Here is a 112,342-nt window from a genome sequence, read left to right on the forward strand (position 1 = left end):
GTTGCGACCGAAACGCGATGGCTGCGCTGCAGTGCCGCATCGCCCCTGTTCAAGCGGCGGGCGCCCCGCCTATGATCGTCGGGCCAAGGCGCTCGATGCGCCGATCCCACGGAAGGATGTGACATGCGGCTTCTCTTCAGCACCGCCGCCGCCCTCGCGATCGTCGCGGCGGCCGGCGGTATCGCGCGCGCCGAGTTTCGACTGACGATCCTGCACACCAACGACTTCCACAGCCGGATCGAGCCGATCAACAAATACGATTCCACCTGCTCGGCGGAGGAAGCGACGGCCGACGAATGCTTCGGTGGCTCGGCGCGGCTGTTCACCGCCATCAGGGCGGCGCGCGAATCCGCCACGAACCCGATCCTCGTCGATGGCGGCGACCAGTTCCAGGGCTCGCTCTTCTACAACCAGTACAAGGGCGCGGCCGCGGCGGAGATGATGAACGCCATCGGCTACGACGCCATGACGGTCGGCAACCACGAGTTCGACGACGGGCCCGAGGTGCTGCGCGCCTTCATCGAGGCGGTGGACTTCCCGATCCTCCTCGCCAATGCCGATGTCAGCAAGGAGCCGGAACTCGCCGAGACGCTGAAGCCCTCTACGGTGATCGAGCGGGACGGCGAGAAGATCGGCCTCGTCGGCGTCACCCCGGTCGACACGGCGGAACTGTCGAGCCCCGGCCCGAACATCACCTTCGAGGAGCCGGTCGCCGCGCTCACCGAGGCGGTGAAGGCGCTGACCGACCAGGGCGTCGACAAGATTGTCGTGCTCAGCCATTCCGGCTACGAGGCCGACCAGCGCATCGCCGCCGCCGTCCCCGGCATCGACGTCATCGTCGGCGGCCATTCGCACACGCTGCTCGCCAACAACGACGACAAGGCCGCCGGTCCCTACCCGACGATGGTCGAGGGCCCCGACGGCCATGACGTGCCGATCGTCCAGGCCTATGCCTACGGCAAGTATCTCGGCGAACTCGTCGTCATGTTCGACGATGCCGGCGTGGTCACCGAGGCGAGCGGCACGCCGCTGATCATGAACGGCACGATCCCGCAGGATTCCACCCTTCTCGCCCGCATCGACGAGCTGGCGAAGCCGCTGGAAGCGATCCGCACCGAGGTGGTCGCCAGCACGGCGGCGCCGCTCGACGGCTCGCGCGAGGTCTGCCGGGTCAGCGAATGCAGCATGGGCAATCTCGTCGCCGACGCGATGCTCGACCGGGTGCGTGACCAGGGCGCCAGCCTCGCCATCACCAATGGCGGCGGGCTGCGCGCCTCGATCGACCAGGGCGAGGTGACGATGGGCGAGGTGCTGACGGTGCTGCCGTTCCAGAACACGCTCTCGACCTTCAAGCTGACCGGCGCCGATATCAAGGCGGCGCTGGAGAACGGCGTCTCGCAGGTCGAGGAGGGCGGCGGGCGCTTCCCGCAGGTGTCGGGCCTGAAATTCACCTGGTCGAAAACCGCCGCACCCGGCAGCCGCATCGACTCGGTCGAGGTCAAGGAGGGCGATGCCTTCGTGCCGCTCGATCCGGCAAAGACCTATCTCGTCGTGTCCAACAACTTCCTGCGCGGCGGCGGCGACGGCTACAGCGTCTTCGCCGAGAAGGGCCTCGAAGCCTACGATTACGGTCCGACCCTGGAGGACGTGGTCGCCGCCTATCTCAGCCGCGACACGGCGCCCTACGAGCCCTACACCGACGGTCGCATCACCGCGGCCGAATAGTCCGGGACGGCTGGCGCCTAGCCGGGCGGCCGCATCCGTAATTGCTATGCCGGATGCGCCGCTGGCGGATCCGGCACGGGGGGAACGATGAACCGTGCAGGAAACCGGATCGGCTGGCGCCACGCGCTCGCCGCGACAGCGATCGTCGCCGCCACGGCGGCGGTCCTCCTGTGGATGGGACGGCTGCCGATCTGCGAATGCGGAACGGTCAAGCTGTGGCACGGCGCGGTCGTCAGCTCGGAGAACTCCCAGCATCTGTCGGACTGGTATTCCCCGTCGCACCTCATCCACGGCTTCCTGTTCTATCTTGCCACCTGGCTGCTGCTGCCGCGCCTGTCGCTCGGCGGGCGGCTGATCCCGGCGCTGCTGCTGGAATGCGCCTGGGAGATCGCCGAGAACACCGATGCGGTCATCCAGCGCTACCGCGAGGCGACCATTGCGCTGGACTATTTCGGCGACAGCGTCGTCAACTCCGTCGCCGATATCGGCTTCATGGTGCTCGGCTTCTGGCTCGCCAGCCGGCTGCCGGTGTGGCTCACCGTGGCGATCGCTGTGGTCTTCGAGCTGTTCACCCTGTGGTGGATCCGGGACAATCTCACCCTCAACGTGCTGATGCTGGTCTGGCCGGTGGATGCGGTGCGGACCTGGCAGGGCGGCGGGTAACAGACCTTTGCGAAAGCCCACGATCTGCCGGACCGGCAAGCCGTATTGACCAAGGCACTATATGTTGATATCAACTCATCTGCAAGAGAAGCCATCGATCGTTGGGAGGACGTGATGCCACTAGACCCGCAGGCCGCCGTCGAGATCAGCGCGTTCAGATGGGTGCCGCCCTTCGCGCAGGGCCTGGTCAAGGATCTGCGCGTCCGCTGGGCGCTGGAGGAAGCCGGCATTCCCTATCGCGTCCGCCTGCTCGACGCGATGGCCGAGCGCCCCGAGGACTATTTCCAGGAACAGCCCTTCGGCCAGGTGCCGGTCTTCCGTGACGCAGCGGTCCGCCTGTTCGAGAGCGGCGCCATCGTCCTGCATGTCGCCGAAACCGCGCCGGCGCTGATGCCGCGCGATCCGGCGGGCCGGGCACGGGCAACGGCCTGGGTGTTCGCCGCCCTCAACAGCATCGAACCGATGGTCTCCGAACTCGGCACGATCGACCTGTTCCATGCCGATGCCGACTGGGCGCGGATCCGCCGGCCCGAGGTGGAGGCCAAGGTGCGCGGCCGGCTCGGCCGGCTGGCGGACCGGCTCGCTGGCCGTGACTATCTCGAGGACCGGTTCACCGCCGGCGACCTGATGATGACGACGGTCCTGCGCAATCTGCGCGACACCGACCTCGTGGCCGCCGATCCGGTGCTTGGCCCCTATCAGGCGCGTTGCGAGGCCCGGCCGGCGTTCAAGCGGGCGCTGGACGCGCAGCTGGCGCCCTTCCGGCAGGCAGAACCCGCCGAGATGGCCTGACAGGCGCCCTACGATCGCTAAAATTGCCGGCGCGCGGTAACCGGGCCTTAGCGGCTCCGCCGCTACCGTCGGGGCATGGCTCCGAAACCACGGTCCCGACAGCGCAAGGTATCCCGTCGTCCCAGCGGCTGGGCTTTCGCGCCGCGCCGCCTATTCGGTGGCCGGACGAAACGTCGGCGTCAATCCCGGCTCTGGCCGATGTTCCTCGCCGCCTGCACCATCGCCTTCGTATCGCCCTTTGCCGCCGATCGGCTGTCCGGTTTCAGCTTCGCCGCCGTCAGCCTGCCGGAACTGCCGCGCGTTATCGCCGGCGGATACGAGGTCATGCCGCGCTCCCTCGCCGTCACGCCTGCCGATCGCCCCTTGCAGTATCGCTCGATGCCGACCTGCCGTGGCGGGGCCCGGGCGGAACGCGGCGTGACCTGCCTCGTCGACGGCGATACCGGCTGGGAGAAGGGCGAGAAATGGCGGATCGCCGGGATCGACACGCCCGAACTCAGCAAGCCGGAATGCGCCGCCGAACGCCGGGCCGCCGTGGCGGCGCGGGACCGGATGCAGACGCTGATGAGCGGCGGCTATTCGCTGTCAGGCGGTGATACCGACCGATACGGGCGCCGGCTGGTGACCGTGACGCTGTCGGATGGGCGCGACGCCGGCGAGGTGCTGGTGGCCGAAGGCCTCTCGCAACGCTGGCCGAACCGCGGCAACCCTTGGTGCTGATGGCGCCCAGAGACGCCAAACGAGCGCGCCACGCCCCTCAACTTGCCAGACCGCGCGGCACGACCCTATAGAGGGGACCGGCCGCGCCAACTGAAGGCGCTGCCGGCATCGGAGCAGGAAACCACCGCCGCGTGCCCGAATCTGACCTGCCGACCCATCCGCCCGTTTCGCCCACCGGGCCTGCCGATGGCGCCGCGTCCGACTTCCTCGCCGGGCTTGGCTGGAGCGACTTCTTCGCCGAGCAGCTGAAGCCGGACGAGACGGGCTTCGTGCGCGCCCGCATTTCCGCCGTCCACCGCACGCGCCTGACCGCGACCACCGAAACCGGGCAGATCCGGCTGGCGCTGCCGGCCCATGCCAGCACCGCGGGCTTTGCGGTCGGCGACTGGGTCCTTGCGGACCCGCAGACGCACGTGCTGCACCGGCGGCTGGAACGCCGCACGCTGATCTCGCGGCGCCTCGAGGGCAGTCGCATGCCGCAGCTGACCGGCGCCAATGTCGACACGCTGTTCATCGTCACTTCCTGCAACGCCGACTTCAATCCGGCCCGGCTGGAGCGCTACCTGGCGCTCGCCAACGAGGCCGGGACCGAGCCGGTGATCGTCCTGACCAAGGCCGATACGGTGGAGGACGCCGCCGATTTCGAGCGCCAGGCCGCCGCGCTGCAGCGCGGGCTGGTCGTTGTGACGCTGAATGCCCGCAGCCCGGAAGCCGCCGCAGCGCTGGCGCCCTGGTGCGGGCCGGGGCAGACCGTGGCGCTGATCGGCTCCTCCGGCGTCGGCAAGTCGACGCTCTTGAACACGCTGGCTGGGCCCGGGCAGGAACGCCCGCAGGAGACCGGCGCGATCCGCGAACACGATGCCAAGGGCCGCCATACCACGACGTCGCGCTCGCTGCACGCCATCGCGGCGGGCGGCTGGGTCATCGATTCGCCCGGCATGCGGACCCTGCATGTCAGCGATTCCGAGGGCGGCATCGACACGCTGTTCGCAGAAATCATCGAGCTCGCGCCGAACTGCCGCTTCCGCGACTGCACGCATCAGCATGAGCCCGGCTGCGCCGTGCTGGCGGCGGTGGAGGCCGGCACGCTCGATCCGGAACGCCTCGCCCGCTGGCGCAAGCTCCGGGACGAAAACCGCGACAACACGCCGGTTGCCGGCCCGCGCGGCGGCAGCCCGGCTGGTCGCGCCCGCAAGCGCTGATCGGCGCGGCCTGGCGTCGCGTCAGGCTCCGCCATCGGCGTAGAGCACCCGGTGGTCGAGCAGAAACCTTGCGAACAGCGGCAGGCTGGCTGCCCCGATCTCCCGCGCGCCGGCGCCGATCGTGCCCTCGCTTATGTCGAGCGGCGACAGGCCCTGGCGCTCCAGCGCCGCCATTTCCCGAGCCGTCGCCGCGACCAGCCGGGCACGGATCGTGGGTGGAAAACTTCCATCGATGACGGCGCATTCGAAGTCGTAGACCGCACTGGCCGCGACCAGCGCATGCGCCAGCGCCCGTGCTGCCGCGGCGAGCCAGCGCTCCAGGATCGGACCGAGCCCGTCCCAGGCCGACGCGTCGCGCCAGATCGCCAGCGGGTCGCCGCCCTCGGCTGCGATCATCTTCTCGAGCACGTGGATCGAGGCGACGTCGATCAGCTGGCAGACGCCGCCCGCCCCGTCGGGAACCGGCATCGAGCCGAGCGCCGCGGCGTTGCCGGTCCGTCCGGTGACGAGATCGCCGTCGATTACGATGCCGCCGCCGACGAAAGCGCCGACGAAGAGATAGACATAGTCGGTGGAGCGCGTGGCGCCGAAGACGTTCTCGGCGGCGCAAGCGGCCGTTGCGTCATTGGCGAGATGCACCGACAGGCCGGTGACGTTCGCCAGCTCGGCGACGATGTCGGCGGTGCGCCATTCGTCCATGGCGGCTGGCGGAGCACCGACAGCATCGGGCCAGGACCAGAGGTCGAAGGGGATCGCAATGCCGAGCCCGGCGATTCGACTGGCCAAGGCCGGCGCCAGCGTCGCGGTCACTTCGGCTTCGGCCTGATGCACGAAGGCAAGGATCTCGGCGAGACGCGGATAGGAGTAGGCGAGCCGGCGGCGCGCCCGTACCACGCCGACGAAATCCATCAGCACCAGCTCCACCGTCCGCCGGCCGATCTTCAGCCCCAGCGAGAAGGCGCCGTCCGGATTGAGCCGCATCGGCACGGAGGGCTGGCCGACGCGGCCACGGCGGGGCGTCTCGCGCAGCACCAGCGCCTCGGCCTCGAGGACGCGCATGATCACCGAGGCGGTCTGCGCCGACAGGCCGGAACGCCGCGCGATATCGGCGCGCGCGATCTCGCCGTGGCGGCGGATCAGGGTCAGCACCGCCCGCTCGTTATGGGCGCGCAGGCCCGCCTGGTTGGAGCCGCGCATGCGCTCGTCCTGCCGGCGGCGTGGGGCCGGCAGCACCGCATCGTTTTCCTGCATCGCCGCCTCCTGTCCGCAGCCTGGCCGTCCTGCCGCGCGATCACTGCCGCCCGCGGAATGAACGCTCCCGGCGCGAGACTCTCACCCTTATGCAGAGGCGTCAATAAATAAATCCACCTGATTTATGTTCGTTGACAAGCCGTCTTGGCTGGTGTTTCGTAAGGGTGATCGGGTCGCGAGGAGGCGACCCGGCCTCGTCGACCGGGCCTACCCGGCGTCGAGCCATCGACATTCGGGAGGATAGTCCGTGAGATTCCGCACGCTCTTTGCTTCGACCGCCATTGCCGCGGTCGCCACCATCGCCTCGCCCGCCCTCGCCCAGGACGGGCCGGTCCGCGCCTGCCTGATCACCAAGACCGACATCAACCCGTTCTTCGTCAAGATGAAGGAAGGCGCCACCGCCAAGGCCGCCGAACTCGGCGTCGAGCTCTCGACCTATGCCGGCAAGGTGGACGGCGATCACGAGACCCAGGTCCAGGCGGTGGAGAGCTGCATTGCGGCCGGAGCCAAGGGCATCCTGATCACCGCCTCCGACACCAAGGCGATCACCGACGTCACCCAGCAGGCCCGCGACGCCGGCCTCCTCGTCATCGCCCTCGACACGCCGCTGGAGCCGATCGACGCGGCCGACGCGACCTTTGCGACCGACAATTTCAAGGCCGGAGAGCTGATCGGCCAGTGGGCCAAGGGCACGCTGGGCGACGAGGCGGCGAACGCCAAGATCGCCATGCTCGACCTGACGCCCTCGGCGCCCTCGGTCGACGTGCTGCGCGACCAGGGCTTCCTGCAGGGCTTCGGCATCGACATCAAGGATCCGAACCAGATCGGCGACGAGGAGGATCCGCGCATCGTCGGCCACGACATCACCAACGGCAACGAGGAAGGCGGGCGGACCGCCATGGAGAACCTTCTCCAGCAGGATCCGGACATCAACGTCGTCTATACGATCAACGAACCGGCCGCGGCGGGCGCCTACGAGGCGCTGCGCTCCTTCGGCAAGGAGAACGACGTCCTGATCGTCTCGATCGACGGTGGCTGCCCGGGGGTCAAGAACGTCGAGGAGGGCGTCATCGGCGCCACCTCGCAGCAATATCCGCTCGACATGGCCGCGAAGGGCATCGAGGCGGTCGCCGCCTTCGCCAAGGACGGCACCGTGCCGCAGCCGAGCGAGGGGCTGGACTTCTTCGACACCGGCGTCAATCTCGTCACCGACGAGCCGGTCGACGGCGTCGACTCGATCAGCGTCGAGGAAGGCACGTCCCGCTGCTGGGGCTGATACTCTCGCGACGGGTGGCTCCCTTCTCGGGGGCCACCCGTTCCTGATGCGCTTGCCGGCGTCCGAACGGACGGCCGGGACCCCTGCCGGAGCGAGACGCCATGAGTGAGAGCAAGAAGCCCGCCGACTACGAGACCGCGCTTGCCGGCAGCGACGGCGCCGTTGCCGCCTTCCAGCACCGCTCGCGCGGCCCGCTCGATACCGTGCAGCATTTCCTGCACGGCTCCCCCACCATGGTGCCGATCATCGTCCTGCTGATCTCGGTGGCGGTGTTCGGCATGGTGTCGAACAATTTCTTCTCGGCCTTCAACCTGTCGCTGATCATGCAGCAGGTGGCGATCGTCGGCATCCTGGCGGCGGCGCAGAGCCTCGTCATCCTCACCGCCGGCATCGATTTGTCGATCGCCGCGGTGATGGTGATGGTCTCGGTGATCATGGGCCGGCTCAGCATCGACTATGGCCTGCCGGTGACCCTGTCGATCGCCATCGGCCTGATTGTCGGCTCGCTGACCGGGCTGCTCAACGGCATCCTCATCACCAAGGTGCGGCTGCCGCCCTTCATCACCACGCTCGGCACCTGGAACGTCTTCCTGGCGATGAACTACTATCTCTCCAATCGCGAGACGATCCGAAGCCAAACGCTCGATGCCGAGGCGCCGCTGCTGAAGATCTTCGGCGAGCGCTTCACCCTCGGCGGCGCCGTCCTGACCTGGGGCGTCGTGCTGATGGTCGTGATCTTTGCGGTGCTCTGGTACATGCTCAACCGCACCGCCTGGGGCCGCCACGTCTACGCCATCGGCGACGACAAGGAGGCAGCGGAACTCGCCGGCATCCGCACCGACCGGACGCTGGTCTCGGTCTATGTCATGGCCGGTTTCATTGCCGGCATCGCCGCCTGGGCCTCGATCGGCCGCGTCGGCTCGGTCAGTCCCACCTCGTTCTTCGAAGCCAACCTGGAATCGATCACCGCGGTGGTGATCGGCGGCATCTCGCTGTTCGGCGGGCGCGGCTCGATCCTCGGCCCGATGATCGGCGCGCTGATCGTCGGCGTGTTCAATTCCGGCCTCCGCCTCGCCGGCGTCGACGTGCTCTGGCAGGTCTTCGCCACCGGCTGGCTGATCATCCTCGCCGTCGCCATCGACCAGTGGATCAGGAAGGTGTCCGCATGAGCGTCCAGCCCCCGGTTCTCTCCGCCCGCGGAATCGTCAAGAACTATGGCCGGGTCACCGCCCTCGACCATGCCGATTTCGACCTTTATGCCGGCGAGATCCTGGCGGTGATCGGCGACAACGGCGCCGGCAAATCGTCGCTGATCAAGGCGCTGTCGGGCGCGATCAGCATCGACGAGGGCGAGATCCGCCTCAACGGCGACGCCGTGCGCTTCACCTCGCCGATGCAGGCGCGCGACGCCGGCATCGAGACCGTCTACCAGAATCTTGCCTTGTCGCCGGCGCTGTCGATCGCCGACAACATGTTTCTCGGCCGCGAGATCCGCAAGCCGGGCTTCCTCGGCAAATATCTGAAGATGCTCGACCGCCCGGCGATGGAGCGGATCGCGCGCGAAAAGCTCTCCGAACTCGGCCTGATGACCATCCAGAACATCGGCCAGGCGGTGGAGACGCTGTCCGGCGGCCAGCGCCAGGGCGTCGCTGTCGCCCGGGCCGCCGCCTTCGGCTCGAAGGTGCTGATCCTCGACGAGCCGACCGCCGCGCTCGGGGTGAAGGAATCGCGCAAGGTGCTGGAGCTGATCCAGGACGTGCGCTCGCGCGGCATGCCGATCGTCCTGATCTCGCACAACATGCCGCATGTCTTCGAGGTCGCCGACCGCATCCACATCCACCGGCTCGGCCGCCGCCTCTGCGTGATCGACCCGAAGAACTCGACGATGAACGACGCCGTCGCGCTGATGACCGGGGCGAAACAGCCGGAGCAGATGGCGGCATAGGGCGCGGGGCCCTGTCGTCGTTCTACCGCCTCGCGCGGTTCGCGATGATGGATGCCTCGCGTTCGGCCTGCCGAACCGCCGCGGCCTTTTCCTCTCGCCAACGCTCGGCGAGGGCCTGGAACTTGATGTAGAGAGCCGGGGTCTCGGTCAGCGTGCGAACCTGCACGATATACGCCTCGAGCGCCTCGTAATCCTGAATATAGGTACTCAGGAACCAGTCCCGGTAGAAGTCCTCGTCGATGATGTCGCGCTCGATCGCGATCGCGATGATCTCGTGGTCGTTGGCAATGCTGTTGATGGCTTCGCGCGTCTCCCGGTCCTCGGCGTACTGAAGCGGGTCGAAGTTCGCGAAGTCGACGAGGTTGCGTTTCAGCCGAAGTGCCTGGACCAGCCGCGTGCGGGCGGAAATGTAATCCTTGTCCCAGGATTTCTGCACGACGTTCTTGTAGGCCTCGAGGACTTTCGCCGTCTCCCGCTGCGCCCGCGCCGACCGGTCGAGGTCCATAGAGCCGCGGCCGATCCGACGAACGCCGTAACGAGAACGACGATCATGGCGATGACCGGAGCCGCCCGGACAGTGGCATCCGGTGCATGAAGATAAAGGAAGAAGATGACCACGGCCGCAATCAAGAGCGGGTTAGCCGCGATCAGAAAGGGGGCCCAAGGCGCTGGCTGCCTGGGAACCGGCATTTCGACCTCAGACGGTCAACGGGGCCTTCGGAATGATTCCGCCCCAGCCTTCGCGCCGCATCATGTCCGTACTCCGATTGCTACCAACATGGTCGATATGGGGACCGTCCTGGAAGAGCGCAAATTAGCCCGGCCTCCTATAACCGTCCATCCCTCTCGTTAAGTTTCCGTTGACGTCCGGGACGTCCTCAGGGCGGTGGAGCCAGGCTCATCTGTACTGGGGAAGTGGCCACGCTCGCCTGAGCCGAGCGCTCAGCTGCCGATTGCCGGCGCGGCCGCGATGCCGGCTCCAGGTGGCGCGGCGGCACGGCTTGCCCTCGCCACGCGGGCACGCGCCTCCTCCCCCGCAAACAGGCACGCGGCCCGGTGATCCTCCGACACAGCGACCAGCGGCGGGACTTCCTCCGCGCAGACCGGCTCCGCGATCGGGCAGCGGGTGCGGAAGGCGCAGCCGGACGGCGGGTCGATCGGCGACGGCGGATCGCCCTTCAGCACCGTGCGCTGCCGCTGCCGGGCGACCACCGGATCGGGGATCGGCGCCGCCGACAGCAGCGCCTGGGAGTAAGGATGCGCCGGGGCGTCGAACACCGCGGCGCGGCTGCCGATCTCGACCACCCGGCCGAGATACAGCACCAGGATGCGGTCAGAGACCAGGCGCACGACAGACAGGTCGTGGCTGATGAAGATCAGCGTCAGGCCGAGCCGTTCCCGCAGGCTCTTCAAGAGGTTGACGATCTGCGCCTGGATCGAGACGTCGAGCGCCGAGACCGGCTCGTCGCAGACGATCAGCATCGGCTCGGTGATGATCGCCCGGGCGATGCCGATGCGCTGCGCCTGCCCACCGGAAAACTCGTGCGGATAGCGGCTCGCCATCTCGGGCGCGAGGCCGACCTCGTCCATCGCCTTCAGCACCCGCTCCCGCCGCGCCTTGCGGTCGAGCGACGGCTCGGCGACCCGCAGCGGCTCGGCGATGATCTCGGCCACCGTCATGCGCGGATCGAGCGAGGCGATCGGGTCCTGGAAGATGATCGACAGGTCCCGCCGCGCCCGGCGCATGTCGCCGTCCGAGAGGTCGGTGAGGTTGCGCCCCTGCCAGACGACGCGGCCGGCCGTCGGCTCGATCAGCCGCAGGATCGAGCGTCCGAGGGTCGACTTGCCGCAGCCGGATTCCCCGACGATGCCGAGCGTCTCGCCCTTCCGCAGGTCAAACGACACGTCGTTGACCGCGGCAAGCCGCGCCGGCTTGGAAAACATCGTCCGACCGCGCAGCTCGAACACCGTCGACAGGTTCTGGACCGACAGCAGCGTCTCAGCCATGGGCGGGCTCCGCGGGCAATGTGACAGCGCCGGAAGCCGCGTCGACGAAGGGGAACCAGCAGGCGGCACGGCGACCCGGCGCGACCTCGGCCAGAGGCGGGCGCTCGCGCCGGCAGCGATCCTCGGCGTGCCGGCAGCGCGGATGGAACGGGCAACCCGGTGGCGGCCGCATGACGTCCGGCGGCCGACCGGGGATCGGGTCCACCGCCTCGATCTCGCGGTCGACGCGCGGGATCGAGCGCATCAGCGCCGCCGTGTAGGGATGGGCGGGGCGCTGAAACAGCGCGTCCACCGCCGCCTCTTCGACGACCCGGCCGGCATACATCACCGCCACCCTGTCGGCGATGCCGGCGACGACGCCGAGATCGTGGGTGATCAGCACCAGCGCGGTGCCGAACTCGGCGGTCAGGTCGCGGAAGAGGTCGAGGATCTGCGCCTGGATGGTGACGTCGAGCGCGGTCGTCGGCTCGTCGGCGACGATCAGCTTCGGCCGGCAGAGCAGCGCCATGGCGATGACGACGCGCTGGCGCATGCCGCCGGACAGCTGGTGCGGATATTGCTCGAAGCGCCGCTCGGCCTCGGGAATGCCGACCAGCCGCAGCATCGCCAGCGCCGCCGCCTCCGCGTCGCGGCGCTTCATGCCCTTGTGCACCTGCAGCGTCTCGGACAACTGGTGGCGGATCTTCATCGCCGGGTTGAGCGCGGTCATCGGATCCTGGAACACCATCGCCATGTCTTGGCCGCGGATGGCGTCGAGGCCCTTCTCCGACATCGACAGGAGGTTGCGGCCCTCGACCAGCGCCGCCCCGGTAGCGCGGCCGTTGCGCGACAGCAGCCCGAAGACGCCGTTGAAGGTCTGGCTCTTGCCGGAGCCGGATTCGCCGACGACGGCGAGCGTCTCGCCCGCCCCGACGGAAAGGTCGAGATCGCTGACCGCCGCGACCTCGCCGTCCGGGGTCGAGAAACGCACCGAGTAGTCGCGCAGTTCGAGCACAGGCTGGGGGGTTGCTTGCATGGAGCTACCGGTCCTTCGGGTCGAAGGCATCGCGCAGACCGTCGCCGACGAAGGCGAAGGCCAGCAGCAGCGTGACGAGGAAGCCGCCCGGGAACAGCAGCAGCCACGGGCTTACCTCCAGGAGGTCCGAGCCCTCCGAGATCAGCGTGCCGAGCGAAGTCAGCGGCTCCTGAACGCCGAAACCGAGATAGGACAGGAAGCTCTCGGTGATGACGATCTCGGGGATGGTCAGCGTCGCGTAGATCACCACCGGCCCGACCAGATTGGGCACGATGTGGCGCAGGATGATCGGGAAGGTGGCGACGCCCGAGGCCCTTGCCGCCTCGACGAATTCCCGCTCCTTGAGGCTGAGCGTCTGACCGCGGACGATGCGCGCCATGGTCAGCCATTCCAGAAGGCCGATCGCGGCGAAGAGCAGATAGACGTTGCGGCCGAAAATCACCATCAAGAGGATGACGAACAGGATGTAGGGCAGCGCGTACATGACATCGACGAAGCGCATCATCGCCTGGTCGACCCGGCCGCCGACAAAGCCCGAAATCGCCCCGTAGAGCACCCCGACGATCACCGAGACGGTGGTGGCGATGACCGCCACGAGCAGCGAGACGCGGGTGCCGTAGAGCGTGCGGGCGAGCAGGTCGCGGCCGTTTTGGTCGGTGCCGAAATAGTGCCCGCTCTCGATCGACGGCGGCGCGCCGAAGGCCGACCAGTCCGGCGTCTCGTAATCGTAGGGGACGAGCAGCGGGCCGATCAGGGCGGCGAGGACGATGAGCGCCAGAAGCACCAGCGACACGACGGCCGCCTTATTGGCGAACAGCCGCCGCATGGCGTCGCGGGTCAGCGAGCGCGGCTTGCCCGCCGGCATCTCGGTGTCGGTCGGGACGAAGACCTTCTCCAGCGCCTCGCGCTTGTCCACGAAGAGCGTCATCGCGTCCGCACCTTGGGGTCGAGCCAGGCATAGGCGAGATCGACCAGGAGGTTCAGGGCGACGATCAGAACCATGTAGAAGATCACCGTGCCGAGAACCATGCCGTAGTCGCGGTTGAGGGCGGCGCCGATGAAATAGCGCCCGATGCCGGGAAGCCCGAAGATCTGCTCGACGACGATCGAGCCGGTGAGGAGATAGCCGGCGGCGGGCCCGAGATAGGACACGACCGGCGTCAGCGCCGGGCGCAGCGCGTGGCGCAGGATGATGCGGCGCCGGCCGATCCCCTTGGCACGCGCGGTCTTGACGAAATTGGCGTTCAGCGTCTCGATCATCGAGCCGCGCATCAGCCGCGAGATCCGCGCGACATGTGGCAGGGCCAGCACGATCACCGGCAGGAGCAGGAAGCGCGGCGAGCCGTCGCCCCAGCCGCCCACCGGCAGCCAGTCGAGCTTGATGCCGAAGACCAGCTGCAGGATCGGCGCGACGAGGAAGTTCGGCACGACGAGGCCGGCCATCACCATCGCGGCGATGACATAGTCGGCCGCGCGGTTCTGGTAGAGCGCGCCATAGATGCCGGCCGCGATCCCGCCGAGAACCGCGACGACGAAGGCCGTGCCGCCGAGGATCAGCGTATAGGGCAGGCCGATGGCGAGCTGGCGCGCCACCGAGAAGTCCTTGGTGACGAAGGACGGGCCGAGGTCGAACTGCGCCAGCCGCCCGAGATAGCGCAGATACTGCACGATCAGCGTGTCATCGAGGTGGTAGTAGGCGCGCAGATTGGCCAGCACCTCGGGCGGCAGCGCGCGCTCCTGGTCGAATGGCCCGCCGGGCGCGAGCCGCAGGATGAAGAAGCAGGCGGTGACGGCGATCAGGAGGACCGGGATCGTCGACAGGAGACGCCTGAGGGCGAAGGCCAGCATCGCTCAGCGCTTCCCCGACCGGCACATGACGGCAAGGCGGCCCGACGCCGCCCTCCCGCTCGACAGGGGCGCCATGCTCACTCGGCCTTGGTGAGCCAGCGGGTGCGATGGATGTCGAAGGCATTGTCCTCGTAGCCGGAGATCTTTGGCGAGACGACGCTGCGCGAGGCGTAGAAATAGATCGGGATCGCCGCCGTCTCTGCCATGGCGAGCGTCTCGGCCTGCTTCAGCAGATCGGCGCGCGCCGCCATGTCGGTGGTGGCGGCGGCCTCGGTCAGCAGCTTGTCATAATCCGGATTGACCCACCGGCCGTAATTCATCTCGACGCCGGATTTCAGCAGATTGAGGAAATTGTCCGGGTCGTTGTAGTCGGCGAGCCAGCCGGCGCGCGCGACCTCGAAATCGCCCTGGCGCAGATCGGCGTAATGCACCTTCACCTCGGTGTTGAGCAGCTCGACATTGACGCCCAGCGGCTTCCACATCGCCGCGATCGCCACGGCGACGCGCTTGTGGTTGTCGTCGGTGTTGTAGCGCAGCGTGACGTCGAGCGGCTTGTCGGGACCGTAGCCGGCCTCGGCGAGCAGTGCCTTGGCCTGCTCCAGCTTTTCCGGATAGGGCAGCTCCGACCAGTCGACCTTGACGTCCGGCCCGTCGTAATTGGCCATGCCCGGCGGCACCCAGCCATAGGCCGGCAGCTCGCCGGTGCCGAGAATGTCCGGCCCGATCACCTCGCGGTAGACGGCCATCGACAGCGCCTGGCGCACCTTGGCGTCGTCGAAGGGCGGCTTGCTCGAGTTGAGGACGTAGTAATAGAGGCCCGCGAAGGGCGCGACATGCGCCTCGCCCGGCAGGTTCTCCTCCAGCCATTCGTACTGGTCCGTGGGGAATTGCGTGATGATGTCGAACTCGCCGGCGCGGTAGCGGCGGAGCGCGGCGGCATTGTCCTCGAGGGTGAAGAACTTGACGCCGTCGATGGCAAGGCTCTCGCTGTCGTACCATTCGGGGTTCTTCTCGGTCAGCACGTGGCTGCCGGGGATCCACTCGATCGGGCGGTAGGGGCCGTTGGTGACGATGTTGTCGATCTGGACCCAGTCGCCGCCCTTTTCCTCGAGCACGTGCTGCGGCAGCGGATAGGCGGTGTAGTGGGTCAGCGAGCCGAGGAAATACGGCGTCGGCTGTTCGAGCGTAATTTCCAGGGTCCGATCGTCGATCGCCCTGACGCCGAGCTGCTCGGGATCGGTGATCTCGCCCTTGTTGATCTTCTCGGCGTTCTTGATGGCGTATTGCAGATAGGCGTATTCGGCGGCGTTTGCCGGGTCGAGGAGCCGGCGGAAGGCGAAGACGAAATCATCCGCCGTCACCGGCTCGCCGTCGGACCAGCTGGCGTCCTCGCGCAACTTGAAGGTGTAGACCAGCTGGTCGTCGGAGAGGGTGTAGCTCTCGGCCTGGCCCGGCACCGGCTCTGCCTTGGCATCCTCGGTCATCAGACCCTCGAAGATGTCGCCGGAGACCCGGTTCTCCCAGTCGCCCGACAGGCGCTGGGGATCCAGCGACGTCACGTCGCCGCCATTGTGGAGGTTGAGCTGGACGGCACCGGCGGCGCTGACGCCGAGCACGGTGGAAAGCGCCAGCGCGGCGGCGATGCGGCGGAAGGCAAAAACCATTCTGGATCCTCGCGATACAGGCGGCAGCGCGGCCCACGGCGCTGCGCAAGGCCTATGTGTCGCCCGCGTCCACGACGATGTCCAGAGCTCAGAAGCCTATCAAAGCGGCATGACGTAAGGGCGCTTCATATGCAGGCAGCCCGCCAAAGGCCGGCGGTAGGCCCTCAGCTGGCCGAATTATCCTTGTGGAAATGCCCTCTCCGGAACCCGCCATCGCAGAGATTCCGGGCCTTGCTGCCCTCATCCGCGCATGGCCTGCCGCACGCACGATGCGCAATGGGTCGTGGCGAACGTCTTCTCAAGCCGATTGACGTCGGACGGGTCCATTACAACTGCAACGAAGAAACGAACAACAGGAGCACCCATGGCCTACGACCTCTATTACTGGCCGATGATCCCCGGCCGCGGCGAGTATCCGCGCCTCGTGCTCGAGGCGGCCGAGGCGCCTTATCGCGATGTCGCCCGCCTGCCGGAGTCGGACGGCGGCGGCATGGCGGCAATGACGGCGTTTCTCGAGGGCGAGCGCGGTGCGCTCATCCCCTTCGCGCCGCCGTTCCTCGTCGACGACGACATCGTCATCGTCCAGGCGGCCGAAATCTCGGCCTATGTCGGCGAGCGCCATGGTCTCGCCCCGCTGACCGAGCCGGAGCGTCATTTCGCCCGGTCGATCGCGCTGACCACCGCCGATCTTGTTGCCGAGACGCACGACGTCCATCATCCGCTCGGCGCCGGGCTCTATTACGAGGACCAGAAGCCGGAAGCGAAGCGACGGGCGGAAGGGTTCCGAAACGAGCGCATGCCGAAATTCCTTGGCTGGTACGAGCAGCTTCTCGAACGCAACCCGGAGTGCGACGCCTATCTCGTCGGCGACGGCCTGAGCCATGCCGATCTCGGCCTGTTCCAGACCGTCGAAGGGCTCACCTACGCCTTTCCGAAGCGGATGCAGACGTTGATGACGGACTACCCGAAAGTGGCGGCGCTGCGCGACCGGGTCGCCGACCACCCGCCCGTTGCCGCCTATCTGAAGAGCGAGCGGCGCATGGCGTTCAACGAGGACGGGATCTTCCGCCACTATCCCGAGCTCGACGCCGCCTGAACAGCGGCGGACATGAAAACGCCCCAGCCAATGGCCGGGGCGTTGCCGTATCGTTCAGGCCGAAAGGCCCCAAGGCATGATCAGTTGGCGAGCTTGGTCGCGAATAGGGCCAGTGCCTTCTGGTAGACGCCGGCGCGGTTCCAGTCGCGCAGCCGGGCGAAGTTCGGCTGGCCTTCCTGGTAGCCGGCGCCCGGCTGCCAGCCGTGCTGGCGCAGGAAGTTGGCGGTCGAGTACAAGACGTCGGGCGTCGAGTTGATCAGGTCGCGGCGGCCGTTGCCGTCGCCGTCCACGGCAAAGCGCAGATAGTTCTTGGCGAGGAACTGGGTCTGGCCGATCTCGCCGGCCCAGGCGCCGCGCATCTGGCCGGGCTGCATGTCGCCGCGCTCGACGATGGCGAGAGCCGCGAGCAGCTCCTCGGTGAAGAAGGCCGAGCGACGGCAGTCATAGGACAGCGTCGCCAGCGACGAGAAGATGTTCATGTTGCCGGAATTGGCGCCGAAGCCGGTTTCCATGCCCCAGATCGCGACCAGCACTTCCTTCGGCACGCCGTAGCGCTGCTCGACGGCGTTGAGCAGGCTGGCGTTCTGCTGGATGATGCGCTTGCCCTTGGCGACGAAGGACGCCGGCGCGCGGCGCTCCATGAACGCTTCCAGCGAGATGTTCATCGAATGCTGGTTGCGGTCGAGGCTGACGACCTTGGACGAATACTGGGTCGGCATCAGCGCGGACTGGATCGTGCCCTGCGAGATGCCGGCCTGCTGTGCCTCGGCGGCGAATTGCTGCTTCCATTCGTTGAAGCCCGCGGCGCTGTTGCCACACTGCGCGGCCAGCGCCGGGCCCGCGGTCACCCCAAGCGCCAAAGCCGCCATCGCAGCGAGCTTTCTCGCGTTCTTCAGTCTGGCCATCATGTCGTCTTCCTCGTCGTTGCGGATCGGGAAACCTGCAATGGTCGTGCCCGAGCGTTTCTGAATTACCGGTTCCCTAGCCGATCGGGCTGCCGTTGCGTAGTGCAGGGCGGCGACACTGGCGGGCTGGAGGCCCGGCGCTGCTCGCGCCCTGCCCCATCAGGTCGGCAGGGGCTTCGCATGCATTTACGCGCGATCTTGCCGCAGGCCCGGTTTACGCGGGGTTACAGGCCGTGCGGCGTCGGTTGCCGAGTATGCCATCGGCAGGGCGGTCGCGCGCTGAACTCGACATGAAACCTTCGTGAGCAGCCGCCTCCGGACGATTGCGCGGCTACCAAAACCGGCGCCTCGCCTATCCTGCCGGGTCCCGACGCAGCCAGTTGAGCGCGCCGGGGGCGAAACCCTTGAACTTCGGCGCCTCATCGAGACCGGCCACGACCAGGCGTTCGGGCGCCACGCGTCGCTTGACGAAATGGTAGAGCCGCGAGCGTGTCTCGCCGGTGCGCACCAGCAGCATCGTCGGAGCGAGCGCGAAGGCGTCGAGCTCGCCGGCGAGATCGGCCAGCGATGCGCCACCCTCGGCGATGACGAGATAGAGGCGGCTGGCGCCGTCCGTGCAGCCATCATCGTCGTCATTCATGCCGTAAGCCCCTCCCGGCCGGCCATCCCAGCCCCTGCCTCACTTCGCCAGCTGGAACTGCTCGAAACGCTGCAGCGCTGCCTCGATCGCCGGCTTGTCCGCCGCGGAGCCCTCGCCCACCCAGTTCCATTGCTGGATCAGGATCTTGCCGGCAACGCGGTCGGTCTTGAGGTCCAGCGCCGCGACGATGCGGTCGCCAAGCAGCACCGGCAGGGCGAAATAGCCGAGCACGCGCTTTTCCTTCGGCACATAGGCCTCGAAGCGATGGGCATAGCCGAAGAACTGCTCCAGCCGCTTGCGCTGGATGACCAGCGGATCGAAGGGCGACAGGATATGGACGAGGTCGGGACCCGGCTCCGGGATCGTGTCGAGGGTTTCCGGCAATGCCCAATGCGGGATGTCCCCCGCGCCCTCGATCTGCAGCTCCACCAGCTGCCGGCGCCTCGCGCGCGCCTCGAGCAGCGGGCGGATCGCCGGCTTCAGCGATGGCTGCAGATGGCAGATCGAATCGAGGCTCACCAGCCCCTGCGACCGCAGTGCCCGGTCGATGCGATAGTCGAGCACCTGGCGCACGGTGGCCGGCCGCGGCCGCTCCTCCCAGCCGAAATGCCGGTCCGTGAGCTCGTAGGTCTTCAGCATGCCGGCGCGGGCCGAGACGACGAGGTCGCCATTGTAGAAGGCCAGCTGCAGGGCTCGCTTGGAAGGCTTGCGGCTCGCCCAGGCATGGTCCTTGTCGACCAGAACGTCGTCGTCGATGTCGCGGATGGTGAGCGGCCCGTTTTCCCGGATCAGGTCCAGAACCTTGCGCATGTCGGCCTTGCCGACCGAGCCGAACCATTTCGCCGGGGCCGCGCGATGCCGTTTCATGGCCGGCAGGAAGAAGCGGATGTCGCGCGTCGGCACGAAAGCCAGCGCGTGGGTCCAGTATTCGAAGACCGTCTTGTCGATGCTCTGGGCGCGGTGAAGATCGGCCCGCTCGTAGGTCGGGATGCGCGTCCAGAGGATATGGTGGTGGCAGCGTTCGACGACATGGATCGTGTCGATCTGCACATAGCCGAGCTGCGCCACCGCCGCCGGCGTCGCGGCCGGCCCCGCACCGAAGGGCGCCGGGCGGTCGAGGCATTGTACGCCGAGCCAGATCCGCCTTGCCGCGTCCTGGCTGAGCGTTGGCCGGGTGCGGGGCGCTGGCGGCATGACGAACTCCTCTTCGGGGTGGCCCGATGCCGGAATATCGGGGGATAGTCGCTTTTCCTAGCTGGGCCGGCGATCCCCGTCACCGCCACCAAACGATGGCGTCTCGCCAATCGTCGGGAAGCGCACACAAAAAAGGCCGTTCCCGGAGGAACGACCCTTGATGAAGCGGTAGACGGGTCGAAGCGACCCGGTTGCCAGCTTACTGAACGGCGGAGGTGGTCGACTCGTCCTGCAGAGCCTCACCCGACTGGGTGACCGGCGCGGTTTCCGGCGAGAAGGTCGCGCCCGAACCCGGGACCAGCACGTCGGAGACGGTGTCGGCAGCGCCAACAGTTCCGCCGGCGACGCCTTCGGCCACAGCCTCGCGCTCGGCGGCGCGGTTCAGCTCGATCTCGGCCTCGTTGCCGGGGACGATCGTGTCGTTGACGGGGCTCTGCACGGCGACGGCCGCCTCGTTGCCCGGCGTTGCCGCCACGGCGTCGCGCTCATCGGCACGGTCGAGTTCGATGGTCGTCTCCGAACCCGGAATCTGCGGGGTGGCTTCCTGCGCAAGGGCAGCGCCCGAGAGCAGCGTTGCGGAAAACAGTGCGATAGTGAAATTGCGGACGTTCGTCATTTGTGATCAGTCTTTCTTCTGCAGTAGCAGCTTATTCTGTTTTTATTCGGATGATCGATGTCGGTGCATCGTCGTCGGGGTGCTAACCAGTGCAGGGCCGAATGGTTTCTTCACGGACTGTCAATGAAACGTGTACGTTCGCGTGAACGATGGTTCTTGCGGTCGCGCGCACCCCGCCCGCCCACGCCTGCCAGCGGGGCAAGAGCGAGCGGGTGCGGCCAGCTGCCGCACCCGTTCAAGACAATTCGGTGACGCCCGGATCAGTTACTGGCGGTCGACCGTGCCGGGCGCGCAAGCGTGACCGGCATCGATTCCGACGACCGGGGCCCCGACAGGGCGCGCAGGGCATTGAGGATCACCGCGACATCGATGACCTCCTGGAACAGTGCCCCGGCGATCGGCGTCAGATAGCCGAAGGCGGCGGCGACCATGCCGATCCCGGAGAGCGCCAGCCCGACGACGACGCTCTGCATGGCGATGCCGCGCGACCGACGGGCGATGACGACCGCCTCGGCGACACGGTCGATGCTGTCGACGAGTAGCACGACATCGGCCGCCTGCGAGGAGGCGGTGGCGCCGCGGGCACCCAGCGCGATGCCGACACTGGCGGCGGCGAGCGCCGGCGCATCGTTGATGCCGTCGCCCACCATCATCGTCGAGGCCAGCCGACCTTCGGCGCGCACGACATCGACCTTCTCTTCCGGCGTGCAGTCGGCATGGACGAAATCGAGGCCGAGGACGGCATCGATGGCGTGCGCCGTGGCCGCGTCGTCGCCGGTCACCATGCCGATGCGCCGGATGCCGGCACTGCGCAACGCCTCGACCGTGGCAGCCGCCTCCGGCCGCAGCGCATCGCCCATTAGCAGCAGGGCGGCCAGCTCGCCGTCTATGCTGACGAAGATCCGGAGCGTTTCGCTTTCGGTCCCCGGCAGTGCCCATTCGGGCAGGCTGCCCTCGGCCCACACCATCTGGCGCGAACCGGCCCGCACCAGCCGGCCGTCGACCCTGCCCTCGAGCCCGGCACCGCGGGTCTCGCGGATGTCGGACGGGAGACTCAGCGATGCCCCGCGCTGGCGCGCCGCGGCGATGACGGCCTCGGCGAGGACGTGGTGCGAGGCCTGCTCCAGCGAGGCCGCAAGCCCCAGCACGTCGACCGGGTCGACGCCCGGCGCCGTGCGGATGGCGACAAGACGGGCGCCGCCTTCGGTCAGCGTGCCGGTCTTGTCGAACAGAGCGGTGCGCACCTCCGACATGGCTTCCAGCGCCGCGCCGCCCTTCATCAGGATGCCGCGGCGGGCGGCGCGCGAGACGCCGCCGATCAGTGCCACGGGGGCGGCAAGGATCAGCGGGCAGGGCGTTGCCACCACCAGCACCGCCAGGCCCCGGATCGGATCGCCCGACAGCGCCCATGCCGCCCCGGCGACGGCCAGCGTCAGCGGCAGCAGCAGGATGGCGAAACGGTCGGCCATGCGGATGAACGGTGCCTTCTCCGTCTGCGCCGCCTCGACCATGCGGACGATGCCGGCATAGGTACTCGCCTCGACCCGAGCCGTGGCGCGCAGGTGAAACGCCTCGCCGGCATTGACGCTGCCGCTGCGCAGCACGTCGCCGGCCTTCCAGCGGACAGCGAGCGGCTCGCCGGTCAGGGCGGACTCGTCGAGGCTGGCCTGCGGATCGAGCAGCACGCCGTCGACCGGCAAGACCTCGCCCGCCCGCACCAGCAGCCGGTCGTCCACCTCGACGTCGTTTACCGGAACGTCGACATAGGTCTCGTCCGCCTGGCGGTGGGCGAGGCGCGGCGTGCGGTCGGTCAACGCCGTCAGGTCGGCCTCGGCACGCCGCATCGCGAAATCCTCGAGAACGTTGCCGCCGGCGAACATGATCGCCACGACCAGCGCCGCCAGCGGCTCGCCGAGCACCAGCGCCGCGCTCATCGAGACGAGCGCGATGGCATCGACGCCGACCCGTCGCTGCCAGAGCTTCAGGGCAATCGAGCCGGCCAGCACCGCGACGACCGGCCCGGTCGCGACCGCCCAGGCGAGCGCTGCCGTGTCGCCTGCGCCGCGCCACCAGAAGACGCCGCCGGCAACGAGGCCGACGAGCGCGATGGCCAGCATGGCGCCATGCAGCAACCGGGTGTTCATGGGCGCTGATACCTGCCGCTCGTTCCTGCCCGCATCATCGAAGCCGCGTCCCGGGGGCTACCGCCGCCCGGTCGCACTCGGCGAACACGCTTTCGGCAAGGTCGACGCTCGCCTGAAGCTTTCGCCAGCGTTCCTGCAGCCGAAGAGGCGCGCGCGGCCAGGGGCGCCCTGCCGGCCTGCGGTTCTGAGGATCGGCGTCGTGCCTGATCGGCAGCGGCGGTTGCATCGGTTTCTCCCCTTCCGGAAAGCATACGCGCCTTGGTGGTACCCGCCTTGATCTGCCGCAACCAGGCTGCACCGGATCGACGCGCTTGACCAGCATCAAGGCGCCGTTCGCGCGCACGGGCAGGATGACGGCCACCCGCAGCCGGAGCCAGCTCATGTCCCGCCGTATCCTGATCATCGTCGGACATCCCGACCCGGCGCCGGAACGTCTCTGCCGCGCCCTCGCCGCGGCCTACCGCGCAGGTGCCGAGAGCGCCGGTCATACCGTCCGCGAGATCGGCCTCGCGACACTCGAGATACCGATGCTGCGCAGCCAGGACGACTTCCTCCACGGCAGCGTACCGGCGAGCCTGGCGGCGGCCAGCGCGGCGCTCCTCGAGGCCGAGCACATCGTCCTGGTCTTTCCGCTCTGGCTGGGCACCATGCCGGCCCTGCTCAAGGCCTTTCTCGAACAGACGATGCGGCCCGGCCTCGCCTTCCTGTACGGCGCGGGACCCGCGGGCATGCCGAAGCCGGCGCTTGCCGGCCGCTCGGCCCGGATCGTCGTCACCATGGGCATGCCGGCGCTGGCCTACCGGCTCTGGTTCCGCAATCACGGCATCGCGTGTCTCAGGCGCAACATCCTCAATTTCGTCGGCATCAAGCCGGTGCGCGAGACATTGTTCGGTCAGGTGGAATCCGTCGGAAAGGCCCGGCGCGAAAGCTGGATCGCGGCGATGCACAGGCTCGGTGCGCGCGGCATCTGACATGCCCCTCCGGGCCTTTGCCCTCGCGGCCCTTCTCCCCGTGGGCCCGCGGGATCAGCGGGCAGCCCAGGCTAACGCTCGATGCGGTCGATGAACCAGCGGGTGAGCCGGGTCCAGACCTCGTCCTTCTCCGCGGCGTCCTCGACGCCGTGCTCGAGATTGGGATTGTCGTTGATCTCGATGAGGAAGACGCCGTCGTCGGTCTCCTTGAGGTCGACGCCGTACAGCCCGTCGCCGATGCAGCGGGCGCCCTTGAGCCCCGCATCGAGGACGTGCGGCGGCGCGTCGGCGAGCTGGAACGCCCGGAAGCCGCCCTCCAGCGGCCGGCCGCCGGCCTCGTGGTTGATGATCTGCCAGTGCTCGCCGGCCATCAGATACTGCACGGCGAACAGCGGCTCGCCGCCGAGCACGCCGATGCGCCAGTCGAAGCGCGTCGGCATGAATTTCTGCGCGATCAGGAGGTCGCTGTCCTCCAGCCAGGCATGCGCCAGCGCTTCCAGCCCGGCCTTGTCGTCGACCTTCTTGACGCCGCGCGAGAACGAGCCGTCGGGGATCTTCAGCACCATCGGGAAGCCGAGCAGGTCGGCCGCCCGCACCAGGTCCTCCTTGCCGCCGATCATCACCGAGGGCGGCGTCGCAATGCCGTTCTGCGCCATCAGCTCGTTGCAATAGACCTTGTTGGTGCAGCGGATCATCGAGATCGGATCGTCGATGACCGGCATTCCCTCCTGCATCGCGCGGCGGGCGAAGCGGTAGGTGTGGTTGGAGATCGACGTCGTCTCGCGGATGAACAGCGCATCGAAATTGGCCAGCCGCGGCAGCTCCTTGCGGGTGATCGGCTCGACATCGACCCCGAGCCGCCCGGCAATGCGGGCCCAGTGCTTGAGGCTGGCGACCGAGGAAGGCGGCAGCGTCTCCTTGGGATCGTAGAGCGTGGCGAAGGCGTATTTCGCCGGCGTCTTCGCCTTGGCCTCGCGCCATTCGCGCGCCGTGTGCTTCGCCATTGCCGCCAGCAGCCGCTCCGTCTGGCCGGCGTCCAGCTTGCCGATCGAGGCGAAGCCGATGCGCTTGATCGCCGGCCGTCCGGCCCTGGCTTCCAGGTGGATCTCCAGCGCCGGCGCGCGGAACCAGTCGAACACCAGCTTGGCGAAGCGCTCGAGGCGCGGATCCTCGCCATAGCCGAAATACACCCGGATCGGGGATTGCGGCAGCGGCGCGTCGCCCAGCGCCTTGCCGAGGACGGCGTCGAGCTCCGGCAGGGCGTTATCGTAGAGCTTCTTCTCCGACAGGTCGATCATCGTCTCGACCGAGGGAATGATGCGGTGGCCGCGCGCCTCGGCGAGCAGCGAGGCATAGTAGCCGCGGCTCTGATAGGCGTAGGAGCGCGAGAGGTTGATGATCTTCGGCCGCTGGCCCTGGAACAGGCCGGGTCGCGCCAGATAGTCGCGACTCGTCATGATCTTGTGCGGCGTCAAGCCGTTGTCGAGGTCGGCAGCGCGGCCGACCAGAACCACCCATTGCGACATGACGGAACTCAGGCCTCGCGTCTGGAGAGGAAGACGGCCGCCCGAAGCCCCACCTTGCCGAAGCGGGCGATCCGGTCGAAGGTCTCGTAGGGGATCGGCAGGCTGGCCGCGTCGGCAGCCGTCTCGCCGCGTTCGTCGGCAACCCAGGGGTCGTGGATGACGATGTGGCGTCCGTCGTCGCCATGGGCGAGGACCCAGTGCGGCACCTTCTTGTCGAACATGTGGTAGCCGGAAATCAGCACCACCGCCGTCTTGCCGGCGGCGATCGCGGCGCGCAGGTCTACCAGGGTGAACGGCCGGATCAGCACCGGGATTGCGTAGGAAACGGCGCGGCGACGGAAATCCTCCTGGGCGAGCGCCATCACCACCTGCTTTTCGGCGCTGCGAACGCTTTCCAGGAACAGGTCGCCCGGCTCCGAGACGTGGATCTCGGCATCGAGGCCAAATTCATGCGCCGCCACCGCCAGGCCGTAGGGGTCGCAGCCGCCCGGCCCCGACATCATGAAGACCGTCGTCGCCTCCCGCCAAAGCCGGATCTCGGTGACCGGCTCGAGCGGGAAGTCCGCCACGTCGCGCGCCATCGCCATCATCAGGCAGCAGGCGCCGCAGGTGAAATCGGTGGTCTGGGCGTAGTAGGGAACGCCCGTATCGATCGCCGTCTCGCCGCGCAGCGTCTTCTCGAAGCGCAGCGCCGGGCTGTGGTCGGCGTAATAGTCGAGGCTCCGGCCGATCTTGCGGTAGCCGGCCGACCGGTAGAGCGACAGGGCACGGGCATTGTCCTCGCGCACTTCCAGCCTGAGGGCGATCCGGTCGCTCGCGTAGGCCGCCTTCTCGGCCGCCTCCAGCAGCGCCCGGCCGATGCCCTGCCCCGTCGCCCGCGGCGATACCGCCAGCGAATAGAGCCGGGCAAGGCCTGTGCCGCGCCGCAAGAGCAGCGCCGCATAGCCGGCGAATGGCGCGCCGGGGGCGGCCCCGGCCGTCTCGGCGACGAGGAGAATGGCGCTGGATGCACTCACCAGCCGGCGGAAGGAGCGGCGGGATAGCCGGTCGGCGTCGAAGGCTTCGTTCTCGAGCCGCTCGAGCCGCTCGATGTCGCCCTGGCCGGCACGCCTGAGGACGAGGTCGGCGACGGGCGAGGCGGGGCGGGCGGCGTGCGACATCGTGGAAGCCAGTGACGCGAGACCCGCGCCGGTGCGCGCATCTATAGATCGCGGCCCGCCGGAAGGCGACGGGAATTTCCGCGCCCGGCTGCGGCGCAGCGGGATGGCAGCGAGGAGCGCTCGCGATCGACGAACGATGGCCAATGCCCGCACGCGGGCGCCGACAACAAGGTCGATGCCGCGAAGGCCCATCGGCTTCCCGTCCGTGACGCGCGAAGCTTCCTTGCGGGCGCCGGCCGGATCGGTTATCGAGTGACGATATCTGGCCCGCCCGCGCGGCGGCCCGGGCACCCGTAGCTCAGCTGGATAGAGCGCTGCCCTCCGAAGGCAGAGGTCACAGGTTCGAATCCTGTCGGGTGCACCATTTCCCTGAAAATTGCGAAGCGTTTCCGGCCTGCGACACAGGTCCCGACGGCGTCTGCTCCAGCGTCACCTTTTCGCAAAAAGGGATCTCGGAATAGATCGTGGTGAAGGGGCAACGACATCGAGACGGCCGTGAGTCGGCGCAGATCCGGCTGTTCAGGTCAAGTTCAAGGTGGCAGCGCCAGACTTAGTTGCGCTACGCCTAGCGCCCTGCAGGCTGCTGCTGCCGCGATTCGCCGACCAGACTGGGCCCAATGCACGCAAGCCACGACCCGATCTTCGTTCTCCTGTCCCTGGTCGTCGCCGTCCTCGGATCCTGGACGGCGCTCGATCTTTTCCGCCGCGTGCGAACCAATCTCGGTCAGGCACGGCTTGTCTGGCTGGCCATCGCCGCACTCGCCATGGGTCTCAGCATCTGGTCCATGCACTTTGTTGCCATGCTGGGCTTCGATCCGGGCTCGGCTGTCCAGTACGATCCGCTCCTGACGCTGGTTTCGCTGGTTCTGGCCATCGGCGCGACGGGCGGCGCCTTCTTCTTCGCGGCGCGCGAGGGGGCCCGACTGGCGCATGTGCTGGCGGCCGGCGCCGCGATGGGCGTGGGTATCTGCCTGATGCATTATGTCGGCATGGCCGCGCTGCGCACCGCCGTTTCCATGGGCTACAATTTTGGCCTGGTTGCTCTCTCGCTGGTGATCGCGATGGCGGCCTCCACCGCCGCCCTCCTCGCCGTGCGACGGGAGCGGGCTTTCCGGTGGCGCGTGATCGCCGCGCTGACACTGGGCGCCGCGATCGTCGGCATGCACTACACGGCCATGGCGGCCCTCGAACTCACGCCCGCGCCGGCGGCGCATGTGGAACCGCATGGCCCGCCGCCATACATGCTGGCTGCGTCGGTTACCGGCGGCACGCTGCTGATCCTGCTGCTCGCACTGATGGCTTCCCTCTACGACCAGCGGGCCAATGTCCTGTCGGCGCTCGAGGCCGGCGGTGTCGGCTATTGGGAGCTCGATCTGCGCTCCAGCGCCCTTCATGTCTCGTCGAGAGCCAAGGAGATTTTCGGGCTGAAGCGCGAGGACGCGCTGACGCTCGAGCGGTTTCGCGCCCGCGAGTCGGGCGAAGCGCGCGCGAAACGCGACCAGGTGCTCGAGCATGCCCTGTTCACCGGGTCGGACTACGATGACGAATACCGTCTGACCGAGGCGGATCGGTGGGTGAACGTCAGGGGACGGGCGCTTCTCGATGGACGGGGCCGGCCCCACCGCATGATCGGCGTGGTGCTGGATGTCACGGACCGCCACGAGGCCTTTTCGGCCGTCAAGGACAGCGAACGGCGCCAGCGTCTGATGATCCACGAGCTGAACCATCGGGTGAAGAACACGCTTGCGACCATCCAGTCGATCGCATCGCAGACCGCCCAGCGCGCGGAATCGCCGGAGGCGTTCCGCAAAAGCTTCGAGGGGCGCCTGATCGCGCTCTCGGAGACGCATAACGCGCTGACCCGCGGCGGCTGGGAGATGGCCTGCCTGCGCGAGATCATCCAGCATGAGCTCAAGCCGTATTCCCCGGAGCAGATCCAGCTGGATGGACTGAGCATTCCCCTCGGCCCGCGGGAGGCTCTGGCGCTCGGCATGGTGATCCACGAACTGGCCACCAATGCCGCGAAATACGGGGCACTCTCCGAGCCGGGTGGCTGCGTACGGGTGAGATGGGCGATCCAGCCCGACGATGGGTCGGATGTCCTGGCGATCGACTGGTCGGAGCGCAGCGGCCCGGCCGTTCAACCCCCGAGCCGAAAGGGCTTCGGCTCGCGCCTGCTCTACCTCAGCATCGAAAAGGAGTTGGGCGGCACGGCGGAGCTTCGCTACGACGCCGAAGGGTTCGGGTGCTCGCTGACGATTCCTCGCGTGCCGGTCAGGGCAGATCTCGACCCGGAGAACGTCCTCCTCTGACGTAAGGCCACGCGGCTCGTTGGTGACCTCGCCAGGCAGGCCGGGCACGACGGCGAGCTTGGCGATGACCAGCGACGCGTCGAAATTCTTCTGCGGGCATCAAACTCGAGAAGATCGACGGTCGGCGCGGGTCCCGGGATGCCCGTCCAGCGCCGGCAGCGGCCGCCAGTGCCGTTCACACATCCAGCGTCGTCGCGTGCTCCCACGCCGTGAACTGGCTGCAGTGGGTGTTCCATTCCTGCTGCTTCAAGGTGAGGTAGGCGGTGGAGAAATCCCGCCCCATCGCCGCGCAGAGGCTGTCGTCCTTCTCGTATTCGCGCAGCGCGTCGAGGAGGTTCAGCGGCAGCTTCGGTGCGTCGGTGATCGTATGGCCGTCGCGATACATGTCGATGTCGCGATGCGGGCCTGGATCGGCCTCCGTGCGGATGCCGTCGAGGCCGGCGGCGATGATCACCGCCTGCAGGAGATAGGGGTTCACCGCGCCGTCCGGCAGCCGCAGCTCGAAGCGGCCGGGGCCGGGCACGCGCACCATGTGGGTGCGGTTGTTACCGGTCCAGGTGACCGAGTTCGGCGCCCAGGTGGCGCCCGAAACGGTGCGCGGCGCGTTGATGCGCTTGTAGGAATTGACCGTCGGATTGGTGATCGCGGCGAGCGCCGAGGCGTGCTTCATGATGCCGCCGAGAAAGTGGCGGCCCTTCTGCGACAGGCCGAAGGGCATGGTCTCGTCGGCGAAGACGTTGGTCGTCCCGTCATTGCCCCACACCGAGATGTGGCAATGGCAGCCATTGCCGGTCAGGCCCTTGAAGGGCTTGGGCATGAAGGTCGCGCGCAGCCCGTGCTTCTCGGCGATCGACTTGGCCATGAACTTGAAGAAGGAATGCTTGTCAGCGGTGGCGAGCGCGTCGTCGTATTCCCAGTTCATCTCGAACTGGCCGTTCGCGTCCTCGTGGTCGCTCTGGTAGGGCTGCCAGCCGAGCTCCAGCATGCCGTCGCTGATCTCGGCGATGACGTCGAAGCGCCGCATCACCGCCTGCTGGTCGTAGCAGGGCTTCTCCGCCGTGTCGTATTCGTCGGAAATCTTGCCGCCGTCGGGCGTGACGAGGAAGAACTCCGCCTCGACGCCGGTCTTGACCCGCAAGCCCTCTGCCGCCGCCTCCGCGACCAGGCGTTTCAGCGCCACGCGCGGGGCCTGGCCGACCGGCTTGTCCTCCATCACGCAATCGGCCGCCACCCAGGCGACGTCCGGCTTCCAGGGAAGCCGCATCACCGCAGCGGGATCCGGCAGGGCGAAGAGGTCGGGATGGGCCGGCGTCAGGTCGAGCCAGGTGGCAAAGCCGGCAAAGCCCGCGCCGTTCTTCTGCATGTCGGCGATCGCCTGCGCCGGAACCAGCTTGGCGCGCTGGCCGCCGAACAGGTCGGTATAGGAGATCATGAAGTAGCGGATGCCGTGTTCGGCGGCATAGGCGGAGAGGTCGGTTGTCACGGAATGTCCCTCGGATCGCGGTCGGTTTGGAAGGCGGCGTGCGGTCCGCACCGCCTCCGCCCGGGAGCCGGCCGGACTATCGAGTGGAGTGCTAGAAGCCGTTCTTGCCCGGGATCCAGCTGGTGCCGGCAAGCGGCACCTGCGCCATGGCGGAGGCTTCCAGTGTCAGCGCGACCAGATCCTCGGGCTCCAGATTGTGCAGATGGTTGTGGCCGCAGGCGCGCGCGATGGTCTGCGCCTCCAGCGTCATGACCTTGAGGTAGTTGGCGAGGCGTCGGCCGGCGATCGAGGGATCGAGCCGCTTCATCAGCTCGGGGTCCTGCGTGGTGATGCCGGCCGGGTCCTTGCCCTCGTGCCAGTCGTCATAGGCCCCCGCCGTGGTGCCCAATTCCTGGTATTCGGCTTCCCATTTCGGATCGTTGTCGCCGATCGCGACCAAAGCCGCGGTGCCGATGGAGACGGCGTCGGCGCCCAGCGCCAGGGCCTTGGCGACGTCGGCGCCGGAGCGGATGCCGCCGGAGACAATGAGCTGCACCTTGCGGTGCATGCCGAGCTCCTGCAGCGCCTGGACCGCCGGGCGGATGCAGGCGAGCGTCGGCATGCCGACATTCTCGATGAACACGTCCTGCGTCGCCGCGGTGCCGCCCTGCATGCCGTCGAGCACCACGACGTCGGCACCCGCCTTCACCGCCAGCGCGGTGTCGTAATAGGGCCGCGAGCCGCCGATCTTGATATAGATCGGCTTCTCCCAGTCGGTGATCTCGCGCAGTTCGAGGATCTTGATCTCGAGATCGTCCGGCCCGGTCCAGTCGGGATGGCGGCAGGCCGAGCGCTGGTCGATGCCTTCCGGCAGGTTGCGCATCTTCGCGACGCGCGGCGAGATCTTCTGGCCGAGCAGCATGCCGCCGCCGCCGGGCTTGGCGCCCTGCCCGACGACGATCTCGATCGCGTCGGCGCGGCGCAGATCCGCCGGGTTCATGCCGTAGCGCGACGGGAGGTACTGGTAGACCAGCAGGTCGGAATGGCCGCGCTCCTCGTCGGTCATGCCGCCGTCGCCGGTGGTGGTGGAGGTGCCGGCCAGGCTCGCGCCGCGCCCGAGCGCTTCCTTGGCCGGGCCGGACAAGGCGCCGAAGCTCATGCCGGCGATGGTGATCGGGATCTTGAGATGGATCGGCTTCGTCGCATGGCGGGTGCCGAGCACCACCGAGGTGTCGCAGCGCTCGCGGTAGCCCTCGAGCGGATAGCGCGAGATCGAGGCGCCGAGGAACAGCAGGTCGTCGAAATGCGGCACCTTGCGCTTGGTGCCGCCGCCCCGGATGTCGTAGATGCCGGTCGCCGCGGCGCGGCGGATCTCGGCCAGCGTGTGGTCGTCGAAGGTCGCGGACTTCTTCGGCGGCATCGGGGGATTATAGTAGCTCATCGTCGCCTCTTCCGGGGGTCTCTCGCGCGTCGCGCCGGAGGCGCTAGTAAGCGTCCGCGTTGTCGATGTTGAAGGTGTAGAGCGTACGGGCCGAACCATAGCGCTTGAACTCCGAAGCAGAGACGTTCTCGACCCCGGCCTTGGCGAGCAGGTCCTCGACGATGGCGAGATGCTCGGCCCGCATCTCCTTCTCGATGCAGTCGGCACCGAGGCTCTTCACCTCGCCGCGCACGAACAGGCGGGCCTCGTAGAGCGAGTCGCCGAGCGCCTCGCCGGCATCGCCCAGCACCACCAGATTGCCGGTCTGCGCCATGAAGGCCGACATGTGGCCGATCGAGCCGTGAACGACGATGTCGATGCCCTTCATCGAGATGCCGCAGCGCGAGGCGGCGTTGCCCTTGATCACGAGGAGGCCGCCGCGTCCGGTGGCGCCGGCATATTGCGAGGCATCGCCCTCGATGACGACGATGCCGGACATCATGTTCTCCGCAACGCCCGGCCCGGCCGAGCCGTGCACGGTGACCGTGCCGCCATCGTTCATGCCGCCGCAATAATAGCCGACCGAGCCCTTCACATCGACGGAGACGGGCGCGTCGATGCCGACCGCGACGGCGTGCGCGCCGCGCGGGTTCACAACCTCGAACGCCGTATCGTTCTGGCCGGGCGCGATCGCGTGCAGCGCCCTGTTCAGTTCGCGGAGCGGCGTCTCGGCAAGATCGAAGACGGGCATGGTGCTTCCTTGGAGATCGGGCGGCGGACGGTTCAGGCGGCGGCCTTGTCGTGGTCCCAGAAATAGACGGTGGCGGGCTCGGGCTCCCAGACCCGCGCCGTCTCGATGCCGGGCAGGCCGACAAGGGCGCGGTATTCGGAGCCGAAGGCGACATACTGGTCGGTCTCGGCCATCACGGCGGGCTTGCAGGCGATCGGATCGCGCAACACGCCGAAGCCGGTCCTGGTGCCGACGACGAAGGTGAAGAAGCCGTCGAGGTCGCCCAGCGCGCCGGTCAGCGCCTCGCCGAGATCCTTGCCGGCCGCCATCTCGGCGGTGAGATAGGCGGCGGCGACCTCGGAATCGTTCTCGGTCTCGAAGCGCATGCCCTTCGCCTTCAACCCGCGGCGCAGATTGTTGTGGTTGGACAGGGAGCCGTTATGGACGAGGCACTGGTCGGCGCCGGTCGAGAACGGATGGGCGCCCATCGTGGTGACGGCGGATTCGGTCGCCATGCGGGTGTGGCCGATGCCGTGCGTGCCGCTCATCGCGGCGACGCCGAAACGGGCGACGACATCCTTCGGCAGGCCCACTTCCTTGTAGATCTCGACGCTGGCGCCGGCGCCCATGATGCGGATGTCCGCGGCGTCGAGCGCCGCGCGCACGGCGTCGAGCCGCTCGGCCGGGACGGTGATCACCGCGTGGGTGCTCTTCACTGTGACGCGCGCAGTTCCGCCTGAGGCGTCGGCAAGCTTCGCCTCGAGCCCGGCAAAGTCCTGCTCGGGCGTCGCGGACTGCACGGTGAGCTTGGCCGTTCCGTCGGTTTCATGGCCATAGATGGCAATCCCGGCCGAATCCGGCCCGCGATCGGTCATGGTGACCAGCATGTCGGCGAGGAGCATGCCAAGCTGCGGCTCCAGCGCCTTGTCTTTCAGAAACAGTCCGACGATCCCGCACATGGCTGATCCCTTCCATCCGCAACCCGGATGAAACCTATGCCATATCTGTCGGAGAAGTCACCTCCTCAGGAATAATTATTTCTTCTGCAGAACTTCTACATGTCGCTGCGGTTGCCGTCCCGGTCGTCAGCCACCGGCCTGCGGATAGGCGATGATCGACAAATAGCGGCTCGGCAGCTTCACCAGTTCCTCCGGCCCGTGCGGGGCGTCGGCGTCAAAGAACAGGCTGTCGCCCGGCCGCATGTGGAAGCGCTGGTCGCCGTGCCGGTAGACGATCTCGCCCTCCAGCATGTGCAGAAACTCCATGCCGGCATGCTGGAAGGTCGGGAAGACGTCCGAGCCGGTGGTGAGCGTGATCAGATACGGCTCGACCGTGACGCCGCTGGTGTTCTCGTGGATGTGGCCGAGGAGATTGTACTGGTGGCCGGCCCGCGTGCCGCGCCGCTCCAGCTCCACGCCCTCGCCGGCTGGCACGAAGACGGCATTGCGCACCTGTTCGTAAGTCCGGAAGAAGGCGGTGATCGGCAGGCCAAGCGCCCTGGCGAGTGACTGCAGCGTGGTGAGCGAGGGCGAGATGTTGCCGTTCTCGATCTTCGACAACATGCCGAGCGACAGGCCCGTGGCGCTGGCGAGGTCGGCGACGGTGATGCCGAGTTCCTTGCGCCGTGCCCGAACCGCGATGCCGATCGCCATCTCGAGATTGTTCTCGCGCGTCTCGCGGACCGCGTGCGGATCCTGGCGCAGCTTCGGTGGCTCGGCCGCCGGGTCCGATCCGCCATTCTCTCGGTCCGATATCGCCATGTCGCCCCCGTGCCTTCCGGTGATCATCTATCGTCGGCGCGATCCTGCGCAACCACGCGTCCCATCTCCGACAGGGATCCGCGGCGCCGTCGCGCCTCGCTCGGGCTCGATCCGTACGCCGCGCGAAAGCTGCGCGAGAAATGCCCGGCGCTGGAAAACCCCGTCGCGTAGGCGATCTCGGCAAGGCGCAGCGGGCTTTCATGCAGCAGGCGCTTCGCATGGTCCAGCCGGACGCGCCGGTAGGCTTCGGAGAAGGACATTGCCCGGTGCTGCGCGAACAGCCGGTCCACGTGGCGCGGCGAGACGCCCGCGAGACGCGCCATCGCCGCGCGGGACAGCGGCGTTTCGATATTCGCCTCCATCGCGGCCAGCACCGTCACCAGCGCCGGATGGTGGACGCCGTATCGCTCGGCCAGCGAAGCCCGTTGCGGCCCCGCGGCTTCCCCAACGTCGGCATGGAGAAACCAGTCGGAGACGCGACGGGCGAAATCCGCCCCCATCCGCGCGGCGATCAGCGCATGCATCATGTCGAGTGGCGCGACGCCGCCGCCGCAGGTCAGCCGGTCCCGATCGATGACGAAGCGGGCCTGCTCGGGCATCAGGTCGGGAAAGGCCTCGCGCAGCGCCGGCGCGTGCTCCCAATGGATGGTGAAACGTCGCCCGGCGAGCAGCCCGGCTGCCGCGAGCACATAAGGCCCGCCCGAGATGCCGCCGATCGACACACCCTCGCTGGCGACCGCGCGCAAGGCCGCGTGCACGGCCGGGCGGTGCCAGTCTTCCGGTGAGCCGCCGGCGCAGACGAACAGCGTGTCGAGCCCGCTGCCGCGCGCCGGCAGGGCCGCTGCCGGAACCGTCGCGGTGCCCGAGGACGGCACCGCGGCCGGCGTCTCGGCGAAGGCGCATATCTCGTAGAGCGGGCGCCCGGCAATCAGATTGGCCGCCCGGAACGGCTCGCTGGCCGCCGCGAAGGACATCAGGGCGAAGCCGGGGAGGAGGAGAAAGCCGATGCGCCGGACCGGCGCGTCTTTCGAAGAGCGCATGTCCTATGGGTAACGGATTCGGTCCCTTTTATGCAAGCAATCCGGCGCGGCGCGGCGCAAAGCTCGACCGTCGCAGCCTCCGACGGGACCGTCCATGCGCTATTCCGCCCTGTCCATCCTCCGCCACGGGTTACGCGGCAATCGCGACTGGCAGGCCGCCTGGCGCAACCCGGCGCCGAAGCCGGCCTACGACGTCGTCATCGTCGGGGGCGGCGGCCACGGGCTCGCCACCGCCTACTACCTCGCCAAGGAATACGGCGTCCGCAACGTCGCTGTTCTCGAAAAAGGCTGGCTCGGCGCCGGCAATATCGGCCGCAACACGACGATCATCCGCTCGAACTACCTCTTGCCCGGCAACAACCCGTTCTACGAGCTGTCGCTGAAGCTCTGGGAAGGGCTGGAGCAGGACTTCAACTACAACGCCATGGTCTCGCAGCGCGGGGTCATCAATCTCTTCCACTCCGACGCGCAGCGAGACGCCTATGCGCGGCGCGGCAATGCCATGCGCCTGCACGGCGTCGACGCCGAGCTGATCGACGCCGAAGTGCTGCGCGCCCGGCTGCCCTATCTCGATTTCGACAATGCCCGCTTTCCGATCAAGGGGGCGCTCGTCCAGCCGCGCGGCGGCACGGTGCGCCATGATGCGGTGGCCTGGGGCTACGCGCGCGGCGCCGACCGGCTCGGCGTCGACGTGATCCAGCACTGCGAGGTGACCGGCATCAGGCGCGAGAACGGCCGGATATCAGGCGTCGAGACGAGCAAAGGCTTCATCGGCGCCGGCAAGCTGGCGCTCGCCACCGCCGGCCATTCTTCGCGCACCGCCGCCATGGTCGACATGGTGCTGCCGCTGGAGAGCCACGTCCTGCAGGCCTTCGTGTCGGAGGGGCTGAAACCCTTCATCGACAATGTCGTGACCTTCGGCGCCGGGCATTTCTACGTGTCGCAGTCCGACAAGGGCGGTCTGGTCTTCGGCGGCGACATCGACGGCTACAATTCCTATGCCCAGCGCGGCAATCTCGCCACCGTCGAGCATGTCGCCGAGGCCGGCGTCGCGATGATCCCCGGCCTGTCCAAGCTGCGGGTGCTGCGCTCCTGGGGCGGGGTGATGGACATGTCGATGGACGGCTCGCCGATCATCGACCGCACCCATATCGACAATCTCTATCTCAACGCCGGCTGGTGCTATGGCGGCTTCAAGGCGACGCCGGCCTCCGGTCTCTGCTTCGCCCATCTGATCGCGCGCGACGAGCCGCACGAGACGGCGCGCGCCTTCCGGCTCGACCGCTTCCGGCGCGGTTATCTGATCGATGAAAAGGGCCAGGGCGCCCAGCCGAACCTGCATTGAGGAGACCGCGATGGCCAGTCTGATACGCTGCCCGCATTGCGGGGCGCGCCCGAGGGAAGAATTCACCGTGAGGGGTGCTGCCCTTGCCCGCCCGGCACCCGAAGCCGGCGAGGCGGCGTGGTACGCCTATGTCTATCTGCGCGAGAACCCGCGCGGCCCCCATGCCGAGCACTGGCACCATTCGGCCGGCTGCCGCCGCTGGCTGGTAGTGACGCGCGACACCGCCACCCACGAGACGCTCGGCGTCGCGGATGCCGCCGCCGCGGTGGAGCAGACCCGATGACCGCCCATCGTCTCCCACAGGGCGGGCGGATCGACCGCTCCCGCACGCTGTCCTTCAGCTTCGACGGCAAGATCCTGACCGGCCATCCCGGCGATACGCTGGCCTCCGCTCTGATGGCGAACGGCCGGCTGGTGATGGGCCGCTCCTTCAAGTACCACCGCCCGCGCGGGCCGGTGACGGCGGGCGCGGCCGAGCCCAACGCGCTGGTGACGCTCGGCACGGGCGGTCGGCGCCAGCCCAACACCCGCGCCACGATGGTCGAGCTCCACGACGGCCTCGTCGCCGAGAGCCAGAATTGCTGGCCGTCGCTCGACCACGATATCGGCGCGCTGAACGGGCTCCTGTCGCCGTTCCTCTCCGCCGGCTTCTACTACAAGACCTTCATGTGGCCGGCCGCCTTCTGGGAAAAGGTCTACGAGCCGCTGATCCGTCGCGCCGCCGGCCTCGGCCGGGCCGGCTACGAGGCGGACCCCGATACCTACGAAAAGCTCTGGGCGCATTGCGACCTGCTGGTGGTCGGTGCCGGGCCGGCCGGCCTTGCCGCGGCGCTGACCGCCGGCCGCGCCGGCGCCGAGGTGATCCTCGCCGACGAGAACCCGCAAGCCGGAGGCACGCTGGTCGGCGATGTTTCCCGTGAATCATGGTTGCGCGCGACGCTGGCCGAGCTGGATAGCCTGCCGAACGTGCGTGTGATGGCCCGCACGACGGCCTTCGGCTGGTACGATGACATGGTGTTCGGCGCGGTCGAGCAGGTCGGCGCCGGCCAGCCCGCCGAGCGGCTCTGGCGCATCGCCGCGCGCCGCGCCGTGCTCGCCACCGGCGCCGAGGAGCGCCCGCTGGTGTTCGGCGGCAACGATCTGCCTGGCGTGATGACCGCCGACGCCATGGTCGCCTACGCCCGCCGCCATGGCGTCGCCGCCGGCCGCCGCGTCGCGGTCTTCGCCAGTTCCGGCGCCGGCGCGCGCGCCGCCGAGGCCCTGGAGGCTGCCGGGGTCGACGTCGTGGCGCTGATCGACGCCCGCGCCGAGGCCGAAACGCCAGCAGTCCACGCCCGCATCCTCAAGGGCGCGATGGTCGCGGGCGTAAGTGGGAACAAGGAAGTGCGCTCGCTGCTGGTACGCCGTGCCGACGGGCGCGAGGAAACGATCGAGGCCGATGCGCTGGCGATGTCGGGCGGCTTCAGCCCGCGCATCCATCTCGCCTGCCATCGCGGCGGCAAGCCCCGCTGGAGCGAGGCGCATGGCGCCTTCCTGGCGCCGGAAGCGCTCGGTGCGCTGTCCCTGGCGGGCTCCGCGAACGGCGCCTGGCGGTTGTCCGACTGCCTCGCCGAGGGCGGCCGCGCCGCATCGAGCGCGCTGGAGGGGCTTGGCATCAATGCCGCACTTCCCGATTTCGGCGCGATGGAGGAAGGCCCCGACCCGGCGCCGGCGCGCAGGCTCTGTCAGGTGTCGAATCCCAGGGGCAAGGCCTTCGTCGACTTCCAGAACGACGTGCATCTGCGCGATCTCGGCCTTGCGGTCCGCGAGGGCTTTTCGCATGTCGAACTCGCCAAGCGCTACACCACCACCGGCATGGCCACCGACCAGGGCAAGCTGTCCAACGTCAACGCCATCGGCATCCTTGCCGAGGCACGGGGCGTCTCGCCGGCCGAGATCGGCACCACCACCTTCCGCCCGTTCTACACGCCGGTCTCCTTCGGCGCGCTGACAGGCTCGGCCCGGGGTGAGCATTTCAGCCCGGTGCGCCGCTCGCCGCTGCATGGCTGGGCGGAGAAGAATGGCGCGCGCTTCGTGGAAGCCGGTTTGTGGCATCGCTCGGCCTTCTTCCCACGCGACGGCGAGACGACCTGGCGGAAAAGCGTCGACCGGGAGGTGCGCACAGTGCGCGAAGCGGCCGGGCTCTGCGACGTGTCGACGCTCGGCAAGATCGAGATCTTCGGGCCGGATGCCGCCGAGTTCCTCAACCGTGTCTACTGCAACGCCTTCCTCAAGCTGCCCGTCGGCAAGGCCCGCTACGGGGTGATGCTGCGCGAGGACGGCCATGTTTACGACGACGGCACGACCAGCCGGCTCGCACCGGAGCATTTCATCATGACCACGACGACGGCGCTCGCCGCCGGCGTCCTTACCCATCTGGAATATTGTGCGCAGGTGCTCTGGCCGGAACTTGCGGTCGCCATGGCGTCGGCCACCGACCAGTGGGCGCAGATGGCGCTGGCCGGGCCGAAATCCCGGACGATCCTTCAGGGCATCGTCGACATCGACCTTTCCGACGAAGCCGTGCCCTTCATGGCCGCGCGCGAAGTCACGCTGTTCGGCGGGCGGCTGGAAGGGCGGCTCTTCCGCATCTCCTTCTCGGGGGAACTGGCCTACGAGATCGCCGTGCCCGCCGGCCATGGCGAGGCGCTCGCCGACGCGATCATGGCGGCGGGGGCGCCGCACGGCGTCTGCGCCTATGGCACCGAGGCCCTCGGCGTGCTGCGCATCGAAAAGGGCCACGTCACCCACGCCGAAATCAACGGCACGGTGACGCCGGCCGACCTCGGCATGGGCCGCATGGTGTCGCAGACCAAGGTGGATTTCATCGGCAAGCACATGCTGGGCCGCGAAGGCCTGGTCGCGCCGGACCGGCCGCGCCTCGTCGGTATCAGGCCGCTCGATCCGGCACAGAGCTTCAAGACCGGCTCCCATATCCTCGCCAAGGGCGCCGAAGCGACGCTCGAGAACGACGAGGGCTACGTCACCTCTTCCTGCTTCTCGCCACATGTCGGCTCGACCATCGGCCTGGCTCTCGTCAAGCGCGGCGCCGAGCGGCATGGCGAGGAGGTGCTGGCCTGGAATGCGCTGGCCGGCGAGTTCACGCCGGCGCTGCTGGTCGATCCGGTCTTCGTCGATCCCGAGAACAGGAAGCTCCATGGCTGATCTCGCCCCCGCCGCCCGCCCGGTCCTGGCCTTCGCGCCGCTCGGGACGCCGGAAACGCCGCTGCGCCTCGTCGCGCTGCCCGAGGGCCGGGTGATCCACGCCCTCGCCACGGTGCGGGGTCTCGATCTCACCGACCGTCTCGCCGTCATCGCCGGCGATGCGCCCTTCGCCGTGCGCGCCTATGCGCCCGGCCAGTGGTTTCTCGTGGAGGACACACCGCTGGCGCCGGGCGATCTTGCCCGATTGGCCGAACAGGTCACCGGCCAGCTGGCGCTGTCCGACCAGAGCCATGGCCGCGTTCGCCTGTCGATCGAAGGACCGGCGGCCCGGCATCTCCTCGCCAAGGGGACGGGCGTCAATCTCGGTGAATCGGCCTTCCCGGTCGGCCACTCGGCGCCGACGCTCTACGGCCATGTCGGCATCCACCTCACCCGGACGGCGCCGGAGCGCTACGAACTCCTCGTGCTGCGCAGCTTTGCCGTCGATCTCTGGGAACAGCTGGCGAAGGGCGGCGCCGAATTTCTGGGGACGGGTTCAGCCGCGCACTGACGCTTCGCGGCAGGTCAGCGTGTCCGGTCCGCCATCAGGAAAGTCAGCACCACGTCGACGACGTGGACGCGCCGCGCCGCGAGCCAGTCCGGGGCGCCGAGGTCGCGCTTGAACATCACCGACAGCGTATCGCGCTGGGCGAGATGGATGATGCACAGCGACCGGATGGTCACGTAGAGCTGCGGCGGATCGATCTCTATCCGGAAGTCGCCGCTCGCACGGCCACGACGCAGCAGATCCTCGATCGTCTCCACCAGCGGCAGCGCCGAATCCGAGACGGCGGGCAGGTTCCGCACGAAGCGGCCATGGGCCATGTTCTCGTTGCGGATCATCGCGACGAATTGCGGGTTGTCGCGCAGATAGTCGAAGGTGAACTCGACGAGGCGCCGCATCCCGTCGGCCGGGGGGAGCGCTCCGAGATCCAGCTGGCGTTCGAGGACGCGGATGCCGGCATAGGTGTCGGCCAAGGCTGTGAGGTAGAGCTCCTCCTTGCCGCCGAAATAGCGATAGATCATCTGGATGTTGGCCTCGGCGGCCCTGGCGATCTGGTCGATCCGCGCGCCGGCGAACCCGTGCTCGGCGAACGCCGCCTTGCCCGCATCGAGAATCCGCTGGCGGGTGGCCGCGGCGTCCCGCTTGCGCGGCGGCCTGGCATCGATGGTCGTGTCATCCTTGGCCAGATCGGCAGTCCTTCACGGCGGTTGGCACCCGATCGTGCATTTTAAGCAGGCACCTGACCCTTCCTTAGCCATCGACGCTCCGTGGCGAAAGCCGGTCGCCGGCCTTCGGCTTCATCTCACAAGTAATAATTTCCTTGCATAGCAGGCGCCGGCCCTGCCGGCCGGCGATTGGCCTGCTTCTTGCAAAGCCGTTTCCATGGGCGCTCGGGCGCACCATCCATTCAACGGCAAGGGAGCGTCGAGATGACCGTCAACCGATCCAGCATTCTGGCCAGGCTGCTCGCGGCCGGTACTGCCGCCTGGGCGATCGCCGCACCAGCACAGGCCGCCGATCCGATCAAGATCGGCCATGTCGCGGCGCTCTCGGGTGCCTCCGCCCAGTCCGGCGAGGCGATCACCCGCGGCCTGAAGATCGCCATCGACGAGATCAACGAGGACGGCGGCCTGCTTGATGGACGCATGCTCGAACTCGTCCAGCGCGACGACCAGTCGACGCCGCCGCGCGGCCTCATCGCGGCGCGCGAGCTGATCGACAGCGAAGGCGTCGCGGCGTTCTTCGGCGGCATCGACTCGCCCGTCTCGCTGGCCATCGCGCCGCTCGCCAACCAGACCGAGACGCCCTTCGTCGCCGTCTGGGCCGCAGCGACCGGCATCACCCGCAACGGCGCCAACCCCAATTTCGTCTTCCGGGTCTCGGCCGTCGACGCCCTGGTCGACGTGAAGCTGCTCGACTACGCCAGCGATAAGTTCGGCGCCGCGAAGATCGGGCTGATGCTGATCAACAATCCCTGGGGCCAGTCCAACGAGGAAGGGCTGGAGGCCGCCGACGCCGAGAACGACGCGGTCGAGATCGTCGGCGTCGAGAAGTTCGAGGCCGCGGACGTCGACATGACGCCGCAGCTGATGCGGCTGCAGGCGGCGGGCGCCGAGGCGATCGTGCTGGTCGTCAACGCGCCTCCGGGCGCGCAGGTGATGAAGTCGCGCGAGCGCATGGGCTGGGACGTGCCGGTGGTGTCGCACTGGGGCATCTCGGGCGGGCGCTTTCCCGAACTCGCTGGCCCGACGGCCGGTGACGCGCATTTCGTCCAGACCTATTCCTTCTTCGGCGAGCTCGGCACCGTCGGCGACGCCTTCATGCAGAAGCTGATGGCGGCCTACCCGGAGATCACCGGGCCGCAGGACATCTTCTCGCCCGTGGGCACCGCCAACGCCTATGACGCCATGCATCTCGTCGCCCAGGCGATCGAGCAGGCGGGCTCGACCGAGGGCGATGCCATCCGCGTGGCGCTCGAAAATCTCGAGACGCCCTATGAGGGGCTGATCAAGACCTACGACAAGCCGTTCTCGGCCGAGGAGCACGATGCGCTGGGGGCGGACGACTACATCATGGTCCGCTACGACGGCGACCAGGTCGTTCCCACGGAGTGACGCGGCCAGCGACCCGGCGGGGGACGTCCTCGCCGGTCCTGTCGCCGGCATCAGGGTTCCCCGCACAAGCATCGAAGCATCACGATGATCTTTCTCTCCGCCCTCGTCACCGGGCTGGGGCTCGGCAGCATGTACGGGCTGCTCGCCCTCGGCTTCTACGTCACCTACGTCGTCTCCCGGACGGTCAATTTCGCCCAGGGATCGACGATGATGCTGGGGGCGGTGCTGACCTTCACCCTGACGGTGACGCTCGGCTGGCCCTCGCCGGTCGCGATCGTCTGCGCGCTCGCGGCCTGCGCTGCCTGGGGGCTCGTCGTCGAGCGGATCGCCGTGCGGCCCTTCGTGCGGCGCGGTTCCGACGCCTGGCTGATGGCGACGGTGGCGCTCGGCATCGTCATCGACAATGTCGTGCTGTTCACCTTCGGCCGCGATCCGCGCGGCATGCCGCCGACGGCGCTCGTCACCGAGACCGTCGACGTCGCGGGCGTGCGCGTCCAGCTGCAGCAGATCCTGATCCCGCTGGTCGGCATCGGCATCGCCGTCGCCTTCACGCTTCTCGCAAGGCGGACCAGACAGGGCCTGGCGATGATGGCAGTGGTCCAGAACACCGCCGCGGCCCGGCTGATGGGCATCAATACGGAAGCCGCGGTATCTGCGGCCTTCATCCTGTCCGGCCTCTTTGCCGGCATGGCCGGCATCCTGATCGCGCCGCTGTTCACGATCTCCTCGACGATGGGCACGCTGTTCGGCATCAAGGCCTTCGCCGTGGCGATCCTCGGCGGCATCACCAACCCCTGGGGCGTGATGTGCGCCGGGCTGCTCTACGGCGTCGCCGAGGCGATGATCACCGCCAGCTTCGGCTCGACCTACACGCAGATCGCCGCCTTCTCGCTGGTCATCGTGGCGCTCGCCGTCCGGCCGGACGGGCTGTTCGGCCGCGCGGAGGTGAAGAAGGTTTGAGATACGCGACCCCCCTGGCGGCCATCGCGCTCGGCGCCCTCGCCCTTTTCACCATCTTCACCGGCAACGGCTACCAGCTCTTCGTCCTGTCGCTGCTGGGACTGACGGCGATCGTCGGCATCGGGCTCAACATCCTCGTCGGAATGACCGGGCAGATCTCGCTCGGCCATGTCGGCTTCTATGCCATCGGCGCCTATACGGTCGGCATCCTGACCAAGGACTACGGCCTCAGCTTCTGGCTGGCGCTGCCGCTCGCCGGACTGCTGGCGGCAGTCGCCGGAGCCCTCCTGTCGATCCCGGCACTCCGGGTGCGCGGGCCGTATCTGGCGATGATCACCATCGCCTTCGGCTTCATCGTCGAGCAGAGCGCGGCGGAACTCAGCTGGCTCACCGGCGGGTGGAACGGCATCCTCGGCATCGCCCCGTCCTCGCTCTTCGGGATGAGCTTCTCGCCGCGCGACACCGCGCTGCTGGTCCTCGTCCTCGTCGCGGCGTCGCTGCTCTTCTATGCCCGCTTCAGCGCCAGCCGCTGGGGCACAGCGCTGCGCGCGCTGCGGGATTCGGAGGTCGCGGCCGGGTCGATCGGCCTCGATCCGGTGCGGCTGCGCTGCGTCGCCTTCGCGCTCTCGGCCGCCTTCGCGGGCATCGCCGGTGGCGTCTACGCGGTCCTCAGCGGCTTCATCAGCCCGGAGAGCTTTCCGTTCTTCGAATCGATCCTGTTCCTCCTCGTCGTCATGATCGGCGGTGCGGACACGATCCTCGGGCCGCTCATCGGCGCCATCGTGGTCATCCTCCTGCCGGAAGTGTTCTCCGCCCTCGCCGAATACCGGCTCCTCGTCGTCGGATTGCTGCTCCTGGTCGTCCTGCGCCTCGCACCGCGCGGCATCGTCGGCGGCCTGCAACAGATCGCGGCCCGGACGCTCGGCAAGGACGCCGGCCCGCGCGTCGACCCGGAAGCCGCTGCCATCTTCCCGCGGGCGGAAGCCGCACGCGCGCTCGTCGTCACGGACCTTTCGATCACCTTCGGCGGCGTCAAGGCGGTGCAGGACCTGTCCTTCCGGGCCGAGCCCGGCGCGGTAACCAGCATCATCGGTCCCAACGGCGCCGGCAAGACGACGGTGCTGAACCTGATCACCGGCTACTACCAGCCGCAGTCGGGCACTGTGCGGCTCGGCGACCGGAACCTCGCCGGCAGCGCCGCGCATCGCGTGGCCCGTGCCGGGATCGCCCGATCCTACCAGACGACCCAGCTCTTCGAGCAGCTGAGCGTCCTCGACAATCTGATGATCGCCATGGTCGGCGGCAAGGCGCGGCCGCGCGACGCCTTCCGCCGTCTCGAAAGCAACGAGCGCGCCCGGCGCGCCGAGGCCCTGCTCGCCTTCGTCGGCTATCGCGGGACGCTGCAGACGCCCGCCGGGGCGCTCGCCCATATCGACAAGCGGCTGGTCGAGATCGCCCGCGCGCTGGCCTTCGCGCCAGAGGTGCTGCTGCTGGACGAACCAGCCGCCGGGCTCGGCGAGGACGATTCGGCCCAGCTTGCGGGGCTGATCCGGCGCATCGCCGAGGGCGGCATGTCCGTCGTCCTGATCGAGCACGACATGACGCTGGTCATGGGCGTCTCGGACCACATCCTCGTCTTGGACGCCGGGCGCAAGATCGCCGAGGGAACGCCCGCCGCCATCCGCGAAGACCCGGTCGTCCTCAAGGCCTATCTCGGCGACAACGAGATCGCTCTCCGCTCCCGCGCGGCGCCGAAAGATGCCGGCCCGTCGGTGCTCGCCGTGACCGGGCTGACGGCGTCCTACGGCGCCAGCGAGGTGCTGCGCGGCATCGATATCGCGGTCTCGCAGGGCGAGCTCGTCGCCGTCCTCGGCGCGAACGGTGCCGGCAAGTCGACGCTGATGCGCGCACTCGCCGGGCTGCACCGGCCGGTCGGCGGCAGCGTGTCCTTCGCCGGCCAGGAAGTCGGACAGTTGCCGGCGAACCGGATCGCCCGGCTGGGTCTCGTCCTGGTGCCGGAAGGCCGGCAGGTGTTCCCCGAGCTGACGGTGGAGCAGAACATCCGGCTCGGCGCCTATGGCCGACCATCCGCCGACCTGACCGGCGACATCGAAAAGCTCATGGATCGCTTCCCGCGCCTGCGCGAACGCCGGACGCAGCGGGCGGGCCTGCTCTCGGGCGGCGAGCAGCAGATGCTGGCGATCGCCCGCGGACTCGTCGCCAACCCTGAGGTGCTGCTCCTGGACGAGCCGTCGCTCGGCCTCGCGCCGGCGCTGATCCAGGACCTCTACGCGACGCTCGGCGCGCTGCGCGACGACGGCACGACGATCCTGCTGGTCGACCAGATGGCGGAAATGGCGCTGTCGATCGCCGACCGGGCCTATGTGCTGTCTTCGGGCGCCATCGTCGCCGGCGGCACCCCGGCCGAGGTTCGGCAGAGCGGCGTCCTGCACGACAGCTATCTCGGCGGTGGCACGGAAGCCGCCGCATGACCGACGCTCAAGGCCAGGGGAAACCGAACGCATGGACCTGATCATCCGCAACGCCCTCATACCGACGCGGCCGGGCGGGCCCGTCGACATCGGCATCGAGGCAGGGCGCATCGCCGCGATCGAGGCCGGTCTTTCCGCCGATGGCCCGGTTCTCGACGTCGACGGGCGGCTGGTGACGCCGGGCTTCGTCGAGACCCACATCCATCTCGACAAGTCCTGCATCCTCGATCGCTGCGCCTCGACGCGCGGCGACCTCGCCGAAGCGATCACCGAGACGGCGCGAGCCAAGAAGGAGTTCACGCCGGAAGACGTCTACGCCCGCGGCCGCCGCACGATCGAGAAATGCATCCTGCAGGGCACGACCCACATGCGCACCCAGCTGGAGGTCGATCCCGGCATCGGCCTGCGCGGCCTCGAGGGCGTGATGCAGCTCGTCGAGGATTATCGCTGGGCCATCGACATCGAGATCTGCGTGTTCCCGCAGGAGGGGCTGCTCAACAATCCCGGAACGGACGAGCTGATGGTCGAGGCGCTGCGCCGCGGCGCGAGAGCCGTCGGCGCGGCGCCCTACACCGACAGCGACCCGCACGGGCAGATCGACCGGGTGTTCGAGATGGCCCGCGAGTTCGACGTCGATGTCGACATGCATCTGGATTTCGGCGCCGATCCCGGCGCGCTGGATCTCGACTATGTCTGCGCGCAGGCGAGCCGCTTCGGCTGGGGCGGGCGGACCGCCATCGGCCACGTCACCAAGCTCGCCTATGTCGAGCCGGCGCGGCTCGCCGAGATCGCCGGCCGGATGCGCGACAGCGGGGTCGCGCTGACCGTCCTGCCGTCCACCGACCTCTTCCTGATGGGCCGCGACCGCGATCACGCGCAGACGCGCGGCGTTGCCCACGCGCATGAACTCCTGCATCACGGGGTCAACTGCTCGCTGTCCACCAACAACGTGCTCAACCCGTTCACGCCGTTCGGCGACTGCTCGCTGCTGCGGATGGCCAATCTGAATGCCAATATCTGCCATATCGGCTCGGTGGCAGACATGGCCGAGTGCTTTGCCATGGTGACCACGCGCTCGGCGCAGCTGATGAACATCGCCGATTATGGTCTCGAAATCGGCAAGTCCGCCGATCTCGCGGTCATCGACGGAGCGACGCCGTCCGCCGCGGTGGCCGAGCTCGCGCCGGTGCTGCACGCCTTCAAGCGCGGACGCCGCACGCTCACCCGCCAGCCCGCCCAGATCCACCGACCGAATTGAGACGACCATGCCCGACCTGAACCAGCCGAAGCTGTCGCGCGAATCCAGCGGCGCCTTCTGCCCCGACGCGAACCAGATCGCCCTGAGCGGCGCCAGTGAGGGGCCACTGGTCGGCCTCAGCTTCGCGGCAAAGGACGTCTTCGACATCGCCGGCGTAACCGCCGGCAATGGCCATCCCGACTGGCTGCGCACCCACGCGCCGGCGAGCCGCACCGCGCCGGCGGTCCAACGCATGCTGGATGCCGGGGCCGATCTCGCCGGCAAGACGATCGCCGACGAGCTCTGCTACTCGCTGACGGGCGAGAACTACCACTACGGCACGCCGGTGAACGCCCATGACCCGGCGCGCGTCCCCGGCGGTTCCTCGAGCGGCTCGGCGTCGGCCACCGCGGCGGGGCTGGTCGACTTCGCCCTCGGCACCGATTGCGGCGGCTCGGTGCGGGTGCCGGCAAGCTATTGCGGCCTCTACGGCATGCGGCCGACCCACGGGGCGGTTCCGACGGCGGGCGTGGTGCCGTTCGCGCCCAGCCTCGATTGCGTCGGCTGGTTCGCGCGGGACCCCGGCACTTTCGCGCGCGTCGGCGCGTTGCTGCTGCCCGACGACGCGCCGGCCGAACCGGTGACGCATCTCCTTCTGGCGGAGGACGCCTTCGCACTGCTCGACCCGGCGCTTCGCCCGGCATTCGCGGCTTCGATCGAACAGGTCGAGGCCGCCGTCGCGCCGGCGACGCCGGTCACCCTCTCCGAAGAAGGCCTCGACCAATGGTCCGAAACGTTCCGGACCGTGCAAGCCGGCGAGATCTGGGCGTCGCTCGGCGACTGGATCGAGGCGGTGAAGCCCCGCTTCGGCCCCGGCGTCAGCGAGCGCTTCGCCGCGGCGAAACTCTTGAATCCGGGTGCCATCGCGGCGGCCAAGGAACGGCGGCTGGCGATCCGCGGGCGGCTGGACGCTCTCCTGTCACCCGGGACGGCGATCATCACGCCGACCGTGCCGCGCATCGCCCCGCTGCGCAATCTGGCCGCCGCGGAAGTCGAGGTCGCCTACCGGCACGCGGCGATGAACCTGCTCTGCTGTGCCGGCCTGGCCGGCCTGCCGCAGGTCTCGCTGCCGCTGGCGACCTTCGAAGGCATGCCGATCGGGCTTTCGCTGCTGGGGCCGCGCGGCAGCGACCGCGCGCTGCTCGCCTTGGCTGCCAGTCTGGCGCCGGCGACCGCCTGAAGCCAGGCCGGTCGGCCTCGTCGGCAAAGCGGGCGCTGCCCTAACAGTCAATTGCCGTTTCACCTTTCGTCCCGAACCCAAGGACAGGCCCATGGATATCGATCTGCCGGAGATCATGGCGGAGGTCGAGGCGGCCTTCGCCCGCTACGAGACCGCGCTCGTGACCAACGACGTCGCGGTTCTCGACGAATTGTTCTGGAACGACCCACGCACCGTCCGCTACGGCGCCACCGAGAATCTCTACGGCTATGACGAGATCCGGGCCTTCCGGGCGGGTCGCAGCCCGAAGGGGCTGGCGCGGACGCTCCGGCGCACGCGGATCACCACCTTCGGCCGCGACTTCGCGACCGCGATGACGCTGTTCGACCGCGACAACGTCAACCGCATCGGCCGCCAGAGCCAGACATGGGTCCGCACCGAGGCCGGGTGGAGGATCGTCGCGGCGCATGTCAGCCTGGCGGACTGAGGCTTACGGGAGACGGCGGCGCAGCCCTCCTTGCGCGCGATGCCAGGCGGTTATCGTTCGGCGACCGCAGAGCCGCCGAACACAACCTGCCGGCGCAGCTCGCCGGTGAAGAGCCCGTAGATCATCGCCTGCTCCGGCGCGCTGGCAGCGTCGAGGGCGGCCCGGTGCCCGGCACTCAGCACCAGCTCGGTGGCGGCGATGTTGTCATGGAGCTGTTCGACGCGGCTGACGCCCATCAGGGCCGTGTCGACGCCCGGCCGCGACAGCACCCAGGAAAGCGCGACGCGCGCCGGCGTCTCGCCCAGCGCGCTCGCCACGGACTGCAGGGCGTCGACGATCCGCCAGTTCCGGTCGGTGAACAGCGCATCGCCGAACGGGTTGGCGCCGTCGAGCCGGCCGTCCTCCGCCGCGCGCGTGGTGCCGTCGCCGGCATCATTGGGCAGGCCGCCGGCGCGCGGGGCCGCCGCCTCGACCTTGGCGCGATCGTATTTGCCGGTCAGAAGCCCGTAGGCCAGCGGGCTCCACGGCATCATCCCGAGGCCCATTTCCCGCGCCAGCGGCAGGTGCTCGATCTCGACCTCGCGGCTGACCAGCGAATAGAAATACTGCAGCGCGATCGGGCCCGGCAGGCCCCGCACGGCCGCCAGCGTGGCGATGCGCGCGACATACCATGCGGGCGTGTTCGAGATGCCCCAGTAGCGGATCTTGCCGGCCCGCACGAGGCCGGCCATCGTCTCCAGCAGCTCCTCCGGCGGCGTCACGGCGTCCCATACATGGACCCAATAGAGATCGACATAGTCGGTGCCGAGCCGGCGGAGCGAGCCTTCCAGCGCGGCATGGACATGCTTGGCGCCGTTGCCGCCGGCATGCGGGCCCTTGCCGTCGGCGAAGCCCGACTTGGTGGCCACGACGAGCCTGTCCCGGAGCCCGCGATCGGCAACCATCGCGCCCAGCATCTCCTCGCTGCGCCCGCCGGCATAGATGTCGGCGGTGTCGATGAGGTTGCCGCCGGCCTCGACATAGGCGTCGAACACCGCTTCCGCCGCCGGGCGCTCCATGCCCCAGCGGGCAACGCCGAAGGTCATCGTGCCGAGCGCCAGCGGGCTGACGGAAAGGCCGGAGCAGCCGAGGGTGCGGTAATCGGTAAGGGCCATGAGAGGTCTTTCGTAGTGATCGCTATGGAATCTATCGCCCTTCAATCAGCCGCCGTCAACCTTCAATAGCGATCGCTACGTTTCCGTGCGCACGATTGCAGACACGGCGACGGCATCTGGCGTCGCAAGACCTCAGGGCACCCGTCGCGCTGGCCCGAGGCTGCATCCGGCTTAATGCGGGCTCGACAGCTTCATCATCACCAGTCCGGCGAGGATCAGCGCGCCGGCGACGAGGCGCATCGGCGTCACCGACTCGCCGAGGATGACGATACCGACCATGAACGCCCCGACGGCACCGATGCCGGTCCAGATCGTGTAGGCGGTGCCGAGCGGCAGCGTCTTCATGGAGATCGACAGCAGCGCGAAGCTTGCCGCCATCACGACCAGCGTGATGATCGTCGGCCAGAGGAGGGTGAATCCCTCCGAGCGCTTCATGAAATACGCCCAGACGACTTCCAGCACTCCGGCGGCGATGAGAAAGATCCAGGCCATGGTCCAACCCTTGCATGAGGGCCGGGTCGTCCCGGACGTGGTTCATCTCGAAAGCGAGGTCGTCCTGCTCGAACCTGAAGATGAGCCTTAAGGCGCGCCGCCGCAAGGCGCGGCGGCCAGAAGTGCGGCGACACCGTCACGTCGCCGGGTGGAGCCGCCGCGCCAGGCGCGCGATCCGTCGTGACCCGCCGACGCTTTGCGATTGGCACCGACGTTATTATAGTGACCGTTATGGAACCCGCAGCCAACTCGCCCCGCCGGACCGGACGTCCGCTCTCCTTCGATCGCCAGCAGGCGCTGAACGCGGCGATGATGCTGTTCTGGCAGCATGGCTACGAGGCGACGTCGGTGGCGCAGCTGACCAAAGCGATGGGGATCACGCCGCCCAGCCTCTACGCCGCCTTCGGCGACAAGAGCGGCCTGTTTCGCGAGGCGGTGCAACGCTACATGGCCGGCGGCGGCCGGACGGTGGCGGCGATCGTCGGCGGGACGTCGATGGCGCGGGATGCCGCGCGCGAGCTGCTGACCGCCGCGGCGCTCGGCGACACGCGCGACGATGCGCCGCCCGGCTGCCTTCTGGCGAGTTCGATCGTCACCGCTTCGGCGGAGGCGGCAGCGGTCCGCGAGGAACTGGCGGCGATCCGCCGCGACATCGAGGCGACGCTGCGCCGGCGGATCGAAAAGGACGTCGCCAGCGGCGCGCTACCGCCGGATGCCGACGCCGCCATGCTCGCCGGTCACGTGATGGCGGTCATCCAGGGCATGTCGACGCTCGCCAAGGACGGCGCGGACCGGGGCCGGCTGCTCGGCATCGTCGATGTCGCCATGGCCGGCTGGCCTTCCGGGCCGAGCGGATGATGGTTCCCTGAGGCGGCCTCAGCCGGACCCGCGTCACGCCTGCGGAACCGGCAGGCCTGCCGCTGCCCTCGCCCGGTCGGCATCCGCCGTCAGGCCCGCCAGGCCTTCGCGATAGGTCGGATAGCGGAAGACGTAGCCGGCCGCCTTCAGCCTTGCGTTGGAGACCCGCTTGTTCTCGCCGTAGAAACTCCGCGCCATCGGCGACAGCACGGCCGTGTCGAACGGGGTCTCCGGCGGCGCGGCGATGTCGGCGATGTCCGCCGCATAGGCGATCACGTCCTGCGGCGGGGCGGGCTCGTCGTCGGTGACGTTGAAGATGCCGCCGAGGCGGCGCTCGGCGAGGAGCTGCAGCGCGCCGGCAATGTCGTCGACATGGATGCGGTTGAACACCTGGCCGGGCTTGACCAGCCGCCGCGCCGTGCCGCTGGCGAGATTGACGAAGCCGTTGCGCCCCGGCCCGTAGATCCCCGACAGGCGCAGGATGGCGAGCGGCACGCCGCGGGTCGCCGCCGCCTTCTGCCAGGCGTCCTCCGCCGCGACGCGCTCGCGCGAGCGGGCCGAGACCGGCCGCACCTCCGCCGTCTCGTCGACCCAGCCGCCATCATGGTCGCCATAGACCCCGACCGTCGACAGATAGCCGATCCATTGCAGGTTCGGGCTGCCATGGGCGATCTCGTTCTCGTACCAGCGCAGCACCGGGTCGCCGGGCCGCGCATTCGCGCCACCGACATGGGCGCCGGCGGGTGCCTCATGGCCCGGCGGCACCGAGATCAGGAGATGCGTCGCGCGGTACAGCGCCGAGGCGATGCCGTCGGTCGGATGCTCGCCGTCGAAGACGAAGGGCTTGAGCCCGTGCGCCGCCAGATGGGATGCCTTGTCGCGGGTCCGCACCGTGACGCCCTCGACGCTCTTCGGATCGAGCGTCGCGACGAAGTGGCCCGCCGAATAGCCGTGGCCGAAGACGAAGTACCGGGACTCGGTCAATGCCGGGACGGCCCGAAGCGCCATCCCGGCCGCACCACTTCGCCGACTTCGAGCCGGCCGATCCGCAGCCGCCCAATCTCGGCCTCGCCGACCCGGGCCTGGCCCACCGAGAGCCGGCCGATGGCGAACGCCCCGATCGCCAAAGCGCCGATGGCGACGGCACCGAGCGACAGCGCGCCGATCGCCCCGGCGCCCATCGCGCCAGCTCCGACGGCGCCGCTGCCAAGGAGTTCCTGGCGCTGCAGGGCTTCGGGGATGTTGTCGCTCGCCCAGCGCAAGGATTGACGGGCTTTCTCAAGCCCGGCCTTGCGCGCGTCGTCGGCGGTCTCCGCAACCTTGCCGGCTGCTTCCTCGACCGCCGCGACGGTCGCCTCAGTCTTTTTGCCCCAGCGCATGCCATTCACTCCTGACCAAAGGATCTTCCTCCCTATCAAGCGCAGCCGGGCGCCGGCGCAAGGCGTCGGCCGGAGAAAGCCGTCCGAGCGCCCACACCGCCATGGCCCGGACCAGCGGCGCGGGGTCGCCCAGGAGTCGCTCGACCGGCGGCAGCAGCGCCGCCAGGCCCGAATTGCCTGCGGCGATCAGGCAGTTGGACACGAACTTCGCCCGGCCGATGCGCTTGATCGGCGAGCCGGAGAACAAAGCGCGGAACGCGGCATCGTCGAGGCCGAGCAGATGCTCCAGCGAGGGCGCCCGCAGATCGTCGCGAGCAATCAGCCTCGCCTCCCGCGCCGTGCTCGCGAACTTGTTCCACGGGCAGACGGCGAGGCAGTCGTCGCAGCCATAGATTCGGTTGCCCATGGCCTGTCGGAATTCGCGCGGCACCACGTTCCGCGTCTCGATGGTGAGGTAGGAGATGCAGCGGCGCGCGTCGAGCTGGTAGGGCACCGGGAAGGCATTGGTCGGGCAGACGTCCTGGCAGGCGCGGCAGGAGCCGCAGAGATCCTGCCCCGGCGCGTCGGGCGGCAGGTCCAGCGTCGTGAAGATCGAACCGAGGAACAGCCAGGAGCCGTGCTCGCGCGAGACGAGGTTCGTATGCTTGCCCTGCCAGCCGAGCCCGGCCATCTCGCCCATCGGCTTTTCCATCACCGGGGCGGTGTCGACGAAGACCTTCACCTCGTGCTCGCCGGCGCCAGCCTGGCGCGCCTGCGCCAGCAGCCGGCCGGCGAGTTCCTTCAGCCTTCCCTTGATCAGCTCGTGATAGTCGCGGTGGCGGGCATAGACCGAGATGGCGCCGCGATCGAGGCGCGAAAGGATCGCCAGCGGGTCCTCGTCGGGGCCGTAATTCATGCCGAGGACGATGATCGAGCGCACCTGTGGCCAGAGCGCCGTGGCAGAACGGCGGCGGCCGGCGGTCTCCGGCAGCCAGTCCATGCTGCCGTGGTGCCCGGCTTCGACGAAGGCGTCGAGGCGCTCGCCGGTGAGGACACCCTCGCTTGCCGCCGGTGCGATGCCGATGGCGTCGAAGCCGAGGCGGCGAGCGTCGGCCTCGATGAATCCCCGCAATTTTCCGGCGAGAGAGGCAGGCAGCGAAGATGACGCTACGTCCGCCGGCGGGGCGCTATTGGCGACGCGGTGAGCTCTCTGACTAAATCCATAGTCACGATTTCTCGAGGACGATTGAATCTTATCATTGTTCATGTAAATCTTGCCGAAGACTGATGGAGCGACACAATGAGCACCGCTGTCGTCAACTGGATAACCTTGGCACTGCTGTTTCTTTTGCCCATGGTGCCAGCCTTCGTGCTTTATCGATTTCTTCCGGCAGCCGGCGAGGTAGGTGGCACGCTGTACGGCGTGCCGATCAAGCTGACCGGCTCGATCGCCGGTTACGTCGTCGTCCTGATCATCGGCGTCAACTATGTCAGCATCGACGACGTCGCCGGGACAGACCGCTACCGGTTGTACACCATCGCCGGGACGGTGAAACTGGAAGGCATGACCGAGGAGCCGGACTACCGCCAGCTGACCATCAGCTACGCGCCGCGTTCCTACGAGATCGGGCGGCCCTATGGCGAGGGCCAGCTCGACTGGAAGGTGGTGACGCTACGGCCGGCCGAGTCCGTGACCGAAGGCTACCAGCCGCTGGCCGACATCCTGATCGGCTATCCGGATTTCGTCACCCAGAAGCTGACGCTCACGGCTGCGCAGCAGAACGGATCGGACAAGTCGCTGACGTTCGAGCCGGTGACCTTGCGCAAGAAGCGGCCCCTGACCCCGATCGGAGAAAGCGATGCGACCGTCGTCCTGCTCGAGTAGCCGCCGCCTTTCGTCGTCCTTCCTGGCGGCCGGAATGGGCGCATGGCTAGCGGCCGGGTCTGCCCCGGCTCTGGCAGGCGACCTGTATGGCGACGTGCTGGCCACGACCCACGCCGACGCCTCGCTGCGGCCGCTGCCCAACCAGCCGGTGGAGCTCTGCGACAAGGGCGGTGGCGGCTGCGCGAGCGAGATCACCGACGGGCAGGGTTACTACCAGTTCGAGGATCTGGAGAGCGGCACCTACACGCTCAAGGTGCCGGGCAGCGACGGCAGATGGCTGGAGAGGGACGTGACGGTCGACGCCGGACGCCCCCAGCAGCTGCGGATTCTTGCCAAATAAGGTTTGCGCACGGCGTCGATCCGGCGAGCGAGGGCTCCATCGGACACCATACGCGACGCGGTAGTTCGGTTCAGAAATCCAGCTGGGTGTAATGATGCACCGGCGGCAGGCCGCGGATGCGCTCGGTCAGCAGCGGCCGGAAGGACGGGCGCGACTTCAGCCGCATGTACCAGTCCTTGGCGGCCGGCTCCTCTTCCCAGTGGACCTCGCCGAGATAGTCGAGGATGGACATGGCGGCCGCCGCCGCGATGTCGGCATAGGACAGGCGCGGCCCGGCCAGCCAGTCGCGGCTTTCGGCGAGCCAGCCGAGATAGCGCAGATGATGCTTGAGGTTGGCCCGCGCGGCCCGGATCGCCGAGGCGTCCGGCGCGCCGCCGCCGGCTTCCGGCCGCATCTCCAGCTTGAACACCCGCTCGCGCACCAGATAGCGCGTCACTTCGCCGTCGAGTTTGACCAGGAACCATTCCGTCAGCCGGCGGGACTCCGCCCGCTCGATCGGCTTTTCCGGCATCAGCCGCTTGTCGCGCTGGAAGACGCCGCGGGTCTCGTCGAGATACTCGCCGACGACGCTGGCGCCGACGATCGCCGGCCCCTCGTCCTCGATCATCACCGGCAGCGTCGCGGCCGGATTGAGCGCCAGGAAGTCGCGCCGCTTCTCCCAGGGCCGTTCCTCGAGGAGCTCCACCCGCTCGCCGTATTCCCCGAGGACGAGCCGCGCGAAGCGCGAGGCGGCGGACATCGGGTGATGATAGAGTTTGAGCATGAAGGAGAGTGGGCTCTCGGCCGTTCGCCCGGGCCAACCGGCACGTGGCATGAAGGGTTCACGGAAAGCGACAGGCTGAGGCCGCTCGCCGGGATCATCGCAGCAATGCGTCAACTAAGTCTGAACGCCGATCCGCTCGCGTTCCTGGCCACATAGCAGCCACGGCGCCGCATGCAAGGCGTTGCAATCGCGGCGAAAGACGGCCAAAGCGGCGCCGGGCGCACGTGTCACGCCGCAAATCGACCATGATGCTCCGGCGACAGGTTCGGCCCAGCCATCGGCGCTAGACCGGCGCGACCCTGCCAGCACGGGACCAGAATGGATATCAAAGCGATCCTCGACGCCGTCCTGCTCGGCATCACCGAGGGCCTGACCGAGTTCATCCCGGTCTCCTCGACCGGCCACATCCTGCTGCTCGGGCATTTTCTCGGCTTTCACTCGACGGCACGCAGCTTCGAGGTGCTGATCCAGCTCGGCGCGATCCTGGCGATCCTCTCGGTCTATTTCGCCCGGCTGTGGCAGCTCTTCATCAGCCTGCCCTCGAGCGCCCGGAGCCGCCGCTTCGTCGGCGGAATCCTCCTCGCCTTCCTGCCGGCCGCGCTGTTCGGCGCGCTCGGCCACGATTTCATCAAGACGGTGCTGTTCGAATCGCCGATGGTGATCTGCGTCGCGCTGATCGTCGGCGGCGTCATCCTGCTGGTCATCGACCGCCTGCCGCTCAAGGTCCGCTATGACGACATCATGGACTATCCACTGTCGCTCTGCCTGAAGATCGGGCTGTTCCAGTGCCTGGCGCTGATCCCCGGCACGTCGCGCTCGGGCGCCACCATCGCCGGTTCGCTGCTGATGGGCACCGACAAGCGCTCCGCGGCGGAGTTCTCGTTCTTCCTGGCGATGCCGACCATGCTCGGCGCCTTCACCTACGACCTCCTAAAGAACCACCAGCTCCTGTCGGTCGACGATCTCTGGCTGGTGGCCATCGGCTTCGTCTCGGCCTTCCTGGCGGCCCTGTTCGTGGTGCGCCGGCTGCTCGACTTCGTTTCGCGGCACGGCTTCGCGCCCTTCGCCTGGTGGCGCATCGGCGTCGGCGTCGTCGGCATGGTGCTGCTGCTGGCCCTGCCGCCTGCCCCGGATGCCGGCACGGCCGCTCCGCTCGGCCACCGGGTCACCGACCACGGCGTGCCGGACGGGCAGTAGCCCCCGCCGCTCAGAGCAGTCCGAGGACGCCGCGCCGCACCAGGTCGAGCGCGAGGATCGCGAGGATCGTGCGCAGCATCACGCGAAAGTAGCGCTCGTCGAGCCGGCGCAGCAGCGCGGTACCGGCGAGCGTGCCGAGAAAACCGGTGACGATCATCGCCAGGAGCAGCGCCGCATAGGGCCACAGGACGATGCCCATGGCGAAGAAGGCGACCGCCTTCAGCGCGTGCTGGATCGCCGTCACCGCCGCCAGCGTCGCCACCACCGTCTCGCGCGCCTTGAAGGTCTGCGCGAACAAGGCGGCCATGATCGGCGCCGTGGCGCCGAAGAACATCGACAGGAAGGTCGTCACCGCCCCGGTCAGCGCGAAGCCGGCGAAGCCGAGCATGCCCAGCCGCGGGATCGGCACGAAGGTGACGAGGAGGATGAACAGGCCGATGGAGATCTGCAGCGCCGATTCGGGCAGCGCCACGACGAAGCGCGCGCCGATCAGCGCCCCGATCGCCCCGCCGAGCAGGAAGGGCGGCAGCGCGGCCCACGCGACGCCGCGGCGCTGGATGATCACGCGACCGCCATTGGAGGCGAGCTGGACGATGCCGTGCAGCGGGATCAGCACCGCCACCGGCAGGAACACCGTCATCACCGCCAGCAGCGACAGGCCGCCGCCGAGCCCGAAGGCGGCAGTCAGCGCCGAGGTGCAGAAGCTGGCGACGACGAGGATCGCGGCGCCGGCGGCGCCGAGCCCCGGCGGCAGGACCTCCATCGGCCGCCTGTGCCTCAGCGCTGCTCGTCGGATTCTTCGCGGCCGAGCCCGCCGGCCTGCGGCTGCGGCTGGGTGAACTGCCCCTGCGGCCGAAAGCGCACGAGATAGGTGGGCAGCACCGCCTCGAGCGTGCGGCCCCTGATGCCGAAGGCAGCGAGGGTGCGCCCCTCCGCCTCGGCGGCGTCCGAGACGACGTTGTCGTGGCGCAGCTGGCGCACCTGGTCGGGCGTCAGCGGCGCGCCGGGCAGATAGCGCATGACGCTCGCCATGCCGCCGGCGGCGCCGAACGGGATCGTCAGGAGGCGGCGCCGGCGGCCGATGATCCGCAGCATCTCCTCCATCATCTCGCGGAAGGTCAGCACTTCCGGCCCGCCCAGCTCGTAGAGGCGACCGCCCGGCACCGCGCCGTCCACCGTGGCGGCGATCGCCTCGGCGACGTCGCCGACATAGACCGGCTGAAAGCGGGTGTGGCCGCCGCCGATCAGCGGCAGGAACGGCGAGAACCGCGCCATGTCGGCGAAGCGGTTGAAGAACTGGTCCTCGGCGCCGAACACGATCGACGGGCGGATCACAGTGGCGTTGGGGATGGTCTCGAACACCGCCGCCTCGCCCAGCGCCTTGCTGCGCCCATAGGCGGTGTCGCCGTCCGCCGCGACGCCGATCGCCGAGATCTGGGTCACGCCGGCGCCGACGCCGCGCGCCGCCTCGGCCACCAGTCGGGCGCCGTCGGCCTGCAGCGCGTCGAAACGCTGCTTGCCGCTCTCGGCCAGGATGCCGACGAGATTGATCACGTGGTCGGCGCTCTCGACCGCCCGCTCGACCGACCACGGATAGCGCAGATTGGCCTGGATCGGCATGATCTGGCCCATGTTGCCGTTCGGCTGCAGGTGATAGGCGAGGTCCGGCCGGCGGCAGGCGACGCGGATGCGGTGGCCGCGCCTGGCCAGCGCCTGCACGACGTAGCGGCCGATGAAGCCCGATCCGCCGAACACCGCCACCGTCTTGCCCGTATCGACCGTCATTCCGCCCGCTCCTTCGATCGCTGCCGCATGGCGGCATCCTTCAGCGCGGTCATAGCCGGTTCACCGGGGGAGGTGAAGGCGAAACGCCGCCATGCCGGGCGATCGCCCGCGGCAAATCCGACCCGCCCGGGGTCGCCCACCGCCCCGCCTGCGCGATAATCGTCGCCGCGTGAAGCCGTTCCGCGACCATTCGGCAGAAACCGCGTTGACAGGGAGGGGTCCAGCTTCTAATGGTCCGCGCCGTGCCCAGGTGGCGGAATTGGTAGACGCGCACGGTTCAGGTCCGTGTGCCGCGAGGCGTGAAGGTTCGAGTCCTTTCCTGGGCACCATTTACCTGTACAGCAGCGACCAGCTAGGTCCTGAAGGATAGCCGCAAGCCCTGCATTGCAAAGGCTTTGCGTCCAGCATCGTCCAAAGACAATGCGTGACATCCGCAAGAGTTGGGGGTATTTCTGGGGGTGCAGGTAACGCCCTCAGTAGACCTCTGGAAGCCAATGCCCCTCTCGGACGTCAAGATCCGCAGCGCTCCGGCGCGCGACAAGCCCTACAAGATTTTTGACGGCGGGGGCCTCCATCTGCTCGTCACTCCCAAGGAGGCGCGGCTGTGGCGCCTCAAATATCGATTCGCCGGCCGCGAAAAGCTCTTGTCGTTCGGACCCTATCCGCTGGTTTCCTTGAAGCTGGCACGTTCCAAGCGGGATGCTGCCCGGCTGCAACTGCTCGAGGGCCAGGATCCAGGAGAGGTTCGGCGTGCTGCTCGCCTCAGCGAGGAGCGCGATCGTGCGCTGACCTTCGATCATATTGCGGCAGAGTACCTCGAGAAACTCGAACGGGAAGGGCGTGCTGCAGCGACGATGAAGAAGACGCGCTGGCTTCTGGATATCGTCAAGCCACGACTGGGATCCCGCCCGATCGCGCAGATTGAAGCACCGGACGTTCTGGAGCTGCTGCGACAGATCGAGAGCAATGGCACCTACGAGACATCGCGCCGCCTTCGAAGCACCATCGGGACTGTCTTTCGCTTCGCCATCGCCACCGGGCGGGCAAGCTCGGATCCGACCGCCGCCCTGAAAGGCGCTCTTGTGCGCCCGCAGGTCAAATTGCGCTCGGCGTTGCTCGATCCCAGGGAGGTCGGGAAGCTGCTGCTGACGATCGAGACATCCTCTGGCCAGCCCACAACGAAGCACGCCCTATGCTTGTTAGCGCTTCTGGCGCCCCGGCCGGGAGAGCTGCGGCTTGCGAAATGGGAAGAGTTCGATCTTGACGGTGCAGTCTGGCGAGTGCCTGCCGAGCGAATGAAGATGCGACGGCCGCATCGTGTCCCGCTGCCACCGCAGGCTCTGCGGGAGCTTGCCGAACTCGCGCGGTGTACCGGCGACAGCGACTTCTTGTTTCCGTCAATCAACTCTTGGAAGAAGCCAATCTCCGAAAACACCCTCAACGTCGCTTTGAAGCGCATGGGTTACGGCGCCGATCAGGTTACCGCCCATGGATTCCGGGCGACCTTCAGTACGCTGGCAAATGAAAGCGGCCAATGGCATTCCGATGCGATCGAGCGCGCGCTGGCGCATGTCGAGAACAACGATGTCAGGCGCGCCTATGTGCGAGGGGAACATTGGGACGAACGCGTTCGCATGGCGCTCTGGTGGGCCGACCAACTTGATGCGTTCAGAGCGTTGGCACGGGCGTGACGGACGGCAACTCGGACAGCCCGCTAACCCTTTACACGCTTGGAGGAAGGAAAATCCTCAACGAGGCCGCGGTGGAAGCGATCTTGAGTCGCACCGGGCTGCCGCTTAGGGAAGGCTTTGACGCGGTTGCGCTGGAGCATCACCTGAATGAGTTGATCGATCGTACTCTCTTCAAGATGTTCACTCCGCGTTACTCGCGAGAAGAACATGAAACGTTGAGGCGCCACCTTCTCGCGTACGAGAAGCTCGGCCGGGAACTGTCGACGAAGGATTTCTTTCCACCGCGCCTCCCGAAGGGTTGGTACGACAAGACCATGACGTGGTTTGAGGACATGGACCCTCTTCTCGCGAGCCTGTCGCGCGGTGGCCGACCCGGCAAGATCCAGATCTCCTACTTCTACCCACGCGCACTTGGTCTATTCGCCTCGGCCTTCGGTGTCATTCCCGTCTCGACCAGTCGTGACAACAATCTCGAAGACGGCCCAACGGCCCGTTTCCTGCGCGAATTGCTGCGTCAGATCGACGAGGTTCTCGCTGTCACTTCATTTGAAGATTCATTGCCAGATAAAGAGCTCGTCAAGTTCCGCGACTTCAAGACCACCAACGCTGCGGTGAAACAAAATATTGCCCGTGCCATGAAGCTCGAAAACTCCGCAGCAACCGCTGCGACCGGTGCTTCAGGTGGGGCCCTAGGCTCGGCTAGAGCATCCAAGCTTTGGGAGGATTTCGAGCGCCAGTACAATGGCTTCCAGCCAAGCAGACCGCCGAGGTGACAAAACCTTGGCCCGAACGCCCTCAGTTTTGTCCCGATACACCGATCGTTACCGGACGTAGCCTGCGGTCTCAGGATCTCATTGGAACGACGGAGCAGACGACATGGGTAGCGATTTCGATGAAAAGCCTTGGGAAGGCATTGCGCCGACTGGGCGGATGTTGCGCCCCGAGGCTGTAATCACCCGCGTGGGGCTTTCTCGATCGCAAGTCTACCAGATGATTGCTGAAGAGCGTTTTCCTCCCTTCCTGAAGCTCAGCACCCGCGCCTCCGCAATGCCAGAAGCCTGGCTCGATGCCTTCATTGCTCGGCGCGCCGAAATTGCGATTGGCAAGTAGCCAAAAGCTATTCGAGGGTCTGAGCGACAGCCTGACCGACGCAACCGGCGATCTCTTGGGCTGAGAGCAGGCATGTCAAAATCGCAGTTCGCTAACGATATCATCCGCATTTCCGGGGGCCGCCAGTCCCTCGGCAAGGTCAAGAATATCACCCCCTCCTGGGGCATGTTGACCGCCACTCTCTCCAAGCCGCAGATCACGCAGGAGACCTTCAAGCAGTATATGGCGCTTAAGAAGGAGGAACAGGACCTCCTCAAGAACGTCAACGGCTTCTGGATCGGCAGCCATTGTATCGACGGCCGCCGGAAGAAGACGAACCTGCGCCCGCGCGACGTCCTGGCCCTCGACTTCGACAATATGACGCCGGCCTTGCTGTCGAAGATCATGCGGCGCGAGTTCAATATCCTCAAGCGCGTCGAGTTCTTCATCCACACGACGCGCAAGCACACGGCCGAGAAGCCGCGCATCCGCATGGTCTTCCCGCTCGCGAAGCCCTGCCAGATCGACGACTACACGGCCCTCTCGCGCATCGTCGCATGGTCGATCGACAAGACGATGGAGGCGGTCGACGACGTGTCGTTCCGCCCCGCGCAGATGATGTATAACCCGTCGCATTCCCGCGACGCCGAGTTCATCGCCAAGCTCTTCGCGGGCGAAATGCTCCTCGACCCGAGGGACGTCTTCAAGGCGTTCCGGGCACGCGACCTCGACCCGCACAATCACCTGCACCTGCCCTACTCGGAGTCGCAGGGCCAGAAGCGCCTCGCCGCCGAGAAGGCCGAGGACCCTTGGGAGAAGGACGGGATCGTCGGGGCCTTCTGCCGGGCCTTCCCGATCGAGCAGGCCATCGCCGAGTTCCTGCCCGAGGACTACGGGCCGGGCGATATGTCGGGCGCGAAGCCCCGCTACACCTACCTCAAGGGCACGACCGCGAACGGCGTCGAAATCCAGGACGACGGCCGCTTCCTCTACTCCCATCACACGTCGGACCCCTTGTCCGACATGCTCGTCAACGCCTTCGACGCGGTCCGCATCGTCAAGTTCGGCGCGCTCGACGAGAAGGTCGACGAGGACACGCCGATCGGCAAGCGCCCGTCCTTCAAGAAAATGGTCGAGTTCGCGCAGGCGATCCCGGCCGTGAAGAAGGACCTCGTCGAGCGCCGTTTCAGCGACGTCGAGGAGGCCTTCGACGACCTGGACCCGGAGCCCGAGGACGACGTCCATCCGTCGCCGCCGCGCACGCCCGACGTTCCGTCTAGTCGGGAACTGTCCGCCGAGGAACTGGAACTCCTCGGGCCGTCGGTCGACGACGCGGAAGAGGGCGGCGGACGCATCCCGGCCGACGCTTTCGACGACCTGCCGGCCGATCCCGACGAGGAGATCGAGAAGAGCGAGCAAGTATCGAAGGCCGCAGAGCGTCCGCCCGAGGATTGGCGGCAGGACCTCGACGCCACGAAGGACGGCGGGCTCAAGAAAACGATCTACAACTACTCGGTCATCTTCCAGAACGACTCCCGCTTCTACAAGCGGTTTGCTGACAACGAAATGCTCCAGGGCGAAGTCCTCTATCGCCCGATCACGTCGCGGTCGCGCTTCGGCGTCGACCTGCCGGTCAGGGACCGGGAGAACGGCGACCGGATCGAGGACTACATGGTCGCGCAGATGCGGACCGTGCTCGAAGGGCCGGCCGAGTTCGGCGGCTACGGCTTCCCGAATGCCCCGACGACGAACGTCAACGCGGCGATCTCGCTCGCGGCGAAGAGCTACCGCTTCCATCCGGTTCGGAACCTCGTCAAGGAAGGCCGCAAGCCGGTCATTTGGGACAAGGTCCCTCGCCTGGAGACGGTCCTCCAGCGGTACTTCAAGGTCGAGGACAACCCCTACATTCGCGAGGCCTTCCGCTTGATGATGCTGGCCGCCGTGACGCGCGCGTTCGAGCCGGGGCACAAGTTCGACTTCTGCCTGATCATCCAGGGCGAGCAGGGCATCGGCAAGTCGAGCTTCCTGGAAATGCTCGGGCGCTATTCCTGGTATGCCGTCTTCGACTGCGGCTTCGACGACGTCCAGAAGGCCGTCGAGAAGATGCAGGGCCACTCCATCATGGAGATCGGCGAAATGTCCGCCTATCACAAGTCGGACATGGACGCGATCAAGCAGTTCCTCTCGACGACCAAGGACACGGTCCGGCTGGCCTACGCTCACCGCGCGAAGGAATACCACCGGCAGGCCGTCTTCTTCGGCACGGTCAACACCGACCAGTTCCTCCGCGACCTCACCGGCAACCGCCGCATGTGGCCGGTCAAGGCCACCCTGCCGCGCAACGTGCCGTTCGACTTCACGGCGTTCGCGCGCGAGGTCGACCAGCTTTGGGCCGAGGCCTACGCGATCTATGCCGCCATGCGGGCAGCGAAGCCGAAGGGCTCGCTCTACCTCGATCTCTCGGACGCCGCCCGCCCCTATGCCATCGCGGCGCAGGACGGCGCGCAGATGGAGACGCAGGCTGAAATTTGGGGCGCGCAGATGGCCGCTTGGCTGGAGACCCCGGTCTCGAAGGAAGAGGCCCTGAACGGCGGCATGACCGACCGCTTCGACGACCTCGACGGCAAGCTCTACCTGCGGACCTGCGTCTCGACCTCGCAGCTTTGGCTTGATTGCCTCCAGATGCGCCGGGAGGACCTGCGGCCTAATCAAATGCAGTTCTCCGCAGCGCAGTCCCGCATTCCGGGCTGGCGGCGCGAAGACAGCCGGAAGAAGCACAAGTTCGACGGCGTGATGCTCCGCGCTTTGGTCCGCGAGGACGCTACGGAGGCTCAAATTTGGGAGCGGATCATGCCGTATGTCGAGTTAGATGACAGCGATCTCACCGGCTGAACCCGGTACGGGCAGCGTTCGACGCAGTTTTTTCGGCTTTGAATACAGAAGGGCGGCTCTCGGGTCGCCCTTTTTCGTCGATGCCACCCCGATGCCACCTACCGGGAGATGCCACCCCCAATCCCGGTGGCAGCCCGAGGTGGCATCCGGCTCAACCTATTGAGAGATATAATCCTTTTCGCCGTTTCTTGCCGAAAAGATGCCACCTCTGCCACCTGTCCTCCTATGTGGCACCTATACGTGCTTACCGCTGCTATATGGCTGTATATACGGTTCCTCTTCTTATTTCTGAGTCCTTATAGAAAAGGTGGCATCGGTGGCATCCCTACTCCTCAAACCCTTATAGCGCAGGCTTTTACGGGGATGCCGCCTGGGGATGCCACCCCGGATGCCACCTAAGCGAAAGAGCAAAAGCGGCATCCCCGTAGGTCGACTTAACCCGGATTTCGGTTAAATATGGAAAAGAACAAGGCTTTAAATACAGAAAAACTCCCACAGACCACGTGCTCCGCGCACCCCCTGGACGAGGCCACCCCGGCGAAGGACCCGAAGCGACCGTCTTTGCCCTAGATACAGAGCGACACCAGCACTGTTGCATATTCAAGTTATTGTCTTTGGCTACAGAACCGGCCTGCTCGTAGTTAGTAGGCAAGGATCGCCCCTGAATTGCGCTGCCCTCTGCCGCTGTCAGGAGGCCATTGATGGGTGCACGCCAACGACAAGCGGTGAATTAACGTCGGATGCCATTCATGCCTGGTGGAGTGCACCCAATTCTCCGGATATGCGGCGGTTGGGTCCTACTCGTCGACCGCAAACGTCGGAGCCGCCTTGGCCAAGGATCGAACGGCAAAGATCGTCGAGCCGCGTCCCTGGTCCCAGTCGTTCGTCAATATCAGCATCTCGTCGGTTCCCGGCCGGATGGCCATTGAGGTCGAGCGCAGATTGTGGCCTTCGTCACGCCCCGGCAGCAGATACTGTCCGATCGGCAGACCGAGCGGGTTGAAGACTAGGACGCGCCCCTGGCCATACATCGCGACGTAGACGTTGCCCTCGGCATCGAGGCGCAGCGAGTCGGGTCCGGCGCCGGTAAAGGTGTAGGTGATCAGGGCGCCGAACGGGGCAACGGTCGTGGCGTCGCTAAGCGAAACCCTATGCAGCTTGCCGCCGGCCAGTTCAGTAATCCAGAGCGTCTTGCCGTCCGCACTGAGGCCGATTCCGTTGGCGATCCGCAGATTGGGCAGGATAGAAACGGGGTCGCCGCCTTCTGGGCCGACATAGTATACCCCACCATCCGGCCGACTGGACCCGCCTTTGAAATCGGTGAAGTAGAATCCGCCCCGCTTGTCGAAGACGAGATCGTCGGCGAGGAAGCCGCTCGAGCGTGGCACGATTTCCTGAATATCTGTCCCGTCGTCGTCCATAGACACAACCGACCCCTGGGCCGCGAAGTCGCCGAGTTCCGCCATGTAGATGCGGCCGTTCTTATGGACTTCGAGGCCGGCGGGCCGCAGTTCGTTCTCCCCCAGGACGACGGAAAGCTTTTTGTCCGACGTCAGACGGTAGACGCGGCCGCCGAAGACTTCGCAGAACAGGAGGTCGCCTCCCGGCGTGAAGACCGGGCATTCGAGCTGGAGCGCCTCGTCCGAAACCTTGAAGTACTCGACGGCCTCGACCGTAGGCAGGTCAGCCTCGCTGACCGGCAGAGGCACCGCGCTCCGCAGGGCTTCCGGCAGATCCAGCGACGGCAGGACGGCATCGCCTTCCTGCGCCGCGGCGCCAACGCTCGTTAGGAGAAGCGCCGCCAGCGCCACTTTTCCGATTAGTATTCCAACCATGTTCGTTTCCTCCTCTTTTGCTGGTTGCTTGTTTCGCACAGTCGGGATCGTCATCCGCCCAGCGTCTCTCCTCCCCGTCGAGCCATATCCGCTGCGCGATCGCACGCGGTGCCCGTTCAGTGCCGATACCCAGCGATCACTGCGACATCAGTGCCGGCAGGAACGTGGTGAGTCCTGGAAACGTCACACAGATTAGGAGCCCGGCGAGTTGGAGAAGAAAGAACGGAACGATGCCGCGATAGACCATCCCCATGCCGACCTCCTTCGGCAGCGTGCTCTTGATGTAAAACAGCGTGTAGCCGAAGGGCGGGCTGATGTAGCCCATCTGGATGGTCAGTGCGTACAGGACGCCGAACCAGATCTCGTCGAAACCGAGGAAACGGACGACGGGAAGGAACACCGGAACGGTAAGCAGTATGATGCCGATCTCGTCGAGCACGGTGCCGAGAAAGATCAGGATCAGCATCATTACGGCGAGAACGAGATACGGGCTGACCCTCAACTGCTCGATCGCGCCGAGCAGTGCGTCGGCGCCGCCGAGCCCGGTGAAGATGGCGACATAGGCCTTCGCGCCGATCGTGATCCACAGGATCATCGCGGTAGCCTTCAGCGTCAGGAGGCAGCTTTGCGTCAATGTCGGCCATGTCAGATGCCGGCGGGTGGCCGCGGCCAGGGCCGCGCCGAAGACACCCACGGCTGCCGCCTCGGTGGGCGTGGCGATGCCGAAGAAGATCGACCCGAGCACCATGACGATGATCAGCGAGGGCAGGACGAGCGTCTTCAGCGAGCGGAGCTTTTCGGCAAGGCTCGCCCGCGGCACGTCGGACACATCGGGGACGAGTTCCGGCCGAAGCCAGGAAATGACGACGATGTAGAGAATATAAAGACTGGCCAGCAGGACCCCTGGCACGATGCCGGCGATCAGCATCTTCCCGATCGAGACCTGTGCCGTCACCGAATAGACGATCGTCAGCACCGATGGCGGGATGAGGATGCCCAGGGTACCGGCGGCGCAGATCGTGCCCGTGGCCAGCCGGGCGTCGTAGCCCCGCCGCATCATTTCCGGGAGCGCCAGGATGCCCATCGCGGTCACGGCGGCGCCGACAACGCCTGTCATCGCGGCCATGACGACGCAGATGACCACGGTTCCTATCGCCAGCCCGCCGCGGATGCGGCCGAACCAGAGCTCCATCGCCCGATAGAGATCCTCGATAATCCCGGATTTCTGCAGGATCACCGCCATGAAAATGTAGAGCGGAATTGCCAGCAGCGCCTCCGAGCGCATCGTGTCGAAGATCTGCAGGACCAGGATGATCAGGGCATTGGCGTCCCAGAACAGCACGGTGAACAACACCGACAGGCCGCCGAGTACGAAGGCGACCGGCAGTCCCGTCAGGAGAAAGACGGTCAGGCCGGCGAACATGAAGATGAGAATGCCGGTGGAGCTCATAGGCCGTCTTTCGTGCCTTCACCGGCTGGCGGCGTCACTTCGTGGAAGAACAGCCGCAGCCACTCTGCTGCGGCCTGCAGGAACAAAAGGACCAGTGCGATCGGGATCACGAACTTGATCGGCCAGATTACCGGGTTCCATGATGTGTAGGACGTCTCGCCCAGTCCGTAGGACTGCACGGCGAAGGGCCACGCATAATAGAGAAGGATGATCGCGAAGGCGGCGATGACCGGATAGTTCAGGAGGTCGAAGACCCGGTTGACCCGCGGCGACGCTGCCTGGCGCAACAGGTCGAGATTAACGTGGCCGCCGGTGTGGAGCAGATAAGGGCCGCCCAGCAGGAAATATGGTCCAAACAGCAGCGTAGCGAGCTCGAGACCCCAGTCAGACGGCGCGTTGAAGCCGTAGCGGGCGACGACCGCATACAGCATGACCGGGACGATCAGCAGCAACAGCAGGCTCACCGCGGTGAACAGCCATCGATTGATCGCGGTGACGAATCGCACGAAACCGTCCACGATACTGGGCATAGGGCTCCCCCCGTTTAAGCGTCGTCGACGGCCGGCACGAGGCCGGCCGTCGACGCTTGTCGCGGAAGGTCTACTCGATCAGTCCGAGCTCGCGCATCTGCTCGATCTGGGAATCGAGGATCCGGGTGGCGAGTTCGTCGCCCTTGGTCGCCTCGCGCCAAGCCTCGGCCGCCACCAGGCGGGCCGCCTTGATGTCGGCTTCGTCGAGGGTGATGACCTCGACTCCCTGCTTCTCGAAGGCTTCGAGGGCGGTCGTGTCGCTCTTGGCCTTCGCCTCCTGATAGGCGGCGGACACATCCTTGGCGGCCGTTGCCAGGGCTTCCTTGTAGTTGTCCGGCAACTGATCGTAGGCTGCCTTGTTGGCGACGTACGAGGTCGCGGTCGTCGGCTGGTGGACGCCCGGCATGATGATGTACTCGGCGACTTCGCCGAGGCCGGCATCGAGGTTGGCCTGCAGGTCGCCGCGATCGGCAAGGTCGATCAGCCCCTTGTCGAGTGCCGAGTAGACCTCGCTGGTGGGCAGCGGCGAAACCGCGACTCCGAACTTGCTCATCACGCCAGAGGCAAGACCGACGAAGCGACCCTTCTTGCCCGCGAAATCCGCGATCGTCTCGATCCGGACCTTCGCATGAATGGGCTCCTGGTCGTAGAAGGTCGGCGCAATATACTGCAGGCCGGCTGGAGCGTAGGCCTCCCGGGCCATCTCGAGCCCACCACGCTCGTAGAACCAGTCTGCATATTGCTGCGCTTCGGGATAGCCGAAGGGGATGGTGGCGGTGAAAGCCAGCGCCGGAATTTTGCCGGCCTCATAACCGTCGAAGGTCTTCATCAGCTGAAACGCCCCGCCGCGCACGGCGTCGAACGCCTGGGCCGGCGGCACGATCTGGCCGGCGGAAAACAACTCGATCTCGAAATTGCCCCCCGTCAGTTCGGCGACCCGATCGACGTACATCTGCTCGAAGTCCTGCGGCGTCGTCCCGCCATCCCACAGCGCCTGCATGCGCCAAGAGACCTTCTCCTCCTGGGCCAGAGCCGGCTGCGCCAGTACGGCAAGGGACAAGGCGGCGGCCGAAAGGCAAAGCACCGACCGGCGGTTCAAATTCCAAGACATGTCATTCCTCCTCTTTTGTTTCGAAGCGTTTCTTCGGTCGCCGGGGCGGTCCGTCACCCCCCGCGCAGCTCAGCCAGAAGCGTCTGAGCCCTATCGGTGCGCACATCGCCCGCCTTCACCAGCCCGGCTGCGATCGTCTCCACCTCTTCGCCGAGGGCGCCGGCGACGATCGCTATGTTGCGGGCATGGAGCGCCATGTGGCCTCGCTGGATACCCTCGGTGGCAAGGGCCCTCAGCGCTGCCATGTTCTGGGCGAGACCGACGGCCACGGCGACTTCCGCCAGCTCCTGCGCGGTCTTGACGCCGAGGACCCTCAAGGCAGCCTGGGCCGCCGGGTGCGTCTTGGTCGCGCCGCCGACGAGGCCCACCGCCATCGGCATCTCGATCGTCCCGATGAGAGCCCCCTGGCTGTCGACTTCCCAGGTCGACAGCGAGGTATAGGAACCGCTGCGCGCGGCATAGGCGTGCGCGCCCGCCTCGATCGCCCGCCAGTCGTTGCCCGTCGCCAGGATCACCGGGTCGATGCCGTTCATGATCCCCTTGTTATGGGTCGCTGCCCGGTAGGGGTCGATCACCGCCAGTTCGTAGGCTTCGAGGATGCCGTCGATCATGCGGCGCCCGGAATATTCCTTGGTGGCCAGCGCCTGTTCCGGAACGCGGACGCGGGCACGCGCGAGTCGCTGGTCCGCCAGGTTCGACAGGATCCGCAGGCGCACGATGCCGCCCGTCAGCTCGGCGACCGTCGGCGCCACCGCCTCGGCCATAGTGTTAACGGCGTTGGCGCCCATCGCGTCGCGGACGTCGACGAGCAGATGCAGCACGACCATGGGACCGCGCGCTGTCTGCGGGAAGACATGCACCTCGATGTCCTTGCAGCCGCCGCCAAGCTTGATAAGCAGCGCGTCCCGGCTGTTGGCGATGGCGAGGATCTGCTCGCGCGCCGCAAGCAGCTTCGAGCGGGCGCCGTAGGGGTCGGTGATACCGACGAGCTGGACCTGCGCGCGCATGACAGGCGCCGTCGACGATGTCTGGAATCCGCCATTATCGCGGGCGATGCGCGCCATGTAGGAGGCCGCTGCCACGACGGAGGGCTCCTCGACCACCATCGGCACCAGATAGTCGCGGCCGTTGATGGTGAAGTTGGTGGCGATGCCGAGGGGCAGCTGGAACGTGCCTACGACGTTCTCGATCATGCCATTCGCCCGGACCGGATCGAGAGCACCGGACTGGCCGAAGATTGCGATGTCACTGTCGGCGAGGCCCGTCGCCTCGGCGAGCATCGCGAGGCGTTGCTCGGGCGTCTTGTTGCGATACCCTTCCAGGCGTGAGTTCACCGCCTGCCGAGGCACGTCCGTCGGCCGATCCATTCTTCCTCCCTGTGCATCTCGAGCTTGGATGCTTGATCGAATTGTCCTAGAATAACTAGGACAATCAAGGGACAATTACCGGTGTTTTGACCCGTACAGTCCGAATTCGAAACAGGGGACACTTTGCATGGCGCTCGAGCGCACGCGGGTTGCAGCCATCGTCGACACCGTTTCCTCAAATCTGGTGCAGGGCGCCTACAAGATCGGCGAGCGGTTGCCGTCGGTGCGGCGCGCCGCGCAGGCTCACGGCGTTTCCAAGAACACCATGGCCGAGGCCTACGACCAGCTCGTGGCCCAGGGGCTGCTGCAGGCACGACCGGGATCGGGCTACTACGTCTCTCGACGCGACCTGCCACAGGCGAGCACTGCCTCCCCCCATCTGGCAGCCGCCATCGATCGCGTTTCCCTACTGCGCGAGCAGCTCGACCGCCACTACGAGGTGCGGCCGGGCGACGGTCGGCCCCCGGCGTCATGGATGGAAGGATCGGAGCTTCGGCGACATTTTTCGGGATTAAGAGCGAGCGAACCAGACGCCGACGACTTTGGTTATGGCAGCGTGCGTGGTTTTGCGCCGCTGCGCGAACGCCTTCGTCTGATGCTGATGGAGCGCTCGATCGCCGCCGCACCTGACGGGGTGCTGCTCACCCATGGCGCCAACCATGCGCACGACCTGATCATTCGGCATCTGCTCGAACCCGGCGATACGGTCCTAGTGGACGATCCGGGCTACTATCCGCTGTTCGCGAAGCTGGCGCTGACTAAGGTCAGGATGGTCGGAGTAAGCCGGACGCAGGACGGGCCAGACCTCGACGATCTCAGGCAAAAGCTCGCCACCACCCGCCCTAAGCTCTTCTTCACGCAGTCGCAGGCGCATAATCCGACCGGCGGATCGCTGTCTCCGCCCGTGGCGTTCGGCATCCTGCAAGCTGCGGAACAGTGGGGGACGCTGGTGGTCGAGAACGACGCGTTTGCAGACATCGTGCCGCCGGCAATGACGCGCCTGGCAGCGCTCGATCAGCTCAACAGGGTGATTTATGTCGGGACCTTCTCGAAGACGCTCTCCGCGAGCCTGCGATGCGGCTTCCTGGCCGGGCATCCCTCGCTCGTCCAGCCGCTGACGGACATCAAGATGCTGACCGGCGTGGCGACCTCGGGCTATGTCGAGCGTTTCGTCTTCAACCTCATCCAGGGTGGGCAGTATCTGCGCCATTTGAGGCGTTTGCGGTCTCGTGTCGAAAGCGCCAACCAGCTGGTGGCGGACGAACTGGAAGCCATCGGCCTTTCGGTCCGCCCCTGCAAGGTGCCCGGCTTCTACCTCTGGGCCGAATTCGCGGCGGGCGTTGACGAGGCGGCGCTTTGTCAGGCGGCAGCCTTGGAAAGCATCTTCCTGGCGCCCGGCTCGATCTTTTCCCCGAACCGGTCTGCCGATGCCCGTGCCGCGATCCGCGTCAACGTCGCCTATGGGGCCAATCCGCGCCTCCTCGATTTTCTCAGGAAATCCGTCCGTTGAAACCGCCGAGATGACGATCTTTTCAAGAAGAGCAAGAATGGCATTTCCCTCATCCGTCCGTATCGTCGAAGTCGGGCCGCGCGACGGGCTTCAGAACGAAGCCAAGGCGATCCCGGCGGAAACGAAAGTCGAGCTCATCGACCGCCTGGCCGCCGCCGGCTGCCGGACGATCGAGGCCGGTAGTTTCGTCTCGCCCCGCTGGGTACCCCAGATGGCCGACACGGCGGTGGTTCTTTCGAGGATCCGCCGGCACCCGGGCGTGTCATATCCGGTGCTGGTTCCCAACATGAAAGGCCTGGAAGCCGCTATTGACAGCGGCTGCGAGGATATCGCGGTGTTTGCGTCGGCCTCGGAGACGTTCTCGCGCCACAACATCAACTGCTCCATCGACGAAAGCCTGGAGCGCTTCGCACCGGTCCTGACGGCGGCGCACGGCCATGGGATCAAGGTACGAGGCTACGTATCCTGCGTGCTCGGCTGCCCCTATCAGGGCGCGGTCGCTCCGGAGAGCGTCGCGGACATCGCTCGCCGGCTCTTCGCGGCCGGCTGCTACGAAGTCTCGCTCGGCGACACGATCGGCACGGGAACGCCGTTCGCGGCGATGAAGATGGTCGAGACCGTCGCGCAAGACGTTCCGCTGAGCGCGATCGCTCTGCATTTTCACGACACCTGCGGTCAGGCGCTCGCAAACATCTATGCCTGTCTCGGCCTCGGAGTCTCGGTCGTCGACTCCGCGGTCGGCGGCCTCGGCGGCTGCCCCTACGCGAAAGGCGCCAGCGGCAACGTCGCCACGGAGGATCTTCTCTACATGCTGAACGGCATGGACGTGGAAACCGGAGTCGATCTCGACCAGATCGTCAACGCGGCGCTTTTCGTCTCACGCGTTTTAGGAAAACATCCCAATTCGCGTGTCGCAAGCGCAAGGCTGACACAGGCAAATTGCTAGAGCGCTATGCTGGCAGCGTGGGCTGACGGCAGTCTGGACGAAGCGCCTATTCTCAACCTCTAAGAGGCCATCAAAGCAATCGGAGGAGTCGGCGATGACCCAGATGGCTGAGCCACATCGCACAGGCGTTCCGATTGCTGGAAGTCGACAGCGGCGCTTCCGGCCGCAGAGAAGTGGCTATGAGGAGGGAAGTGCGAGCTACTTCCCAGCCTTTGACTTGTCCATCTTCACGCTCGTGTCGAGGAAGCGCGTCGTGAACATCGTACCGATCTCAAAAGGCTCGTCGATGCTGATATATGTGGAGACGAGTTCGTAGTCGCTTTCGAGGCGCGCGCCGTCGATCCAGCCGAGAGCTTCGGTCGTGGTGAAGTCGTCGGTCATCAGCGACTTGATGCGCTCCCACTGGTCGCGCTGAACCTCAAGATCGAGCCCGGAGGCGCCCGCCATCAGTGCTTGGAGACAGGGATCGACGTCTTCCACACAGGCCGCGAAAGCGCGTTGGCTGACCTTTACGAAGGATGCAACGGCAACCTCATTCGCATCGAGGAAGTCACCGTTGACAACGATCGAATTGCCATACGGGTTCAGCCCGAGCTCCGACCAGGCGACGTAGCCGAGGTCATCGCCGAACTCGCGTAGCTTCAGGTCGTGCTCGTTGTAGAAGTCGCTGATGATCTCGACCGCGCCACTCTTGAGCGAGGGCATCTTGGCGGGAGGGGCGATGTTAACGAAGTTGACGGAGTCCGGCTCGATGCCGACGGCCTGCGCGAAGGCTGGCCACATCACCCGCGAGGCGTCGCCCGGCGGGTTGCCGATGCGGTTCTCAGGAAAATCCTTCGGCCCCTCGATGCCGGAGCTCTTCAGCCAGTAGAAACCCTGCGGTGTGTTGGCGTAGACGCTCATGAGGGCCACCAGATCCGCGCCCTTTCCCCGGGCGACCATCGCTGTCGCGAGATCGGAAACTCCGAACTCCGACGCCCCTACACCGACCTGCTGCGCTGAAGCCGCCGACCCGCGCCCGACCTCGATCGAGAGTTCGAGCCCCTCATCCGCATACCAGCCCTCCTGGAGAGCATAGTAGTAGGGAGCGTGGTCCGCTGTCGGTGTCCAGTTCAGGACGAGCGTCACCGCTTCCTGAGCACCCGCAGGAGCGCCGGCACAGGCAAAGCTTGCAACGACAGCGGTCGAAAGCAGGAATCGATTCACGGGCATGTGGCGCTCCTTGTTGAGACCGGCCGCGTCGTTCGGTTGTCCGCCCGGTGGGGAAAGACTAACAACGGCTTTGAAGAACCGTCAAGAACCACTCAACTGGTTGGTTGGTAGATGAGCTTGCAGGTGGGAGAACGCCCGACACGTCAGCCCGGCGCGAAGCGCAATCCGGAGGCGACTCGGCGTGCGCTCCTCAAGGCCGCCCGCGCAGAGTTCGCGGCCAAGGGGCTGGCGGGCGCGCGGGTCGACGAGATCGCCGCCAGCGCTGGCGTCAACAAGCAGCTCGTCTATCACCACTTCGGCGATAAGGCCGGTCTCTACCTCAAGGTTCTCGAGGTGCTCTACGAGGAGATCCGGAAGCGCGAGCATGCGCTGGAACTCGAAGGGCTGGAGCCGGAGGCCGCCATCCGCAAGCTGGTCGAGGCCTCCTTCGACCACCTTGCAGACCACCCAGATTTCGTCGCGCTCTTGGCCGACGAGAACCGACACGGGGCCTCGCACATCAAGGGGTCGGAAAAGCTGACGGCGATGCACTCGCCCTTCGTGGCGCTGATCCGCGAGACGCTGCGCAAGGGCGAAACGGCCGGCGTCTTCCGACAGAACATCGACCCACTTCAACTTTACATCTCGATCGCCGGGCTCGCCTTCTTCTTCTTCTCCAACACACCCACGCTTTCCGCGATCTTCGACACCGATCTCTCTCTACCGAAGGCAATCGAGGCCCGTCGAGGCCACGTCGTGGATCTGGTGATGAGCGCTCTTCGCCCATGACCAGTGTCAACTAGATGGTTGACTAGCTCCCGATCCTCCCGCAAGCTCTGTCGAACTGATCGCCCGCCGACGTTTCGGAGGGAGAGGCAGCGGAGCCTTCCAAATGTCGGCTATCGATCTGGACAAACCGGCCGGTGACGCGCTCGCGGAGCGGCGCTCGAGCGACCTCAGGCAGGCCGGTATCATCGTCGCTGTGCACCTCGCCTTCCTCCTGGTCTGGCATCTCGCCTGCGAGTTCCTCGCGATCCCCACCTACATTCTTCCCTCCCCAGCAGAGACCTTCGCCACGCTTGCCTCGTCGCAATATAGCTGGGTGTCGAACTCCCTCGTCACGGCCGCAGAGATTTTCGGCGGCTACGGGCTCGGCCTTATCGTGGGCGTGGCGCTGGCGGTTCTCTTCTCGTGGTCGCCGCTCCTGACCGTCGTTCTGATGCCGCTCTTCGTGACGCTGAACATGATCCCGAAGGTCGCGCTCGGGCCGCTGTTCATCGTTTGGTTCAGCTACGGTATCGTGCCGAACATCGTCATCGCCTTCTCGATCTGCTTCTTTCCGATCCTCCTCACCACGGTGCGCGGGCTTCGCGAGGTGGAGCCGGACCTTCTCGACCTCGTGAAGTCCTTGCGGGGCTCGCGCTGGCAGCTCTTCCGCAAGATCCAGCTTCCCGGCGCATTGCCTTACGTCTTCTCCGGCATGAAGGTTGGCGCGATCCTCGCCGTCGCCGGAGCGACGGTCGGCGAGTTCATCGCTTCCGAACGTGGCCTCGGCTACCTGATGATCCAGGTCCAGGCCTCGCTCGATACCGCGGCCATGCTTATGGCCGTCATCCTTCTCACTTTGATCGGCGTCGCGCTTTACGGACTCGTCCTGCTTCTGGAGCGCCTCGTCGTCGTGCAGGACGAACGAATCTCATGAGTCTAATCGAGCCGCTCGACGCAGCCAACCTTCCTGACCGGATCGACGATGTCGATCATCTGGAGCGCCTGCTCTGCCAACCGACGGCAGACCTGATCGCAGATCTTCGGGCCATCGAAGGCGACATCATGGTGCTCGGAGTCGCCGGCAAGATGGGTCCGACCGTCGCCGGACTCGCCAAGGCGGCTGCTCCAGACCGGCGCGTCATCGGCGTTGCCCGCTTCAGCGAGCCGAAGAGCCGGGAGAAGCTTGAGGCGATGGGCGTCGAGACGATCACCTGCGACCTCCTCGACGAAGCGGCGCTTCAGGCGCTGCCGAAAGCTCCGAATATCGTCTTCATGGCCGGCCGCAAGTTCGGAGCGTCGGGCGACCAGAGCCTGACCTGGGCGATGAACGTCCATGTTCCTGCGCTCGTCGCACAGGCGTTCCCGAGTGCTCGCATCGTCGCCTTCTCCACCGGCTGCGTCTATCCGTTCGTCGACGTGACGAGCGGCGGCGCGAAGGAAGATTTGCCGATCGATCCGCCCGGTGAGTACGCGCAGTCCTGCGTCGGCAGGGAGCGCATGTTCGAGTATTTCTCCCGCAAGCTCGGAACGCCGGGTCGGCTGTTCCGGCTGAACTACGCGATCGACATGCGCTACGGTGTCCTTCACGACATCGCCGCCAAGATCGTTGCCGGCAAGCCGGTCGACGTTGCAATGGGGCACGTCAATGTCATCTGGCAGGGTGACGCGGCTTCGCAGGCGCTTCGCCTCCTGCGGCATACCACTACCCCGACAACGCCGATCAACGTTTCCGGTCCGGAGACACTGGCGGTACGCGATTTGGCCGTCCGTCTCGGCGAGAAACTCCGTCGCGAGCCGATTATCACGGGAACCGAAGCCCAGAGCGCTTGGCTTGCGGACACGGCCGCCGCACAGGCGCTCTTCGGCGAGCCGCTCGTCGACGTTGAGCAGATGATCGGCTGGACCGCCGACTGGATGGCCCGAGGCATGCCCAGCCTCGGTAAGCCGACAAAGTTCGAGGTTCGTGATGGACGCTATTGAGACGACTGCCGGCGACCTTTCGGCGGGCGAGTCGACACGCGGCGTCGAGCTCTCGAGCGAGGCGCACTGGAACCAGACGCCCGAGGATTGGCGCCACTTTCTGGCACGCGGACACGTTCTCTGCGAACGCGACGGCGGCGGCCGTGCGATCGCGACGGGCGGCCTAATGACCTATGGCGACGTCGCCTGGATCGGCCTTGTCCTCGTGACGCCGGCTTGGCGGCGGCGGGGTCTCGCAACCCGCCTGATGCGGCGCTGCATGGACCTTGCGGCCGAACAGGGCGCCCTCGCCGGCCTCGACGCGACACCCGACGGAGCAAAGGTATACGAGGGGCTCGGCTTTCGGGCCATCGACCGCCTAACACGCTTCCGGCGCGCGGTCGATGAGTCGGCGGGTAGCGCCCCTGGCGAGGAATTGTTGACGCCCGACGCCGACGCGGTCGATCGCCTGTGCGCGCTCGACGCTGGCGCCTTCGGGGCCGATCGCTCGGCACTGCTCGCCGATATCGCTGCACGTCCTGGCGCTCGCCTCTATCGCGCCGACGACGCGGCCGCTCTCGTTAGACTGGGCCGCACCGCCCGGCACGTCGGGCCGCTCCATGCCGGAAGTGAGGAAGCCGCCACTCGGCTCCTCGCCCGCATCCTCGAAGAAGAGCGGGGACCGCTATTAATCGATTTCTTCGATCGCCATTCCACCATTGCCGCCTGGCTGGCGAAGCAGGGCTTCAGCGGCGAGCGGCCGTTCCTGCGCATGACCCTCGGCGGAGCGCTTCTTCCCGGCAGCCCGGACACTGCATTCGCCGCGGCCGGTCCGGAATATGGTTGAGATCAAGGTCGGAGACCTCTCGTGACGCTGCATCGTTCCGAACTACCGTCTCCCGTCGCCCAGCGCCTTGCGCAGGGCACGGTGATCCCCGCTCATCCGCTCGCACTCGACGCAACCTACAAACTCGACGAGCGCCGGCAGCGGGCGTTGACCCGCTACTATGTCGACGCCGGTGCCGGCGGCCTCGCGGTCGGCGTCCACACCACTCAATTCGCCATCCGTCAGGTCGGGCTCTACGAGCCTGTGCTTTCCCTCGCAGCACAGGCTGCCGCCGCGTGGACGGAGCGACCGCTCGTCATGATCGCCGGGCTTGCAGGCCCGACCGAAAGCGCGGTGGCGGAGGCACGGACCGCAGTGCGTCTCGGCTATCACGCAGGGCTCCTCAGTCTCTCGGCGCTGCGGGAGGCCAGCGAGGACGAGCTTGTCGAGCACTGCCGGGCGCTCGCGGGCGAGATCCCGCTGATCGGCTTCTATCTCCAGCCCTCGGTCGGCGGGCGCGTGCTCGGCGCGTCCTTCTGGAAACGCTTTGCCGAGATCGACAATGTTGTCGCTATCAAAACAGCGCCCTTCAACCGCTACCGCACGCTCGACGTGATCCGCGGCGTCGTGGCGGCCGGCGCAGCCGACCGCATCGCGCTCTACACCGGCAACGACGACCACATTGTGCTCGATCTAGCTCTGCCGTTCGACGTCCGCCACGAGGGTCGAACGCATCGCATCCGCTTCAAGGGCGGCCTCCTCGGTCACTGGTCGGTCTGGACCAAGGGGGCCGTCTCCCTCTTCAGCCAGGTGGAGGCCGCCGTCGCGTCTGGGGTCCTCGACGAGGATCTCCTCGCCCTCGATGCGCGGGTAACGGACTGCAACGCTGCATTCTTCGATGTCGCCAACGATTTCGCCGGCTGCATCGCCGGCTGCCACGAGGTGCTGCGCCGCCAAGGGCTTCTCGAAGGCATCTGGTGCCTCGATCCGACTGAGGCGCTGGGCACCGGCCAAGCAGCGGAGATCGATCGCGTGCTCGCCGAGCATGCCGATCTCTCCGACGACGCCTTTGTCGCCGGGAATCTCTCGCGGTGGTTGGCATGAGCGTAGAGCCCTTCATCCACCTTCAAAACGTGCGAAAGATCTACCGCACCGCGGGCCGCGAGTTCCTCGCCGTCTCGGACGTCACGCTCGATGTCGCGGAGGGCGAGATGGTCTCGCTCGTCGGCCCCTCCGGCTGCGGCAAGACGACGGTCCTGAAGATCCTCGCTGGTCTCCACGACGCGGATGGCGGCACCGTTTCGATCGGCTCAGCGTCGAGCCCGTTCGAGCCAGGCCGGGATGTCGGCATGGTGTTCCAGCAGGCGCTGCTCTTGAAGTGGCGCACCGTCCTCGACAACGTGCTCCTGCCCGCAGAGATCATCGGTCTGCCGATGAAGGCTGCCCGCGAGCGGGCGCGCGACCTCCTGGAGATGGTCGGCCTCGGCCGGTTCGGAGACAAGTACCCGCACCAGCTTTCGGGCGGCATGCAGCAACGCGCCGCGATAGCGCGGGCCCTCGTCCATGATCCAAAGCTAATCCTAATGGACGAGCCCTTCGGCGCGCTTGACGCCCTGACGCGCGAGCAGATGAACCTCGAGATGCTGCGGATTTGGAGCAGGAGTCGCAAGACGATCGTCTTCGTCACCCATTCGATCCAGGAGGCGGTGTTCCTCGGCACGCGATGCGCGGTCCTGACCGCGGGCCCTGCGCGGATGGCCGATACCTTCGCGATCGAGCTCGATGGTCCGCGTAACATCGGCATCAAGACTTCGCCAGCGTTCGGTTCCTACACTAGCCGCATCTACGAGCAGCTCGGCTTTCGGGAGACGTCACCGGCTGGCTGAATAAACGACCGTTTACAGGAACGCTCGCCGCACTGTTGATCGACTGACATGGGCGCCATGTAGATCAACGGATTTCGGCAGGACAGGGCCGACTGCCGACAGCCAGCCTTCGGGCACCTCCCGTTGAAAGCTGCCATTTGGCTCCGGACCCTCGTCGATTAAAGGGACCGTCGCTTCGGTCCTTCAGAGCACACATTGGAGTTTAAAGAATATTTGCCCGCGCTCGAAGAGCGCTTTTTAGATTATGTACCTTGGTGGTGAATGCCTCCCGGATTAAAAAGTAGATCTGAAGTATAGGCACCATCGATGGGGCGTGAATTTAATCATCTGCAAGTACTCGTAGCTGAACGTTGGCAGAATCAAATGAGCGGTTGATCTTATTCACGGTCGCGAGGATGAATCCGTTTGAGCTTGCCGCCTGACAAATCGGTTTGATGCCGCTGGATCGAGGCGCGTGATTCCGACTATCGCTGCCGTACCCGCAGCCCCTCCTCCAGCGTGTCGAACGCCTTCTGGAAGACGTTCTCATGCACGGTCGGGATCAGTGTCAGATCGTCCTGCGGCGAGGCCGTCCAGTCCGCCGTCCAGACGGCAAAGGTCTGGCCGCTGTGGGTCACGGGATAGAGCCGCGCCCCCGCATGGTAGTTCAGCCAGGGCATTGGGCTCTTCAAAATGCGATAGCGGAAGGCGTGCTCGGTGTCGGAAAGATAGGTGAGCTGCTCCCAGAGCGCGCCTTCGCCGAACAGGAAGTCGCGGACGCCGGAGATCTTGTCCGGGCGCGCGCTGTTTAGCATGTGCATCTGGGTGATGTCATCGTGCCACCCGCCCATGCCGGCGAAATCGCGCATCGTCGCCCAGACGGTTTGGATCGGGGCTGAGATGACGCTCGAGGTGAACACCTTGGCCGGGCGCAGGCCTTGCCAGCGTTCTACATCGGCCGGCAGGGCCATCCCGGCGACCTTGCCGGACAGCGCTTTGAGTCCTGCGGCGAAGACCCCGTCGGAAACGATGCTGACATATTTGCCCTCGTCACCGGGCTGCTCGTCGAATTCCGCCCACCATCGCACGAACGTACGGTCCGACTTCGTCTGGGGGATAAGTTCCATCCCGGCGAGATAGTTCGCGACGGGAAAGGCCGGCGTCTCGAAATTGTAGGTGAAGCAATAGCGGCTGTCGTCCAGCGACAGGAGGCGCTCCCGCACCGCCGTCCCGTCGGCGAGAAGGAACGAGCGGACGCATCCCACAACATCTGCATCGAGCCCGTCCTCGATCTCGCTTCGCGTGATGGCCGGGTTCCAATCCGGCAGCCCGTTGAAGTTGCGCACGACGCTCCAGACCGCCTCGACCGGCGCGTCGACGATGGTGCTGGCGAAAGCCTTGGCCATGGAATCTCCCTTTAGAAGGTCAGCTGCTTGAAGCGCTTCGTCTGGTCTATCAGCGCCGTCTCGGTTGGCAGCCGCTCCATCGAGCTGGCGCCGTAGAAGCCGTTGCAGGCCTTCGTGTTGCGCAGGACGTATTCGGCATCTTCCGGATTGGCGATCGGCCCGCCATGGCAGAGGATCAGGATGTCCTTGCGCACCGCCCGGGCGGCCGCCCCCCATGCGTCAATGTCCCCAATGCAGTCGTCCAGCGTGCGGGCGGTTTCCGCGCCGATGGCGCCTCCGGTCGTCAGACCCATGTGGGCGACCAGGATGTCGGCGCCGGCCTCGGCCATCGCCACCGCCTCGTCGGATGAGAACACGTAGGGCGTCGTTAGCATGTCCTTCTCTGCAGCCAGCCGGATCATGTCGACCTCCAGGCCGAAGCTCATGCCGGTTTCTTCGAGGTTCTGCCGGAACACCCCGTCGATCAGGCCCACCGTTGGGAAGTTCTGCACGCCGGCAAAGCCGAGCGCCTTCAGCTGGTCGAGATGGTAGTCCATGATCACGAACGGGTCGGTGCCGTTGACGCCCGCCAGAACCGGTGTTTGCCGGACGACGGGGAGCACCTCACGCGCCATGTCGAGGACGATCTCATTGGCGTTACCGTAGGCGAGGACACCGGCCAGCGAGCCGCGCCCCGCCATGCGGTAGCGGCCGGAATTGTAGATGACGATCAGGTCGATGCCGCCGGCTTCCTCGCATTTGGCCGACAGCCCGGTGCCAGCGCCGCCGCCGATGATGGGGATGCGGCGAGCTGCCATGTCCTGGAACTTTGCCAGAAGTTCGCTGCGGGTGGGGCGTCCGGCGCGCCCGCCTGCTCTGATGGAAGCTGCTTCGTTCATGACGCGCTCTCTCGATATTCTGCGACCACCGCATCGGCGAAGGCCGGATCGTTGACGTTTAGGGGAAGCTCGATGAGCTTGCGCTTGGGGGTGACGATGAAGGTGGAGCGGATGGCCTCGAACAAGGCTTCGTCCGCTTCCGGGTCATGGAACGGCATGCCCGGCGCGTCGATGGCCGATACGCCCGCCAGCGGCAACAGGAAGCGCACCTCGCCCTCGCAGCGGTTGAGCCGCTCTGCAATCCAGTGTCCGATCGCCGCATTCTCGCGCGGCGTGGTGCGCATCAGCGTCACCTGCGGGTTGTGGACGTAGAGATTGCGGCTTTGGTACTTCTCCGGGACGGTCTCCTTCCCGCCGAAATTGACCATGTCGACGGCCCCGACTGAGCCGACATAGGGCAGCTTCGTGCGTGCCACGGCGCCGAACCGATCTTCGGTGCAGGGGAAGACGCCGCCCATCAGGAAATCCGGCACCTCGGTCGTGGTGACGTCGATCATGCCGGCAATCAGGCCGGAATCGGCGAGCTTCTCCATTGACTGCCCGCCGGTGCCGGTGGCGTGGAAGACATAGCTCTCGAACGCGTCGCCGAGCCGCTCGCGGATCTGGTCGACGCAGGTCGTGGTGACGCCGAACATCGTCATGCCGATGCCGGGCCTGTCGCTGGCGGCGACCGGCGGCTGCCATCGGGCCATGCCCGCCGCTGCATGCGCGGCATTGCCGATGACCTTGCGGCTGATCGCGTTGAGGCCGGCGACGTCGGTGACGGAATACATCATGGCAATGTCGTTCGGCCCGACATAGGCGGACACGTTGCCCGAGGCGACGGTCGAGACCATCAGCTTCGGGACACCGATCGGCAGGGCGCGCATGGCCGCCGTCACCAGCGCCGTGTTGCCGGAGCCGCCGAGGCCCAGCACGGCGCCAATGTCGTCGCGGTCGGCAAGCCAGCGGGAAAGCGCCTCGGCCATCGCGGTCACGGCCGCCCCCCGATCGTTGCCGCCGAGGACGGCGCCTTCGCCTCGCGGATGCATCGCGGCAATTTCGCGCGCCGACACGTCCGCGATGTCGTTGGCATCGCGCGTGCCGACGTCGACCAGGGCGCATTTTACGCCGGCTGTTCGGATGAGGTCTCTGGCAAAGGCCAGTTCCTCGCCCTTGGTGTCGCAGGTCCCGATGACATAGACCGTGCCCATCGCCTTCAACTCCCTCGCTTCAGTGACCGTGGCTGACGCCGAGATAGCGGCGTTGCGCATCCGTATCGGCTTCCAGGTCCCGTGATGGCATCGTCGCGGCGATCTGGCCGGTGACCATGATCGCGACGCGGTCGGAGACGGCCGTCGCGACGCGCATGTTCTGTTCAACCAGCAGCACGCCCATGCCCTCGGCGGCGATCTGGCGCAGCGTCTCGATGAGGTGATCGACGATGACCGGTGCGAGGCCTTCCGACGGCTCGTCCATGATGACCACGCGCGGATTCATCAGCAGCGCGCGCGAGATCGCCAGCATCTGCTGCTCGCCGCCGGAAAGTTGGTTGCCGCCGTTGCGCCGCCGCTCGAACAGCCGCGGAAACGTCTCGTAGACGCGGTCGATGGTCCAGCGATGGTCGCCTTTGCGGGCGACGAGCAGCAGGTGCTCGTGCACCGAAAGGGAGGGAAACATGCGCCGACCCTGCGGCACCAGGGCGACGCCCTTGCGCGCCACCTGGTTCGGCCCGAGGCCGGTCAGCTTCGTCCCGTCGAGTTCTACCGTGCCTTCCTGCGTCGCAACCATGCCCATCACGGCGTGGCACAGGGTCGACTTGCCCATGCCGTTGCGGCCGATCAGCGACAGCGGCGCGCCATCCAGCGAGAGCGTCACGCCCTGCAGGATGTGCGCCTGCCCGAAGCGCACGTGCAGATCTGAGATATCGAGCCGCGACCCCGTCAATGCCCGCCTCCCAGATAGATGGCCTGAACCACCGGGTCGTCGGCGATGCGATCGGGGGTGCTTTCGACCACAACCTCGCCATCCTTCATGACCGTTACGATGTCGCAATTGGGCAGCGCCACGTCCATGTCGTGCTCGATGAGGATGAGCGTCAGGTCGCGGGGCAGGTCACCGATCAGCTTGACGAGTTCGGGCCGCTCGGCGGCCGAGAGGCCCGCGGCCGGCTCGTCCAGCATCAGGAGGCGCGGATCGCAGGCGAGCGCCATGCCCACTTCCACCTGCCGGCGCTGCCCGTGCGAAAGCGAGTCGATGCGCGCGTCGCAGATTCTGTCGACGCGGACCTGCTCGGCGAGCCGCCTGGCCTTCGCGAGAGCGGCGTCGTCGCGGCCGGCCTTCCGCAGCGACAGCCGGTTGGGCATCGCCCCGCGCACACCGAGATACAGATTCTCCAGCACCGTCAGGCCGGTGAACAGCAACGAACTCTGGTAGGTGCGCCCGATCCCGAGCCGCGCCCGGCGATGCGGGTTCAGCGTCGTAACGTCCTCGCCGAAGAGCATGATGCGTCCGCCGGTCGGCGGGTAGTCGCCGCAGATCGTGTTGAACAGCGTGGTCTTGCCGGCGCCGTTGGGGCCGAGGATCGCGCGGCGCTCGCCCGCGGCGATTGTGATCGACACGTCCTTGATCGCCATCACCGCGCCGAAGCTGCGCTCGACCCTGTCTGCGACCAGAGCGGGGACCGTCGATGCGTCGGCCCTGCCCGGATCCTCGCCGTGCTGTGTCATCATGTCGGCATTCGATCGTCACTGCATTTTGTGATGCACCTTCCCCCCGCCGCTGCGGGGAGAAGGTGGAGGCGCGTCGGCCCCGGCTCAGTTGGCAGGCGGGCAGTCCGGATTGTCGCGCGAGGGTGCGCCCAGCGCCAGGAACGCCTCGCGGTCCATGCCCATGGTCTGCGTTACGCCTTCCGTCTTGCCGAAGGCCTCGGTACGCAGCGTGCCGCCGTCGTCGACGATGCGGGTGAGGAAGATGTCGGAGATCGCCTGGCGGTTCTCGTCAAGCTTCACGTCCGCGCCCATCGGGTTCTTGAACTCGACGTTGGCGAGGGCCTCTTGGAAGGCCTGCTGGTTGTCGGACAGATCCCCGCCCACTTCCTCGAGCGCCATCAGCACCGCCTTGGTGTTGGTGTAGTAGTTGAAGGCGTGGATCGAGGGGGAGTCGAAGCCGTCCGGGAAACGCTCGCGATAGGCTGCAACCCATTCCACCCACATCGGATCTTCGTTGAGATCGGCGATCGGCCCTGCCGCCAGCATCCCTTCCATCAGGCGCTGGTGCGGTCCGCGCGCGGACAGCAGCGTCTGGTCGGCCGTGATCGAGCCGCCGATGATCGGAAGGTCGCCCCCGGCCTCGGCGTACTGCGTCAGGAAGGCGAGCGCGTCGGTGCCGCCCTGGATGAGCAGGACCGCGCCAGCGTCATCGGGAATGTTGGCGATGATCGATCCAAAATCGGTCGTGTTCAGCGGCGCCCAGAGCTTGGTCACGGCGCCGCCGGCCTCGCAGTAATCGAGCATAAAGCCCATGACCTGAGCATAGGGGAACGCGTAGTCGGCGGCGACGAGCGCCACATGTTCAATGCCGAGGTCGTCGTAGACGTGGTCGCCGAGACCAGCCATCCACTGCGTGCCCTCGGTGCTGAAGCGGAAGAAGTTGGGGGAGGCGTCACGCAGAGTGGTGTCAGCCGCACCCGACGAGCCGTTGACGATGGTCTTGCCTTCAAGCGTGCGCGAATAGTCACGCAGCGCGATGCCCTCGGCGCCCGAGAGCGGGCCGATGATGATGTCGACGTCGTCCTGTTCGATGAGCTTGCGGGCCCGGGCCAGCGCCACGTCGGCCTGCGCATTGGAGGATTCACGGATCCACTCGATCTTCTTGCCGTTGATCGTGTAGTCGATTTCCTCGAACGCCATTTCCATCGTGCGATAGGCGTCCTGTCCGCCGGTGGCGAAGGGGCCCTCGAGCGTGGTGATCGAGCCGATCTTAATGACGTCTTCCTGCGCGCTCGCGCCCGTCGTCGCGGCTAGCGCCATGGCGCCGGCGGCGACCGCCATCGCGGTGGTATGGGTCAGTCTATTCTTCAGCATGGTCTTCTCCCTGTTCGTTTTTTTTAATTCGGCCGTGTTCTCCTCCGCGGCCGGGCTCCGTCTCCGGCAGGTGGCCGGATCTTGTCTGCGGCGCCGGAGCCGGGCTTCCGCAGGCAATCTCGATCAGTGCAAGGCGGCTTGACCCTCCTTCGCCTTCGACTTCCTTGCGCCGAACAGGCGCTTGCCGATGCCGAGCACGCCGTCCGGCGAGGCGACGACGATCACCAGGAAGACCAAGCCGATCAGCGTGTTGAAGCGGTCGCGGTCGTAGATCGTAGCGGCAAACGTATCGATCAGCGTGAAGATGATCGCGCCGACAAAGGCGCCGACGGGATGTCCCAGTCCGCCGATCACCGACATCACCAGGACGTTGACCGTCGCCGTCATGCCGATCGAGCTCGGGGTAATGCCGATATTGTAGAAGGTGATGAGCACGCCGCCGCAGCCGGCGATGAAGCCGGCGATGGCAAACGCCGCGATGCGGTGGAGCGCCACGTTGAAGCCGAGCGCTGCGACCCTGCGCGGGTTGTCCCTGATGCCCTGCAGCGTCAGGCCGAACGGTGTGCGCACGACATAGAGCACCAGCAGGTAGAGCAGCGCCGCGACTATCAGCGAGACGTAGTAGAAGACGAGGTGGGTGCGGAACGGTAGGCTGAATATCTCCGGACCGACAATGTTGCGGATACCCTCATAGCCGTTGAACCAGTCGATGTTCGACTGCGCGAACAGGCTGAAACCGACCGCTAGCGCCAGCGTGATCATCAGTAGGTAGATGTCTCGGGTCCGCACCGCGATGAGGCCGATCACGCCGCCGGCGATCGTCGCCGCGACGATGGCGAGCGGCATCGCCAGCCAGTAGCTGACGGAATTGGATCCCGCCGGGATGGCCGTCGGCGCGAGGATCGCGACGGTATAGCCGGCAACACCCGCGAGCATGGTCTGCGCCAACGAGATGAACCCGCCATAGGTCGCCAGGAACGTCAGTGACAGCGCGACGATGCCGTAGACCAATGCGCGGCCGAGGATGCCGCTGAGCCAGAAATCCGGCAGCAGCAGCGGCATCGCCAGCATGATGGCGACAACGAGAGCCGTCAGCATCCACTGGGTGCGCGTCATGACGACCATCAGAGCGGCTTTCCGAGGATGCCCTGCGGCCGCACGGCGAGAACCGCGACCATGATGGCGAAGGTCAGGATAACCGAATAGGTCGGAAACAGCGCCTGACCCCACTGCTCGGCGACCCCGATGAGGATCGCGCCGATCGCCGTGCCGCCGATCGAGCCCATCCCGCCGACGATGACGACCACCAGCGAGGTGAGCAGGAAGTTGACGTCGACGCCCAGCGCGACCGGCTGTGCGGTGGCGCCGACGATGCCGCCGAGGCCGGCGAGGCCGGCGCCCAGGGCGAACACCGCGACGGAGACGAGAGGCACGTTGACGCCGCAGGCCGCGAGCATGGCGCGGTCATCGACGCCGGCCCGCACCATGATGCCGAGACGGGTCTTGTTGAGAAGCAGCCACAGGCCAATGCCGACGGCCAACGCCACGCCGATCTGGAACAGGCGGAAGGTCGAATAGCCGCCGATCGCCGGAAGCTGCGTCGGGCCGAACAGCACGTCGGGCGCGAAGAATTGGAACGGGTTACCGCCATAGATCGCGAGCAGCTGGTCCGCGATGATGATCGAAAGGCCGATCGTCACCAGCGCCTGCCGCAATTCTTGTCCCTGCATCCAGCCGAGGAAGACCACCTGCATGACGATGCCTGCGATCGCCGCCGCCGCGACCCCGGCGAGAAGCGCGATGAACCAGGCATAGTGGTAGGTCGCGTCGGCGGCATAGAGCGGGTCGAAGACGGAGAACCCGACATAGGCCCCAATCAGGTATAGCGAGCCGTGCGCCATGTTGACCGTGCGCATCAGGCCGAAAATCAGTGAGAATCCGCTGGCGACGATGAAGTAGAGAGCGGCTAGCGTCAGGCCGTTCAATGTCACCGTGATCATGTACTCTAAATACAAAACCCCTCCCGCGCGCTGACACATGGAAATGTCGCGCCTTTGTTATCTCGCTCTGGAGAACAGGTCCGGCTCCTCCCGGCACGCCTCCCAGTGTGCACGCCGATGTTTGCAAGGAGGAGCCAGGCGTGCCAGATGATATTTTGGCTGGTTCTGGGTAAAATCGGGTAAGGAAGGACGTCGCTGATGGCTTCATGCCTGCCCATCGTCTCGCGGTCGCCTGCGGCGCCGGGCGAAAGCGGATTCATCGTCGCGCCCTTCCTTGCAAACTTAGCGCCCTCCCATCGCGAGTTCGTCCCGCTTCTGCCGGTGAACGGCGTCAACGACGCGACGCTCGCGGCGCTGGAGAATGGTCCGATCGCACGAGGCGCGATCGCCGGGCTGTTGCTGGTCGATCCGTTCCTGCGCCTGCGCGATGCCAAACTTGCGCTAGCGGACGCAGGCGTCTCCCGCGTCGCGAACTATCCCACCGTGCAACTCATCGACGGCGATACCGCCCGCGCCTTCGACAGCGCGAAGGTGGGAGCCGCGCGCGAGGTCGATGCGCTGGCGGCCTTCCAGAATGCCGGGTTCGAGACCGTCGCCTTCGCGGCGACGCTCCAGACGGCACAGGCTATGCTGCCTCATGGCCCCTCGATGCTGGTCCTGCACCCGGGACTGGCACTTGCCGACTGGCGCGAACGGGCCAATGCCTGCCTCGGCGTGGCGCGCATGATCGCCGTCCTGCGCGGCGAGACCGATCTGCCGCTGCTGGTCTATCGTCCCCACGGGTTCGGCCATGAGCTGGACCAGGCGGCCGATCAAGCCGACGGCCTCGCACAGATCGAGGAGTGATCGCTCAGTCGAGAAGGCCGGCGCGGCGCATTTTGTTGTAGAGCGTCTTGCGGGAGATGCCGAGGAACGTCGCGGTCTCGCCGCGCCGGAAGCGGTGCCTTCGCAGCGCATCGAGGATCCAGTCCTTCTCGGCTAGCGGCTCGCCGGTTCCGTCGGTGCCGTGCGAGGCATCAATGATGCTGCGCAGGATGTCGGAGCCGATCGCGCGTCCATCGCTCACGACGGCCGCCTGCTCCACGACGCGGCGCAGTTCCCGAGTGTTTTCCTTCCAGTCGTGGGCGAAGAGCACGCGGTAGCCGTCCGCGGAGATCTCCAGCGTCCCCATCTGCCGAGCCTCGCCGATCGCCTCGAGATAGAGCCGCGCATGGGCGGGGATGTCCTCGGGACGATCACGCAGCGGCTGGACGTCGATGCGGCCCGATCGCAGACGCTGGGCCAATTCGCTTGCCAGGCGTCCTTCCGACAGTTGGGTCCCCGTCGCGATCAGCACGAGCCGGCCCTGCGGACTGTAGCTGCGCGTGCCGCCGACGGACTCGATCGTGCCGCGCTCCAGCCATGCCAGGAGATGCTGCTGCGCGGCTTCCCCCAGGTCGCCGGCGTTCTCGACGATGACCGTGCCGTCGCGCGCATCCAGCGCGCCGCGGCGGCGCACCCGGCCGAAATCCGGCTCAGCCCCGAACAGCAACTCCTCGTGCGGCACTTCGCAATCGGAGGCGTTCAGCACCGTCAGCGGACCTCGCTTGCCGCCCAGCGCGTGGAGGCTGCGGGCGAGCATCGTCCGGCCGAGCCCTCTTTCGCCCACGACGAGCACCGGCAGGCTGGTCGCCGAGAGCCGCACCAATTGCTCCAAAAGACGTGCGACGGTACTCGACTGGCCGGTAATGCCGGCAAGCCGTGCGGCCCGCATGGTCTCGCGCGACTGGGCAGCATCAGCCTGTTGCAGGACGCCGAACGCCTTGAACGCTGAAGTCTTTTGCATCACCGAATCTTCGAGCGGCATGCGGTCAAGCGTCGAGCCGCCGACATAGCCGTCTGCCTTCGCGCCGCGACAGACCCGGTACATGTCCTCCGGGTTGACGATTGGCCCGCCCTCGACCACACAGATCGTTTCCGCCCGAGCTTGGCGGACGCTGCTGAATATTCGCTGAGCGCGATCGGCTGCATCTTCCAAGGTAAAGGCTTGCGCGACCGCGCGCATGCCGCCTGCGTTCCAACCAAAATTCAGGCAGAGCACGTCGACCTCCGCCTCCAGTACCGATTGGATCTCGCTGCGGGTCTTGGCATAGCCGAAGGTTGCCAGGCCCGCTTTGCGCGCCAACCGCAGCATCTCGACCTCGCGCGCGTAGCCCAGGCCCGCCTCTTCGAGTGCCCGGCGGAAGCGGCCGTCATAGTGGATGCTGCTCGGGAAATTGGCGATGCCGTGATAGCCGGCCGCCGCGATGCCAGCAACGAAGCGCTTCAGGTCCAGCGCCGGATCGAAGGCAGATGCGCCGAAGAAGACCGGGATCGAGACCTGGTCGAGGATCTCGCGGCGCGCGAAATGGTCGGTGAAGCGGTTGGCGTTGTCGAGCGGCAGCATCGCCGCGATCGACGGCGCGCCCATCACGCGGTAGCGCCCAGCATTCAGCACCAGCAGGAAATCGGCGCCGCCGCGCTCGGCCGCTTCCGCGGTCATGCCGACGCCGATGGCGGCGCCCACGAGGGGCTCCACGCTTGACTTGGAGAGCAACTGGTGAAGCGTCGGCGGCATCCTACTGCAATAGCACGCGACCTGCGAAGGCCAATATGGCTACAAGCGGATCGACATTCTTCTGCGACCGTTCATCACCATCCAAACCCACTCCAGCAGGTTCCATGGCCCTCGCACCGATGCTAATTGTGACGAGGAGCGATCTTTGCGCCCTCTACAGCCAGGTGGACGCATTACGTTCCGGTCAGGATCGGGCCGAAAGCGGTCGGTCCGCTTCCCGTAGAGCGGCCAAGAAAGCTGCCGCGCCCCTTACGACCCTTTGGCGGCAGTGGGATGCCCGCCTCCTGCGGACCAGCTTCCCTAGCAACGGCCCGATTTGGCCTTCCGCAATCGCTCGTTCTCCTTCTGCAGGCCTTTAGTCACTTGCCCGTTCCTCTTCAGCCCACCAGGCTCCTGGCCAACGGCAGTAGGTGAACGGCGCTAGGAAAATTGTGCGTATCGCCTCCGACATCTGGCGCCCTGCCACCAACTGAACCGCCCCAGCTTGGCGTCTCTTCGAGTTGGTGCTTCTCCCACAGCGCTCAGAACATTCCGCTGCGGGTAGAAAAGCCCCAATGGAGGCATGGCCCCTCGTCAGGGGCCTGACAGCACCCGTCACCCAAACAACGATTTTGATGCCGGCCGGAGGCGGATGCCACCATAAAGGCGCTCCGGATCAACAACTGTTGACAGTTTACTGCTTACTGTGATCTCTTAGGGAAAATGGTTTCAGGAATTCGAACACGATGATTGAGCGAGGCGAAAGTCTGAGCGTGCTGGCTTACAAGCGACTGGAGGAAATGATCCTCACAGGGGAGCTCAGGCCCGGGCAACGCATCAACGAAGCCCAGTTCGCCGCCGCGAACGGACTGAGCCGAGGCCCCGTTCGGGAGGCCTGCCGGGCTCTCGAACGGGCCGCTCTTGTCACCATGACACCCGCGAAGGGCGCCTTCGTCCGGGAGATTTCTCAGAAGCACCTGGCTGAGGTCTACGACCTGCGCGCCGCCCTGACCGGCATGATGTGCGGCTTGGCTGCCGCCAACCAGCCCGACCCGGCGAGTTGCGACAAGCTGGAGCTCCTGAACACGGAGATGACGGCAGCGGCGGATCGGGACGACACCGAAGGGTACTACGCCGCCAACCTGAGATTCCACGACATCATCTCCGACCTAGCCGGGAACGACACGGCGCGGCGGGTCTACGACGGCCTCGTCAAGGAGACGCACTGGCACCGGATCGCCGCCATGTCGGCCTACGAGAGCATCGATGAACACACCATGATCATCGCCGCCATCAGGGCCGGTGATCGGGAGGAAGCCCGACGTTGCGGGGAGGCCCACGTGGCTTCCGGCAAGCGGCGTTGGATCAAGAGGCGCGCCGAACAGGAGGCGTCCGCCGCTAACAGGAAAGAGGAAGCCGCGTGAAGATCACAGACATTAAGGCAACCCTGCATCGCCACGAGATTGACCTGCCTGACATCGGGAAGTCGATCGAGAGCCGCATGTTCGTTTTCGTCGAAGTCCACACCGACGAGGAGATCTCCGGGTTCGGCATCACCGGCTCCATGCTGCCATGGGCGATCATCGCCTGCATCCACGATCACCTGAAGCCGGCGCTCGTCGGACGCGATCCCTACAACACCGAAGAGATCCACGGTCACGTCTGGAAGAAGCTGAACAGCCGGGCCTACACCGGCGTGATCTCCAACGCCCTGGCCGCCGTCGACATCGCGCTTTGGGACATCCGGGGCAAGAAGGAAGGTCGGTCTATCCATCAACTACTCGGCGGCTTTCGCGACTGGGCTCCGACCTACGCGACGTTCGGCTATCCGTTTTTCGACGAGAAGCAGCTGGCCGACTACGCCATCAAGTTCCTCGACGACGGCCACAAGATGCTGAAGATGGTGGTCGGCGGTGAACCTAGCCGGACCTGGAAGGACGACGTGCGCCGCGTCCATGCCGCTCGCGAGGCGATCGGCCCCGACGTCGATCTAATGATCGACGCCAATTGCTGGTTCAATCCCACTGACGCCTACATGCTCGCCCGCAACATCGAAGACTGCAACATCCGTTGGTTCGAGGAGCCGATCGAGCAGAACGACGCCAGAGCCCTCGCCGACTTCCGCCAGCGGGTTTCCATGCCGGTCGCCGCCGGTCAGATGGAGGGACATCGCTGGCGCTCCCGCGAGCTAATCGTCCATCACGCCGTCGATGTCATCCAGCCGAACGTTCTCTATCACGGCGGTTTCACCGAGACCCTCAAGATCGGCCACATGGCGCAGGCCTTCAACCTGCCGATGGCCAACGGCGGCGGCTGGCCGATCTTCAACATGCACCATTTGTGCGGCCTGATGAACGGCGGCCCCGTCGAGTTCCACTACGGCATGTGGCAGACCGGCAAACACTTTTTCGAAGGCACGCCCGATCCTGTCGAGGGCAAGATGACCCTGTCTGGACGTCCGGGGCTCGGCTTCACGCCGAACTACGACGCACTCGCCAATGGCCAGATAACCGACCCCAAGGACAGTCAGTTCGAGGGACGGGACGGTCACGGGTACCTCCTCCGGGAGGCAATCGAGCAGCAGTCCTGACCGCCAGGGTCGCTGCAAATCAAGAAAAAAATCAACGGGAGGAACGAACCATGCGAAATAACCTGATCTTCGCCACCACCACCGCCATCGGCCTCGTGGCCGCCAGTGCGTCTTTCGCTCAGGACGGTGCGGGCTGGGTGCCGGAAGAGCCCGTCACCTTCGTGGTGCCCTTCGGCGCCGGCGGCGGCAGCGACGTGCTCGCCCGCACCATCGCTACGGTGATCAACGACCTCGACATCGTGCCGACGTCGATCAACATCGAGAACCACCCCGGCGGCTCGGGTGCAATTGGCTATAACCACCTCGCCCAGCAGTCCGGTAATCCGCACGTCCTCGGCACGGTGAGCGTCAGCTTCTTCACGACGCCGCTGATGGGCGGATCACCGGTAAATTATGAGGACTTCACACCGGTCGCCGGCATCGCAATGTCCCCGTATATCCTGGTCGTCCCGGAGGATTCGCCGATCAAGTCGATCGACGACATCAAATCCGCAGACCGCCTCACGACCGGGACAGTGGGCGTCGTCTCCGATGCGGCCCTCCTGTCGCGCATGATCTCCGATAAGGCGGACGTCACTGTCGACGCGGTACCGTTCGACGGAGAGGGTGAGGTGCTGTCCTCCCTGCTCGGCAAGCATGTCGACTTCATGTTCGCCAATCCAGGGGAGGTGACACCGCAGATCGAAGCCGGCACCTTGCGGGCGGTCGCCGTCTCGACGGCGGAGCGGCTGCCGTCGCTGCCCGACGTTCCGACGCTGCAGGAGTCGGGTCTCGACATCGAGCACGTGCAGCTGCGCGGCGTGGTGATGCCTCCCGAGGTGCCGGAAGAGGCCGTCGCCTACTGGGAAGACGTCTTCAAGCAGGTCGCGGAAAGCGACGCCTGGAAGGAGCAGTATCTCGATCGCTTTGGCGACGAGCCGCGCTTCGCCAGCAGCGAGGAATTCGCGGAGATCCTGAAGGAGACCAACGACCTCTACGCCGGGATGATGGAACAGACCGGTAACGCCCAGTAGCGCGGAAGTCCCGACATGAACCGGGGTCGCCGTTGTGCGGCGGCCCCTTGACCCGGAGGAGTCCCCCCATGTCTGGAACCATGAAGACGATCGATACGGTCTTCGCTCTCGCGACGGCGCTCCTGGGCGCCTTCGTTATCGTCTACGCACTCGAATACGGCTACACTGCCCGGGGAAATCCCGGACCCGGCTTCTTTCCGTTCTGGGTCGGGGTCGGCATGGTAGCACTCGGCGCCGTTAATGCCGCACGAGCCGTTGCCGGCAGGGAGCTTCTCGAGGACAGCTTCGACAGGGCCGGTCTCCTGCGCACTGCCGGAATCACCGCCGTCATCGCCATCTTCCTTCTGGCCGTCGACTGGACGGGCATGCTCATCGGCATCGGTCTCGTCGTCATCGCCTTGGGCTTCGTGATCCGACCCACCCTGGAAACCGGTTTCGTCCTGCGTCTCGTCGCGACCGGAGCGCTCTTTCCCGTCGTCGCCTGGCTGATCTTCTCGTTCTATCTCGGCGTTCGTCTCGTCACCGGCGTCTTCGGCATCTAGCGCGTGCAGTACCGGGCTTGGGAGGGCCCTGATCCATGGAAAGTCTCGCACTTCTGGCCGGCGGCGTCGTCGACGCGACCGCCCCATACATCCTGCTCGCTACCCTGATCGGCGTCGTCATTGGCTTGATGGTCGGAGCCCTGCCCGGCCTAGGCCCGGCGGCCGGCGTCGCCATCATGCTTCCCGTCGCGGTGGGCTTCGATGGCACCGCGGCGATAGCGGCTCTTGCCGGGATCTACTATGGGGCGATGTTCGGAGGCGCTGTCACATCGATCCTCCTGGGAATACCCGGAGACGCGCCGTCGGTCATGACGGTCGTCGATGGGCACGCCATGGCAAAAAAGGGTGAAGCCGGACGGGCGCTCAGCATGAACGTCATCGCGTCCTTCATCGGTGGACTCATCGGCATCCTTCTCCTTGCCATTCTTTCCGTGCCGATCGCATCGGCGGCGCTTTCCTTCGGTCCGACCGAGATGACGGCACTCATGTGCTTTGCCCTGTCCCTCGTCAGCGTCCTCGGTGGACGCAACATGCTCAAGGGCTTCGTGTCCCTCTTCATCGGCATGTGGATCGGCATGATCGGTCTCGACCCGATCGGCGGCCCTACCCGCTTCACCTTCGGAACCATGCACCTCTTCGAGGGCGTGGACTTCACCATCGTGGCCGTCGGTCTGTTCGGGCTGTCGGAAATGTTCATGTCACTGTCCACCAGCGGGATCGGGGCGCGGGTCAAGCACTCCCTGAGCGCCTTGATGCCTAAGCTAGGCGACATCGTCAGATGCAAGTGGGCTCTTCTGTCGGGATCCATCATCGGGTTCGTGGTCGGCGTCCTGCCGGGGGTCGGCGCCACTGCGTCGACCATGCTTGCCTACGCCCTCGCCAAGAAGACCTCCCGTCATCCGGAGGAATTTGGGAAGGGCGCCATCCAAGGCGTCGCGGCGCCGGAGGCGGCCAACAACGCCGCGTCCTATGCCTCGATGATTCCGCTGTTCACGCTTGGGATTCCCGGATCCGCGACCACGGCCGTCCTTCTGGGCGGACTCCTGATGGTCGGCCTGCAGCCGGGACCACTCCTGTTCGCCAACAATCCGGAATTCGTCTGGACGGTCTTCGGGACGTTCTGGACCGGTAACCTGATGCTGGTCGGCCTCACCATCCTCTTGATCCCGGTCCTGGCAAGCATCGTCTACATTTCGCGAGGGCTGCTCTATCCGGCGGTCATCGGCATCGTCGTCTTTGGCGTCTACTCGATCAACTTCTCGCTGAACGATGTGGGCATCGCACTCTTCGCCGGCGTCATCGGCTTTGTCATGCTGAAGCTCGACTACTCGCCCGTCCCTCTCATCCTCGGCCTCGTCCTGGGGCCGCTCCTCGAACGGGGCGTCCGCCGGACCCTCATCTTGTCCGAGGGCGACATGGCGGTCTTCGTCGAGCGCCCGATCTCGCTGTTCCTCTTCGTGCTGACGGCGGCGGTCATCTTCCTGCCGCTGATCGTCAACGGCGTGAAGGCTGCCCGGACACGTCGCGGCCTCGCCGACGCGATGGAGAACGACGCCCGATGAACGGTACCGACCAGGACCAGGCATCCGGCACCACGACCTCGGTGCCGGATGGAGGCGTGCGGCAGGTGGCGCCACGCGAACCGGCGCCGAGGTCGCTGGCGAAATGCTTCTCGCTCGACGACCTGGAAGCGGCGGCCCGCCGCCATCTGCCGCGCCGGGTCTTCGGCTACGTCGCCAGCGCCGCAGAGACCGGCGCCAGCTTCCGGGCTAACCGCGAGGACTTCTCGTCACTGCGCTTCGTTCCCCGCGGCCTGCGCACACGCACCGTCAGAGAACAGTCGCGCACTCTCTTCGGCCAGACCTACGACCGGCCGTTCGGGATCGCTCCGATGGGGTTGAGCGCCTTGGCCGCCTACGATGGCGACATCGCTCTCGCGAAGGCAGCCCGAGACAAGGGCACTTTCGCGATCATGAGCGCCTCGTCGCTGACCTCGCTCGAGCGGGTCGCCGCGGAAGCCGGCAGCCGCTGGTTCCAGGCCTACTTTCCGGGCGACATGGCCCGGGTGCTTTCGATGACCGACCGTGTCGCGTCAGCCGGCTTCGATACGCTGGTGGTGACGATCGACGTCCAGATGAATGGCAAGCGTGAGGACGACCTGCGCAATGGCTGGCAGACGCCGTTGCAGCCCAGCCTGCGCCTTGCCATGGAGGGCGTCACGCATCCGCGCTGGCTGTTCGGCACCGCCTTCAAAACGCTGTGCCACCACGGCATGCCGCATTTCGAGAACCTCGATTCGCAGCGCGGCCTGCCGATCCTCGCCCGCAACCTGCTTCGCTCGTTCGCCGGACGCGAGAGCCTCTCGTGGGAACACGTCAAGGCCGTCCGGGAGCGATGGAAGGGTCGACTGGTCCTCAAGGGCGTCCTGTCTCCGCAGGATGCAGCCCTCGCCCGCCGGATCGGGTGCGACGGTATAATCGTGTCCAATCACGGCGGACGGCAAATGGACGGCGCCCTGTCGCCGCTGGCGGCGCTCCCGCGGATCATGCCGGAAGTCGGCGAAATGGCGGTGATGATGGACAGCGGATTCCGTCGCGGCTCCGACGTCCTGCGGGCGATCGCGCTTGGCGTGGACTTCGTCTTCCTCGGTCGACCGTTTCTGTTCGCGGCGGCAGTCGCCGGCGAGCCCGGCGTCCGCTACGCGATCGACGTACTGTCGGGTGAGATCGATCGCGGTATGGCACTTCTCGGTGCGTACACTCTGGGACAGATCACAATCGATCATCTGGCCAGGCAGGATGGCACGCCGGTAACACCCTTACGCCCGTCGTGAGTAGCTTGTTCGTTGCCACTCCGCTTCCCGGCCGCCTGAACTGAAAGCGGTCAGTGCTGCTTTTCTTCTCAGATCAGGGGATGTTCTGATTGCCGTAACGGGCCGAAAGCAGACCGACGGGTTTGCGGATCGCAAACGCGAAAAGCAGCCGCTGGGTCAGGCTGGCGAGGTCTCGCGAGTGCTAAGTGGAGCCGCGAATTTTGAGGGACACGGGGAATACGCGCCTCGTCTCGCCGGAAAGGTCGTCGTTGAGGCGTCCGAGGATAAGGCGCCCGGCCGTTTCCCCCATCGCATGGGAATCGACGCAGACCGTTGTCATCCCCGGGGGAATCTGCGCGGCCAGCTCACTGTCGCCAAAGCCGACGATCGCGAGATCCTCGGGGATGCGCAGTCCCATGGCGCGCGCCTCGAGCATGGCGCCGATCCCCAGAAGGTCGTTGGCGCAGAAGACCGCGTCGAGATCAGAGACAGTGGTAAGGATGTCACGGAGCGCCTGCCGCCCGTCGATAACGCCGTGGACATTGGGAACCGAGAGCGCCGCGATCCTTTCCAAGCCCAGCGCCTCCGCGTGGGTCTCGAACGCCTTGCGGCGAATCGTGCCACGACCGCTGTTGCGCCCGATGAAGCCGACCTTGCGATAGCCGCGCTCGGCGAGATGCGTCACCGCCAGCCTGACGCCGTCAACATTGGAGAAGCCGACGAGCATGTCGATCGGATCGCGTGCGTTGGCCCAGCTCTCGACGATCGGAATATCGAGGCCGCGCAGGAAGAGGCGGTTCTCTTCGAGCTCCATGACGCCGGTGATGAAGGCCGCCGCCGGGCGCATCGCCATGATCGCCCGGATCAATGACGTCTCGCGGGCATAGGAATAGGAGGTCCGGCCCATTACGAGATGATAGCCGGCCCGCTCGAGCACTGCCGAACACCCGTCCGCAGCCGCCGTGTACTGCTCGCTGGCGATGTTGGAGAGGAAGGCCGCGACGATGTTGGAACGACCGCTCTTCAGCGCGCTGGCGTGTGGATTTGAGGCATAGCCTGTCTCTGCCACCGCCGCCTCAATGCGCTTGCGGCGAACATCCGAGACGATCCCTGGATTGCGCAGGGCTCGCGACACGGTGATCGGCGACACACCGGCCAGTGCTGCAACATCCTCGATGCGCACCTTGCCGCCCAGGGCAAGGATCCTAGACGCACTCTCGCTGGCGGCCACCCGTTCGACCGGATCGAAAGCATGTTCCTGATTTTCGGGAAGGGTCAATGTCGCAGAGCTTTCACGCAATCAGGATGGGGGCTCTTCCCCATGATACGGAACACCCACCTGCACAAGGCAGTCGCCTGCCTCCGACATGGAATGCAGGCGCTGCGACAGGACGATCCCCCCCACCGCGAAACGCAACGTCTCCTCGGATGCATCCAGGCGGTGGAAATCATGAAACCACCCGGCGACGTCACCGGCGTTGACCTCGTCGCCGATGTCCCGAGCCGGCTCATACCAGCCGGGACGCGTGGCATAGATCGCCTGTGCATGGGAGGAAAGCGACAGAAGCCGTGTCGTCTGCTTCGAGGGCTCCTCCACGAGTACGGGATGACGGGTCAAGTTCACCGCCATCAGAAGATTGTCGATTGCCGAGAGGGTTAATAGCATGGAGGCGGGCGTGACTGTGCCGCCGCCCCCGAACTCGCCGCTGAGGCCGATCGCGCCGGCCCGCGCGACCGCCGCGAGCGAGGTCGGGGCATCGGCTCCATTCTGCGCGATGAACCCGTAGGGCATGCCGAGCGCGCGCATCAGTTCAAGCATCCTGCCGAAATGGGCTGGTCCGCCTTGCCTCTCGATGAGCGAGGTCGGGAGATGCCCCATACTGGTGCCGCCGGAATGCAGGTCGAAGACGATATCGTGGCGGGGAAAGAGTTCGCTTTCGAGAAAATGTGCGATCCGCTGGGTCGGCGTTCCGTTCGCAACACCGGGGAAGGACCGGTTCAGGTTTCCGTCGTCGAGCGGGGAACGGCGACGCCCGGTCAGGAAGGCGGGGGCGTTGACGAAGGGCAGGATCGTGACTGTGCCCTCAATGTCTTCAGGGTCGAGCGCCCGGATCAGCCGCGAGAGCGCGATATTGCCCTCGTACTCGTCGCCGTGATTGCCGGCCATCAGGAGAACGCGTGGGCCTGCGCCACGTTTGAAGCGCACGACCGGCACCTTCACCTGGTAATAAGGCGAACGGTCGACCGAGAAGGGAATGCTGAGAAAGGTCTGCTGGCGACCGTCGGCGTCGAAGTCCAGCGAGTGGAAGAGACCGGAGTGCAAAGAGCGTGCCTTTCTAGAAGAGGCGGCGGCGGACCGCCGCCCCATCGATTGCCGACTTAGACCAGTGCGGTCGCGGTCATCTCGACCCGCAAATCGGGGTCTGCCAGTCGCGCCTCGACGCATGCCCGGGCCGGCGGATTGGCCGGGTCGATCCAGGCGTCATAGACCGCGTTCATCGCGTCGAAGTCGGTGATGTGCGGCAGGAAGACGTTCACCGTGATCAGCCTGGAACGGTCAGTGCCAGCTTCCGCAAGCAGCGCGTCGATCTTGGCTAGGACGCTGCGCGTCTGCTCTTCGATCGAACCTTTGCGGTCCTCCGCCACCTGGCCTGCTATATGCAGCATGCCGCCGGCAACGACACCCTGGCTCATTCGGGAGCCGACTTGAAAACGCTTGATGGTCATGAAGCTTGCTTCTCCTTGACTTGTTTCGTCATGCTCAGAGCGCCGGCAGGTTGCCCTGCTCCTCGCGGAACCACTTTTCCTGCAGATCGGGCAGACGCCCGTTCAGCTTGTTGGAAAACACGAAAGTGTTGACCCACTGAAGGAGGTTGTGCTCGCCCATCGGCACGCCGACATGGGCTGGTGACTGGCGGATGGAGAATTTCAGCTCCATCTCGGCGTCCGGATGGTCGTTCTGGGCGTTCACGACGATGGCGCTGTTTTCAGCGAACATCTCGGCCTGGCCCGAGAGATACGCGGCGATCGTCGATGCCACGTCCTCGAAACGGGAAAGGTTGGCCCCCGGCGCATTGTCGGTCAGCCAGAGATCGAGGGTCGTGCCGCGGGCAACGGCGATCTGTCGACCGTCGAGATCGGCGGGGTCAGTCATCGCCTCAATGCTGGCCGGCCCGTACACGCCGAGTTGCACCGCCGCATAAGGCTGCGAGAACATCACCTGTTGCGCCCGCTCGGACGTGGCGCCGATGGCGGAGATGATCACGTCGACCTGGTCCGCAAGGAGGCTCGGAATACGGTTGGTCCCGGTCAACTGAACGAGTTCGAGTTCCACCCCGAGGTCTTCCGCCATCAGGTTCGCCACCTCGACGTCGAGACCGGTGGGCTGGCCACTCTCGTCGTTGAAGCCCCAGGGCGGAACGTCGAGAAGGACACCGATGCGCACGGTGCCGGCGTTCAGGATGTCCTGCAGCTTGTCGGCCTTGGCCGGACTTGTCGAAACCAGGGCGGTTGCGGCAGCGGCGGCGACGACCAGTGACTTGAATGCATGCATGAGGCTTTTCCCTTTGTTGAAATGACAGTTAGATTTGCCGCGTCGAGCCGATGAAGGCCTGAAGTTCGGGGGTGCGCGGATTGCTGAAGAGCTCGGCCGGAGACCCCTCCTCCCAAACGCGGCCTTGATGCATGAAGACGATCTTGCTCGCTACGTTGCGGGCAAACCCCATCTCATGGGTCACCAAGATCATGGTCATGCCCTGACGCGCCATGTCCTCCATGACCTTCAGAACTTCGCCGACGAGTTCAGGATCGAGCGCCGACGTGACCTCGTCGAACAACATCAGGTGCGGCGACATCGCGAGACACCGGGCGATCGCCACGCGCTGTTGCTGGCCGCCGGAAAGCTGCTCGGGATAACTGTCGATCTTCTCGGCGAGGCCAACCTTGGCGAGAACGCGCTCGGCAAGCGCCCGCGCCTCTTTCTTCGAGACGCGCCCCGTCAGGGTCGGAGCAAGCGTGATGTTGCGCTCGACCTTGAGGTGCGGGAACAGGTTGAACGACTGGAAGACGATGCCGACGCGCTGACGCATTTCCTTCAGGTTTGGCATCTTCGGGCCGATCTTCTGACCCTCGATGAGGATCTCGCCGGAATCGATCGTCTCCAGCGCGTTGATACAGCGTAGAAGCGTCGACTTGCCCGACCCGGAGCGGCCAATGATCGTGACGATCTCGCCCTCTTCGACGGAAAGCGACACGTCCTTCAGGACTTCAAGGTTGCCGAACGACTTGTGGACGTTCCGGATTTCAACGAGCGCCATTCAGTCGGGCCTCCAGGGTTCGGGACCAGAGAGTCAGGGGGAAGCAGATCGCGAAGTAGATGGCTGCGACCACGGAATAGATGAGCAGCGGCTGGAACGTCGCCGCGCTGGCAAGCTGCCCGGCGCGCGTCAGTTCGATAAAGCCGACGACGGCTGCCAGCGACGTGCCCTTGATGAGCTGCACCAGGAATCCGACGGTCGCAGGCAGGGCGATCTTCATCGCCTGGGGCGCGATGACGTAGCGAAACTGCTGCCACCGGCTGATGCCGAGGCACGCCGCGGCTTCCCACTGCGTCTGCTTGATCGCCTCGATCCCGCCGCGCCAGATCTCGCCAAGGAACACGGCAGTATAGATCGTGAAGGCGACGGTGACCGCAACGAGCGGCGCGATCTGCACGCCGAGGAACACCGGCAGCCCGAAGTAGAAGAACATCAGCAGCGCGAGCAACGGAATGCCCTGGACGAGCTGTAGGAACAATGCGGTTAGCCAGCGTGGCAAGGCCGCCTTGGTGGTTCGCAAGAGGGCGAGGAGAAGCGCCAGCGGACTGCCGAAGGCGAGCGCCAGTACGACGAGCAGCAGCGTGTACTGAAGAGCCGTCGCAAAGGCCATGATGTCGATGGTGGAGAAGGAGCGCATGGTGATGATCCCTCAGCGACCGGTCGGCCAGCGGAAGGCGAGTCTTCCGAGTACGGCAAAAAGCAGGCGGAAGGCGACGACGAGGCTGACATAGATGCCGGCGATCAGGGCATATATCTCGAAGGAGCGGAACGTGCGGCTGTCTATGACCCCGGCGGTATGGAAGAGTTCCTCGGCCGAGATCTGCGAGGCTATCGAGGTGCCGAGAAGCAGGAGCACGAACTGGCTGGTGATCGAGGGATAGATATTGCGCAGGGCCGGCGGGAGGATCACACGCGTGAAGACGTGCCAGCGGCTGATTCCGAGGCATTGCCCGGCCTCGATCTGCGAGCGGGGAATGGAGGCGAGGCCCGAGCGGATGATCTCCGTCGCATAGGCTCCGAAGTAGAGGGCAAGCGCGATGGCAGCGGCGGTGAACGGCGCCAGGCGGATGCCGAAACCCGGAAACACGAAGAAGACGATGAAGATCTGGATTAGCGGCGGCGTATTCCGGATGATCTCGATATAGGGCAGGACGAGCCAGCGCAGGGGCCGGATGTCACTGCGCAGGATGACCGCGCAGAGCGTGCCGATCAGAAGCCCGCCGAGTGCGGCCACCACCGTCAGCCAGAGCGTGTTCAAGAGCCCTTCGATCAGGGCTTCCTCGTAACGCCAAAGTGGTCGGAAGTTCAGGTTCCCCATGGCTCTCTATCCGAAGAAGGTAGGAAGCACGCGGCGCACGGCGCCGCTTTCGTCCAGCTCGAAGATCCGTTGCCAGCGGTCGAAACAGGTGCAGGGATGCGAGATCCCGAACTCGATGATGTCTCCCACGGAGATGTCGCTGTCCTCCGCCACCTTCAAAAAGGCGTGCTGGTCATTAAGTCTGACCACGCAGGCGGCGTCGTCCAGCGCCCGCGCCGCGCCCTCGCGCCAGATTGCGAGGGGACGCGGCAAGCCTTGGTCGAATGAGACGTCGCGCATGCCCATGCCGCAGATGGCCAAGTCGCCCTGCGGGCGCGTAAGCACCTCGGCCCAGACCCGGAGGGCGGGGTGAAAGATGGCGCTTGCCGGACCGAGACCTGCCGAGGCGAACCCGCCCCGTCGATCCAAGGCGGCGAGACCGCGCGCGTAGACGCCGTGGTCGTGAAAGAAGATGGCCCCGCTGCGCAAGACGAGGCGCGCGTTCCCGTCGGCGCGCACGAGCGGGGCGAGGTCCTCGACCGCGAGATCGAAGAACGCCGAACCGCCGGAACTGAGGATCAGCGCCTCCCTGGGTGCTGCGGCGCGTACGCAGGAAAAGGCTTGCTTCGCCAGATCGTGGAGCTCGTCAATGGCCCGACGCGTCTCGGACGGCTCGGCGGCGGCCGACGCCCCTTCGTAGGCAGCAACGCCTGCAAGGCTGACCATCTTCGAAGCACAGACGGCCGCCACGATCGCACGCACATCCTCTAGCGAGCGGGCACCACCCCTGGCTCCGCCGACTTCCACCAGAACACCGAGGTCACGCCCCGCCGCGACGCTGGCCGTGACCAGCGATTCCACCGCGGCGACACTGTCCACGAAGGTGGTGACCTGCGCTGCCGGAAAGCGCGATAGCATGCGCCCGAAGCGCGCGGCGCTTTGCTTGCCGCCGATCTGGTTGGCGAGGATCAGGCGATCGAAGCCCGATTCCAGCAGGACAAGCGCCTGCCGGGCGTCGGCCACCGTGAAGCCGAAGGCCCCGGCGGCCAAGAGGTCGGCGGCAAGCGCCGGCGACATCGGCGTCTTCGCATGGGGTGCAATTTCCGCACCGACTGCCGCAGCATAGGCGAAGATCGCGGAACGATTGGCCAGAAACGCCGAACGTTCGAGCGTCAGGATTGGCAGCGCCGTGTCACCGGACGCGGGTCTCCAGCCGAAAGCCGCAACATCCGAGGCGGAAACGGTCGGCAGGTCGACGGGAACACCTCGTTCCGTCGCGCGCAGCTCGCCTGCCTTGATGACTGCCCGATCGTTCACCCGCTGGTGCTCCATAGAACTTGCCCCACACATGGGAGCCGAATATGACAACGTTATCATTTTTGATTAGCTTGGCAATGCCTCAATTTTGAGAGGCCAATCGAAGGAGCGGATGTGGATGGCGCGACGCAGTACGGCATTCTTAACGGTGGACTTCGCAGCGACCGGCAAGCAGGTCGGCGCCCTCAATATTCCTCACTCGCCGCATGATGATGCCTGGGGTACGACCCGCATTCCGCTTGCCGTGATTGCCAACGGGAAGGGGCCGACGGTCATCCTGACGGGCGGCAATCACGGGGACGAATACGAAGGTCCCATCGCCCTCGGCGAGTTGATCCGTGAGCTGGACCCCGGCGCCATCCAGGGAAGGCTGATCATCCTGCCGGCGCTCAACATCCCTGCGGTCATGGCCGGGACCCGGACGTCCCCCGTCGACGGGCTGAACCTGAACCGGACCTACCCGGGCGATCCCGCAGGCAGCCTGTCGCAGCAGATATCGGCATTCATGTGCGACGTGGCCTACCCGATGGCGGATGCCTTCGTCGACCTGCATTCCGGCGGCTCCTCCCTTGATATCTTGCCGAGCGCGATCGTCGAACCCGCCGAGTCGGCGGAACATCACCGACGCAACGTCGAGGCCGTCCTTGCCTTCGACGCGCCCCTCACCGTAGTCGTCAGCAATCTCGGCGAGACGCGCACCTCTACCGCGAGCGCGGTGCGCGCCGGCCTGACGACAGTCGGGACGGAGATGGCAGGCGGCGGGACGGTTGGAATCGACGCGTTGAGGATCTGCCGCCGGGGCGTGCGCAACGTCCTGTCGCATCTCGGCGTCATGGAACCCGACGGCGCGCAGGCGCCGTCGCATGGCGAGCGCACGATCCTCGAGATCCCGGGCGAAAAGGGCTACGTCTTCGCCACCGGCGATGGCGCCTTCGAACCATATCACCCGAACGGCACGCGGGTTTCCGCCGGTCAGCCGGCCGGCCGCATCCATTTCCTCGACGATCCCGCGCGAGCCCCCGCCGAACTCACCTACGGACAGGATGGCATCGTCTACGGCCGGCGACAGCCGGGGCGGGTCAGGCCGGGCAATTGCTGCCTCGTCGTCGCTGCGCCCTTCAGGGGTGATCTGGCATGATCGGCCTTCCCGATATCGAGGCGGCTGCCGAGCGCATACGTCCGCTGGTGCGCCGCACCCCGCTTCTCGCCGGCACCCAGGCCCGCTCCCCCGTGACAAAGGGAACGCTGCTGCTGAAGCTCGAGTGCCTGCAGCCCTCAGGCTCGTTCAAGGCGCGCGGCGCGTCCAACAAGCTTCTGTCGCTGTCGCCCCGGGAATTGCGGCTCGGGCTGGTCGCGGCGTCCGGCGGAAATCATGGCCTCGCCGTCGCGCGTTGCGCCGCGGTCTCCGGCGTTGCGGCGACGATCTTCCTGCCAGAGAATGTTTCGCCCGAAAAGATCGCGAAGATCCGCCAATGGGGCGCGACGACGATCGTCGCCGGGGCGAGCTTCGACGAGGCAAACCGGGGTGCGCTCGCCTTCTCCGAACAGGAGGGGGCGACCTATTTCCATTCCTTCGCCGATCCTTTGATCGTCGCCGGCCAGGGAACGGTCGGGCTCGAAATTTTTCAGGATGCGCCTGAGACGGACGTCGTCATCGTCGCCGTCGGCGGCGGCGGCTTCATCACCGGAGCGGGCCTCGCGTTGAAGGCGCTGAAACCGTCGCTCAAGGTCGTCGGCGTCGAACCGGTCGGATCTCCGACCCTCCATGCGTCGCTGCGCGCAGACAAGGTCGTCAGCCTCGACACCGTCACGACGCGCATCCCGACAATGGCCTGCAAGCGAACTGACGAACAACTCTTCGCCCTCACGCGGCAGGTCGTGGACGAGGTGGTCCTCGTTGAGGATTCCGACATGGAAGCCGCGGCACGGTGGCTCTGGTTCGAATTCGGGCTGGCCGCCGATCCCAGCGGTGCGGCCGCGATTGCGGCGCTCGCGACGGGAAAAGTACAGGTCGAGGCGGGCCAGACGGTCTCGGTACCGGTCTGCGGTGCGGGCCTGCCAATCTCGATTGACGGGATCTGAGGGCTTAGCTCTTTTGGCGCCTTGCAGACTGGCCGACTTCGGCTGATCCGGGCCGAAAGGAGACCGTCGGCTTTTGGGGACACGAACGGCGAAAGCTGCTGTACGGCAATTAACCCATTTCGGAAGTTTGCATCCCGAAGGCTGTCTCGTCTGTATGTGATGGGGGTCAGCCGTTAGCTTAGGGCTGCTCCGCGGATCGAAAACGACGCTACCTGTCTCGGCGTCGACCTGATGGCGCTTTAGACACTCTAGCGGACCATCCGCCCTCTTTCGAAGCCTGCTTGGTATCGCTGTTGGACTTGTCGATCTAATTCAAAGGCGGGGAGAATAGGAGTTTGTATTTCTCCGACTCTCCCTTCTCGCCGTGCAGGTCCAGCTCGTTCCTGGCGAGATTGTAAGCCTGCTCGAAGGTCACGCCGTGCGACAGCGCCCGGTAGAAGGCCCTCGTGAACATGATCGCCGCCTCGTCGTCGATCGTGTCGTCGCATCCGATCACGGCCTCGACATGGGAAGCGATTAGCTTCGAGATCGAGTCCGAGAAGCAGGCGTTCAGGACCACGCAGCGGACCGACCCGACGAGTTCGATCAGGCGGGCAATCGATTCACCCGATACCTCCGTCGTGTTCCCCGCGGCGTCCTCGAACACCAGCAGTCCCACGTCGCCGTGGCCGCTGAAATGGACCACGTCTGGCTGGAAGTTGAGGACCTCAGCCTGGAGCTGCTCAACCCGTATGGCCCAGGCGTGTTCGACGTCGACCTTCACCTTTGCATCGCGCACGGCGGCGAGTTGCGCCTTGAGGTCATTGGCCTCCCGGTCGGGCTTCAGCGTCTGCTGATCGAGGGGGTTTGCCGCGAGGAACAGCACCTTCATCGTTTCCACCTTCTTCGAGAGATCGGCCGCCTGTCGAAACATCGTCTCCAAGTCCGGCGACGTGCCGAACATGTCCTTCATGCCGCTCTTCAGGTCCTTGTCCTGAAGCTTCCCGTACAGCTCCTTCCCTTCCACCCTCACCATGAGCCGGTCCAGGAGCTTCGGGTTGGCCTCGACGATGGCCATCACCTTGTCGGCGTACGGTCGGCAGTCCTCCGAGAACTTGGCGAAATGCTCGGCGACCAGAGCCTTCACCTCGTCGTCCTCGTCGGAGTCGTACCACCCAAGAGTCACCTCTTCGAGCCCGTCGTAGAACGAGTTCGAGATGCCCTTGGCCAGGCCGATCCTCGCTTCGGCATGGTCCGAGTACGTGCCCTGGTGGATGATCCTCGTGCGGAACCTGGCGTCGGGATGGCGCTCGGCGGCGAGCTGGTAGAGCTTCGCCTGGACGTTGACCGGCTGACCCTCGATGGCCTCGAAGGAGATACCGAGATCGCCGAGCGTCAGCCACCGGTTCTCCATGACCGACCATACGGCGTACTGCCGAACGATGCGATCGTCGTGCTGACAGAGCTGCCTGACGATCTCCCCATTCCGGTGCCGTGGATGCAGCAGGTTCTTTATGTCACGATTCAGGCCGACGGTGAGGAGCGCCAGCTTGAGGACCTCCTTGTCCGACTTGTCGATGTCGATGCTCAGACCGGTCATGTCGATCTTGTGGGGATCGGTCGTCTGCATCGAAGCCAGGACGCGGATCGCCGGGTCGATGCTAGGGAAGTCGGCGACCATGTCGAGCTGGCCGTCGTAGAGACGCGACAAGGCGGCGACCGCTGCACCGACGATCTCGGGATCCTCCTCGAACTTGCGCATCGCGAGGCCGACGTAGGAGCCGCTGCCCTGCCGCGTTCCGAACCGGGCCAGGGCATTCAGTCCCCACCGGACGACCTTCCTGTCGTTCTCCCGCAGCAGGGAGCCGCAGATGATCCGCTCGAACGCGTTGCCGGCTTCCGAATTCAGTTGTTGGCCGACCCGGTAAAGCTTTGTGAGATCCTGCAGCGCCCCCTTCTTCCTCGAAGGGGAGCCGTTCTCGATCTCGAACCTGATGAGCGCGGTCTGTCCGTCTGAGATCGTGGCCACTACGGGTCGGTACCGGCCTCGCAGAAGACGCCGAGGGTGGCTTGCGTCCACGGCTCGAAATCGTCGACGTCATTGTGCCTCTTGAGGTCGAGCCACCGGGGATCGTTCAGCGACAGGCGTCTGGTCGTCGGCTCGAACCACGGAGGGCAGGTCCAGTCCATGACGATCAGCAGGACGTCGGGCCTGTCGTCCTGGCTCACCCTGACCGAACCCAGCGGCCGGGGATCGGGAAGCTCTCCTCCGTGCATGGCGACCGCCGAGATGTCGAGGTCCCACTTGATGGCGTTGAGCGAGTTCTCCCTGACGCCATAATCACCTTCGGAGAAGAGCGTGCAGTCGTAGAAGCTCAGGACGCCCGGGAACCCGATGGTCCGCTTGTTCATGAACGTGTCGCGGTCGTTGCGGTAACGGCCTGTCCGGTAGGACAGGACCTCCGATCCGCGCCGCACGATCGAAAACGTCCAGACGACCAGTGCCGCACCGGTCTCCGTCTTCGATTCCAGGTAGTGGATCGCGTTGCACTTCTCGGCGGCGCCGACCAGCTTCGACCAGTCGCTCATGAGTTCGGCCCCGCAGGTGGCGACGAACTCCTCGTCGATCCCGAGGAACGGCGCGACGTGGAGGTCCCGGATCCGGCGGCGGGCCTCGAACTTCTCCTTGTACTTGTCCGGGATCGTCGGATCGGCGACCAGTTCGTTCAGGAAAAAGTACCCCGGTTCGGTGCGGAAGAACGCGGAATGCTGGCTGTAGAGGACGTCCTCGCTAAGGCGGGCCTGCAAGGTCTTCACCTGCGTCCGACCGTAGAGGCGCTTCGGCACGATGCCCGCGGCGTACGCGGAATCAAGGATGCCCGCCGGCGACATGGGTCGACGCGAGGCTCTCAGAACGCGCTGCGCAATCTCGAGGTAGGAGTCCATCGATCCCGCTGGGACTAGAGTTGCCGAAGGGTACAATCCACCCGCTGCCGTAGCAAGGGAGTACGGTTCGAACTTACCGTCCATAGGGGAGCGCGGGCCCTTGTGTGGCGAGCGTGATGTCCGCTTTCCAGAGGTCGAAAGATCCGTCGGACCGGCCAGGATGGGCGCCGAGCCGCCGGTCTGATTTTACAGGCGGGCCCTGATGGCTCTTGCCTGTCGTAAGCTTCGATAGACTGCCCAACGCTTTTCAAGATCCACCTGTTCGAAATACGGCGCATGGACACCCTCACGACATGAACAGCCCGCCGTCGACGTTTACGGTCTGGCCGGTGATGTACGATGCATCGTCGGATGCGAGAAAGGCGACGAGACCGGCCACGTCTTCGCCCTTGCCGGCGCGCCCGACCGGAATGCCCTTCACCCATTCCGCCATGAGTTCACCGGGCTTGTAGTCGCCCATGAGCTTGCCCCAGGCTTCGTCGTTGTAAGCCCACATGTCGGTCTCGATGATGCCGGGACAGAAAGCGTTGACGGTGATTGCCTCCCGGGCGACCTCCTTGGCCAGCGATTGTGTGATCCCGACGACTGCGAACTTCGAGGCCGCGTAATGCGGCGTGTAGATGAAGCCCTGACGCGCCTGCCCGGAGGCGGTGTTGATGAGGCGTCCGCCGCGGCCATGCCGGCGCATCCGGGCAATGGCCTCCTGGCAGCAGAGGAAAACGCCGGTAGTATTGACGTCGAGCACCCTGCGCCATTCCTCCAGCGTCAGATCCTCGACCTTGGCGATCGTGATGACCCCGGCGTTCTGCACCGAGATGTCGACCTCGCCGAAGGCGTCTCGCGCGGCATCATAGAGGGCCACGACGTTGTCCTTGTCAGTGACGTCAGCCACGAAACTCTCTGCCGTACCGCCGGCGCTGCGGATCGCCGCGACAGTCGTGCCCGCGTCTTCGTTGGCACTCACCATCACCTTCGCCCCCTCTCGGGCGAAGCGGAAAGCGATTGCCGCGCCGATGCCCCGGCTTCCCCCGGTTATGACGACGGTCTTGTCCTCGAAGCGTCTCATGCATGTTCTCCCCTTGTTGGTCGACGCGCGTCATGATGAGGCGAGCGCCTGAGCGGTGTGGTTGTCGGTGACAAGATGGGTGATAAAGCCGCCGAGCATGGCCGCGCGGATCGCCTCCACTTTTCGCAACCCGCCTGCGACTCCAACGGAACGGGGTATCGTGGCCATCTGAGGCAGGTCGATGCCGATGATGCGGTCGTCGCAGGAGGAGCGTACCTGCCGTCCTGTGCGATCGAAGAAGCGAAGGCCCATGTCGCCGATAGCGCCTGCCTCGCCCAATTCGCGCAGTTCCTGCGGCGTGAGCCTGTTGCCGCTGTCTGAAAGCATCTGTGACGGCTCCAGCGCGCCGATGCCCACGAGCGCCAGTGTCACGTCCGAGAACTGCGTCAGTGTCTCCCGCACGAACGCGTCCTCCATCAGCACCGCACGTGCCTCAGGCGAGCGGGTCAGTCCCGGGGCAGCCAGAAGCTGTGGCCGCGCGCCGGTGATCTGAGCCATGCGCAGGGTCAGGTGGGTCGCATGCTTTTCAACGCTCGGATTGCCGGTGCCGCCGAGAAGTTGAATGACGCGGCTGGCGGAGGTCTTGGGTGGATGAAGGCTATCCACCACGCGGAGAAGCGAAGCGCTCCACGAGGAGAGCCCGATCACCTCTCCCTCCTGCAACGAAGTTTCAAGAAAATGCGCAGTCGCCGCACCGATTGCCGTGAGAACGGATTCCTCGCTCGGCTCCCCCGCCTCGGCGACGATCACGTCTGCCAGCCCGTACCGGTCCCGAATGGCGCTCTCCAGATCAAGGAAGGTGCCCCGCGGCGCATTGATGGTGATGCGGACAATGTCCTCTTCCTGCGCGCGTTTCAGAAGGCGCGAGATCGTCGCTTGGCTGATGTTCAACCGCCGGGAGATTGCCGACTGCGTCTCCTTCTCGATGAAATAAAGCTGAGCAATCCGCCCTATCATCCGCAAGTCGTGGATCCGCGCCATTCAACCGTTCTCTCGTTGCCCCGCAGCGGCGACGCCTATCACTTCATGCCTGCCGTTCAAGGCGGCGGCGTCCGGCACGGGTCCGGCCCAGACCTTCCATCTTGCGCTGCACAACAACTCCTCGCTTGACGAGCAATTATGCATCACTTACGCTGCATATCAATACAGAAGTGAATAATTATTCAGGATAAATTGATGGGCCTTCCAGGCTTCAGGAAAGACGGCGAGAGTCTCTCGTCGCCGGCGGAAATCGAAGCGTTGGCGCGGGAGTCGGTTCATGTCCGCCGTCTGATCCTTACGACGATCGCCGAGGCAGGGCTGGGCCACGTCGGCGGTGACCTCTCCGTGACCGACATTCTGGTGACGCTGTTCTTCGGCGTCCTCGACACCGACCCCGCCGACCCGCAGAAGCCCGATCGCGATCGGTTCATTCTCTCCAAGGGCCACTGCGCGGCAGGCCTCTATACGGTGCTGGCGCGCCGCGGCTTCTTCGACGAGGCCGAGCTCTCGACCTTCATGAAGCCGATGTCGCGCCTGAACGGCCATCCGAACCGGCGCAAGGTGCCCGGCGTGGAAGCCAATACTGGGCCGCTCGGCCATGGCCTTCCTATTGCGCTGGGCGCAGCCCTTGGGGCGCAGATCGCAGGCGCCTCCTGGCGCGCCTTCTGCGTGACCGGAGACGGGGAACTGCAGGAGGGCTCGAACTGGGAGGCGGCCATGTTTGCTGGTCACCGCAAGCTCTCCAACCTAACCGTGGTCGTCGACCGCAACGGTCTCCAGCAGGGTGCGCGGACCGAGGACACCAACGACATGTCGTCGCTGGGAGAGAAGTTCGCCGCCTTCGGCTGGGAGGTCCGCGACATCGATGGCCACGATCATGCGGCGCTCGTCGATGCGCTGTCCCGCCGGGGCGAGGGCAAGCCGGTCGCG

General features: G+C 66.3%; 104 protein-coding genes and 2 tRNA genes (1 of these 106 only partly in view). 49 read left to right on the forward strand and 57 right to left on the reverse strand.

From position 1 onward, the window contains the following. The first annotated feature begins 123 nt into the window (after nt 1–123). The 5 genes from GTW51_RS07230 to rsgA all read left to right on the forward strand — a co-directional run bounded on the left by GTW51_RS07230 (nt 124) and on the right by rsgA (nt 5,102). The gene (locus GTW51_RS07230; RefSeq protein ID WP_163043222.1) at nt 124–1,725 is read left to right on the forward strand and encodes a bifunctional metallophosphatase/5'-nucleotidase; all 1,602 of its coding nucleotides are present in this window, start codon (nt 124–126) and stop codon (nt 1,723–1,725) included. An 87-nt stretch (nt 1,726–1,812) separates the two neighbouring features. Then, a complete protein-coding gene (locus tag GTW51_RS07235) occupies nt 1,813–2,388 on the forward strand; it encodes a DUF2585 domain-containing protein (RefSeq protein ID WP_163043223.1) in 576 nt (191 codons plus the stop codon). 114 nt (nt 2,389–2,502) lie between these two features. After that, nucleotides 2,503–3,180, forward strand: coding sequence for a glutathione S-transferase family protein (locus GTW51_RS07240; protein WP_163043224.1), 678 nt, complete (start codon nt 2,503–2,505; stop codon nt 3,178–3,180). Nucleotides 3,181–3,378: 198 nt separating this feature from the next. Continuing rightward, nucleotides 3,379–3,900, forward strand: coding sequence for a thermonuclease family protein (locus GTW51_RS07245; RefSeq protein ID WP_163043225.1), 522 nt, complete (start codon nt 3,379–3,381; stop codon nt 3,898–3,900). A 146-nt stretch (nt 3,901–4,046) separates the two neighbouring features. Continuing rightward, the gene (gene rsgA, locus GTW51_RS07250; protein WP_163043353.1) at nt 4,047–5,102 is read left to right on the forward strand and encodes a ribosome small subunit-dependent GTPase A; all 1,056 of its coding nucleotides are present in this window, start codon (nt 4,047–4,049) and stop codon (nt 5,100–5,102) included. Between the two features lie 21 nt (nt 5,103–5,123). Here rsgA and GTW51_RS07255 read toward each other — a convergent pair whose 3' ends face one another. Further along, a complete protein-coding gene (locus GTW51_RS07255; protein WP_163043226.1) occupies nt 5,124–6,353 on the reverse strand; it encodes an ROK family transcriptional regulator in 1,230 nt (409 codons plus the stop codon). A gap of 247 nt (nt 6,354–6,600) precedes the next feature. Here GTW51_RS07255 and GTW51_RS07260 point away from each other — a divergent pair, with 247 nt between their 5' ends. From GTW51_RS07260 to GTW51_RS07270, 3 genes are all read left to right on the forward strand, one after another. Further along, entirely contained in the window at nt 6,601–7,629 is a 1,029-nt protein-coding gene (locus GTW51_RS07260) for a sugar ABC transporter substrate-binding protein (protein ID WP_163043227.1), read from the forward strand. 101 nt (nt 7,630–7,730) lie between these two features. After that, entirely contained in the window at nt 7,731–8,798 is a 1,068-nt protein-coding gene (locus tag GTW51_RS07265) for an ABC transporter permease (protein ID WP_163043228.1), read from the forward strand. Continuing rightward, nucleotides 8,795–9,574, forward strand: coding sequence for an ATP-binding cassette domain-containing protein (locus tag GTW51_RS07270; RefSeq protein WP_163043229.1), 780 nt, complete (start codon nt 8,795–8,797; stop codon nt 9,572–9,574). The genes GTW51_RS07265 and GTW51_RS07270 overlap by 4 nt, the downstream gene beginning before the upstream one ends. 22 nt (nt 9,575–9,596) lie before the next feature. On the opposite strand, the gene GTW51_RS07275 is transcribed toward GTW51_RS07270, so the two are convergent. The 6 genes from GTW51_RS07275 to GTW51_RS07300 all read right to left on the reverse strand — a co-directional run bounded on the left by GTW51_RS07275 (nt 9,597) and on the right by GTW51_RS07300 (nt 16,108). Next, on the reverse strand, nt 9,597–10,079 hold the full coding sequence (locus GTW51_RS07275; RefSeq protein ID WP_163043230.1) for a DUF4760 domain-containing protein: 483 nt from the start codon (nt 10,077–10,079) through the stop codon (nt 9,597–9,599). A gap of 437 nt (nt 10,080–10,516) precedes the next feature. Beyond that, nucleotides 10,517–11,581 (reverse strand): ABC transporter ATP-binding protein, encoded by a 1,065-nt coding sequence (locus tag GTW51_RS07280; RefSeq protein WP_163043231.1) that lies wholly within the window; start codon nt 11,579–11,581, stop codon nt 10,517–10,519. Further along, nucleotides 11,574–12,596, reverse strand: a complete 1,023-nt coding sequence (locus GTW51_RS07285) for an ABC transporter ATP-binding protein (protein WP_163043232.1) — start codon at nt 12,594–12,596, stop codon at nt 11,574–11,576. Before GTW51_RS07285 ends, GTW51_RS07280 begins: the two co-directional genes overlap by 8 nt. Before the next feature lie 4 nt (nt 12,597–12,600). Then, entirely contained in the window at nt 12,601–13,524 is a 924-nt protein-coding gene (locus GTW51_RS07290) for an ABC transporter permease (RefSeq protein WP_163043233.1), read from the reverse strand. Next, nucleotides 13,521–14,444, reverse strand: a complete 924-nt coding sequence (locus tag GTW51_RS07295; RefSeq protein WP_163043234.1) for an ABC transporter permease subunit — start codon at nt 14,442–14,444, stop codon at nt 13,521–13,523. The genes GTW51_RS07290 and GTW51_RS07295 overlap by 4 nt, the downstream gene beginning before the upstream one ends. A gap of 77 nt (nt 14,445–14,521) precedes the next feature. Continuing rightward, the gene (locus tag GTW51_RS07300; protein ID WP_163043235.1) at nt 14,522–16,108 is read right to left on the reverse strand and encodes a peptide ABC transporter substrate-binding protein; all 1,587 of its coding nucleotides are present in this window, start codon (nt 16,106–16,108) and stop codon (nt 14,522–14,524) included. Nucleotides 16,109–16,472: 364 nt separating this feature from the next. On the opposite strand from GTW51_RS07300, the gene GTW51_RS07305 reads away from it, so the two are divergent. Continuing rightward, nucleotides 16,473–17,204 carry a glutathione S-transferase gene (locus GTW51_RS07305; protein WP_163043236.1) on the forward strand — a complete coding sequence of 244 codons (732 nt, stop codon included), beginning with the start codon at nt 16,473–16,475 and terminating at the stop codon, nt 17,202–17,204. A gap of 80 nt (nt 17,205–17,284) precedes the next feature. Here the strand turns inward: GTW51_RS07305 and GTW51_RS07310 are convergent, their stop codons facing one another. The 6 genes from GTW51_RS07310 to GTW51_RS07335 all read right to left on the reverse strand — a co-directional run bounded on the left by GTW51_RS07310 (nt 17,285) and on the right by GTW51_RS07335 (nt 23,085). Continuing rightward, nucleotides 17,285–18,109: a lytic murein transglycosylase gene (locus GTW51_RS07310; RefSeq protein WP_425483235.1), complete on the reverse strand. Its 825-nt coding sequence runs from the start codon at nt 18,107–18,109 to the stop codon at nt 17,285–17,287. 352 nt (nt 18,110–18,461) lie between these two features. Further along, nucleotides 18,462–18,749, reverse strand: a complete 288-nt coding sequence (locus GTW51_RS07315; protein ID WP_163043238.1) for a hypothetical protein — start codon at nt 18,747–18,749, stop codon at nt 18,462–18,464. A 39-nt stretch (nt 18,750–18,788) separates the two neighbouring features. Continuing rightward, complete coding sequence (locus tag GTW51_RS07320; RefSeq protein WP_163043239.1) at nt 18,789–19,943, reverse strand: winged helix-turn-helix domain-containing protein; 1,155 nt, start codon at nt 19,941–19,943, stop codon at nt 18,789–18,791. 199 nt (nt 19,944–20,142) lie between these two features. Further along, nucleotides 20,143–20,559 (reverse strand): hypothetical protein, encoded by a 417-nt coding sequence (locus GTW51_RS07325; protein ID WP_163043240.1) that lies wholly within the window; start codon nt 20,557–20,559, stop codon nt 20,143–20,145. A 260-nt stretch (nt 20,560–20,819) separates the two neighbouring features. Beyond that, nucleotides 20,820–22,703, reverse strand: coding sequence for a heavy metal translocating P-type ATPase (locus GTW51_RS07330; protein WP_163043241.1), 1,884 nt, complete (start codon nt 22,701–22,703; stop codon nt 20,820–20,822). Between the two features lie 34 nt (nt 22,704–22,737). Beyond that, complete coding sequence (locus GTW51_RS07335) at nt 22,738–23,085, reverse strand: hypothetical protein (RefSeq protein ID WP_163043242.1); 348 nt, start codon at nt 23,083–23,085, stop codon at nt 22,738–22,740. On the opposite strand from GTW51_RS07335, the gene GTW51_RS07340 reads away from it, so the two are divergent. Further along, entirely contained in the window at nt 23,084–23,674 is a 591-nt protein-coding gene (locus GTW51_RS07340) for an NAD(P)H-dependent oxidoreductase (protein ID WP_163043243.1), read from the forward strand. The genes GTW51_RS07335 and GTW51_RS07340 overlap by 2 nt on opposite strands. A gap of 71 nt (nt 23,675–23,745) precedes the next feature. Here GTW51_RS07340 and GTW51_RS07345 read toward each other — a convergent pair whose 3' ends face one another. Beyond that, nucleotides 23,746–25,200: a RimK family protein gene (locus tag GTW51_RS07345; RefSeq protein ID WP_163043244.1), complete on the reverse strand. Its 1,455-nt coding sequence runs from the start codon at nt 25,198–25,200 to the stop codon at nt 23,746–23,748. A gap of 8 nt (nt 25,201–25,208) precedes the next feature. Then, a complete protein-coding gene (locus tag GTW51_RS07350; RefSeq protein ID WP_163043245.1) occupies nt 25,209–26,552 on the reverse strand; it encodes a GNAT family N-acetyltransferase/peptidase C39 family protein in 1,344 nt (447 codons plus the stop codon). Between the two features lie 95 nt (nt 26,553–26,647). On the opposite strand from GTW51_RS07350, the gene GTW51_RS07355 reads away from it, so the two are divergent. Further along, nucleotides 26,648–26,724: transfer RNA gene (locus tag GTW51_RS07355), tRNA-Arg, on the forward strand. 253 nt (nt 26,725–26,977) lie between these two features. After that, entirely contained in the window at nt 26,978–28,672 is a 1,695-nt protein-coding gene (locus GTW51_RS07360; protein WP_163043246.1) for an MHYT domain-containing protein, read from the forward strand. Nucleotides 28,673–28,847: 175 nt separating this feature from the next. On the opposite strand, the gene glnT is transcribed toward GTW51_RS07360, so the two are convergent. From glnT to GTW51_RS07390, 6 genes are all read right to left on the reverse strand, one after another. Beyond that, nucleotides 28,848–30,155, reverse strand: a complete 1,308-nt coding sequence (gene glnT / locus GTW51_RS07365; RefSeq protein ID WP_163043247.1) for a type III glutamate--ammonia ligase — start codon at nt 30,153–30,155, stop codon at nt 28,848–28,850. 91 nt (nt 30,156–30,246) lie between these two features. After that, a complete protein-coding gene (locus GTW51_RS07370) occupies nt 30,247–31,575 on the reverse strand; it encodes an FMN-binding glutamate synthase family protein (protein ID WP_163043248.1) in 1,329 nt (442 codons plus the stop codon). 43 nt (nt 31,576–31,618) lie between these two features. After that, nucleotides 31,619–32,305: a GltB/FmdC/FwdC-like GXGXG domain-containing protein gene (locus GTW51_RS07375; RefSeq protein ID WP_163043249.1), complete on the reverse strand. Its 687-nt coding sequence runs from the start codon at nt 32,303–32,305 to the stop codon at nt 31,619–31,621. A gap of 32 nt (nt 32,306–32,337) precedes the next feature. After that, a complete protein-coding gene (locus GTW51_RS07380; protein WP_163043250.1) occupies nt 32,338–33,243 on the reverse strand; it encodes a class II glutamine amidotransferase in 906 nt (301 codons plus the stop codon). Between the two features lie 126 nt (nt 33,244–33,369). Continuing rightward, nucleotides 33,370–34,044 (reverse strand): helix-turn-helix domain-containing protein, encoded by a 675-nt coding sequence (locus tag GTW51_RS07385; RefSeq protein WP_163043251.1) that lies wholly within the window; start codon nt 34,042–34,044, stop codon nt 33,370–33,372. Nucleotides 34,045–34,067: 23 nt separating this feature from the next. Further along, nucleotides 34,068–35,084: a GlxA family transcriptional regulator gene (locus GTW51_RS07390; protein ID WP_246232732.1), complete on the reverse strand. Its 1,017-nt coding sequence runs from the start codon at nt 35,082–35,084 to the stop codon at nt 34,068–34,070. 94 nt (nt 35,085–35,178) lie between these two features. Between GTW51_RS07390 and GTW51_RS07395 the strand changes: the two genes are divergently transcribed. From GTW51_RS07395 to GTW51_RS07410, 4 genes are read left to right on the forward strand one after another with little or no spacing between them, the layout of a single operon-like run. Then, nucleotides 35,179–36,429 carry a sarcosine oxidase subunit beta family protein gene (locus GTW51_RS07395; protein WP_163043252.1) on the forward strand — a complete coding sequence of 417 codons (1,251 nt, stop codon included), beginning with the start codon at nt 35,179–35,181 and terminating at the stop codon, nt 36,427–36,429. A gap of 10 nt (nt 36,430–36,439) precedes the next feature. Further along, complete coding sequence (locus GTW51_RS07400; protein WP_163043253.1) at nt 36,440–36,712, forward strand: sarcosine oxidase subunit delta; 273 nt, start codon at nt 36,440–36,442, stop codon at nt 36,710–36,712. Further along, nucleotides 36,709–39,633 carry a sarcosine oxidase subunit alpha family protein gene (locus GTW51_RS07405; protein ID WP_163043254.1) on the forward strand — a complete coding sequence of 975 codons (2,925 nt, stop codon included), beginning with the start codon at nt 36,709–36,711 and terminating at the stop codon, nt 39,631–39,633. Before GTW51_RS07400 ends, GTW51_RS07405 begins: the two co-directional genes overlap by 4 nt. Beyond that, the gene (locus GTW51_RS07410; RefSeq protein WP_163043255.1) at nt 39,626–40,183 is read left to right on the forward strand and encodes a sarcosine oxidase subunit gamma family protein; all 558 of its coding nucleotides are present in this window, start codon (nt 39,626–39,628) and stop codon (nt 40,181–40,183) included. The genes GTW51_RS07405 and GTW51_RS07410 overlap by 8 nt, the downstream gene beginning before the upstream one ends. A gap of 14 nt (nt 40,184–40,197) precedes the next feature. Here the strand turns inward: GTW51_RS07410 and GTW51_RS07415 are convergent, their stop codons facing one another. Then, nucleotides 40,198–40,863, reverse strand: coding sequence for a TetR/AcrR family transcriptional regulator (locus GTW51_RS07415; protein WP_281354587.1), 666 nt, complete (start codon nt 40,861–40,863; stop codon nt 40,198–40,200). Between the two features lie 243 nt (nt 40,864–41,106). Between GTW51_RS07415 and GTW51_RS07420 the strand changes: the two genes are divergently transcribed. From GTW51_RS07420 to hpxZ, 6 genes are all read left to right on the forward strand, one after another. Continuing rightward, on the forward strand, nt 41,107–42,291 hold the full coding sequence (locus GTW51_RS07420; protein WP_163043257.1) for an ABC transporter substrate-binding protein: 1,185 nt from the start codon (nt 41,107–41,109) through the stop codon (nt 42,289–42,291). A gap of 87 nt (nt 42,292–42,378) precedes the next feature. After that, nucleotides 42,379–43,251: a branched-chain amino acid ABC transporter permease gene (locus GTW51_RS07425; RefSeq protein ID WP_343033957.1), complete on the forward strand. Its 873-nt coding sequence runs from the start codon at nt 42,379–42,381 to the stop codon at nt 43,249–43,251. Then, a complete protein-coding gene (locus GTW51_RS07430) occupies nt 43,248–45,743 on the forward strand; it encodes a branched-chain amino acid ABC transporter ATP-binding protein/permease (protein ID WP_163043259.1) in 2,496 nt (831 codons plus the stop codon). Before GTW51_RS07425 ends, GTW51_RS07430 begins: the two co-directional genes overlap by 4 nt. Nucleotides 45,744–45,774: 31 nt before the next feature. After that, nucleotides 45,775–47,001: an amidohydrolase family protein gene (locus GTW51_RS07435; RefSeq protein WP_163043260.1), complete on the forward strand. Its 1,227-nt coding sequence runs from the start codon at nt 45,775–45,777 to the stop codon at nt 46,999–47,001. Between the two features lie 7 nt (nt 47,002–47,008). Continuing rightward, nucleotides 47,009–48,220, forward strand: coding sequence for an amidase (locus GTW51_RS07440; RefSeq protein WP_163043261.1), 1,212 nt, complete (start codon nt 47,009–47,011; stop codon nt 48,218–48,220). Nucleotides 48,221–48,311: 91 nt separating this feature from the next. Continuing rightward, on the forward strand, nt 48,312–48,686 hold the full coding sequence (gene hpxZ / locus GTW51_RS07445) for an oxalurate catabolism protein HpxZ (protein ID WP_163043262.1): 375 nt from the start codon (nt 48,312–48,314) through the stop codon (nt 48,684–48,686). A gap of 50 nt (nt 48,687–48,736) precedes the next feature. Here hpxZ and GTW51_RS07450 read toward each other — a convergent pair whose 3' ends face one another. Both GTW51_RS07450 and GTW51_RS07455 read right to left on the reverse strand, forming a co-directional pair. Beyond that, nucleotides 48,737–49,840 (reverse strand): aldo/keto reductase, encoded by a 1,104-nt coding sequence (locus GTW51_RS07450; RefSeq protein WP_163043263.1) that lies wholly within the window; start codon nt 49,838–49,840, stop codon nt 48,737–48,739. Nucleotides 49,841–50,011: 171 nt separating this feature from the next. After that, nucleotides 50,012–50,332 (reverse strand): DMT family transporter, encoded by a 321-nt coding sequence (locus tag GTW51_RS07455; protein WP_163043264.1) that lies wholly within the window; start codon nt 50,330–50,332, stop codon nt 50,012–50,014. 231 nt (nt 50,333–50,563) lie between these two features. Here GTW51_RS07455 and GTW51_RS07460 point away from each other — a divergent pair, with 231 nt between their 5' ends. Beyond that, nucleotides 50,564–51,190 (forward strand): TetR/AcrR family transcriptional regulator, encoded by a 627-nt coding sequence (locus GTW51_RS07460; RefSeq protein ID WP_203565942.1) that lies wholly within the window; start codon nt 50,564–50,566, stop codon nt 51,188–51,190. A 33-nt stretch (nt 51,191–51,223) separates the two neighbouring features. Here the strand turns inward: GTW51_RS07460 and GTW51_RS07465 are convergent, their stop codons facing one another. Genes GTW51_RS07465 through queG form a run of 3 tightly spaced genes read right to left on the reverse strand, consistent with a single transcriptional unit; the run spans nt 51,224 to nt 53,680 of the window. Beyond that, nucleotides 51,224–52,198, reverse strand: a complete 975-nt coding sequence (locus GTW51_RS07465; protein ID WP_163043265.1) for an SDR family oxidoreductase — start codon at nt 52,196–52,198, stop codon at nt 51,224–51,226. Further along, nucleotides 52,171–52,569, reverse strand: coding sequence for a hypothetical protein (locus tag GTW51_RS23855; RefSeq protein WP_246232735.1), 399 nt, complete (start codon nt 52,567–52,569; stop codon nt 52,171–52,173). Before GTW51_RS23855 ends, GTW51_RS07465 begins: the two co-directional genes overlap by 28 nt. Then, nucleotides 52,547–53,680 (reverse strand): tRNA epoxyqueuosine(34) reductase QueG, encoded by a 1,134-nt coding sequence (gene queG, locus GTW51_RS07475; protein WP_246232737.1) that lies wholly within the window; start codon nt 53,678–53,680, stop codon nt 52,547–52,549. The genes GTW51_RS23855 and queG overlap by 23 nt, the downstream gene beginning before the upstream one ends. Before the next feature lie 168 nt (nt 53,681–53,848). Here queG and GTW51_RS07480 point away from each other — a divergent pair, with 168 nt between their 5' ends. Next, on the forward strand, nt 53,849–54,433 hold the full coding sequence (locus GTW51_RS07480; protein WP_163043267.1) for a hypothetical protein: 585 nt from the start codon (nt 53,849–53,851) through the stop codon (nt 54,431–54,433). 34 nt (nt 54,434–54,467) lie between these two features. Continuing rightward, complete coding sequence (locus GTW51_RS07485; RefSeq protein WP_163043268.1) at nt 54,468–54,773, forward strand: carboxypeptidase-like regulatory domain-containing protein; 306 nt, start codon at nt 54,468–54,470, stop codon at nt 54,771–54,773. A 70-nt stretch (nt 54,774–54,843) separates the two neighbouring features. On the opposite strand, the gene GTW51_RS07490 is transcribed toward GTW51_RS07485, so the two are convergent. Then, nucleotides 54,844–55,536 (reverse strand): glutathione S-transferase family protein, encoded by a 693-nt coding sequence (locus GTW51_RS07490; protein ID WP_163043269.1) that lies wholly within the window; start codon nt 55,534–55,536, stop codon nt 54,844–54,846. Between the two features lie 318 nt (nt 55,537–55,854). Here GTW51_RS07490 and GTW51_RS07495 point away from each other — a divergent pair, with 318 nt between their 5' ends. Further along, on the forward strand, nt 55,855–56,733 hold the full coding sequence (locus GTW51_RS07495; protein WP_163043270.1) for an undecaprenyl-diphosphate phosphatase: 879 nt from the start codon (nt 55,855–55,857) through the stop codon (nt 56,731–56,733). 10 nt (nt 56,734–56,743) lie between these two features. Here GTW51_RS07495 and GTW51_RS07500 read toward each other — a convergent pair whose 3' ends face one another. Beyond that, nucleotides 56,744–57,496, reverse strand: a complete 753-nt coding sequence (locus tag GTW51_RS07500) for a sulfite exporter TauE/SafE family protein (RefSeq protein WP_163043271.1) — start codon at nt 57,494–57,496, stop codon at nt 56,744–56,746. Nucleotides 57,497–57,510: 14 nt separating this feature from the next. After that, nucleotides 57,511–58,518, reverse strand: coding sequence for a complex I NDUFA9 subunit family protein (locus GTW51_RS07505; RefSeq protein ID WP_163043272.1), 1,008 nt, complete (start codon nt 58,516–58,518; stop codon nt 57,511–57,513). Between the two features lie 244 nt (nt 58,519–58,762). Here GTW51_RS07505 and GTW51_RS07510 point away from each other — a divergent pair. The 5 genes from GTW51_RS07510 (at nt 58,763) to GTW51_RS07530 (ending at nt 64,190) form a co-directional block, all read left to right on the forward strand. Continuing rightward, nucleotides 58,763–58,847, forward strand: a tRNA-Leu gene (locus tag GTW51_RS07510). Between the two features lie 165 nt (nt 58,848–59,012). Then, nucleotides 59,013–60,209, forward strand: coding sequence for a tyrosine-type recombinase/integrase (locus GTW51_RS07515; protein ID WP_163043273.1), 1,197 nt, complete (start codon nt 59,013–59,015; stop codon nt 60,207–60,209). After that, nucleotides 60,206–60,982, forward strand: coding sequence for a hypothetical protein (locus GTW51_RS07520; protein ID WP_163043274.1), 777 nt, complete (start codon nt 60,206–60,208; stop codon nt 60,980–60,982). Before GTW51_RS07515 ends, GTW51_RS07520 begins: the two co-directional genes overlap by 4 nt. Before the next feature lie 103 nt (nt 60,983–61,085). Further along, nucleotides 61,086–61,319, forward strand: coding sequence for a helix-turn-helix transcriptional regulator (locus tag GTW51_RS07525; protein WP_203565943.1), 234 nt, complete (start codon nt 61,086–61,088; stop codon nt 61,317–61,319). 72 nt (nt 61,320–61,391) lie between these two features. After that, nucleotides 61,392–64,190 carry a VapE domain-containing protein gene (locus GTW51_RS07530; protein WP_163043275.1) on the forward strand — a complete coding sequence of 933 codons (2,799 nt, stop codon included), beginning with the start codon at nt 61,392–61,394 and terminating at the stop codon, nt 64,188–64,190. A 797-nt stretch (nt 64,191–64,987) separates the two neighbouring features. Here GTW51_RS07530 and GTW51_RS07535 read toward each other — a convergent pair. The 5 genes from GTW51_RS07535 to GTW51_RS07555 form a co-directional block, all read right to left on the reverse strand. Beyond that, a complete protein-coding gene (locus GTW51_RS07535) occupies nt 64,988–66,079 on the reverse strand; it encodes an SMP-30/gluconolactonase/LRE family protein (RefSeq protein WP_246232739.1) in 1,092 nt (363 codons plus the stop codon). An 82-nt stretch (nt 66,080–66,161) separates the two neighbouring features. Then, on the reverse strand, nt 66,162–67,475 hold the full coding sequence (locus GTW51_RS07540) for a TRAP transporter large permease (protein WP_163043276.1): 1,314 nt from the start codon (nt 67,473–67,475) through the stop codon (nt 66,162–66,164). Next, entirely contained in the window at nt 67,472–68,005 is a 534-nt protein-coding gene (locus tag GTW51_RS07545) for a TRAP transporter small permease subunit (RefSeq protein WP_163043277.1), read from the reverse strand. Before GTW51_RS07545 ends, GTW51_RS07540 begins: the two co-directional genes overlap by 4 nt. A gap of 70 nt (nt 68,006–68,075) precedes the next feature. Further along, a complete protein-coding gene (gene dctP, locus GTW51_RS07550; RefSeq protein WP_163043278.1) occupies nt 68,076–69,116 on the reverse strand; it encodes a TRAP transporter substrate-binding protein DctP in 1,041 nt (346 codons plus the stop codon). Between the two features lie 53 nt (nt 69,117–69,169). Then, the gene (locus GTW51_RS07555; RefSeq protein WP_163043279.1) at nt 69,170–70,483 is read right to left on the reverse strand and encodes a hydroxymethylglutaryl-CoA reductase, degradative; all 1,314 of its coding nucleotides are present in this window, start codon (nt 70,481–70,483) and stop codon (nt 69,170–69,172) included. A 127-nt stretch (nt 70,484–70,610) separates the two neighbouring features. Between GTW51_RS07555 and GTW51_RS07560 the strand changes: the two genes are divergently transcribed. Both GTW51_RS07560 and GTW51_RS07565 read left to right on the forward strand, forming a co-directional pair. Further along, the gene (locus GTW51_RS07560) at nt 70,611–71,993 is read left to right on the forward strand and encodes an aminotransferase-like domain-containing protein (RefSeq protein WP_163043280.1); all 1,383 of its coding nucleotides are present in this window, start codon (nt 70,611–70,613) and stop codon (nt 71,991–71,993) included. A gap of 37 nt (nt 71,994–72,030) precedes the next feature. Beyond that, a complete protein-coding gene (locus tag GTW51_RS07565; protein WP_163043281.1) occupies nt 72,031–72,939 on the forward strand; it encodes a hydroxymethylglutaryl-CoA lyase in 909 nt (302 codons plus the stop codon). Nucleotides 72,940–73,137: 198 nt separating this feature from the next. Here the strand turns inward: GTW51_RS07565 and GTW51_RS07570 are convergent, their stop codons facing one another. Further along, entirely contained in the window at nt 73,138–74,145 is a 1,008-nt protein-coding gene (locus GTW51_RS07570; protein WP_425483233.1) for an ABC transporter substrate-binding protein, read from the reverse strand. Between the two features lie 117 nt (nt 74,146–74,262). On the opposite strand from GTW51_RS07570, the gene GTW51_RS07575 reads away from it, so the two are divergent. The 6 genes from GTW51_RS07575 to GTW51_RS07600 all read left to right on the forward strand — a co-directional run bounded on the left by GTW51_RS07575 (nt 74,263) and on the right by GTW51_RS07600 (nt 79,569). Further along, the gene (locus tag GTW51_RS07575) at nt 74,263–74,919 is read left to right on the forward strand and encodes a TetR/AcrR family transcriptional regulator (RefSeq protein ID WP_163043283.1); all 657 of its coding nucleotides are present in this window, start codon (nt 74,263–74,265) and stop codon (nt 74,917–74,919) included. Between the two features lie 103 nt (nt 74,920–75,022). Then, nucleotides 75,023–75,832 carry an ABC transporter permease gene (locus GTW51_RS07580; protein WP_163043284.1) on the forward strand — a complete coding sequence of 270 codons (810 nt, stop codon included), beginning with the start codon at nt 75,023–75,025 and terminating at the stop codon, nt 75,830–75,832. Next, entirely contained in the window at nt 75,829–76,878 is a 1,050-nt protein-coding gene (locus tag GTW51_RS07585) for an NAD-dependent epimerase/dehydratase family protein (RefSeq protein WP_163043285.1), read from the forward strand. The genes GTW51_RS07580 and GTW51_RS07585 overlap by 4 nt, the downstream gene beginning before the upstream one ends. Next, nucleotides 76,865–77,704 carry a GNAT family N-acetyltransferase gene (locus GTW51_RS07590; protein ID WP_163043286.1) on the forward strand — a complete coding sequence of 280 codons (840 nt, stop codon included), beginning with the start codon at nt 76,865–76,867 and terminating at the stop codon, nt 77,702–77,704. Before GTW51_RS07585 ends, GTW51_RS07590 begins: the two co-directional genes overlap by 14 nt. Nucleotides 77,705–77,725: 21 nt before the next feature. After that, nucleotides 77,726–78,787, forward strand: a complete 1,062-nt coding sequence (locus GTW51_RS07595) for a dihydrodipicolinate synthase family protein (RefSeq protein WP_425483234.1) — start codon at nt 77,726–77,728, stop codon at nt 78,785–78,787. After that, nucleotides 78,784–79,569, forward strand: a complete 786-nt coding sequence (locus GTW51_RS07600) for an ABC transporter ATP-binding protein (protein ID WP_203565944.1) — start codon at nt 78,784–78,786, stop codon at nt 79,567–79,569. Before GTW51_RS07595 ends, GTW51_RS07600 begins: the two co-directional genes overlap by 4 nt. Nucleotides 79,570–80,033: 464 nt before the next feature. Here the strand turns inward: GTW51_RS07600 and GTW51_RS07605 are convergent, their stop codons facing one another. The 8 genes from GTW51_RS07605 to GTW51_RS07640 form a co-directional block, all read right to left on the reverse strand. After that, nucleotides 80,034–80,954, reverse strand: coding sequence for an SRPBCC family protein (locus GTW51_RS07605; protein ID WP_163043288.1), 921 nt, complete (start codon nt 80,952–80,954; stop codon nt 80,034–80,036). Between the two features lie 11 nt (nt 80,955–80,965). Next, complete coding sequence (locus GTW51_RS07610) at nt 80,966–81,832, reverse strand: phosphoenolpyruvate hydrolase family protein (RefSeq protein ID WP_163043289.1); 867 nt, start codon at nt 81,830–81,832, stop codon at nt 80,966–80,968. After that, nucleotides 81,829–83,025, reverse strand: a complete 1,197-nt coding sequence (locus GTW51_RS07615) for a Tm-1-like ATP-binding domain-containing protein (protein ID WP_163043360.1) — start codon at nt 83,023–83,025, stop codon at nt 81,829–81,831. The genes GTW51_RS07610 and GTW51_RS07615 overlap by 4 nt, the downstream gene beginning before the upstream one ends. A 19-nt stretch (nt 83,026–83,044) precedes the next feature. Next, the gene (locus tag GTW51_RS07620) at nt 83,045–83,758 is read right to left on the reverse strand and encodes an ABC transporter ATP-binding protein (RefSeq protein WP_163043290.1); all 714 of its coding nucleotides are present in this window, start codon (nt 83,756–83,758) and stop codon (nt 83,045–83,047) included. Next, nucleotides 83,755–84,543, reverse strand: a complete 789-nt coding sequence (locus tag GTW51_RS07625; RefSeq protein ID WP_203565945.1) for an ABC transporter ATP-binding protein — start codon at nt 84,541–84,543, stop codon at nt 83,755–83,757. Before GTW51_RS07625 ends, GTW51_RS07620 begins: the two co-directional genes overlap by 4 nt. A gap of 84 nt (nt 84,544–84,627) precedes the next feature. After that, nucleotides 84,628–85,896, reverse strand: coding sequence for an ABC transporter substrate-binding protein (locus GTW51_RS07630; protein WP_163043291.1), 1,269 nt, complete (start codon nt 85,894–85,896; stop codon nt 84,628–84,630). Between the two features lie 123 nt (nt 85,897–86,019). Continuing rightward, nucleotides 86,020–87,021, reverse strand: a complete 1,002-nt coding sequence (locus GTW51_RS07635) for a branched-chain amino acid ABC transporter permease (RefSeq protein ID WP_203565946.1) — start codon at nt 87,019–87,021, stop codon at nt 86,020–86,022. Then, nucleotides 87,021–87,896, reverse strand: a complete 876-nt coding sequence (locus tag GTW51_RS07640) for a branched-chain amino acid ABC transporter permease (RefSeq protein ID WP_163043292.1) — start codon at nt 87,894–87,896, stop codon at nt 87,021–87,023. The genes GTW51_RS07635 and GTW51_RS07640 overlap by 1 nt, the downstream gene beginning before the upstream one ends. A 198-nt stretch (nt 87,897–88,094) precedes the next feature. Between GTW51_RS07640 and GTW51_RS07645 the strand changes: the two genes are divergently transcribed. Further along, the gene (locus tag GTW51_RS07645; protein WP_163043293.1) at nt 88,095–88,742 is read left to right on the forward strand and encodes a phosphoenolpyruvate hydrolase family protein; all 648 of its coding nucleotides are present in this window, start codon (nt 88,095–88,097) and stop codon (nt 88,740–88,742) included. Between the two features lie 4 nt (nt 88,743–88,746). On the opposite strand, the gene GTW51_RS07650 is transcribed toward GTW51_RS07645, so the two are convergent. Next, complete coding sequence (locus GTW51_RS07650) at nt 88,747–90,492, reverse strand: phosphoenolpyruvate hydrolase family protein (RefSeq protein ID WP_281354583.1); 1,746 nt, start codon at nt 90,490–90,492, stop codon at nt 88,747–88,749. Nucleotides 90,493–91,217: 725 nt separating this feature from the next. On the opposite strand from GTW51_RS07650, the gene GTW51_RS07655 reads away from it, so the two are divergent. The 6 genes from GTW51_RS07655 (at nt 91,218) to GTW51_RS07680 (ending at nt 97,449) form a co-directional block, all read left to right on the forward strand. Further along, complete coding sequence (locus tag GTW51_RS07655) at nt 91,218–91,895, forward strand: GntR family transcriptional regulator (RefSeq protein ID WP_163043295.1); 678 nt, start codon at nt 91,218–91,220, stop codon at nt 91,893–91,895. After that, a complete protein-coding gene (locus tag GTW51_RS07660) occupies nt 91,892–93,061 on the forward strand; it encodes an enolase C-terminal domain-like protein (RefSeq protein ID WP_163043296.1) in 1,170 nt (389 codons plus the stop codon). The genes GTW51_RS07655 and GTW51_RS07660 overlap by 4 nt, the downstream gene beginning before the upstream one ends. A gap of 50 nt (nt 93,062–93,111) precedes the next feature. Continuing rightward, the gene (locus GTW51_RS07665) at nt 93,112–94,074 is read left to right on the forward strand and encodes a Bug family tripartite tricarboxylate transporter substrate binding protein (RefSeq protein ID WP_163043297.1); all 963 of its coding nucleotides are present in this window, start codon (nt 93,112–93,114) and stop codon (nt 94,072–94,074) included. A 68-nt stretch (nt 94,075–94,142) separates the two neighbouring features. Next, a complete protein-coding gene (locus GTW51_RS07670; protein ID WP_163043298.1) occupies nt 94,143–94,616 on the forward strand; it encodes a tripartite tricarboxylate transporter TctB family protein in 474 nt (157 codons plus the stop codon). 35 nt (nt 94,617–94,651) lie between these two features. Next, nucleotides 94,652–96,178 carry a tripartite tricarboxylate transporter permease gene (locus tag GTW51_RS07675; protein ID WP_163043299.1) on the forward strand — a complete coding sequence of 509 codons (1,527 nt, stop codon included), beginning with the start codon at nt 94,652–94,654 and terminating at the stop codon, nt 96,176–96,178. After that, nucleotides 96,175–97,449 carry an alpha-hydroxy acid oxidase gene (locus GTW51_RS07680; protein ID WP_163043300.1) on the forward strand — a complete coding sequence of 425 codons (1,275 nt, stop codon included), beginning with the start codon at nt 96,175–96,177 and terminating at the stop codon, nt 97,447–97,449. Before GTW51_RS07675 ends, GTW51_RS07680 begins: the two co-directional genes overlap by 4 nt. 181 nt (nt 97,450–97,630) lie before the next feature. Here the strand turns inward: GTW51_RS07680 and GTW51_RS07685 are convergent, their stop codons facing one another. Genes GTW51_RS07685 through GTW51_RS07720 form a run of 8 tightly spaced genes read right to left on the reverse strand, consistent with a single transcriptional unit; the run spans nt 97,631 to nt 104,358 of the window. Further along, the gene (locus GTW51_RS07685) at nt 97,631–98,707 is read right to left on the reverse strand and encodes a LacI family DNA-binding transcriptional regulator (RefSeq protein ID WP_163043301.1); all 1,077 of its coding nucleotides are present in this window, start codon (nt 98,705–98,707) and stop codon (nt 97,631–97,633) included. A gap of 21 nt (nt 98,708–98,728) precedes the next feature. Then, the gene (locus GTW51_RS07690) at nt 98,729–99,751 is read right to left on the reverse strand and encodes a succinylglutamate desuccinylase/aspartoacylase family protein (protein WP_163043302.1); all 1,023 of its coding nucleotides are present in this window, start codon (nt 99,749–99,751) and stop codon (nt 98,729–98,731) included. A 56-nt stretch (nt 99,752–99,807) separates the two neighbouring features. Continuing rightward, entirely contained in the window at nt 99,808–100,155 is a 348-nt protein-coding gene (locus GTW51_RS07695; RefSeq protein WP_163043303.1) for a RidA family protein, read from the reverse strand. Between the two features lie 34 nt (nt 100,156–100,189). After that, nucleotides 100,190–100,981, reverse strand: a complete 792-nt coding sequence (locus GTW51_RS07700; protein ID WP_163043304.1) for a transporter substrate-binding domain-containing protein — start codon at nt 100,979–100,981, stop codon at nt 100,190–100,192. Nucleotides 100,982–101,009: 28 nt separating this feature from the next. Beyond that, on the reverse strand, nt 101,010–101,744 hold the full coding sequence (locus GTW51_RS07705; RefSeq protein ID WP_163043305.1) for an amino acid ABC transporter ATP-binding protein: 735 nt from the start codon (nt 101,742–101,744) through the stop codon (nt 101,010–101,012). Continuing rightward, nucleotides 101,731–102,381, reverse strand: coding sequence for an ABC transporter permease subunit (locus tag GTW51_RS07710; protein WP_163043306.1), 651 nt, complete (start codon nt 102,379–102,381; stop codon nt 101,731–101,733). Before GTW51_RS07710 ends, GTW51_RS07705 begins: the two co-directional genes overlap by 14 nt. Nucleotides 102,382–102,393: 12 nt before the next feature. Continuing rightward, nucleotides 102,394–103,062, reverse strand: coding sequence for an amino acid ABC transporter permease (locus GTW51_RS07715; protein ID WP_246232744.1), 669 nt, complete (start codon nt 103,060–103,062; stop codon nt 102,394–102,396). Nucleotides 103,063–103,068: 6 nt separating this feature from the next. Further along, nucleotides 103,069–104,358 carry an alanine racemase gene (locus GTW51_RS07720; RefSeq protein WP_343033946.1) on the reverse strand — a complete coding sequence of 430 codons (1,290 nt, stop codon included), beginning with the start codon at nt 104,356–104,358 and terminating at the stop codon, nt 103,069–103,071. 118 nt (nt 104,359–104,476) lie between these two features. Between GTW51_RS07720 and GTW51_RS07725 the strand changes: the two genes are divergently transcribed. Continuing rightward, nucleotides 104,477–105,496 carry a succinylglutamate desuccinylase/aspartoacylase family protein gene (locus GTW51_RS07725; RefSeq protein ID WP_246232746.1) on the forward strand — a complete coding sequence of 340 codons (1,020 nt, stop codon included), beginning with the start codon at nt 104,477–104,479 and terminating at the stop codon, nt 105,494–105,496. Beyond that, on the forward strand, nt 105,493–106,440 hold the full coding sequence (locus GTW51_RS07730; RefSeq protein ID WP_163043309.1) for a threonine ammonia-lyase: 948 nt from the start codon (nt 105,493–105,495) through the stop codon (nt 106,438–106,440). Before GTW51_RS07725 ends, GTW51_RS07730 begins: the two co-directional genes overlap by 4 nt. A gap of 307 nt (nt 106,441–106,747) precedes the next feature. Here the strand turns inward: GTW51_RS07730 and GTW51_RS07735 are convergent, their stop codons facing one another. The 4 genes from GTW51_RS07735 to GTW51_RS07750 form a co-directional block, all read right to left on the reverse strand. Next, the gene (locus GTW51_RS07735) at nt 106,748–108,100 is read right to left on the reverse strand and encodes a CHAT domain-containing protein (protein WP_203565948.1); all 1,353 of its coding nucleotides are present in this window, start codon (nt 108,098–108,100) and stop codon (nt 106,748–106,750) included. 347 nt (nt 108,101–108,447) lie between these two features. Further along, nucleotides 108,448–109,227 (reverse strand): hypothetical protein, encoded by a 780-nt coding sequence (locus tag GTW51_RS07740; protein ID WP_343033947.1) that lies wholly within the window; start codon nt 109,225–109,227, stop codon nt 108,448–108,450. A 424-nt stretch (nt 109,228–109,651) separates the two neighbouring features. Beyond that, a complete protein-coding gene (locus tag GTW51_RS07745; protein WP_163043312.1) occupies nt 109,652–110,431 on the reverse strand; it encodes a glucose 1-dehydrogenase in 780 nt (259 codons plus the stop codon). 30 nt (nt 110,432–110,461) lie between these two features. Beyond that, nucleotides 110,462–111,412, reverse strand: coding sequence for a sugar-binding transcriptional regulator (locus tag GTW51_RS07750; protein WP_163043313.1), 951 nt, complete (start codon nt 111,410–111,412; stop codon nt 110,462–110,464). A gap of 195 nt (nt 111,413–111,607) precedes the next feature. Between GTW51_RS07750 and GTW51_RS07755 the strand changes: the two genes are divergently transcribed. Then, nucleotides 111,608–112,342, forward strand: the 5' portion of a protein-coding gene (locus GTW51_RS07755) for a transketolase (RefSeq protein WP_163043314.1). Its footprint extends 120 nt past the window's final position; 735 of the gene's 855 nt are visible here — the first part of the coding sequence; it begins with the start codon at nt 111,608–111,610; its stop codon lies beyond the right edge, outside the window.

This window comes from Aurantimonas aggregata (assembly GCF_010500835.1).
Classification (GTDB): domain Bacteria; phylum Pseudomonadota; class Alphaproteobacteria; order Rhizobiales; family Rhizobiaceae; genus Aurantimonas; species Aurantimonas aggregata.

What these genes read in the sequence shown, in the direction of transcription:
- GTW51_RS07670 (WP_163043298.1), top strand. Translation starts at nt 94,143, where the DNA reads ATGTCTGGAACCATGAAGACGATCGATACGGTCTTCGCTCTCGCGACG.
- GTW51_RS07230 (WP_163043222.1), top strand. Translation starts at nt 124, where the DNA reads ATGCGGCTTCTCTTCAGCACCGCCGCCGCCCTCGCGATCGTCGCGGCG.
- GTW51_RS07480 (WP_163043267.1), top strand. Translation starts at nt 53,849, where the DNA reads ATGAGCACCGCTGTCGTCAACTGGATAACCTTGGCACTGCTGTTTCTT.
- GTW51_RS07375 (WP_163043249.1), bottom strand. Translation starts at nt 32,305, where the DNA reads ATGCCCGTCTTCGATCTTGCCGAGACGCCGCTCCGCGAACTGAACAGG.
- GTW51_RS07330 (WP_163043241.1), bottom strand. Translation starts at nt 22,703, where the DNA reads ATGAACACCCGGTTGCTGCATGGCGCCATGCTGGCCATCGCGCTCGTC.
- GTW51_RS07490 (WP_163043269.1), bottom strand. Translation starts at nt 55,536, where the DNA reads ATGCTCAAACTCTATCATCACCCGATGTCCGCCGCCTCGCGCTTCGCG.
- GTW51_RS07725 (WP_246232746.1), top strand. Translation starts at nt 104,477, where the DNA reads ATGGCGCGACGCAGTACGGCATTCTTAACGGTGGACTTCGCAGCGACC.
- GTW51_RS07255 (WP_163043226.1), bottom strand. Translation starts at nt 6,353, where the DNA reads ATGCAGGAAAACGATGCGGTGCTGCCGGCCCCACGCCGCCGGCAGGAC.
- GTW51_RS07750 (WP_163043313.1), bottom strand. Translation starts at nt 111,412, where the DNA reads ATGGCGCGGATCCACGACTTGCGGATGATAGGGCGGATTGCTCAGCTT.
- GTW51_RS07625 (WP_203565945.1), bottom strand. Translation starts at nt 84,543, where the DNA reads ATGATGACACAGCACGGCGAGGATCCGGGCAGGGCCGACGCATCGACG.
- GTW51_RS07420 (WP_163043257.1), top strand. Translation starts at nt 41,107, where the DNA reads ATGACCGTCAACCGATCCAGCATTCTGGCCAGGCTGCTCGCGGCCGGT.
- GTW51_RS07505 (WP_163043272.1), bottom strand. Translation starts at nt 58,518, where the DNA reads ATGACGGTCGATACGGGCAAGACGGTGGCGGTGTTCGGCGGATCGGGC.
- GTW51_RS07635 (WP_203565946.1), bottom strand. Translation starts at nt 87,021, where the DNA reads ATGGTCGTCATGACGCGCACCCAGTGGATGCTGACGGCTCTCGTTGTC.
- GTW51_RS07280 (WP_163043231.1), bottom strand. Translation starts at nt 11,581, where the DNA reads ATGGCTGAGACGCTGCTGTCGGTCCAGAACCTGTCGACGGTGTTCGAG.
- GTW51_RS07460 (WP_203565942.1), top strand. Translation starts at nt 50,564, where the DNA reads ATGGAACCCGCAGCCAACTCGCCCCGCCGGACCGGACGTCCGCTCTCC.
- GTW51_RS07245 (WP_163043225.1), top strand. Translation starts at nt 3,379, where the DNA reads ATGTTCCTCGCCGCCTGCACCATCGCCTTCGTATCGCCCTTTGCCGCC.
- GTW51_RS07580 (WP_163043284.1), top strand. Translation starts at nt 75,023, where the DNA reads ATGTCGGCTATCGATCTGGACAAACCGGCCGGTGACGCGCTCGCGGAG.
- GTW51_RS07410 (WP_163043255.1), top strand. Translation starts at nt 39,626, where the DNA reads ATGGCTGATCTCGCCCCCGCCGCCCGCCCGGTCCTGGCCTTCGCGCCG.
- GTW51_RS07650 (WP_281354583.1), bottom strand. Translation starts at nt 90,492, where the DNA reads ATGCCGCCGACGCTTCACCAGTTGCTCTCCAAGTCAAGCGTGGAGCCC.
- GTW51_RS07560 (WP_163043280.1), top strand. Translation starts at nt 70,611, where the DNA reads ATGGCGCTCGAGCGCACGCGGGTTGCAGCCATCGTCGACACCGTTTCC.
- GTW51_RS07705 (WP_163043305.1), bottom strand. Translation starts at nt 101,744, where the DNA reads ATGGCGCTCGTTGAAATCCGGAACGTCCACAAGTCGTTCGGCAACCTT.
- GTW51_RS07390 (WP_246232732.1), bottom strand. Translation starts at nt 35,084, where the DNA reads ATGCGCTCTTCGAAAGACGCGCCGGTCCGGCGCATCGGCTTTCTCCTC.
- GTW51_RS07645 (WP_163043293.1), top strand. Translation starts at nt 88,095, where the DNA reads ATGGCTTCATGCCTGCCCATCGTCTCGCGGTCGCCTGCGGCGCCGGGC.
- GTW51_RS07700 (WP_163043304.1), bottom strand. Translation starts at nt 100,981, where the DNA reads ATGCATGCATTCAAGTCACTGGTCGTCGCCGCCGCTGCCGCAACCGCC.
- GTW51_RS07395 (WP_163043252.1), top strand. Translation starts at nt 35,179, where the DNA reads ATGCGCTATTCCGCCCTGTCCATCCTCCGCCACGGGTTACGCGGCAAT.
- GTW51_RS07455 (WP_163043264.1), bottom strand. Translation starts at nt 50,332, where the DNA reads ATGGCCTGGATCTTTCTCATCGCCGCCGGAGTGCTGGAAGTCGTCTGG.
- GTW51_RS07615 (WP_163043360.1), bottom strand. Translation starts at nt 83,025, where the DNA reads ATGGGCACGGTCTATGTCATCGGGACCTGCGACACCAAGGGCGAGGAA.
- GTW51_RS07515 (WP_163043273.1), top strand. Translation starts at nt 59,013, where the DNA reads ATGCCCCTCTCGGACGTCAAGATCCGCAGCGCTCCGGCGCGCGACAAG.
- GTW51_RS07525 (WP_203565943.1), top strand. Translation starts at nt 61,086, where the DNA reads ATGGGTAGCGATTTCGATGAAAAGCCTTGGGAAGGCATTGCGCCGACT.
- GTW51_RS07735 (WP_203565948.1), bottom strand. Translation starts at nt 108,100, where the DNA reads ATGGTCGCCGACTTCCCTAGCATCGACCCGGCGATCCGCGTCCTGGCT.
- GTW51_RS07710 (WP_163043306.1), bottom strand. Translation starts at nt 102,381, where the DNA reads ATGCGCTCCTTCTCCACCATCGACATCATGGCCTTTGCGACGGCTCTT.
- GTW51_RS07270 (WP_163043229.1), top strand. Translation starts at nt 8,795, where the DNA reads ATGAGCGTCCAGCCCCCGGTTCTCTCCGCCCGCGGAATCGTCAAGAAC.
- GTW51_RS07585 (WP_163043285.1), top strand. Translation starts at nt 75,829, where the DNA reads ATGAGTCTAATCGAGCCGCTCGACGCAGCCAACCTTCCTGACCGGATC.
- GTW51_RS07405 (WP_163043254.1), top strand. Translation starts at nt 36,709, where the DNA reads ATGACCGCCCATCGTCTCCCACAGGGCGGGCGGATCGACCGCTCCCGC.
- GTW51_RS07340 (WP_163043243.1), top strand. Translation starts at nt 23,084, where the DNA reads ATGTCCCGCCGTATCCTGATCATCGTCGGACATCCCGACCCGGCGCCG.
- GTW51_RS07435 (WP_163043260.1), top strand. Translation starts at nt 45,775, where the DNA reads ATGGACCTGATCATCCGCAACGCCCTCATACCGACGCGGCCGGGCGGG.
- GTW51_RS07640 (WP_163043292.1), bottom strand. Translation starts at nt 87,896, where the DNA reads ATGATCACGGTGACATTGAACGGCCTGACGCTAGCCGCTCTCTACTTC.
- GTW51_RS07290 (WP_163043233.1), bottom strand. Translation starts at nt 13,524, where the DNA reads ATGACGCTCTTCGTGGACAAGCGCGAGGCGCTGGAGAAGGTCTTCGTC.
- GTW51_RS07300 (WP_163043235.1), bottom strand. Translation starts at nt 16,108, where the DNA reads ATGGTTTTTGCCTTCCGCCGCATCGCCGCCGCGCTGGCGCTTTCCACC.
- GTW51_RS07240 (WP_163043224.1), top strand. Translation starts at nt 2,503, where the DNA reads ATGCCACTAGACCCGCAGGCCGCCGTCGAGATCAGCGCGTTCAGATGG.
- GTW51_RS07465 (WP_163043265.1), bottom strand. Translation starts at nt 52,198, where the DNA reads ATGGCGCTTCGGGCCGTCCCGGCATTGACCGAGTCCCGGTACTTCGTC.
- GTW51_RS07715 (WP_246232744.1), bottom strand. Translation starts at nt 103,062, where the DNA reads ATGGGGAACCTGAACTTCCGACCACTTTGGCGTTACGAGGAAGCCCTG.
- GTW51_RS07295 (WP_163043234.1), bottom strand. Translation starts at nt 14,444, where the DNA reads ATGCTGGCCTTCGCCCTCAGGCGTCTCCTGTCGACGATCCCGGTCCTC.
- GTW51_RS07665 (WP_163043297.1), top strand. Translation starts at nt 93,112, where the DNA reads ATGCGAAATAACCTGATCTTCGCCACCACCACCGCCATCGGCCTCGTG.
- GTW51_RS07535 (WP_246232739.1), bottom strand. Translation starts at nt 66,079, where the DNA reads ATGACGATCCCGACTGTGCGAAACAAGCAACCAGCAAAAGAGGAGGAA.
- GTW51_RS07540 (WP_163043276.1), bottom strand. Translation starts at nt 67,475, where the DNA reads ATGAGCTCCACCGGCATTCTCATCTTCATGTTCGCCGGCCTGACCGTC.
- GTW51_RS07555 (WP_163043279.1), bottom strand. Translation starts at nt 70,483, where the DNA reads ATGGATCGGCCGACGGACGTGCCTCGGCAGGCGGTGAACTCACGCCTG.
- GTW51_RS07400 (WP_163043253.1), top strand. Translation starts at nt 36,440, where the DNA reads ATGGCCAGTCTGATACGCTGCCCGCATTGCGGGGCGCGCCCGAGGGAA.
- GTW51_RS07495 (WP_163043270.1), top strand. Translation starts at nt 55,855, where the DNA reads ATGGATATCAAAGCGATCCTCGACGCCGTCCTGCTCGGCATCACCGAG.
- GTW51_RS07630 (WP_163043291.1), bottom strand. Translation starts at nt 85,896, where the DNA reads ATGCTGAAGAATAGACTGACCCATACCACCGCGATGGCGGTCGCCGCC.
- GTW51_RS07450 (WP_163043263.1), bottom strand. Translation starts at nt 49,840, where the DNA reads ATGGCCCTTACCGATTACCGCACCCTCGGCTGCTCCGGCCTTTCCGTC.
- GTW51_RS07500 (WP_163043271.1), bottom strand. Translation starts at nt 57,496, where the DNA reads ATGGAGGTCCTGCCGCCGGGGCTCGGCGCCGCCGGCGCCGCGATCCTC.
- GTW51_RS07655 (WP_163043295.1), top strand. Translation starts at nt 91,218, where the DNA reads ATGATTGAGCGAGGCGAAAGTCTGAGCGTGCTGGCTTACAAGCGACTG.
- GTW51_RS07605 (WP_163043288.1), bottom strand. Translation starts at nt 80,954, where the DNA reads ATGGCCAAGGCTTTCGCCAGCACCATCGTCGACGCGCCGGTCGAGGCG.
- GTW51_RS07695 (WP_163043303.1), bottom strand. Translation starts at nt 100,155, where the DNA reads ATGACCATCAAGCGTTTTCAAGTCGGCTCCCGAATGAGCCAGGGTGTC.
- GTW51_RS07545 (WP_163043277.1), bottom strand. Translation starts at nt 68,005, where the DNA reads ATGCCCAGTATCGTGGACGGTTTCGTGCGATTCGTCACCGCGATCAAT.
- GTW51_RS07305 (WP_163043236.1), top strand. Translation starts at nt 16,473, where the DNA reads ATGGCCTACGACCTCTATTACTGGCCGATGATCCCCGGCCGCGGCGAG.
- GTW51_RS23855 (WP_246232735.1), bottom strand. Translation starts at nt 52,569, where the DNA reads ATGCGCTGGGGCAAAAAGACTGAGGCGACCGTCGCGGCGGTCGAGGAA.
- GTW51_RS07485 (WP_163043268.1), top strand. Translation starts at nt 54,468, where the DNA reads ATGGGCGCATGGCTAGCGGCCGGGTCTGCCCCGGCTCTGGCAGGCGAC.
- GTW51_RS07315 (WP_163043238.1), bottom strand. Translation starts at nt 18,749, where the DNA reads ATGAATGACGACGATGATGGCTGCACGGACGGCGCCAGCCGCCTCTAT.
- GTW51_RS07600 (WP_203565944.1), top strand. Translation starts at nt 78,784, where the DNA reads ATGAGCGTAGAGCCCTTCATCCACCTTCAAAACGTGCGAAAGATCTAC.
- GTW51_RS07370 (WP_163043248.1), bottom strand. Translation starts at nt 31,575, where the DNA reads ATGAGCTACTATAATCCCCCGATGCCGCCGAAGAAGTCCGCGACCTTC.
- GTW51_RS07350 (WP_163043245.1), bottom strand. Translation starts at nt 26,552, where the DNA reads ATGGGCCTTCGCGGCATCGACCTTGTTGTCGGCGCCCGCGTGCGGGCA.
- GTW51_RS07385 (WP_163043251.1), bottom strand. Translation starts at nt 34,044, where the DNA reads ATGGCGATATCGGACCGAGAGAATGGCGGATCGGACCCGGCGGCCGAG.
- GTW51_RS07530 (WP_163043275.1), top strand. Translation starts at nt 61,392, where the DNA reads ATGTCAAAATCGCAGTTCGCTAACGATATCATCCGCATTTCCGGGGGC.
- GTW51_RS07675 (WP_163043299.1), top strand. Translation starts at nt 94,652, where the DNA reads ATGGAAAGTCTCGCACTTCTGGCCGGCGGCGTCGTCGACGCGACCGCC.
- GTW51_RS07745 (WP_163043312.1), bottom strand. Translation starts at nt 110,431, where the DNA reads ATGAGACGCTTCGAGGACAAGACCGTCGTCATAACCGGGGGAAGCCGG.
- GTW51_RS07320 (WP_163043239.1), bottom strand. Translation starts at nt 19,943, where the DNA reads ATGCCGCCAGCGCCCCGCACCCGGCCAACGCTCAGCCAGGACGCGGCA.
- GTW51_RS07590 (WP_163043286.1), top strand. Translation starts at nt 76,865, where the DNA reads ATGGACGCTATTGAGACGACTGCCGGCGACCTTTCGGCGGGCGAGTCG.
- GTW51_RS07275 (WP_163043230.1), bottom strand. Translation starts at nt 10,079, where the DNA reads ATGGACCTCGACCGGTCGGCGCGGGCGCAGCGGGAGACGGCGAAAGTC.
- GTW51_RS07575 (WP_163043283.1), top strand. Translation starts at nt 74,263, where the DNA reads ATGAGCTTGCAGGTGGGAGAACGCCCGACACGTCAGCCCGGCGCGAAG.
- GTW51_RS07310 (WP_425483235.1), bottom strand. Translation starts at nt 18,109, where the DNA reads ATGGCCAGACTGAAGAACGCGAGAAAGCTCGCTGCGATGGCGGCTTTG.
- GTW51_RS07380 (WP_163043250.1), bottom strand. Translation starts at nt 33,243, where the DNA reads ATGTGCGGGATCGTCGGACTGTTTCTGAAAGACAAGGCGCTGGAGCCG.
- GTW51_RS07730 (WP_163043309.1), top strand. Translation starts at nt 105,493, where the DNA reads ATGATCGGCCTTCCCGATATCGAGGCGGCTGCCGAGCGCATACGTCCG.
- GTW51_RS07345 (WP_163043244.1), bottom strand. Translation starts at nt 25,200, where the DNA reads ATGTCGCAATGGGTGGTTCTGGTCGGCCGCGCTGCCGACCTCGACAAC.
- dctP (WP_163043278.1), bottom strand. Translation starts at nt 69,116, where the DNA reads ATGTCTTGGAATTTGAACCGCCGGTCGGTGCTTTGCCTTTCGGCCGCC.
- GTW51_RS07325 (WP_163043240.1), bottom strand. Translation starts at nt 20,559, where the DNA reads ATGACGAACGTCCGCAATTTCACTATCGCACTGTTTTCCGCAACGCTG.
- GTW51_RS07440 (WP_163043261.1), top strand. Translation starts at nt 47,009, where the DNA reads ATGCCCGACCTGAACCAGCCGAAGCTGTCGCGCGAATCCAGCGGCGCC.
- GTW51_RS07335 (WP_163043242.1), bottom strand. Translation starts at nt 23,085, where the DNA reads ATGAGCTGGCTCCGGCTGCGGGTGGCCGTCATCCTGCCCGTGCGCGCG.
- GTW51_RS07680 (WP_163043300.1), top strand. Translation starts at nt 96,175, where the DNA reads ATGAACGGTACCGACCAGGACCAGGCATCCGGCACCACGACCTCGGTG.
- GTW51_RS07265 (WP_163043228.1), top strand. Translation starts at nt 7,731, where the DNA reads ATGAGTGAGAGCAAGAAGCCCGCCGACTACGAGACCGCGCTTGCCGGC.
- GTW51_RS07565 (WP_163043281.1), top strand. Translation starts at nt 72,031, where the DNA reads ATGGCATTTCCCTCATCCGTCCGTATCGTCGAAGTCGGGCCGCGCGAC.
- GTW51_RS07235 (WP_163043223.1), top strand. Translation starts at nt 1,813, where the DNA reads ATGAACCGTGCAGGAAACCGGATCGGCTGGCGCCACGCGCTCGCCGCG.
- hpxZ (WP_163043262.1), top strand. Translation starts at nt 48,312, where the DNA reads ATGGATATCGATCTGCCGGAGATCATGGCGGAGGTCGAGGCGGCCTTC.
- GTW51_RS07360 (WP_163043246.1), top strand. Translation starts at nt 26,978, where the DNA reads ATGCACGCAAGCCACGACCCGATCTTCGTTCTCCTGTCCCTGGTCGTC.
- GTW51_RS07610 (WP_163043289.1), bottom strand. Translation starts at nt 81,832, where the DNA reads ATGAACGAAGCAGCTTCCATCAGAGCAGGCGGGCGCGCCGGACGCCCC.
- GTW51_RS07285 (WP_163043232.1), bottom strand. Translation starts at nt 12,596, where the DNA reads ATGCAAGCAACCCCCCAGCCTGTGCTCGAACTGCGCGACTACTCGGTG.